Source organism: Thiobacillus sp., assembly GCF_030696885.1.
GTDB lineage: Bacteria > Pseudomonadota > Gammaproteobacteria > Burkholderiales > Thiobacillaceae > Thiobacillus.
In genome coordinates, this window is the sequence record NZ_JAUYRI010000005.1 from 165843 (window position 1) to 280076 (window position 114234).

Here is a 114234-nt window from a genome sequence, read left to right on the forward strand (position 1 = left end):
TGCCTCGACCAATTCAGCGGCGAGCTTCTCGGGCGTGAGGCCAAACTTGGCGTCGATCTGCTTGCGCTCGGCCACGGTTAACAGCGCGGTTTTTTTGGTTTTTGCTTTGGGCTTGGCTTGGGTCTTGGGCATGTCGAACGGTCCTTTGGGTGGAGGGTGGATAAACGGGAATTTATTTTTCGTCCTGCCGCACGAAGAAGGCGCCCATCACGCCGGTCGCCAGTCCCTGCACGGCGGCCAGCCACAGGCGCGAAATGTCGAGCAGTTCGGGCAGGGTTTTGCCGGTGAGCGGGAAGAACAGCAAGGGCAGCAACAACAGAAAGATGTAAAGCAGCGACAGCCCGAGCGTGAGCCGGTAGAGAAAACAGTCCACCTGGATGTCGGCCTGCTCCTGATGGCGCTGGGTATAGACCAGCACACCGATGATCAGCGATAGATTGGGGACCATGGCGGGCAGGAACCAGTCCCACAAGCCGACCAGGTCGACCTTGCGGGCAAAGAAGCTGATGAACAGCAGCACGGCGAAGCAAATGCCCGCGCCGACGAACCACAGCAGTGCGAGTCGCTTGCGTGCGACCTGCATGCTGAGCGTCATGGCTGCCGCTCCAGTACGCTGAGGATGCCGGCGCCACGCAGGTGCTGCTGGCCGTCGAACAGCCCTGGGCGCTGCAGTGCTGCGCCCAGGCTGGAAATCGAAAACTCGTAGACCAGTGCGGTGCACACGGTATCTCCGCCATAGGGCCGGCCGGCGAGTTCGGCGGGGAGGGCGGTCGCGCCTTTCTCCACCCAAGTCATGGCTTCACCCGGCCGGACGGGTGTGCCGCTGGTGGTGAACGGCGTCGGGGTGAAGGTGAACACGATGACGCGGAAGGTGTCGCCATTCTTGCCCAGCAGGGCCCGCAGGTAGGCGTCGATGCTGAACGGGATCAGCGACACCGGATCGATTTGCGTCGACCAGCGTTGCTCGGCGGCCGGTGCGGCATTCGGGTCGATGCGCTCGATCTGGGTGACCATGGCAAAGCCATCCGGCACGGCGTAGTAGCTGACTTCGTTGTAGCCGTTGGCGGCCAGCGCACGCTCCATCCGCGCCGCCACGCTGCCATTGCTGGGCATGGGCTGCCCGGCCACCAGCAGGGCGCGATCGAGCCTGAGCCGGGTCGAGTAGGGCGGCGGCGGCCAGGGAAACTCAGGCAGCTTGAAGCTGGCTTTCTTGGCAGCCATTTTTTTCGTGGCCATTTTCTTTTTGATCTGGACCGGGGCCTGCGCGGCGGGAGCGGGTAAGCGGCCAGTCTCGGGCACAAAGGCGGGCTCGGCCGCGGCGGTAGCCGGCGCATCGGCAGGGGGGGCGCCATTCGCGGCTGCCGGCGCCATCAGCCGGCGTGTGTGGGCAAGGCGGTTGTCGCGTGCCGTTTGTTCGCGCACGTCAGGCGTCACGCAAACGTGGTCACTCGGGCGGGCTTCGCGCCAGACAAAACCCGGCTTGCAGGTGTCCGCTCCATACGCGCCACCGTGCGTTTCGCGGCGCGCGCCGGCGAGCTGGTTGTCGCGTGCGGTTTGCTCGCGCACGTCGGGCGTCACGCAGACACGGTCGTCCGGAAAGGCCTCGCGCCAGACGTAGCCTTCGATGCAGACATCGGGATGCGGTGCTGATTCGACCGTAGATGCGGCCAGCGCGAGCAGTGCAGTCAACAGCACGGCACGGAGGGCACGTGAGAGGGCAGGATGCAGGTGGGTCATGGCAGGCTCCCGGTCAGAACGTTTTCAGGTATTCCAGCAGCGCGGCCTTGTCGGCGGCCGGCAAGCCGGTGCCGAAGTCGTGGCCCTGGTTGCCGTTGCCGCGCAGCCGGGTGTCGAGCGGGGTGCCGGCGCGCTCGGCCGCCGGGCCCTGGACGACGAAGCCGACTCGCACCGGGTCGTAGACGTCGTAGCCGCGCCAGAACAGCTGCGGCCGCTGCGCCGGCGGCGTCAGCAGGTCGGTCAGCGTCGGCACCGAACCGTTGTGCAGGTAGGGCGCGCGCAGCCAGATGCCGTCGAGGAACTGCGCGACATAGCCGGTCAGCGGCGCTTCGACCAGGCCGCGGCGTTCGATGCCCATGTCGCTGACGACCTTGTTGGCCTCGATCGCGGCCTGCTTGCCCCAGGTGTCGATGCGGCCGCGGTCGGTGCCGATTTCGCTCAGGGGAATGATCGTGCCGGTGAGCGCGCTGGCGTGGCAAACCGCACAGTTCGTGTCGAACACGGCCTTGCCGCGCGCGGCGCGAGTGGCATCGATGGGGAAGGGGTATTTCGGTGCCGGGGTGTTCTTCAGGTAGTCGACCAGCCAGTCGATGTGGCCGAGGAAGTCGTCGGTGTCCTTGGGCGCCGCGCCCATCAGGCCCAATGCCGAATCGATGACGACCGAATAGACGTCGTGCGAATCGCCGGCGAAGTTCATGCGGTGGCCTTTTTCATGTTGGTATTTCTTCAGGTTCCACACCGAAGGCATGTCGGTGGGGCCGAACGTGTCGTCCATCGGCCAGCGGATCATGAAGTATTTGGTCAGGTTCATCGCGTCGTCGCGCCCGCGCCCCCACTCGGGAAAGTCACTGCGGTAGATCCATTCGAACTGCGCTTCGCGTTCGGTCAGGCGTTTTTTGGTGATGGGGATGATCAGGTAGCGGTAGGCCAGGCGGTCGATGAAATCGAGGTCGGCGGCGAGGTTGATCTCGGCCATCAGCGTGTCGGCATTGAAGCGCGGGTCCTTGGCGCAGTCGACCAAAAACCGGAAGAAGGCTTCGAGGTCGAGCGTGTGGTTGGGGCCGGTGACGACTAGGGTCGGCGTCTCGTCGGGCTGGGTGCGGTAGCTCGCCACGTGGCAGGCAGCGCAGGTATTGGCGACGCGGTCGAAGCCGATGCGCCGCTTGGAAAAGCCCACCGGCAGCTCCTGGCCCTGTTCCCACACCACGCCGAAGCTGGCGTAGCCGACGCCGGGCTTGGGCAGCTTGTCGGGGAAGACGCGCGGCAGCACGTAGAAAATCCAGTAGGGAATGCCGGCGTCGTTTTCCGCGCCCATGGAGCCGTACTTGAAGCGGTCGTCGGGGTTGTCGAACTGCGTGGCGCCGTGGTCGCGCAGGAAGCGGTCCCAGCCGACATAGCCCAACACCACGCCGAGAATCAGCACGACGAGGGCGGTTATTTTCAACCAGCGCGGACAGCGGCAGAGCGTCTTCATGGCGAGCTCCTAAAAGGTTTTCAGGTATTCGAGCAGCGCCCACTTGTCGGCGTCCGGCAGTGTGGTGCCGTAGGCCGCGCCTTCGTGGCCGGCGTTGCCGTTGCCGGGGATGCGGGTGTCGAAGGCGAACAGCGGCGTGCCCTGGCTTTGGGGCTGGTTGGCGACGAAGCCGAGGTGCTTGGGGTCGTAGAGATCGTTGCCGCGATAGAAGGTCTTGGGGCGCTGGCTGGCGGGCTGCAGCAGATCCCACAGCGTGGGCACCGAGCCGTTGTGCAGGTAGGGCGCGCGCAACCAGAGGCCGTCGAGCGGGGCGTTGGCGTAGCCGTAGGTTTTGCGGAAATGGCGGAAGCGACGTTCCGGATCGGCCGAGTACAGCATGCCCTGGTTCTGCGCGAGTTCGAGCGTGTAAGAATCGAGACGTCCGCGGTCGGTGCCGATGGCAGCAATCGGCGTGAGCTTGCCGACCTCGGCGCCGGAAAAATCGCTGCCGCTTGTACCGTGGCAGGCGGCGCAGCGTTGCATGTAGATGCGCGCACCGCGGTCGGCCAGCGCGCGGTCGACGGGGAAGTGGCGGTCGAACGCGGGCGGCTCGGCAGTGGCGATCCAGGCTTCGATGCGAGCGATGGCGGCGTGGTCGATCAACTTCGGTGTGGCGCCGGTGCCGAAGGCGGCCGACAGGTTGCGCTCCTCGACGCGGCTGTTGTTGCCGTCCCAGTGCAGCTGCATGTCCTGCTTCTTCGCCTGGTTCCAGATCGCCGGAAAATCCGCGACGCCGATGAGTTCTTCCGGCGACAGCTTTTCGAACGGCACGCCGAAGATGGCCTTGGCCGAATTGAAGGTGTCGACCCGACCCGGTCCCCAGTCGGCCTGCAGGTGGATGAAGCGCAGCCGCCCGGTCAGCCCGGCGACGCCATCGCGCATTAGGTGGATGCCGACCGGGTAGATGACATGGGTGTCGAGCAGGCCAAGGCCGCCGGCCTTTTCCGCGATGCGCGGTACGACCTGGGAAGGCGTGAAGCGGCGGTCATTGACGCAGGCCTGGACGAATTTCTGGAAGGCCATCAGGTTGAGCTGGTTGGCCGGCATGCCGGAGACCAGCATCGGCTTGGCGTCGGGCGCGGTGCGCACGGTGGCGGTGTGGCACACCGCGCAGTTGAGGAAGACGCGGTCGATGCCCAGATGCCGCCGCTTCGACATGCCGACCGGCAGATCGCGGTCGGGCTCGAAAATGAAGCCGAGCGAGGCGTAGCCCTTGCCCGGAAGCAGGTCGGGGCAGACCTCGGGCAGCACCTGAAAGACCCAGTAGGGAAAGCCCATGTTGCGCTCGCCGCCGGTGGAGCCGTACTTGAAATGCTCGACCGGATCGTCGTAGGTCACCGGGCGGTCGGGCAGAAAGCGGATTGCTGCGCCGAAGGCGAAGAGCGCGAGCAGCGCAAGCAGCGACCACAACAGCGTGCGGCACAGGACGCAGGGGGAAGCAGAGGGGCTCATGGTGTGCGCTCCACGTAGCGGGATGAGGGCAGGCAGGGCGGAAGTTGCGCGTAAGGCCGCTTCATCAGGTCGCTGCGCGGTGTGTCGCCGAGGCGGGTCTCGATGCTGCGTTTCAACACGGCGAGCTCGGGCGAGCGCGCCCATTGATGGGGGGTGATGCCGCGGCTGGCGAGTGCCGAGGGCGGCGGCATCGGCGTGGTGCCGCGTGCGGCGGACGGTGTCTCGGCCATGCTCAGGCGAACAAAAATGCGCGCCGCGCAATGCGTCAATTGGGCTTCGACCGAGGCCGGACTGCCGTGCAGGAAATTGGGTGGGTGCGGCAGCGTGGTGTCGTGGCAGCTGGCGCAGTGGATGCGAAACGGGGTGAGCGCGGCGTTTTCCTGCGGCTGCGGTTCCAGACGTGCCGGTGGCAGCGCGATGCGCGCAGTCCGGCGCGGTGTGCCGAGTTCGGCGAGCAGCTGATCGACCAGGCTGTAGCTGAACGGACGCGCTGCCAGCACGCCGCGGGCCAGAAGGCGCTCGAGCGGCGCGGCAAGATCGGCGTGCGCCCACTGCTTCACCGTGGCGGCATCGAGCATGCCCGCCAGGCCGACGACGAAGGCCGTCTTGTCCGGTGCGTGCCAGGTTTCGAGCGGCGGGCGCAGCAGCAGCGGGTCGTGCGCGGTATCGGGCAACGCGGCCAGCGGATCGCGGTTGGGCAGGTCGGGGTTGGGAATGGCCAGCCCGTTGGGCCAGTGCTGCATCCAGTTGAGCGACAGCGTCGGCAGGCTGGACGGCGCCGGCAGCGTCCTGTTACGTGCATAGTTGAGTGCGGCCGCAAAGGCATCGAGGCGGCAGCGGTCGCCCGCGTCGCCGTTGCCGCATCCTGTCAGCCACAGCTGTTGCCAGACCGAAAACAGGTTGGCGCGGTCGGTGGCGTTGTCGATGAAATAGGCGATGTCGGTGCCGGTCAGCCTGACCTGATAAAAGTCGCGCCGGGTTTCGCGCAGGCGCTGGGCGATGGCCGGATTGGCCGGCGTTTCGTCCCACAGTGGACGGGCGAAAATGGGCGCGGCATTCTGGTGGCACGACAGGCACAGGCTACGCCGCGCGTAGAACAGCTGCGGCGTCTTGCCTGCCTGGTAGTCGCGCACCACCTGGAATTCGAAGCGACCCGCGGTATCGTTGTAGCTGATGACCTCGATCACGCCGCCTTTTTCGTGATACCCGATGAACAGGCGGTCCTTGAGCGGCGCGATGCCGGGCAGCGCATCGCCGTCGGTGGCGGCGACCACGCGCGGAAAATGAAAGAAATCAGGCGCGCCGGCATCGCGCTGCAGCGAGCGGCCGAGCGGGATCAGCGTGACCTTGAGCGGCGGCAGGCCGCCGGCGTCGGTGCGCATCTGGCGGTTGATGCTGCGCAGCAGGCGGAAGAACGGATACGGCACCGGCTTGTCGCCGACCAGCTGGTCGAAGCGCGAGTGGCCGGCCGGCGGCAGGTCGCCGCTGGTGTGCGCCGGAAGTGATGCGATCGAAGCGGCGGCGAACATGATCGTGAGCCAGGCCGGCTTCATGGCGCTAGCGCGTCGCCAGCACCCGTTTTTGCGTACCTGGCCAGCAATCATCGCGGATCTGGCCGGTCTCGAATTCGGCGCGGCCCGCCTTGTCGACATCTTTGCTGTAGAGCACGAAGTTGAGGATGAAGGCGTGGTCCATGTAGGCGCGGCCGAGATAGAGGCCGGGCCGCACCATGCGGATTTCGTCGCGCACCTTGAGGCCACGTCGTCCGGCGAGGAAATCCGGGTTTTCGCGGTAGCCGGCGATTTCGTCGGTGAAGGCGTAGTCGATGATGATCGATTCGCGGCGCGAATCGATCAGGCTTTGCCCGCAATAGAGCTTGGCCGGGAAAAGCAGCCAGGCGTCGCGGCCGTCGACGTCGATCTTGGGGATGTCGCCTGGACCGATCACCGGGCGCAGCACAGCCAGGTCCTGAATGCGGTTGCGCAGCACTTTCTGCTCGCGGTAGAACACCTTGCCCTTCCACAGCGTCTCGCCCGCGGTCTCGAGCATTTTTCCCTTGAAGTTCACCCCGAGGCCCTTGAGGCCGCCGACGATTTCGGCCGCGCGCAGCTTGCCCGAGCTGCCGCGCGGAAACACGATCTGGCCGTCGAACGGGCCGTCCGGAATCGGCCCCGAGCCGAGTCGCGCATACAGCTGGTCGAGCTCTTCCTGGTTCAGGCCGGTGAGGTATTTGGGCGTGATCCGGGCCAGTTCCGCGAGCGGGATCGGGTGGGCGTATTCGACCTGGGCGAAGTCGGGCTTGCTGGCGTAGTCGTCGCCAGCGGGAGCGAAGGCAATGTTGGGCTTGTTGCCGAACCAGTCGTTGAATTTGTCGCAGCCCGACAGTGGCAGCATCAGTGCGGTGGCGAGCAGTAGCAGGCGTGTGTTCATGATGGGCTCCTTTACAGCGTCGCCAGGAAGGCGATCAGGGCGTTCTTGTCGGCGTCGGACAGGTCTTCGCCGAAGCGGTGGCCGTCGTTTTCGATTTCCGCGGTGCACGAGGAATAGACCTGCCACAGCGCCGGGGTGCGGGCGCGCGCCGCCTTTACCACGTCGATCAGACGGTCGGGGTCGGAGACGATGGCCTTGCCGATGGACTGCATTTCGGCGGCGAGTTTGCCGGCCTCGTCCGCAGGCAGCACGGTGGCGAGCCGCGCCTCGAGTTCCTTGGGCTTGAGCCGGGCGCGTATCAGATCGACGATGAAATCCTTGTGACGGAAGTTGCCGACGTTGCCCGCGGTGGCGCCGGCCGGCACCCGCACGGTGAAGCCGATCAGGCGTTTTTCTTCCTTGCCGTCGAAGATGCGCGGGCCGATGTCGAGCACGATGTCCTCGTCGACCTTGGTCGCCTTGGGGATGCGCTTGGCGGGATTCAGCAGATCCTGCATCGAGGCGACATAGAGCTGGAAGCGGCCGTCGACCGAGGGGTCGTAGGTCCAGCACGCCGGCTGTTTGTCCTTCGCCAGCGGCGGATTGCCGGGCAGGCTGGTGTCGACGTAGCTGGACCGGTAGAGCTCGTTGGGATTCGACGGGTCGCCGCCCCAGCCGCACAGTTCGGGGCCGACCGCGTTGTTGTGCATGAAGGGCGCGTGCGCCCACAGGTTCAACAGCGAGACGTTGCGGTAGTAGCCGCGCCCGCCATCGTGCGGCTCGAGCAGGCCGGATACAGTCGGCCGTGCGTGGTAGTCCTCGTTGGCGAATTCCTCCCAGACGTGACCGCGCCGATGGTTGGAATGCAGCGAACGGCAACGGTAGGTACCGACTTCGGTGACCGGGATGGGCACGTCGTTGCCGAGCCAGTCGGCGCGCAGGCCACTCTTGCTGTCGAGGGCGCGGAAGTCGACGGTCTCGAACGGCGCCTTGCCGCTGGCATGGCAGCGCGCGCAGTTGGCGACGAATACCTGCTGGCCGCGCGACACCGCATCCCTGCCGAATTCGCGTTCGAGGTCGCGCACCAGCTCGGTTTCGCCGTATTCAGTCTCCAACTGGTTGGCGCGCGCCTCGACGAGGTCGCGTGACTGGCCTTCGGGCGCGGTGAGGAAGAAATCGAGCAGGTTCTGCAGGCGGTCTTCCACTGCGCGGAAATTGGGACAATCGCGTCGGCACTGGCCGATGTCGAACGGCGTCTGGCCGAAGTTGCGCGCCTTCGGGTCGAGCTGGCGCAGGTCAGTCAGGTGGTTGAGCCAGCACTGCTCGGCGCACGAGCCGATATTGAAATACACGCGCTGGATCGCGCCGAGCGCACCAATCGAATCGCCGCCGCCCTTGAGGATGTGGTGGACGGTTTCGGTCTTGACGCTTTTTTCCCAGCATTTGCCGGGCTTGCCGGGTTCGCACCAGCAGCTCGATTCCTTCGCGCCCGGCGGGCAGGCCGCGGCCTTGCGCCAGCGGTTGACCTTTTCGCCCGGGAACACCGGCCGCTGCGCGGTGTTGATCAGCGCGTTGATGGTGCCGGCGTTGTTGACCTGGTCGTTGGGAATCGCCGAGGTGTCGGAGGTGCCGGGGCGCGCATGCGAAAAAATCTGCCACAGCAGGTCGTTGCGCGGCATGCCGGAAATCAGCACCTCGGAGACGCGGATGTACTGGTTGCCGACCAGGCCCGAGAGGTTTTCCCATTTCGGATGCGCGGGGTCGAGCGGCGGCTTGGCCGGGTTGAAAGCGACGTGGCACGACGCGCACGAAGTGCCGATCAGGAAGGGGGGTTCGATCGAGGCATCGGCCAGCTTGCGCACCTTGTGGTCGGCGCGTGCAGGGTCGTTGGAGAGCTTGCGGTTGTAGCCTTCCCAGCTGCCGAGGCCGCCGTTGACCTGTTTCCATGCCGCCGCATCGAAACGCGGGTTGGGAAACTTGCGGAAGCCGAGCGCGCCGGTGGAGGTGCCGAACGCCAGATGGCAGCTGTCCTCGCGCCCCTGCTGGTGGCCGTCGGGGTCGCCCGGATCGGTGGCAGCGTCCTTGAAGTCGCAGGCGGGGTCGCGGTAGCCGGGTTTGCCGACGAACTTCAGCAGGGTGTCGTCGCCGGGGCACCAGTCGAAGCCATAGGTTTCCTCGTAGCTTTTGGCCGGACAACCGTCCGAGCCTGGGGTGCAACAGCCGGGGTCGTTGATCAGCCCCCAGGTCCGGAAGCGGGTGTCGCGAGCGTCGCCGCGCAGCACGCCAAACCAGTCGATCAGCGCGGTCACGCGCTGCTGGAAACTGTAGGTGTGGAAGCGCGCATTGCCGGCGGTGGCCTTGAACCAGATTTCACGCCCGGCGCGCGCCGACGGCGTGAGGCCGGCATCGGCCTCGTGAAAGCCGGCGTCGGTATAGGGCGAGGCCGCATCAGGCAGCGCAGCGGCAAGCGGAGCGGGCTCGGCAGGTGCCAGCGCGTTTTGCGCCCTGTCCGCGGCGGGCGACGGGGTGGCGCGCGCAGCATCGGGTTGCTGCGCAAGCCAGGCGAACAGGACAAGGGTCGAGATGCTCAAGATGCCAACAAGCCAGGTCGATGCTTTCATGGGGCGCTCCTGTCAGCAGGACGGACGGTCCTGGAACGTAGTCGAGGGGGGTGTGTTTTCAAGCCAGTTCATCGCGTCGCTCGCGCAGGATTTCGCACATCCACGGCAACAGCGGCCCGCTGTCGCCGGCCAGTTCCTGGCGCTGCGTGGCCTCGATTAGCACCGCCTCGAATACCGCCTTGCCGGTGTGGTGTCCGAGCTTGCGGTAGCTCTCGAACTGCGATTCGTCGAACCACTGGTCCTGGGTCGATTCGTGTGGAAAGCCGGGGTGGGTGCACTTGTAGTTCAGCAGGTCGGCGGGTTCAGTGCCGGTGAGGTTGGGCTTGATGTAGATCAGGCAGGCTTCGGTCGGCGCGTCCGAACTGCCCGCGGGCGGTGGATAAATCACGCGGCCGACGGCCGAGTAGCCGTTCTCCAGGTCTTCGGCATGGACGTCGATGGTCACGCCGAAGTCGGCGTAGCACTTGCGGATGGCGTTGCCGAGGTCTTCGAAATGGCTCTTGCCGTCCTCGCCGGCGTCGATGACGACGATGCAGGTGCAGCGCCGGCGCACCAGTTCGTAGAGGCCGAGGTTCTCGAAGTGGCCGCCGTCGGACAGGTAGACGAACGGCGAATCATGATCGGTGTGGCCGAACAGTTCCTTCAGCAGATAGATGCCGCCAAACGGCGGGTCGTGTTTTTCCCAGTGGCGTTCGTTGGCCGGGTTGGGACTCCAGTGGCCGAGGCGGACATTGAACACGGTCATCAGGAACGTCAGCGCGGGCGAGCTGTGATAGCCCATGTTGGGACAGGCGGCGGCACCGGAAATCGCCATCGCCGACCCCATCCAGACGCCTTCCATGTAGGCGGACGTGGGTCGGTAGTGGCTGAGCAGCTGGCCCTTTTCATCGGGCAGCGTGAAGCTGTAGCCGGCCACCATGGGCGTGAAGGCGAACGCGGCGGCACGGCGTTCCTGCCACGCGAGCTGCTTGCCGGCGACCAGATTCATCGCGGTGTTGTGAATGGGATAGGGGCGCTGGCATTGCGGCTTGCCCAAGGGCGCGCTGCAGAGATCGGCCAGCTTGAGGTCGTCGCGCGGGTCGAATCCGGTGAAGGGATGCGGCGAGCGCACCTTGCAGCGCGAGGCGCCGAGATAGCAGCGCACCAGGCGCTGGCGGTAGAAGTGATAGATCGAGAACAGGTTGACGTCGACGCGCCAGGCCAGCGCGGCCGCGGCCACCAGGCTGCCGGCACACAGGATCGCCACCCAGACGATATCGGCGTGCTGGAAATTGGCCGACTCCTGGTAAAGCACGGTCATGAACTGCGTGGAGGTTCGGACATGTTCCTCACATCCGCTGCAGAACATCGGCAGCATCAGCAGCTGGTGCAGACCGAACGACAGCAGGCCGAGCAGACCGATGATGAAGACATACGGCATCGCCTGCGCGGCGAGGTCGCGCCAGTTTCTCTGGATGTCGTTGGCGGACTTCGGGCTCCGTCCCAGCAGCACGCCGGTTGCGGTCGACAGTATCCAGGCCACGCCGCCTGCGGCAACGAAAGCCTCCGGTGCCCAACGGAAGAAGGCGGGCGCGATGAAGACAATGCTGAACAGCGTCGCCCACACCAGCGAGACCAGCAGTACCCAGCCGCCGAGGCGCGACCACCATTCGCGCGAGTCGTGCGAGAAATAACGCCCCATCAGGCCGATGTGGCCGACCACGGTGAGCGAATAGAACTTCAGCAGCAGCGCGGTGGCCAGCGCCGACGCGATCCACGAGCCGCTGTAGCCCTGCCCGATGCGCCGGATGAACTCGGTCACTTCGGCAAACGCGGCCAGCAGCAGGCCGCCCAGCGCGCCTGCCAGCAGGGCGTAAGCGCCCATGGCGAGGACGCGGCCCGGGGTAAACCGTGGCTGGTCGTCCGTGCGGCGAACAAAAAACCGTCCCAGCGCCCACCCCAGCAGCCACGGCGGCACATAGACCAGCATGCCCCACACCACCCAGCCGCCGAGTGAAATCCGGTCCAGCTGTTCAGCGCCGGCGTAGAAACCATAGGCGACGAGCCAGGCTGACAGCATTGCGGGCAACACCACCAGCAGCAGCACGCCGGGCTGGCGCGTATGGAACGGCCGGCTTTTGAAGGCGCCGCGGCCGCCGAGGTTGAGTCCGATGAACACCATGGCGATGAAAATGCACACGATGCCGCCGCCAAACAGCGGCATCAGGCTGGCGTTCGCCGCGGGGTCGGGGCCTTCCCAGCCGGTGAGCCAGCGGGCAAACCACACCAGCAGGCGTGGCAGCAGCAGCACGCCGCTGAGGACCAGCAACAGCAGGACGAGGTTGAGATACAGGTTGCGCAGATAGGTGGCCACCGCGGTCAGCGTGTCGGCGGAAAAGAAACTGGCCCGCGGCGTGATGTAGTTGCTGTAGCTTCGCAGGAAGCGGATGGCGGAATGTTCGTTGCCGCCGGCGTGCAACAGGGGCTCGGCGTCCTCGACGCGGCCGTTGCATTTGAGATGAATGAAGGCCGACAGCCAGCCACCGATATAGCCGCCGCCCGAGACGCACGACAGGTAGTCGAACTGCCGCAGCAGCCTGAGCTCGGCCAGCGCCTGGATGATGCCCAGATTGAAGGTGGCGCTGCGGATGCCGCCGCCGGAAAACGCCAGTCCCGTCAGCGGCCGTTCGGGGCCGTCGTGGTGGCCGTCGGGTTCGCGGATGCGTGCGCGCTCCAGCGCATGGATCGTGTCCCAGTCGAGCGAAGTTGGCGTGTCAGCCATGATTGGTTTGGGCGCGCGAAGCGCCCGTCTGGCCCCTCCCCCTTGGTGGGGGAGGGTTCGGGATTAGCAGCGATTTGCCCGCTTGCGGGCTTAGTCGAATGGTTAGAGGTTCCATCAGAGGGCGGCTTCCAGGTATTTGCTGTGGCACCAGCCGACGATGTCCATCACGCCGTTGACCTCGCCGACGACATCGACCTCCCACCAGAGCCCCCGCTTGGCCAACACCTCGACCTCGGTTGCGGGTGGCAGCGGCGTGCCCGGCAGGGCCGAGAAGTCCGGGCCGGCGCCGCTCCGCACATAGAGCCGGGCGGTGGTGCGGTAGCGTTCTGCATGGTCGTCGCCGCGTCCCAAGAGGCGCGCGCGTACCGAATCGAGCGGGAAATCCGGACCCGGGTCGCGCTTGCGGCCGGGCGCGATGTCGTCGTGCCCCAGCACGTCGGCGAGGCCGTATTGGTTGACCAGGGCCATGCCGCATTCCAGCGTGGCTTCGATCTGCGCCGGGGTGTAGGCGTGCCAGCCGCAGGGCAGGGTGCCGGGCGGATCGTTGCGGTGGCAGCAGACGGTGACTTCACTGTCGGGGTAACTGCGGCGGGTGAGTGGGGAGACCCATTTGCCGCCGCTACGGATCAGGCAGCCGGCATTGTCGAGCTCGATGCCGATGCTGTGGCGGTTGAGCCCGGACAGGCTGCCCCAGCGCGACTGGCCGGCATGCCAGGCCTCACGGTTGAACGGCACCAGTTGGGTGATTGCGCCGTCGCGCGCGATGACCAGGTGGGCGGATACGCGGGATGCCGGGCTGCAGAACCAGGCGACGGTGCCGGCGACGCTGCTGCCGGCGGTGTAATGAAGGATCAGGAAGCGGGGGGAAATGCTGCTGCCGACATGCGGACTGGCGCGATAGGCCAGCGCCGATCCATCGTTCCGCGCCAGGCGGTGATTGCGTATTTTCATTGTGGTGTCCCCCGAACGGGTCACCACAACGCGGGGCGGGCAGACGAATCCGGTGTCCGGGGCGGCACGGTGACTGCCCCCACCTTAGGCCATGCTTTTACAGATTGATATACAACTTTAGTTGTAGATGGCGGGTTTAGGCGGGGCGGGCGGCAAAACACTGCGCGCCGTCGCGGGCCAGCAGGGCCGCGCCATACGCGGCTTCGGTGTGGGCGGCGCGCGCCACCGGCACCCCCAGCAAGCGCTGGCGAATCCGGGTCCAGACCGGATTGCGGGCGCCGCCGCCGGCGGTGTCGACCCGGCGCGCCGGCGTGGCGCCGAGTTCGGCCAGCAGGCGATAGCCGCGCGCCTCGATGCGGGCGAGGCTTTCCAGCAGGCCGTGCAGGAATTCGGCGTCATCGGGCGGGCGTGGCGTCAGGCGCGGCGCCAGCGTGGGATCGTTGACCGGGAAGCGCTCGCCGCTGCGCGGCAGCGGCAGATAGTCGAGCGGGCTGGCGACCGCGGGATCGATCTGTTCACTGAGTGCGGCCAACTGGCGGTCGTCGAAAAACTGCCGCAGCACCGCGCCGCCGGCATTGCTGGCGCCGCCGGCCAGCCAGCGCTCGCCGAACCAGTGGCTGTAGACGCCGTGTTCGGTCGATTCCACCCGGGTATCGGACAACAGCTTCAGCACCAGGGTGCTGCCGAGCGAGGTGACGGCGTCGCCGCTCCGGCTCACACCGGCCGCCAGGAAGGCGGCGATCGAATCGGTGGTGCCGGCGTGCACCATGCAGCCGGGATTCACGCCGAGATAGCGCGCGCGGGGCCGGGATACGGTGGCGAGCCGCGAGCCGGGCGGCACCGGCACCGGCAGGTAGTCGACGTCGGCCAGGTAGTCGACCCAGGCCGGCCACTTCAGCGCGTCGAGGTCGAGGCCCATCTTGAGGGCGTTGTGGTAGTCGCTCATGCCAACCCGGCCGGTCAAGAGTCCCGACAACCAGTCGGCCTGGTTGAGGTAGAGCCGCGCGCCGGTCAGGCCGAGTCGCTTTTTCAGCCACAGTACCTTGGCGAGGCCCGAGCTTGCTGCCGCGGCCGGGTGGCCCGGCGTGGCAGTTTTCGCGATCAGCGCAGCCTCTTCGACTGCGCGGTCGTCGTTGTAGAGCAGCGGCGGGTGGCGCGGCGCCAGTGTCTCGTCGCAGGCGAGCACGGTACCGGAGGTGCCGTCGAGCGCAATGTCCGAGAGTTGCGTGCGGATCGCCGGCGGCAACGCGGCGACCAGGTCCCACAGCGCCTCGCGCCAGATGCCGGCGCGTTCATATTCGGCCAGCGTACCGAAGTCGCGCGCGTCATCGGCAACGACCGCACCTTCGGCATCGATGACGCAACTGCGCGCGCCGCTGGTACCGAAGTCGATGCCGAGAAAAAACAAGGTTAGGACCTGTTAATGCTGCACGCCTGCGACGGGGCCGCTTCGGGATGTAGTCCGCGAAGCGAGAGGCCACGCAGGTGCGAAATCAGCATGATCAGCCACTTAGCCGCGAGTATTCGACTGGTGTTCGAATTGCGTGAGGTCGACGCGCGGGGCCGGCTTCCAGCCTTTCTTGTGGTGTTCGGCCACGACATTGGTAAAGATGCCGCCGCGCACATAGAACTTGGCGGTCAATCTCATAAACCGGGGCTTGGTCGCCTTGACCAGGTCGTCGAGGATGCGGTTGGTGACGTCTTCATGAAAATGCCCTTCCTCGCGGAAGCTCCACATGTAGAGCTTCAGGCTCTTCAGTTCGACGCAGCTTTTGTCGGGGATGTAGTCGAGGATCAGCGTGGCGAAATCCGGCTGTCCGGTCTTGGGGCAAAGACACGTGAATTCAGGGACTTCCATATGGATGTGAAAGTCACGTCCAACTTTGGGGTTGGGGAAGGTTTCCAGGATCTTGGCGGGCGTGGAGGGCATACGGGGCTCGGTGTAGAATGTGGCGAAAATCAGAACGCCGCTTGCCACCTGCATGCATTAAAAAAGCGGCGGCGCGTTCATCAGACGACACTTATTATAAAAGCTTAGGTCCGCTGTCTTGCGTTTAACCCACATCAAACTTGCCGGTTTCAAGAGTTTCGTCGATCCCACTGTCATCCCCGTCCCCGCGCAGCTGACCGGCGTCGTGGGGCCGAACGGCTGCGGCAAGTCGAACGTCATCGACGCGGTGCGGTGGGTACTCGGCGAATCGTCGGCCAAGCACCTGCGCGGCGAAACCATGCAGGATGTCATCTTCAACGGATCGGGCACGCGCAAGCCGGCGTCACGCGCGTCGGTCGAACTGGCGTTCAACAACGAGCTCGGCCGCGCCGCCGGCCAGTGGTCGCAATACGCCGAGATCTCGGTCAAGCGCGTGCTCGACCGCAGCGGCGACTCCACCTACTACATCAACAACATGCGGGTGCGGCGGCGCGACGTTGCCGACCTCTTTTTGGGCACCGGCGTCGGTGCGCGCGCCTACGCGATCATCGAGCAGGGCATGATTTCGCGCCTGATCGAGGCCAAGCCGGAAGAACTGCGCGGCTATCTGGAAGAGGCCGCAGGCGTGTCGAAGTACAAGGAGCGCCGCAAGGAAACCGAAGCCCGGCTGAAGGACGCGCGCGACAACATGAACCGCGTCGAGGACATCCAGCGCGAACTCAGGACTCAGGTCGAGAAGCTCACCGCGCAGGCCGAAGTCGCCCAGCACTACAAGCAGCTGCAGGCCGATCTGACGTTTTCCCAGCATCGCCTGTGGTTCGCCAGGAAGCACGACGCCGCCCAGCAGCGCGCGCGCATCGACAAGGATCTGGTCGAGGCACAGAACAAGCTGGAAGCCGAAACCGCGCGTCTGCGCCACATCGAATCCGAGCTCGAAACCGCGCGCCAGACCCAGTTCGCCGGGCAGGACACGCTCAATACCGCGCAGGCCACGTATTACCAGGCGCAGTCCGAAGTCGCGCGCATCGAGCAGACCATGGCGCACCAGAATGCCACCCGCGACCGGCTCTATCGTCAGGTGCAGGACCTGGGCACGCGGATGGAATCGCAACAGGCGCGCCGAGCCTCGACTGCGGACGCACTGAGCGAAGTCACCGCGCAGCAACCCGGGCTTGAGGCCGCGCTGACCGACGCCGAAGCCGCCGCGCGCCAGGCCACCGACAGCACGCTGCCGCAGAAGGAAGCCGCGCTGCGCGAGGCACAGCAAGGCGTGGGCGAGGCGCAGCGCGTGGTGTCGCAGCTCGATCAGTCGCGCCAGGTCGACGAAAACAGCCTCGGCCACACCAAGCGCCAGCTCGAACAACTGGACGCACGCCAGCGCCGGCTCGCGCAGGAACAGGCGCAGCTGCCGCGCCCGGATGCGGCCGGCCTGGCGCAGAAACAGGTCGAGCTCGAGTCGCTGGCGCAAACACTGGCCACCGCGCAGACCGGGCTGAAGGACGCCGAGACCGCGCTGCCCGAACTCGACGCCGCCCGTGCGCAGCACACGCGCGAGCTCGAAGCCGCACGCAAGACGCTGCACCAGACCGAAGCCGAACTCGCCGCGCTGAAGAAACTGCAGGAAAGCCTGAAGGCCGATGAGAAGCTCGGCGGCTGGTTGCGTCAGCGTGGTCTCGATAGCGCGCCGCGCCTGTGGGAAAAACTCTCCGTCGCCCCCGGCTGGGAAGCGGCGGTCGAAGCGGTGCTGCGTGAACGCCTGCAGGCGGTGGCCGCCGACGCTGCGCCCGACTGGTTCGCCGATGCGCCGCCGGCCCGGCTCACCGTATGGACCGGGCAGGGCACGGCAGCCGCGGCTGCGCCGGAATCGCTGTCAAGCAAGATCGACAGCGACGATGCCGCCGCCCACGCCGCGCTCGCCGACTGGCTTACCGGCGTCTACTGGGCCGACGACGCCGCTGCCGCACGCACCCGCGCGGCGAACCTCGCGCCCGGCGAATACGCGGTCACCCCCGAGGGCCACCTGTTCACCCGCCACAGCGTCACTTTCCACGGCCCGCACACGGCGGTCGAAGGCATCCTCGCGCGCGGGCGCGAACTCGAACGACTGGCCAGCGATGCGGTGCGTCTGCGCGACGAGGTGACCACGCTCGAAGCCGCCTACGCCGAGACGCAGCAGCGCTACATGGAGCGCCAGCGCGAGGTCCAGGCGCTGCGCGCGCAGACCGGCCAGACGCAGAGCCGCCACCACACCGCGCAGATGGAACTGCTGCGCCTGCAGCAGGCGGTGGAACGGGTGCAGAGCCGGGCCGCACAGATTGCCCAGGAACTCGACGAAGTCACGCGTCTGCAGACGGCCGAGCGCGCCACGCTCGACACGCTGGAAAATCGCCTCAAGGACTACCGAGCGCAAGGCGAAGTTGCCCGCGACGCGCTCTACGCGGCGCGCCAGACGCGCGACCAGGCCGACCGCGCGGTGTTCGAGGCGCGCGAACTGCAGCGCGCGGCCGAGCGGCGGCATCAGGAAGCCGGCTTCGCGCTGACCACCTGCACCAGCAAGATCAAGGAACTGGCCGACACCCTGGCGCGCATCGACCAGGAAATCGCCGACGATGAAACCCGTCTGGCGCAGGCGCGCGAAGAGCTGACGCGTCTGCCTGCCGATGCGCTGGACGCCGAACTGCAGCTCGCGCTGACCGCGCGGACCGAAGCCGAAACGGCGCTGGCCGCCGCGCGCGACGCGCTGGAAGGCCTGACCGCGCAGCTGCGCGGCCACGACGAAGCGCGCATGGCGTGCGAGCAGGGGCTCGATCCGCTGCGGCGCAGCATCGAGCAGCTGAAGCTGAAAGACCAGGAAGCGATGCTGATGCAGTCGCAGTTCGAACTGCAGCTGCGCGAGGCGGCGGCCGACGAGGCCAGCCTCGAATCGGGTCTGGCCGACAGTCCCAGGCCGTCGCAGTTGCAGAGCGAGATCAGCCGCCTGCAAAACGAGATCGCCGCGCTCGGCGCGGTCAACCTCGCCGCACTCGACGAACTGACCCAGGCGCAGGAACGCGCCGAATACCTCGCCGCACAATGCGCCGATCTATTGGAAGCAGTTACCACGCTGGAAGACGCGATTCGCCGCATCGACCAGGAGTCGCGCACGCGGCTGAAGGAGACCTTCGACACCGTCAACCAGCACATGGGCGAACTGTTCCCCAAGCTGTTCGGCGGCGGCCAGGCCCGGCTCATCCTCACCGGTGACGAGCTGCTGGACGCAGGCGTCCAGGTGTTTGCGCAGCCGCCCGGCAAGAAGAATGCCTCCATCCATCTGCTGTCCGGCGGCGAGAAGACGCTGACCGCGCTGTCGCTGGTGTTCGCCATGTTCAAGCTCAACCCGGCGCCGTTCTGCCTGCTCGACGAGGTCGACGCGCCGCTCGACGACGCCAACACCGAGCGCTACTGCAACCTGGTCAAGGCGATGTCCGACCACACCCAGTTCCTTTTCATCACCCACAACCGCGTCACCATGGAAATGGCCCAGCACCTCGCCGGCGTCACCATGCAGGAGCCGGGCGTGTCGCGCATTGTGGCGGTGGACGTGGAAGAGGCGGTGGGGATGGTCGAGGCGGCTTGAGCGTGCGCAAGCGCCCTGCCAAACTGCCAGGCAGTGGTTACATGAACACGATGAAGATTTCCCTGCCCGACGCTCTCAAGACCTTTGTCGACGAACAGGTCTCGCAACGCGGCTGCGGTACCCGCAGCGAATACGTGCGCGAACTGATCCGCAGGGATCAGGAATGCCGTCATTTACGCGGCCTGCTGCTTGAAGGGGCGGCCTCCGCGACGGCTGTCCCCGCAGATGCTGCATATTTCGAGGGGTTGCGTCGCCGCGTGAATGGACGCGCCGCGTGAATGTCTGGTCCTTCAACCCGCATGTAATTCAAGCGCAGGTCTGAACCCCCATGAGCGCCGATCTGCCCGGCCAGCTCGGCACAGTGGCGCGGGCGCATAAACACGCGGACGGAACCTGGAGCACGGCTTGATGCGTATTCACGCTGGACGTTAATCACGCAACGCGTTACGATTAAAACATGATCCAGTCGTTTCGCTGCCGCGACACCCAGGCACTGTTCGAGCGCAAGCGGGTGCCTCGCTTCGTCAACATCGAACGTGTCGCCCGGCGCAAGCTGGAACAACTGGAATGGACGGAGCGCATTGAGGATTTGCGCATTCCCCCGCAAAACCGTCTGGAAGCCTTGAAGGGCGGCCGCAAAGGACAATGGAGCATCCGCATCAACGACCAGTGGCGTGTGTGCTTCCGCTTTGAACCCGGACAGGCGCTGGATGTGGAAATTGTCGATTATCACTGAGGAGCTTGTGCGATGAAGAAACTCTCCCCGATTCATCCCGGCGAAATCCTGCTGGAGGAATTTCTGAAGCCGATGGGCCTCAGCCAGTATCGACTGGCCAAGGAAATCGGCGTGCCGCCGCAGCGCATCGGTGAAATCGTGGCTGGTCGCCGGTCGGTCACGGCTGATACCGATTTGCGGCTGTGCCGGTTCTTCGGTTTGTCCGAGGGCTACTGGCTGCGCGGCCAGGCGCGTTACGACATGGGAATGACGAAGGATGCGTTGGCTGACGAGCTGGATAAAATCCATCCTTGGTCACCTGATCGCGCTGCGGCCTGAGTGCCGTGGACGAAATCTTTCGTGGACAATCCCTTTTTGCTTTAATTGATTTGAATTCCCATGCTTGATATCCAGTTGCTGCGAAAAGACGCAGCCCTCGTAGCCGAGCGCCTGGCGGCGCGTGGTTTTGTGTTTAATACGGCGTACTTCGAAGAGCTCGAGGGCGCACGCAAGGTGTTCCAGACCCGCACGCAGGATGCGCAGAGCCGACGCAACACGCTGTCGAAACAGATCGGCATGTTGAAGGGCAAGGGCGAGGACACCACGGCAGTGATGGCCGAAGTGGCGGGACTGGGCGACGAACTGAAAGACCTCGAAACCCGCCTGGCCGAACTGCAAACTGAGCTCAACAAATTCCTGATGGATATTCCCAACCTGCCGCACGAATCGGTGGCGGACGGCAAGGACGAGACCGCCAACGTCGAAGTGAGCCGCTGGAGTACGCCGAGGGCTTTCGATTTCCCGGTACGTGACCACGTCGACCTCGGCGAAGGCCTGGGCCAGCTCGACTTCGCGGCGGCGGTCAAGATCACCGGCAGCCGCTTTTCCGTGATGAAGGGCCCGCTGGCACGGCTGCATCGCGCGCTCGCGCAGTTCATGCTCGACGTGCATACGGCGGAACACGGCTACACCGAAGTTTATGTGCCTTATCTGGTGAACGCCGATTCGATGCGCGGTACCGGCCAGTTGCCGAAGTTCGAGGAAGACCTGTTCCACGTCCCGCGCCATGCCGGTGAAGAGTGCACGGACGCCGACACGCTCTATCTGATTCCCACCGCCGAAGTGCCGGTGACCAACCTGCTGCGCGACGAGATCGTGGCCGCCGACGCGCTGCCGCTGAAGTTCGTCGCGCATACGCCGTGCTTCCGTTCCGAGGCTGGCTCCTACGGCCGCGACACCCGCGGCATGATTCGCCAGCATCAGTTCGACAAGGTGGAACTGGTGCAGATGGTGCGTCCGGAAGATTCCTACGCCGCGCTGGAAAGCTTGACTGCACATGCCGAAACCATTCTGCAGAAGCTCGGCCTGCCGTACCGCAAGATGGCTTTGTGCAGCGGCGACATGGGCTTTTCGTCGGCCAAGACCTACGACCTCGAAGTGTGGCTGCCGGCGCAGAACACTTACCGAGAAATTTCCTCGTGCTCCAACTTCGAGGCCTTCCAGGCGCGCCGCATGCAGGCGCGTTTCAAGGCTGGGCAGAGCAAGCCGGAACTGCTGCATACGCTGAATGGGTCGGGGCTGGCGGTGGGGCGCACGCTGGTGGCAATCCTGGAGAACTACCAGAACGCCGACGGCAGCGTGACCGTGCCCGAGGAGCTGCGTCCGTGGATGGGCGGCGCCGAAAAACTCACCAAACTCACGCCCGTCTGAACATGCTCAGCCCGGCGTGCCCAGCGCGTCCTCTTTGCTGCCCAGATTGATCAGCGGGTCGTAGGCCGGTTCGAGCCGCAACAGGATGTCGTAGTAGTTGCGGATGTTCTCGGCAAAGTGGAGCGCTTCGCCGCCGCGCGCGTAGCCGTATCGCGTGACGTTTGAATAGGTGCCGCGGCTCAGATAGGGCAGCGCTTCCTTGACGTCGGCCCAGCTGTCCGGATTGCCGCCGCGCGCCTGCGCAATTCGGCGCGCATCTTCCATGTGTCCCTGACCCTGGTTGTAGGCGGCCAGCGCCAGCCAGGTGCGGTCGGGTTCGGCGATGCGAGCCGGCAGCGCGTCTTTCATCAGGGCCAGATAGCGTGCGCCGCCGAGGATGCTCTGGCGGGGATCGAGACGGTTCGAAACACCCATTCGGTCAGCGGTTTGCCCGGTCAGCATCATCAGTCCGCGCACGCCGGTCGGCGAAGTCGCCAGCGGATTCCACTGCGACTCCTGATAACCGATCGCGGCCAGCAGACGCCAGTCGATGCCGGTCAGCGTCTGCGCTTCCTGGAAATGTCGGCGAAACTCGGGCAGGCGCAGCGGACGGCGCTGCAGGATGCCGAGGATGTCGCTGCTGTCGAGCCGCCTGACATGACCAAAATAACGTTCATGGATGCGTCGGATGGTGCCGTCCTTGCGCGCCTGTTCGACATAACGCGCGAGCGCATTGCGCATCGCCTGCGAACTGCGGGGCGGCAGCGCCCACACGATTTTTTGCGTGTCGCCGATATCGAATGCCACGCCGAGGTCGGGGTAGAGGCTGCGCATCGGATCGAAATCCATGCCGCTGATCACCACCGCGTCGTACTGGCCTGCCTGCAGTTGCGCCAGCAGTTCTTCCGGCCAGACGTTTTCCAGCGCTGCCCAGGAAATTCCCGGGTACTTGCGCTTTTGCCGCATCAGGACGGGGGTGTGACCGGAGCCGATGATCAGCGCCAGCCTCTTGTCTTCCAGTTCGGCCATGCTGCGCGGCCGCCGTTCGCGAGTGCGGTACACGATATGGATCGGCGTCTCGAACAGCACTGGGCCGGAGATCAGGTGGCGGTCCTTCACCACGGTTTGCGGCAGGATGGCGGCGACCAGGTGGATGTGGTTGCTGTCGAGCAGTTCGAACAGGGATTCGGGACGGTTCTTGATGGTCCAGTTCAGCGACCAGTTCTGCGAACGCGCGAAGGACTGGATCAGGTCATGCTCGAATCCGGCCGGCTCGCCATTGGCACCGATATAGTAGGAAGCCGGGCTGTTGCGGGTTCCTACCCACAATTCCCCCGTGACTTCGGGCGGCGGTACCGGGCGGCTGCAAGCGGCCAGTGCCAAATACAGCACCAGCACCAAGCCTCTTCCGATGTGCGCCGTTTTTCTTATGACCGGCATGAGCGCAGTCTGACCGAGAGTGAAATTTTCGTCCAGTGAGGCGCACGTCTCGGGTACAATACGCGCCGCCGGAGAGGTGGCAGAGTGGTCGAATGTACCTGACTCGAAATCAGGCGTAGGTGCAAGCCTACCGTGGGTTCGAATCCCACCCTCTCCGCCAATATTTATTAACCTACTGAAAATAAGTAACAAAATTCAGTAGGCCATCATGTGGGTGGTACAAAGAAGTGGTCCAAAGCTTATGGAGCGTTGGACCTGTGTACCCCGTCATATCTGTTCTCCCGCGGTGGAATCTTCTGTTTCCGCATCGCCATCCCTGCACGACTGCGTCCGGCCCTTTCTGGTCTAACGGAGTTTCGCTGCTCACTCTTTACCCAAGACTAAAAACAGTCCTGACGAAATCCTGGATTCTGTCGATACAAAGTCAGAGCATATTTGAACCTCCCCTCGGCCATCCCAATTCTTCTCGGCAGTCGATGTCCCGATCCTCCCCGGATTTCGGCCTGCCGGTTGCGGCAGGTGCGAAAAAGCCATCCCCGCATCGTGCTAGACTCCCGCAAAACCTGAGACAAGCATGGCCGAGGAGTCAGACCTTTCGCGTACCGAACCGGCAAGCCCGCGGCGCCTGCAAGAGGCGCGCAATGCGGGCGATGTGCCGCGTTCAGCCGAATTTGCCGCGTGGGCGGTCCTGCTGTCGGCGCTGGGCGCGCTGAGCTGGCTGGCGCCGCGCCTGTTGCAGTCCCTGCAATCCCTGCTCGAAGCGGCGTTCGCCCCGGGCGCCCATCCGCTTTCCCCGACTTTTCTCGAATCGCTCCAGACCGTGCTGTGGGTGCTGGTGCCCTTGCTGGCGGTCATTTTTGTCGCCGCGCTGGTAGCGCCAATGCTGCTCTCCGGCTGGGTCTATGCGCCGCAGCGCGCGCAGGCCGATTTGAGCCGGGTCCATCCTTTCAAACCGCTGGTCCGGCTGTTTTCTGCCGATGCCTGGTTCGATGGCGGGCTGGTGCTGCTGAAGCTCGCGCTGGTCGGGGCCGCGGTCGGCTGGGTGCTGACGGGCGAATGGCTCGCGCTGCATGGCCAGTCTGCCGACGCTATGCTGGCACCGGCCGCCGCATGGGTCGGGCGTGGCGTGCTGGCGCTGGCCGCGGCGCTGACGGTGATTGCCGCGCTGGATGCCGGTTGGCGCTGGTGGCGCTACCTGCGCCGCCATGCAATGACCTGGCAGGAGGTGCTGGCCGAGGCACGCGAAGCCGAGGGCAGCCCGGAAATGCGGGCGCAGATGCGTGAGCGCCAGCAGCAGTCGGGGCAGGGGGCGAACGCCGGGGCCATGGCGCGCCCTCACCCTAACCCTGATGAGACGACTGGCCAATCGACTAAGCCCGCGAGCGGGCAAGTCGCTGGTTATCTCCCTGGGGGAGAGGGGACAAACGCCAGGCCCACATCGATTAACGAGGTGATCGGGTGAACGGGCAGGGCGTGATGGTGATGGGCATGCCGTTGAACCGGCTGGCGGTGCCGCTGCTGGTGCTGCTGATCCTGGCGATGATGATCCTGCCGCTGCCGACCTTCATGCTCGATGTGCTGTTCACGCTCAACATCGCGCTGGCGATGATCGTGATGCTGGTGAGCCTGAACGCACGGCGGCCGCTGGATTTCTCGGTGTTTCCCACGGTGCTGCTGCTGACCACACTGCTGCGCCTGTCGCTCAACGTCGCGTCCACCCGCATCATCCTGATGGAGGGACACACCGGGCCAGACGCGGCGGGCAAGGTGATCGAATCCTTCGGCAACTTCCTGGTCGGCGGCAACTACGTCGTCGGCTTCGTGGTGTTCCTGATCCTGGTCATCATCAACTTCGTCGTCATCACCAAGGGCGCCGGGCGCATCGCCGAGGTGGCGGCACGCTTCACGCTGGACTCGATGCCGGGCAAGCAGCTGGCGGTGGACGCCGACCTCAACGCCGGCTTCATCAACGAGTCCGAAGCGCGCACCCGGCGTGCCGACATCGGGCGCGAAGCAGATTTCTATGGCGCGATGGACGGCGCCTCCAAGTTCGTGCGCGGCGACGCGATCGCCGGCATCATCATTCTGCTGGTGAATCTGGTCGGCGGCGTGCTGGTCGGGCTGTTCCAGCATGACCTGGGGCTGACCGAGGCGCTCGGGCGCTATGCGTTGCTGACCGTGGGCGACGGTCTGGTGACGCAGATTCCGGCGCTGATCATTTCGACCGCGGCGGGCATCGTGGTCAGCCGTGCGTCGAGCGAACAGGATCTGTCGCGCGAGTTTTCCACCCAGATTTTCGGCCGTCCGCAGACGCTGTTCATCGCCGCCGTCGTGCTGGGGGTACTGGGCCTGATTCCAGGCACGCCGCATCTGGCCTTTTTGACCATTGCCGTGGTGCTGGGCGGACTGGGGGGATGGCTGCTGCGACGCCAGCGTGCAGTGCTTGCGGACACGCCGCTGCTGGAACCGATCGAGGAGTTGCCCGCACCACTCGATGTCACCTGGGACGACATTCCGCCGGTCGACGTGCTGGCGCTCGAAGTCGGCTACCGGCTGATTCCGCTGGTCGACCGCAACCAGGGCGGCGCGGCGCTGGCGCGAATCACCGAGTCGCGCCGCCATTTTGCCGCCGACATGGGCCTGGTGGTGCCGCTCATTCGCGTGCGCGACAACCTCGAACTCAAGCCCAATAGTTATCGCATCACGCTCAAGGGCGTGGTCGTGGCACACGGCGAAATGCCGACCGGCCAGGTGCTGGCGGTGGATATGGGCGACGTGCTGGGCAAACTCGACGGCACGCCGGGCGCCGATCCGCTGACCGGGCTGCCGGGCATCTGGATCGAAGCCGGACGCGAGGAGGAAGCCGAATTGCGTGGCTTTGTGGTGCTGGAGCCGGCCGAGCTGATCGCGCGCCAGGTCGAGGCGGTGTTCCGCCAGCACGCGCCGGAGCTCCTCGGGCGCACCGAAGTGCAGCAGTTGCTCGACACGCTGGCGCGCACGCACCCGGGACTGGTCGAGGACGTGACGCCGCGTCATTTGCCGCTGACCACGGTGCAGACAGTGCTGCAGCAATTGATCGCGGAAAACGTCTCGATCCGCGACACCCGCACCCTGTTCGAAACGCTGGCGGCGCGCGCGCCCCGTAGCCAGGCCATCGACGAACTGCTGGAAACCGTGCGCGCCGCGCTCGGCCGCAGCATCGTCGACCGCCTGTTCGAGGGCAGCGATACGCTGCAGGTGATCGGGCTGGCGGCGGCGACCGAAGCCCGCCTGTTCAACGAAATGGGCGACGAAGGCGAAGCGCTGCTGAGTCCGCCCACGCTGGAGGCGCTGAACCAGGCCGCCGAGCGCGCGCTGGCCGAACAGGAAGGCGCCGGTTATCCACCGGTGCTGCTGACCTCGGCCGGTTTGCGCGCCGTGCTGTCGCGGCTGCTGCGGCGCAATCAGCCGCGGCTGGCGGTGATTGCCTACGCCGAGGTGCCTGCCGATAAAATGGTGCGGGTGAATACGGAACTGAGCATGGGAGAAGCGGCATGAGCGTACAGGTATTCGTCGCCGCGAATGCGCGTGAAGGGCTGGCGCGCGTTCGCCGCGAACTCGGCGACGACGCCGTGGTGCTGTCCACGCGACCGCATCCGCAGGGCGTCGAACTGGTGGCCAGCGCCTACGGTGATCTGACCGTGGCGGCGGCGGGTGAGGTGGCAGACAGCGCAAGCGGCTCGCGCATCCTGCACGAGCTGTCGCGGCTGCGCGGCATGTTGCAAAACCAGCTGGCCGGTTTTGCCTGGGGCGCGGGCCGGCGACGCGACCCGGTCCGGGTGGCGCTGCTGCAAACGCTGTTCGCCGCCGGCTTCGGCAGTGCGCTCGCCCGCACGCTGGCGGCGCGCCTGCCGCGCGGACTGGACACTGATGCCGCCCAACGCTGGCTGCGCCAGGTGCTGATCCGCAATCTGCCGCTGCTGGGACGCGATGCCGATCTGCTGGCGCGAGGCGGGCGTTACGCGCTGGTCGGCCCCACCGGCTCAGGCAAGACCACCACGCTCGCCAAGCTCGCCGCGCGCGCGGTCGATGTCCACGGCGCCGGCGCCGTGGCGCTGGTGGGCGCCGATACCTATCGCATCGGCGCGGCGGCGCAGCTTGGCGTGTATGCCGACCTGCTCGACGTGTCGCTGCATGTCGCGGACGATCCGGCCCGGCTGGCGCAGCTGCTGCCCGAGCTCGCGGCCAAAAAGCTGGTGCTGATCGATACCGCTGGCTTCGCGCCGAACGATCCGCGCACGCGTGACGTGCATGCGCTCGACGCGCTGGGGGTGCGCCGTATCGTCGTGATGTCCGCCGCCCAGCAGGGCGCGGCGATCGAGCAGGCGATGGCACACTTCGGCCAGGGCGCAGCCGCCTGCATCCTGACCAAGCTCGACGAAACCCCGCAGCCGGGGGCCGCGCTCGACAGCCTGATACGCCACCGCCTGCCGCTGGCGTATCTCAGCAGCGGCCAGCGGGTGCCGGAAGACCTGCACGCCCCCAATGCCGCCTATCTGATCGACCGCGCGCTGAAGGGCGGCCAGCTGGCCACCCCGTATGCACTCGACGCCGAGGACTGGCCGCTGTTTGCCGGCGTCGAGGCCGAGCGTACGGAACGTCGTGCAGGCTGACCAGGCGGCCGGACTGCGGCGGCGCAAGGCGCGCCAGCCGCTGCGCTGCATCCACGGTTTCTTCGAATCCCCTGACGCCAGCACCCGGCTGGCACACGCGCTGCACCGGCTGGGCCGGACCATCCTGCTGATCGATCTGAATGGCCGCCTGTTCGAGGCCGCCGCGCCGCGCAGCCTGTTCGACTGGAAGCGCCAGCTCGAACGCGGGCAGCTCCACGGGCTGCCGCAGGCCTATGGCGGCGGCTGGGTCGCGCCCGGCATGCCGGCCGATGAAGCGGGCTTGCGCGACAGGCTAACCGGTTACGACCCGGTGCTGTTCGATGCCGGCCGCCCGGACACCGCGCCTGCTCTGCTGGCCGGCGCAGTCCATGACGCCGTCGTCGAAATCGGCCGTAGCGATGAATCGATGCGCTACGCCTACGCGCTGATCAAGACACTGATGCAGCGGGGCGGCATCGCCCGTATCGGCCTGCTGGGCGATGCAGCGGCCTGCGAACAGGTGCAGGCCGCGTGTTGCCACTTTATCGGGCAGGCCATGACGAGCGTGCTTTTCGATGCGGCACGCGAAGATGCGCCATTTGCCGCGCTTGCCGTTAGAATGGCGGGCGACGAGACGCGCCCAGCGGCGCGCTCCCCAACAGAACGCTCAGGAAACATGGCCTTGAATCATGGCGGTTAAACCCTCGTCGCAAGACGAACAAGTCACCAAGTACGCACCGCTGGTCAAGCGCATCGCGTACCACATGATGGCGCGCCTGCCCGCCAGCGTCGAAGTCGACGACCTCATTCAGGTCGGGCTGATCGGCCTGCTGGACGCGGTCGGCCGCTTCGACGGCACCCAGGGTGCCCAGTTCGAATCCTATGCCACGCAGCGCATTCGCGGCGCCATGCTTGACGAGTTGCGCGAGGCCGACTGGCTGCCGCGCCACGTGCGCCAGAAATCACGCCAGATCGAATCGGCCATCCACCGGCTGGAGCAGCGCAACGGGAAGTCGCCCACCGAACAGGAAATTTCCGCCGAGCTGGGCATGCCGATCGACCAGTACCAGTCGATGCTGGGCGACGTGAAATGTTCGCAGCTGCTGTATTACGAGGACTTCTCGGATGAAGACAGCGCCAGTTTCCTCGAGCGCTATCTGGTCGACGGCAGCAACGACCCGCTCTCGGTGCTGGAGGATGCCGGCTTCCGCGAGGGCCTGATCGCCGCGATCCATCATCTGCCCGAGCGCGAGCGCAGCATGATGGGCATGTACTACGAGCAGGACATGAACCTGAAGGAAATCGGTGCCGTGCTCGGCGTGTCCGAATCGCGCGTGTGCCAGTTGCACTCGCAGGCCGTGGCGCGTCTGCGGGCCCAGCTGAAAATATGGAAAGACTGATGGCAGCAGCGCCCCGCAGGGCGGAACGCGAATAAATCCGCGATAATGACGGCTTGTTCATCCTGCTCGCATCGCCATCCATGAGCCAAGCCGACCTCAAGAAAAAAGCCCTCGCATACCACCGCCTGCCGAAACCCGGCAAGCTTTCGGTCGAATCGTCCAAGCCCTGTTCCACCCAGGAAGATCTGTCGCTCGCCTATACCCCCGGGGTGGCGCAGCCGGTGCTGGAAATCGCCCGCAATCCGAAGACGGCCTATGACTACACCAACAAGGGCAACCTGGTCGCGGTGATCACCGACGGCACCGCCATCCTCGGCCTTGGCAACCTCGGGCCGCTCGCCGCCAAGCCGGTGATGGAAGGCAAGGGCGTGCTGTTCAAGCAGTTCGCCGGCATCGACGTCTATGACATCGAAGTCAACGCGAAGACGCCGCAGGAATTCATCAAGGTGGTGGAAGCGATCGCCCCCACCTTCGGCGGTATCAACCTCGAGGACATCGCCGCGCCGCACTGCTTCGAGATCGAAGCCGCGCTGAAGAAGTCGCTCGACATCCCGGTGTTCCACGACGACCAGCACGGCACCGCAGTCATCATCTGCGCCGGCCTGATCAACGCGCTCCAGGTGCAGGGCAAGACGCTGGAAGCCGCGAAAATCGTCTGTCTGGGCGCCGGTGCGGCAGGCATCGCCTCGCTCAACCTGCTGGTCGCAATGGGCGCGAAAAAATCCAATATCCTGCTGGTCGATTCGAAGGGCGTGGTGCACAAGGGCCGCAGCGATCTCAACAGTTTTAAAAAGGCCTACGCGCGCCAGACCCAACTGCGCACGCTGGCCGATGCGATGACCGGGGCCGATGCCTTCATCGGCGTGTCGGGCGCCAACCTGGTCAGCCCGGCGATGGTGAAGTCCATGGCCGCCAAGCCGGTGGTGTTCGCGCTCGCCAACCCCAATCCGGAAATCCTGCCTGAGAAGGCCAAGGCCGCGCGCAGCGACCTGATCATGGCGACCGGACGCTCGGATTACCCCAACCAGGTCAACAACGTGCTGGGTTTCCCCTTCATCTTCCGCGGCGCGCTCGACGCGCGCGCGAAGCAGATCACCGAAGCCATGCTGATCGCCGCGGTGCATGCACTGGCCGGACTGGCGCGCGAGCGGGTGCCGGCTACGGTGCTGAAGGCCTACAAGCTCACCCAGCTGAAATTCGGCCCCGACTACATCCTGCCCAAACCCTTCGATCCGCGTCTGGCGCAGCGAGTGCCGCAGGCGGTGGCGAAGGCGGCCACGGTCAAGCCGAAGAACGCCACGGGCAAGACAACCAGGGCGAAAAAAGCTGCCGTGAAAAAAGTCGCGATGAAGAAAACTGTGACGAAGAAAACTACAGCAAAGAAAACCACAGCTAAAAAAGCCGTGGCGAAAAAAACCCCGGTGCCCACCCGGCGCCGTTAAGCCTACGCTCCCCCGACACGGAACTGAGCCTTGAAGCCCGCCGCGCGCCCCGTTTATCTCGATCTGCGCCGCATTCATTTGCCGCTTCCCGGCTGGGTGTCGATCCTGCATCGGGTGTCGGGTGCGCTGCTGTTCCTTGCCTTGCCGCTGGGCGTGTGGGCATTGTCGGTGTCGCTGGCGGATGAGGCGGGGTTTCAGCGCCTTGCCGATGGCCTGGCGCATCCGGTGGCCCGGTTGGCGCTGCTGGGCTTGATCTGGGCATGTGCGCATCATCTGTTGGCGGGCGTGCGGCATCTGGCGATGGATACGGACTGGGGGGTCGACTTGAAATCCGCGCGGCGGAGCAGCCTCATCGTGCTGCTCGCCAGCGGGCTGCTCACACTGCTGGCTGCCTGGAGGCTGTTCGCATGAAATCGACCGCCGGCGCGCATACCGGCACCGGCACCTGGCTGGTGCAGCGCGCCTCGGCGGTGGTGCTGGCGCTGGCCTTGCCCGGGCTGGCGCTGTACGTGCTGGCCGCGTTCCCGCTCGACTTCAACGGCTGGCAGGCGCTGTTCGCGCCGCTGTGGCTGCGCGTGCTGATGCTGCTGACGGCAGCGGCACTGGCGCTGCACGCCTGGGTGGGGATGCGCGACATCTTCATGGACTACGTGCGTTCGACCGGCCTGCGCCTCGCGCTGCTGCTGGCAGTGATCGTCGTCCTCGCGGGCAGCGTCGTCTGGCTCGCCGCCACGTTATGGAGCCCGGCATGATCACGCGCCGCTTCGATGCGCTGATCATCGGCGGCGGCGGCGCGGGTCTGCGTGCGGCGCTGCAGCTGGCGCGGTCCGACTACACCGTCGCGGTGGTGTCGAAAGTCTTCCCCACGCGCTCGCACACGGTGTCGGCGCAGGGCGGCATCACCGCCGCGCTCGCCAACGTCGACGACGATCGCTGGGAATGGCACATGTACGACACGGTCAAGGGCGGCGACTGGCTGGGCGACCAGGACGCGATCGAGTTCATGTGCCGCGAGGCCGCCACGGCCGTCTACGAACTCGAACACATGGGGCTGCCGTTTTCGCGGCTGGACAACGGCAAGATCTACCAGCGTCCCTTCGGCGGCCAGTCGAAGAACTTCGGCGGCGAGCAGGCCACCCGCACCTGCGCTGCCGCCGACCGCACTGGCCACGCGCTGCTGCACACGCTCTATCAGCAGAACATCGCCCACCGCACCCAGTTCTTCGACGAGTACTTCGCACTCGACCTGGTGCGCGACGCCGACGGCTACTGCCTTGGCGTGACGGCCATGTCCATCGAAACTGGCGAGCCGCTGCTGATCGAGGCGCGCACCACGCTCTTGGCCACCGGCGGGGCAGGGCGGGTGTTCTGGAACAGCAGCAACGCCATGATCAACACCGGCGACGGCCTCGGCATGGTGCTGCGCGCAGGACTGCCGTTGCAGGACATGGAGTTCTGGCAGTTCCACCCGACCGGGATTGCCGGGGTCGGCTGTCTGATCACCGAAGGCGTGCGCGGCGAGGGCGGCTATCTATTGAATAAAAATGGCGAGCGCTTCATGGAACGCTACGCTCCGCACGCCAAGGACCTCGCCGGACGCGATGTGGTCGCGCGTGCCATCGCCATCGAAATCGCCGAAGGCCGCGGTTGTGGTCCGCAAGCCGACTTTATCGACCTCAAGCTCGACCATCTGGGCGAGGCGCTCATCGCCGAGAAGCTGCCCGGCATTCGCGACCTCTCGATCCGCTTCGCCGGCGTCGACCCGGCCAAGGGGCCGATTCCGGTCGCACCCACCGCGCATTACATGATGGGTGGCATCCCCACCAACCTGCACGGCCAGGTCGTCGCGCCCGCGCGCTTCGGGCCCGAGGAACCGGTGCCGGGTCTGTATGCCGTCGGCGAATGCGCCTGTGTTTCGGTACACGGCGCCAACCGCCTCGGCGGCAACTCGCTGCTCGACCTGATCGTGTTCGGCCGCGCTGCGGGCAAACACATGCAGGACTATCTGCGCGACAACCCCTATCCGCGCCCGCTGCCCGAAGCGGCAGCCGACGCCAGCCTGGCGCGGCTCGCCCGCTGGGACCGCCCCGGCAGCGAGCGCGTGGCGGCGATCTCCGATGACTTGCGGCGCATGATGCAGGCGCATGCCGGCGTGTTCCGCACCGACGCGGTCTTGCGCGAAGGGCTGGAAAAATTGAATGCGCTGGAAGCACGGTTGACGCACGCCGGCTTGCAGGACACCAGTCGCGTCTTCAACACGGCACGGATCGAAGCGCTGGAACTGGAAAACCTGATCGGCGTGGCGCGCGCCACACTAGTGTCGGCGATCCACCGCACCGAGAGCCGCGGTGCGCATACGCGCGAGGATTTTCCTGCGCGCGACGACGAAAACTGGCTCAAGCACACGCTGTATTCGCGTGAGGGTGATCAGGTGGATGCCAAGCCGGTGCGGCTGAAGCCGCTGACGGTGGAATCGATCAAGCCGAAGGAGAGGGTGTATTGATGGTCTCTTCGCATTTAACTGTTCCGATGCTGGGGCTTCGCTTTTCGCCTGCGGGCGAGTCACTTTCTTTTGCGTGGCCAAAAGAAAGTAACCAAAGAAAAGGCCACCCCTGGTGTGTCGGCCTTCGGCTCCCCTGCGATGCTCGCCACCCGAGGCGGGGCTGGAACTCGCCCTGGCAGGGCACACACAACGTGCCCTGCTGCGGAGCTCAGACACCCAGCCCCTTTTCCCCTCGGGCGGCTGCGCTTCTCGGCGACACACAAGGGGCACCTGATCAGACGCCAGTGCTAGGACATGTGGGCTCAGTAAGCGCGAACGGTCGGTTTTTGTCCCCTTCAGCGCTGCCGATTTGGCGCGTGCGGGCGGGGAAAAAGCGGAACCGTGTCCGAGCTCCGCAGCAAGGCACGTTTTGTGTGCCTTGCCAGGGCGAGTTGGTGGAGCGCCCGCACGCGCGCGCCAAATCGGGAACCCGCAGGGCAGCGATGTGGGGTCGCCTTTTCTTTGGTTACTTTCTTTTGGCGAAGCAAAAGAAAGTAACTCGCCCAAAGGCGAAAAGCGAAGCCGTCGCGCATGCATGGTATTCGCAGAGGGCAGCACTATGAAATTCCGCCTCTACCGCTACTCCCCAGAATCCGGCGAAAAGCCCACCATGCAGGACGTCGAACTCGACATCGAACCCGCCGGCAAGATGCTGCTCGACGCGCTGTTGGCGATCAAGGCGCAGGATGAAACTCTGAGCCTGCGCCGCTCCTGCCGCGAGGGCGTGTGCGGCTCGGATGCGGTGAACGTCAACGGCAAGAACCGGCTGGCGTGCATCACGCCGCTGACCGAACTGCAGGAGCCGATCGAAGTGCGGCCGCTGCCCGGGCTGCCGGTGATCCGCGACCTGATCGTGGACATGGAGCCGTTCTACAAGCAGTACCGTTCGATCAAGCCGTGGCTGATCAACGACGCGCCCGAGCCGGAGGTCGAGCGGCTGCAAAGTCCTGACGACCGCGCGCTACTCGACGGCGCCTACGAGTGCATCCTGTGTGCCTGCTGCACCACCTCGTGTCCGTCGTTCTGGTGGAATCCGGACACCTTCGTCGGCCCCGCGGGGCTGTTGCAGGCCTATCGTTTCATTGCCGATTCGCGCGACGAGGCGACCGCCGCGCGGCTCGACAACCTGGAAGACCCCTACAGGCTCTATCGCTGCCGCGGCATCATGAATTGCGTCGACGCCTGCCCCAAGGGGCTGAATCCGACCGCGGCGATCGGGCGCATCAAGTCGCTGCTGGTGAAACGTCGTGTCTGATCGACTGGCCTGGCGCTGCCGCCGCGGCTTGCTCGAGCTGGATCTCTGGCTGGGTGGCTTTCTGGACGCGCACCGCGCTACACTTCAGCCTGGCGAGGTCGCCGCGCTGGAGCGGCTGCTGGGCCTGTCGGACATGGACCTGCTCGACAGGCTGCAAGGCCGGTCGCCTGCGGGCGATGCCGCTCTTGCCGCGCTGATTGAACGCCTGCAAGAATACCGGGCAGCAACATTACTGGAATCACAATGAAAAAAACCGTTACCCTCACCTTCAGCGACGGCAGTCCGTCGATCGAGCTGCCGATTCAGCAGGGCACCTATGGCAAGCCGGTCATCGACATTCGCGCGCTCGGCACGCACGGCTATTTCACCCATGACCCCGGCTTTACCGCGACGTCGAGCTGCAACTCGGCGATCACCTATATCGACGGCGACGAGGGCCTGCTGTATTACCGCGGCTATCCGATCGAGGAACTGGCCTACCAATCGGACTACATGGAAGTCTGCTACCTGCTGATCCACGGCGAACTGCCGACGGTCGAGCAGAAGGAAACGTTCGAGACATCGATCCGCCATCACACCCTGCTGCACGACCAGATGGAAAACGTGTTCCGCGGTTTTCGCCGCAGCGCGCATCCGATGGCGGTGATGATCGGCGTCACCGGTGCGATGTCGGCCTTCTATCACAAGGGCCTGGACAACTTCGATCCGAAGCATCGCGAGATTGTCGCGCACCGGTTGATCGCCAAGGTGCCGACGGTGGCGGCGTGGGCCTACAAGTTCAACGAGGGACAGCCCTTCGTCTACCCGCAGAACCGGCTTTCGTATGCCGAGAACTTCATGCACATGATGTTCTCGACGCCGTGCGCGCCCTACGAGCCGAACCCGGTGCTGGCGCGCGCGCTCGACCGTATTTTCATCCTGCACGCCGATCACGAGCAGAACGCGTCGACCTCGACCGTGCGCCTGGCCGGTTCCAGTGGCGCCAATCCTTATGCCTGCATCGCCAGCGGCATGGCCTCGCTGTGGGGTCCGCTGCACGGCGGCGCCAACGAGGCCGTGCTGCAGATGTTGGAGGAGATGGACGACGTCTCCAAGATCCCCGGCTTCATCAAGCGCGCCAAGGACAAGTCCGATCCGTTCCGCCTGATGGGCTTCGGTCACCGCATCTACAAGAACATGGACCCGCGTGCCGCGATCATCCGCCAGACCTGCTACGAGGTGCTGGACGAGCTCGGCCTGCGCGACGATCCGCAGTTCAAGATCGCGCTGGAGCTCGAGCGCATCGCGCTGGAAGACGACTACTTCATCGAGAAGAAGCTCTATCCCAACGTCGATTTCTATTCCGGCATCATCTTCCGTGCACTCGGCATTCCCCCGAGCATGTTCACCGCGCTGTTCGCGATGGCGCGCACCGCCGGCTGGGTCGCGCAGTGGCACGAAATGCTGTCCGATCCGGCGCACAAGATCGGCCGGCCGCGTCAGCTCTATACCGGTTCGGCGCGGCGCGATTTTGTGCCGATCGACCAGCGCGGGACCTGAGCCCAAACCCATCCATGAGCGCGCCTGACTGGTCCCGGACGTCCCCGCTGTATGCCGGCAATGCCGCCTACCTGGAACAGTTCGGCGACGCGGCGCTGGCGCCCTGGCTGGCGCAGCCGATGCCGGGTCCGGCCGGCGCAACCGATGCCGCGCAGGTGTCGGTGCTGCGCCTCATCAATGCCTACCGCTACCTGGGAGTACGGCAGGCGGAACTCGATCCGCTGCGGCGTTTCGAGCCGCCGCCCACGCCCGAACTCGACCCCGCGCACTACGGCCTGACCGAGGCCGACCTCGCGCGCGAATTCGAAACCGGTTCGCTGTGCGGCGTCGACCGCACCACGCTGGCCGACATCCTGCAGCGCGTGCGCGGCGCCTACTGCGGTCATGTTGGCATCGAATACATGCACATCACCGACGTGGCGCGCAAACGCTGGCTGCAGGAGCGCATCGAATCGGCGCAAGGCCACTTCGGCGTCTCGGCCGACCTCAAGAAACAGCTGCTCAAGCGCCTGACCGACGCCGAGACGCTGGAGAAATTCCTGCACACCCAGCACGTGGGGCAGAAGCGTTTTTCGCTCGAAGGCGGCGAGAGCCTGATTCCGCTGCTCGACCAGGTGATCGAACGCTGCGCCCGCCACGGCGCCAAGGAAGTCGTGCTGGGCATGGCGCATCGCGGACGCATCAACGTGCTGGTCAACATCATGCGGCGCACTGTGAGCAGCCTCTACGAGGAGCCGGCGAACGGCTGTCCCGGCTCGCCACTGTCGGGCGACGTCAAATACCACCAGGGCTTTTCCACCGACATCAGCACCGAATACGGTCCGGTCCATCTGGCGCTGGCGTTCAATCCCTCGCACCTCGAGATCGTGCATCCGGTGGTGCGCGGCTCGGTGCGTGCGCGTCAGGACCGGCGCGGCGACGTGCTCGGCTACGAAGTGGTGCCGGTGATCCTGCATGGCGACGCCGCGCTGTCGGGGCAGGGCGTGGTGATGGAAAGCCTCAACATGTCGCAGACGCGCGGCTTCAGGAATGGCGGCGCGATCCATGTGGTGATCAACAACCAGATTGGCTTCACCACCTCGGACCCGCGCGACGTACGCTCGACACTGTACTGCACCGATGTGGCCAAGATGGTCGAGGCGCCGGTGCTGCACGTCAACGGCGACGACCCCGAAGCGGTGGCTTATGCAGTCCAGACCGCGGTGGATTTCCGCTACACCTTCCACAAGAACTGTTTCATCGACCTGGTGTGCTACCGCCGCCACGGCCACAACGAGCAGGACGAACCGCTCGCCACCCAGCCGATGATGTATCGCCGCATCCAGGCGCATCCCAGCACGCGCGTGCTGTATGCGCAGCGCCTGGTCGACGAGGGCGTGCTGACGCAGGCGCAGGCGGACGACCTGGTGGACATTTGCCGCGAGCGGCTGGAGCACGGTCAGCCGCTCGGCACCCCCGCCCTGTCCAGTTTCAAGGCGACCTTCGGCGTCGACTGGGGACGCTTCAAGGACAACGCGGCCGCCGAGGTGCCGACCGCGATCTCGGCCACGCGGCTGGATTTTCTGGGTGAGCGCATCACCACGCTGCAGCAGGATGTCGAATTGCATTCGCGGGTGCAGAAGGTGCTCGACGACCGCATCCGCATGCGCGCGGGCGAGCTGCCGCTCGACTGGGGCTACGCCGAGAACCTCGCCTACGCCAGCCTGCTCGATGCAGGCCACAACGTGCGTCTGTCCGGGCAGGACTCGGCGCGCGGCACCTTCTTCCATCGCCACGCGGTGTGGCACGACCAGAAGCGTGAGCGCCGCCAAAGCGGCGTCTATATCCCGCTCGAACACATCCACGATCGGCAGGGCAATTTCACCGTTATCGATTCGCTGCTGTCGGAGGAAGCGGTGCTGGCCTTCGAATACGGCTACGCGACCGCCGATCCCGACACCCTGGTGATCTGGGAAGCACAGTTTGGCGACTTCGCCAACGGCGCGCAGGTGGTGATCGACCAGTTCATTGCCGGCGGCGAGGCCAAGTGGGGTCGCCTGTGCGGACTGGTGATGCTGCTGCCGCATGGCTTTGAAGGGCAGGGGCCGGAGCATTCCTCGGCCCGGCTCGAACGCTACCTGCAGCTGTGCGCACAGGAGAACATCCAGGTCTGCGTACCGACCCTGCCGGCGCAGATGTTCCACCTGCTGCGCCGGCAGATCGTGCGGCCGTCGCGCAAGCCGCTGGTGGTGCTGACGCCGAAGAGTCTGCTGCGCCATCCGAGCTCGACCTCGTCGCTGGCGGATTTGAGCGAAGGCGCATTCCTGCCGGTCATCGACGATCCGCGCGCGCCGCGCACGGCGAAGCGTGTGGTGGCCTGCAGCGGGCGGGTCTGGTTCGATCTCGACTCGACGCGCATCGCGCGCGGCCTTGACGACGTTGCGCTGGTGCGCGTGGAGCAGCTTTACCCCTTTCCCGAGCAGGCGTTTCGCGCCGTGCTGGCCGCCTATCCAGAGGCCGACACCTTCGTCTGGGCGCAGGAAGAACCGATGAACCAGGGCGCGTGGTTCCAGACGCTGCACCATCTGAATCACTGCGCACCCGGCGGCTGCCGCTTCCACTACGCCGGACGCCCGCCAGCCGCGGCGCCGGCGTCGGGCTACACCTCGCGCCACCGGGCGGAACTGGAAGCCCTGCTGAACGATGCGCTGGAGACCGTTTATGAAAATTGAAGTGCGCGTGCCGACCCTGTCCGACTCGGTGGCCAGCGGTACTCTGCTGCCGTGGCGCAAGATCGTCGGCGAGACGGTCGCGCGCGACGAGACCCTGGTCGACCTGGAAACCGACAAGGTGATCCTGGAAATCCCCGCGCCGGCGTCCGGCACCGTAATCGAAGTCATGCAGCCGGAAGGCGCGGTGGTGAAGGCCGGCGAAGTGGTCGCGGTGATCGAGACCGGTGAGAGCGCTGCCGTTGCGGCGCCGGCCGTCGAGAAGAACGCGCCAGCGGCAACGCGCAAGACGCGGACTGCCGCGCCGCCGCCCGTCGCGGCGCCGGCAGCGCCTGTGGTGCCGCTGCCCACGGCCGCGCCTGTCGTGTCGGCCGCGGCGCCGGGTGAACATCTTCACCCGGCGAACGTCATGCCCCAATCGACCAAACGCGAGCCGATGTCGCGGTTGCGCCAGCGGGTGGCCGAGCGCCTGGTCGCGGCACAGCATACCGCCGCCATGCTCACCACCTTCAACGAGGTGAACATGCAGCCGGTGAACGAACTGCGCCAGCGCTACAAGGCCGAGTTCGAGGTCAGGCACGGCGTCAAGCTGGGCTACATGTCCTTCTTTGTGCGCGCGGTGTGCCAGGCGATGCAGCAGTTTCCGATCGTCAACGCCGCCATCGACGGCAACGACATCGTGTGGCAGGACGATGTCGACATCGGCATCGCCATTTCCAGTCCGCGCGGGCTGGTGGTGCCGATTTTGCGCCGCGCGCAGACGCTGTCGTCGGCCGAGATCGAGCTGGCCATCGCCGACTTCGCCCAGCGTGCGCGCGCGAGCCGGCTCACGCTCGAGGACCTGTCCGGCGGCAGCTTCTCGATCACCAATGGCGGTGTGTTCGGCTCGCTGCTGTCCACGCCCATTCTCAATCCGCCGCAGTCGGCCATCCTCGGCATGCACACCATTCAGGAACGCCCGGTGGCTGAGAACGGCCAGGTGGTGATCCGTCCGATGATGTACCTGGCGCTGACCTACGATCACCGGCTGATCGATGGGCGCGACGCGGTACAATTTCTGGTGGCGGTGAAGGCCGCGCTGGAAGCGCCGGATGCGCTGCTGCCGGCCCCCTGATCCGGCCCTCACGATGAACGCATCCGCCCCGCAGCAAAACGTCCCGCCATCCTCGCCCGATAACCTGGTCGAGATCAGCGACCTGCATTTCGCGTTCGAGCAGAATCAGGTGCTCAAGGGGGTCAATCTCGCTATCCCGCGCGGCAAGCTGGTCGCCATCCTCGGCGTCAGCGGCTGCGGCAAGACCACGCTGCTGCGGCACATCGGCGGCCAGCTGAAGCCGGCGCGCGGCGAGGTGACGTTCGACGGCCAGGTGGTGCACACGCTCGGCAACAATGCGCTCTACGCGATGCGGCGCAAGATGGGCATGATGTTCCAGGTCAGCGGGCTGTTCAGCGACCTCTCGGTGTTCGACAACATCGCGTATCCGATCCGCGAGCATACCGACCTGCCGGAAGACGTCGTCCGCGACCTGGTGCTGATGAAGCTCGATGCCGTGGGCCTGCGCGGCGCACGTGACCTGATGACCGGCGAGCTGTCGGGCGGCATGGAGCGCCGCGTGGCGCTGGCCCGCGCGATCGCGCTCGACCCGATGCTGATCATGTACGACGAGCCCTTCGCCGGGCTCGACCCGATTTCGCTCAACACCGTTGCCAGCCTGATCCGTACGCTCAACGATGCGCTCGGCCTGACCTCGATCGTGGTGACCTACGATGTCTCGGAGTCGCTCAAGGTCGCCGACTACGTTTATTTCATTCATGACGGCGTCGTGGTGGCGGAAGGCGAAGCCGCGGCCATGGCCGATTCGCGCGACCCCTTCGTGCACCAGTTCGTCCATGCCAAGCCGGATGGCCCGGTGGCTTTCCAGTATCCCAGCCGCCCCTACTCAGAAGCGCTGGACCTCCCTCCGACCCCACCCTGACCCCCTGATCAAGCCTGCCAGACGGCGCACTGCGCGCCGCGGCAGGTTTCAGTTAAGCCCGTAACAGCCGTTATTTCCCTGAATGACACGCTTTCTGGGGTAAAACTGCGGTGATCAGCGGCAATTTCGGATGTTCTGGGGTGCGGCCATGAGTCTGGATTGGGTCGGTTCGGACGATGCGTCGATTGATTACAGTGCGCTGCGCGCGCTGGTGGTGGAGGATTACCCCGGCATGCGCAACGCGCTGCGTCTGACCTTGTCCAACTTCGGCATCACCAAGGTTCAACTCGTCTCCAACGCGTCGGAGGCCATTTATCACGTCAAGCAGAAGTCCTACGACTTCATCCTGTGCGATTTCAATCTGGGTGACGGCCGTGACGGGCAGCAGTTGCTGGAGGAGTTGCGTCACGGCAACCTGATTTCCATCGAGACGGTCTTCATCATGGTGACGGCCGAGTCCTATTACGAGAAAGTGGTTGCGACGGCCGAGCTGGCGCCGGATGACTACATGATCAAGCCGTTCAGTCCGGAACTCCTGCGCAGCCGGCTCGAAAGCATCCTGCTGAAAAAATGGGCCTTTCGCGACGCCTACCGGCATTTCATGACCGGCGAACTGGAAGACGCCATCGTGGCCTGCGACCAGCTGATCCGGGGCAAGCCAAAGCATCTGGTGGACGCCTTGCGTTTCAAGGGAGAACTGCTGGTCGCGCTCGGCCGCTTCGAAGAAGCGGAGACCTTGTACCAGCAGGTGATTTCGATGCGTGCGGTGCCGTGGGCACGCCTGGGACTGGCCCGCTCCCTGCATCAGCAGAACAAGGACGAGGCCGCCGAGGAGGTTCTTCGCGACGTCATGGAGCAGGCGCCCGAGATGGTCGCCGCCTACGATCTGCTTTCCGATGTGTGCCTGGCCAAGAAGGATGCGCCGGCAGCCCAGCAGGCGCTCGAGAGAGGCGTTGCCATTTCTGCCCGCACGGTGCGCCGGCAACAGCGCCTGGGCGAAATCGCCCAGAACAATGGCGACCTCGATACGGCGCGCGCAGCGTTTTCCAATGTGCTGGAAAAAGGCCTGCATTCCGTCTTCGTCACGCCCAGCGATTTCGGCAACCTGTGCCGGGTGCAGCTCGAGCAGGGCGATCTGCAGGGCGTCGCAAAAACCCTGAAGGACAACAAGAACATTCTGCAGGGCAGCCCGGAAGGGCAACTGGTGGCGGCGGTTGCCCAGGGCATGGCGCACGTCAAGGCCGGCAATCTGGAGGCGGCGGCGAAATCGGTGGAGGCGGCCGCCGCGCTGCGTGCCAGCGGTACGCACGGCGATCCTGCCCTGATGCTGGATCTGGCGGGTACCTGTATGGTCAGCGGCCGCCTCGAGGAGGCCGACAGCATCGTGGCCGAGGTGGCGCGCAATGCACACGACAGCGAGTCGCTGCTGGCCAAGGCCCGCAAGCTCTACGATGAATCCGGACGCACCGAGGCCGGCGCTTCCGTGCTTTCGAAGGCGACCTCCGACGTGCGCAAGCTCAACAACGAAGGCGTGGTGCTGGCCCAGCGGGGCGACTTCAAGTCGGCGGTCGAGAAGCTGCTGACGGCGTGTAGCGAAGCACCCCATAACCCGCGCATCATGATGAACGCCGTCTGGGTCATCCTCAAATTCATCGACCAGGCCGGCATGGACGAAAAGCTGATCGCGTCAGCCAGGCACCATCTGAATGAAGCAGAACGCCAGGCGCCGGGCCACACGCGGATTGCGGGCCTGCGGCTGCACCTGAAAGAGGTGGAAAACCGTTTTGGCATCCAGCGAAAGGGCGCCGCGTGACATTCAATCACACCGATCTGTATGCCGCGCTGATCCACGAACTGAAGAACGATCTCGGCCTGCTTTCGATCACGCTCGACAGCATTGCGCCGCAGGGCGAGGCGACGCACGATGCTGCAGTCGATTCGGCGCGGCTGCTGTGTCAGGGGGTGGTCGACCGCCTGCAGCAGGCGCTGCGGGTCTACAAAGCGATCGACCAGCCGATCCGCCCGTCGATCGATGCCTGGTCGCCACACGATGCGGTGCATGAAATCCGCGACCGGGCGGCGTCGCTCTCGCGCGGCCGCATCCGGGTCGAGGCCATGCTGTCACCGGAGGTGCCGGAAATCTGGTTCTTCGACCGCGACCTGGTTGAAATGGCCCTGATCAACGCCATTCACAATTCCCTGGCCTATGCGCGATCGAGTCTGCGCATCGAGGCAAGCATGCTGGAAGGCGCTCTTGCGCTGACCGTGCGCGATGACTCGCCGGGCTATCCGGCACATATCCTGGCCGGCGCAGCTACGGATTCAAGCGGCCACACCCGGCAGACCGGCCTCGGCCTGCAGTTTTCCAGACTGATCGCAGAGAGTCACGACAATCGGGGGCGTCGGGGCGAACTGCGTCTTCACAACGATCAGGGCGCAGTGTTCTGCCTGCTGCTGCCCTGACGCGGCGCTTCATGCTGCCTGGACCCCTGCGCTAATACGGCCACACCCAGGCGTCCGCCTCCGGCTGATCGACCCCGTGCTCGTGCGCGTAGTCGCGGCAATCGATCTGCATGTCGCGCAGCTTCTGCTTGACGTGGGCACCGGCCACGCACAGCTCGGGCACGCGGTTGATCACGTCGATGGCGAGGCTGAAGCGGTCGATTTCGTTCTCGATCGCCAGTTCCAGCGGCGTGTTGATGCTGCCCTTTTCCTTGTAGCCGCGCACGTGCATGTTGTCGTGGTTGGTGCGGCGGTAGGCCAGCCGGTGGATCAGCCAGGGATAGCCGTGGAAGTTGAAGATCACCGGCTTGTCGAGCGTGAACAGGCTGTCGAAATCGCGATCCGACAGGCCGTGCGGGTGTTCGCCGGCCGGCACCAGCGTGTAGAGATCGACCACGTTGATGAAGCGCACTTTCAGATCGGGGAAGTGCTCGCGCAAGAGCACCGTCGCGGCCAGCGCTTCCTTAGTGGGGATGTCGCCGGCGCTGGCCATCACCACGTCGGGCTCCGATCCGGCGTCGTTGCTCGCCCATTCCCAGATGCCGATGCCCTTGGTGCAGTGCTTGATGGCCGCCTCCATGTCCAGGTACTGCAGGTGCTTCTGTTTGTCGCAGACGATCACGTTGATCAGATTGGTGCTTTCCAGGCACCTGGCGGAGATCGCCAGCAGTGTGTTGACGTCGGGTGGCAGGTAGATGCGCGTCACCGCAGGACTCTTGTTCACCACCAGATCGAGAAAGCCCGGATCCTGGTGAGTGAAGCCATTGTGGTCCTGGCGCCAGACGGTCGAGGTGATCAACAGGTTGAGCGAAGCCACCGGCGCCCGCCACGGCACCTCCTTGCACATCGCCAGCCATTTGGCGTGCTGGTTGAACATCGAGTCGATGACATGGACGAAGGCTTCGTAGGTAGAGAAAAAGCCGTGCCGGCCGGTCAGCAGATAGCCTTCCAGCCAGCCCTCCAGTGTGTGTTCGGACAGCATTTCCATCACCCGTCCATCGGGTGACAGTTCGCTGCCGCCGGCGTCTTCGGGATAGATATCGGCGAGCCAGGTTTTCTTGGTGACCTCGTAGAGGTTATCGAGCTTGTTCGACGCATTCTCGTCCGGGCCGAACACGCGAAAGTTGTCCATGTTCTGTGCCATCACGTCGCGCAGCAGTTTGCCGAGCGGGCGCGTGTTTTCTGCCGTCTCCTTGCCGGGGCCGGGCACGTCGGCAGCGTAGGCGCGAAAATCCGGCATTCGCAGCGGGCGCCGCAACAGGCCGCCATTGGCATGGGGATTCGCGCTCATGCGGCGGTTGCCGGTGGGCGCCAGCGCACGCAGTTCCGGGCGCAGGCGGCCGGCCTCGTCGAACAGCGCGTGTGGGTCATAGCTGCGCAGCCAGGTTTCCAGCTGTTGCAGGTGGGCCGGGTCGCTGCGTACGCCGGCCAGCGGCACCTGGTGCGCACGCCAGAAGCCTTCGACTTTCTTGCCGTCGACCTCGGCCGGGCCGGTCCAGCCCTTGGGCGAACGCAGCACGATCATCGGCCAGCGCGGCCGCCCGGGTACGCCGGTTCGCCGTGCTTCGCCCTGGATGCGGTGAATCTCCAGCACACATTGCTCCATCGTCACCGCCATCTCGGCATGCATGGTCATCGGGTCCGAGCCTTCGACGAAATAGGGCGTCCAGCCGTAGCCCTTGAACAGGTTTTCCAGTTCCTCGTGCGAAATGCGCGCCAAGATCGTCGGGTTGTGGATCTTGTAGCCGTTGAGATGCAAGATGGGCAGCACGGCGCCATCGCGGATCGGATTGAGGAATTTGTTGGAATGCCATGCGGTGGCGAGCGGCCCGGTTTCGGCCTCGCCGTCGCCCACCATCACGGCCACCAGCAGGTTCGGGTTGTCGAACGCGGCGCCGAAAGCATGCGAGACGCTGTAGCCGAGCTCGCCGCCTTCGTGGATCGAACCGGGGGTTTCCGGCGTGCAGTGGCTGCCGATGCCGCCGGGGAAGGAGAATTCTTTGAAGAAGCGGCGCATGCCGGCGTCGTCTTCGCTCTTGATGGGATAGACCTCGCTGTAGGTCCCTTCAAGGTACGCCGGCGCCAGCACGCCGGGCGCGCCGTGGCCGGGGCCGGCGAGGAACATGGCGTCGAGCTCATACTGCAGGATCAGCCGGTTGAGGTGGACCCAGGTGAAGCTCAGGCCCGGGCTGGCGCCCCAGTGGCCGAGCAGGCGGCGCTTGATGTGCTCGACCTGCAGCGGCTCCCGCAGCAGGGGGTTGTCGCGCAGATAAATCATGCCGGCCGCAAGGTAGTTGCAGGCGCGCCAGTAGGCGTCGATCTTTTCCAGCGTTTCGGCAGAGGGTGGGGGGGGAATCGGGGTCGGTGCGTTCATGGCTGGAGACTCTCAAGAGGGGTGCTGCCATGATGCGCAGACACCGTTACAAACAGTCGATCGCCGGCGTCGAGGGGTCCGTTCGCGGGCGGCGCGAGCGGATCGGCGCCGAGCGTGCCGATGAATTCACGCCAGGACTCGGGATCGGCCAAGGCGTCGAGTCTGGCTCGGGCATAGGCGAAACGGGCGTCGAGGTCGAGGCGGCGCGCTTCATCCACGTTACGACGGTTTTCCCGGAAATGCGAGAGTTCGTTGAGCTTACGTGTCCACAGCGCGAGGTCACGTTCGCGCTTGACCTGCAGGCGCTGCCAATACCAGCTCGATTCAAGCAGGGTTTTACGCGTGAACAGGGCACGTATCTCTAGTGAGTGCACGTCCAGGCCGTGATAGTTCCCGAACGCCATGATGGCGAGCAGCGCCTGCAGCGGCGGACAGGCCTCGGCGATGCTGCCGTCCTCGAAGTAGCGTCGCGCCACCCGCTCCTGCGCCTCGACGATGTTGTGAACGCCGTCCGCGAAGTCGGCCAGGTTCTGGGTCTCCGGTTTGAGGATGGCCTCGGTGAAGACCGCGCGTGGGTTGTCGAAAATCTTGCCCATGAAGTGGGCGACGAAGCGTTCGGTGATGCGGTAGCCAAGCCGGCTCGCCGGCACGCGCTGGCCCTCGAAATCAAAATCGTCGAGCGCTTCCAGGTAGCCATGCTCGATCAGCCAGGCGGCTCGGCGCTGCTCCGGATGCAGCCGCGCCCAGATTTCCGGCACCAAGAGGCTGATGTCGTGGTCCACGCGCACCTGGGGGCCGACGTGGCCCGCCGAGGTGGAAAAGCCGTCATGCCCGGTGAGAATCATCGACACCAGCGCGTTGTTGAGGTCGGCCGTGGGCCGCAGCGCGTTGAACGGCCCCTTGGTGAGCGCGCCTTCCGAGCCCGCACCGGTGGTGGAAGGTGATTTGCCGGTCAGGGAACAGATGTAGTCCATGAACAGTTCCGGCAAATCCTGGTAGTGGAGCGGGTTGTACACCGCCAGAGAGCGGATCCCCGCCTCGGGCGGGTTGTTGCGGCGTCCGGACAACACCGCGTCGACGCTGACGCACACCGGCGCATCGGCGGGCAGCTTGCGGTGGAAGCGCATGCCCATCTCCGCCGCGTATTTGCGCATCGGATTGACGAGGTCGGGCCGCAATTGCAGATAGCGCGGATTCTTCGACGGCTTGCCGTCGACCATCCGCGGCCGCGCCGAGGACACCGCGATCTGTCCGGCACGCGCGGCGTGCTGCAGCAACTCGCGCATCGGCGGCGTGTAGGCATGCAGCCGCATGACGTTGTCGACCTCTGTCGCGAGCGCTGCTCCGCCAAGCGGCTCGAAATTGGCGATGAAATTGCCAGGCAGCGCCATGTCGATTTCGGTCTGCTTGTCGTAGCCCGGCGTGACGGCATCGTCCGGGCGCTGGAACAATCGACGCTCGCAGTTGTAGGTGAGCTTCACGCTGCAAGCCGGGTCCAGTCCCGGCTTGCAGCCGCTGAGCATCGCTACAGGCGCGACCACCGAGGCGGTGATGTCGTCCTCCATCTGAACTTTCTCGGCAGGAATGAAATCCTGGCGCAGCTTGAAGGTACGCCACTGTCCCTCGGCATCGAAGCCTACCCGCAGATAGCTGGCGATGATGCGCCGTCCGAACATCTTAAGCTCGTGGCCCGGCGCGCCGTCCACCACGTCGACCGCGAGCTGTTCGTCCCAGCGCTCGCCCCACTCCGGACGATGGAAGCGCTTGATCAGGAACACCAGTGCCAGGATGCGCGGCGGAATGCTGTCGAGCCAGGCGTTGTAGGTGTCGGTGTGGCTGGGCGAAGGCGTCAGCAGCTTGATCACGGAGCCGAGGCTGCGCTCCATGCTCAGGGGATTGCGCGACGGGTCGCGGTCCTCGTGCTCGAAGCCGGGGCGGAAACGCGTGCTGTAGTCGTGCTCGAAAATCTGCCGCACCCAGGCCAGGTCCCGTTCCAGATCGTCGATGAACAGCGGGCCGTAGATCACCGCATCCTCGAGCGACTTGGAAATTTCCGACTTGCCGCCGCCGGAAACGGTGCAGGGCTTGTGGCAGAAGGTGCCCTCGGGCTCGATGCCGATCAGCCGCCACGAAGGCGCCCCCGGGTGCGGGCGCATCTCGACCTTGTAGCCGTTGGGCTGCATGTAGAGCTTGTCCGGCATCAGGCGGATCTGGTGGGTCCGGCCATCGTGCTCCCAGGTGATGCTCTGCGCGTTGAGGTCGAAGCGCACCGCCTGCGGCACATAGACGATGTCCGGATAGTTCACGTCGAGCGCATGGCCTCCGGGCATCAGGCGCATGAACGGGCCGTAGCGCGCCACCATGTCCTGGAACGAATAGCCCGGCTCGCGCGTGCTGCTGTCGACGCCGTATTCCTCGCCATGGTTGCGGCACTGGAACAGCAGCGCGCCGCCGGCGTGCTCCTCCTCGGACAGTCCATAGAGGTTGGCGGCGAAGCTGATCTGGGTTTTGACTTCCTTCTTGCAGTAGCCGAAATAATTGTCGGCCAGGATCGTGACCATCACGCCGCTGGCATCGCGCGCGGTGAGCTTGAACGCCTGCCCCTCGTTGTAACGCTCGTCGGGCGATTTCCAGCACATGCCTTCGCGCCGCTGGCGTTCGTTCGCCTCATCCCAGTGCGGCAGGCCGAGTTCGCGCTTGGTCAACGTGACCAGGTGCGGGGCCAGCACCACGCAACCGCTGTGGCCGCTCCAGTTTTCCATATCCAGGCTGGCGTCGTGTTCCGGCAGATAGGGGTTGCCGCCGTTGCCGAAGATGCTCTCGACGAAATCCAGGTTGCTGACCAGGTTGCCGGGGGCGAAGAAACGGATCTCCATGCTCTTCTGTGGTGCCACGCCGGGAATCTCCGGACAGATCACCGGGCGCATCAGCAGGGAAACGAACATGCGCGCGGGGTTGGGCTGATTCACCGTGTATGGCAGCGTGAGCAGCGTATCGGGCGGGTTGAACGCATGCGCGAGCATGCGTGCGAACACTTCGCGTGGCACCGCCTTCTTGTCGCCGGGAATCGGCAATCCGCCCTCGCTGACATGGAACAGGCCCTGGGTGGTGCGGCGGTCGCTGGCCGGGTTGTGCAACACGCCCTGGGCCACGCGGTAACTCGACACGATGTCCGAGTTGAAGACATCCGCATCGACCGGCAGCGACAGCTCGCGCGCCAGCCCCTCATGGTCGAGGATGAAGGTCTGCCCCGGCAGTTGCGGCACCGCCTCCACGCCTTCGAGGTAGCGTTCGAGAAAGTCCTGGATGCGGCGGTCGGGCGGACTCAGATACCCCGACAGCAGCCAGTTTTTGGCGCGGTAGGCCATGAGCAGGTCGTGCGCCACGTCCATGAATTCGTCGCTGTCCTGTCCGCGCACTGGAATCTCGCCGGAGGAGGCGAGCTTGAGGTTGATGTACAGACGCAGGTTGTCCTGCTCGCGCTGCGCATCCGGTGTCGGGTCAAGGCGAAATTCGTTGAGTCGGTTCATGGCAGCGTCCTATCGGTTGGTGCATCACTTGGCCGGTGAGCCCGGCATCGCTGCATGGCTGTCCCGTAAACGCCGGCAGCATTGAGTCATGGAAACCTGCGTGCTTACCCCTCACAGGGACTGGACTGTGACGGCCTGGCCTCCCGGCCGATGGGCACCGGCTTCACCCGCCAGATCTCGTCGCAATACTCCCGGATGCTGCGATCCGAGGAAAACTTGCCGCTGCGCGCGGTATTGAGGATGCTCATGCGCGTCCAGTGTTCGACATCGAGATAAGCGTCGTCCACTGAGGTCTGGCAATCGAGATAACTCTGAAAGTCTGCGCACAGCATGTAGGGGTCGTGATGCAGCAGGTTCTCGACCAGCGGCCGGAACAGCTCGCCGTCGCCGCGTGAGAAGAAGCCATGGCGGATCAGGTCGAGCGCGGCGCGCAGATCGGGGTTGGTGTGGTAATGCAGCATGGGGTCGTAACCTTCGCGCTTGCGATGCGCGACTTCTTCGGCTGTCAGGCCGAACAGGAAGAAGTTTTCCGGACCGGCCTCCTCGCGAATTTCGATGTTCGCGCCGTCCAGCGTGCCGATGGTCAGCGCGCCGTTCATCATGAATTTCATGTTGCCGGTTCCGGAGGCCTCCTTGCCGGCGGTCGAAATCTGCTCCGACAGCTCGGCGGCGGCATACAACAACTGGCCGGTGCGCACGTTGAAATTGGGCACGAACACGACCCGCATGCGTCCTTTCACCACCGGATCGCGGTTGATCACGTCCGCCACCGCGGTGACCAGTCGGATCATCAGCTTGGCCATGGTGTAGCCCGGCGCGGTCTTGCCGCCGAAGATGAAGGTACGCGGCGGCAGATCGAGATGCGGGTCCATGCGCAGACGGTGATAGCGCGCCACGATGTGCAGCACGTTGAGATGCTGGCGCTTGTATTCATGGATGCGCTTGACCTGCACGTCGAACAGCGTGTCCGGGTCGAGCGCGATGCCGGTGACGCGCCGCACGTAATCCGCGTAGCGTGCCTTGTTGATGCGCTTGATGTCGCGCCACTCGGCACGAAAGTCGGGGTCATCCACCAGCGACTCCAGCTCGCGCAGGCGCGTCAGGTCGGTCAGCCAGCCTTCGCCGAGACGCCAGTTCAGCAGGGACGCGAGGCGCGGGTTGGCCAATGCCATCCATCGTCGGGGGGTGACGCCGTTGGTCTTGTTGGTGAATTTCTGCGGCATGAAGGCATGAAAATCAGCCAGCACATCCTGCTTCAGCAGCTCGGTATGCAGCGCGGCCACGCCATTGATCGCATGGCTGCCCACGCACGCCAGATGCGCCATGCGCACCTGCCGCTCCTCACCTTCGCTGATGAGCGACATCCGCGCGACCGTGGCGGGATCACCGAGGCAGGCCCAGCGGATGCCGTCGAGGAAACCGGCGTTGATCGTGTAGATGATTTCGAGATGGCGCGGCAGCAGCCGTGCGAACAGGCTGACCGGCCAATGCTCCAGCGCCTCGGGCAGCAGGGTGTGGTTGGTGTAGGAAAAGGTGTGGCGGGTGACCTCCCAGGCCGTCGTCCACGCCATGTCGTGCTCGTCCACCAGCAGCCGCATCAACTCGGCCACGGCGATGGCCGGGTGGGTGTCGTTGAGCTGCACCGCGAACTTCTCGTGGAAGTGCCGCAGCGGGATGCCCTGCACCCGCATGATGCGCAGCATGTCCTGCAGCGAGCAGGATACGAAGAAGTACTGCTGCGCCAGGCGCAGTTCCTTGCCCTGGATCTGATCGTCGTTCGGGTACAACACCTTGGTGAGATTCTCCGACTCGATCTTGCGGTGTACCGCGCCCCAGTAGTCGCCGCGGTTGAAGGTCGAAAGATCGAACGAATCCACCGCCTCGGCACACCACAGGCGAAGCGTGTTCGCGGTCTGGTTGCGATAGCCGAGGATGGGGGTGTCGTAGGGCACGCCCAGCACGCTGCGACCAGGCACCCAGCGCACCTGCTCGTGCCCGTGCGCATCGGTGACGCGCTCGGTGTGGCCGCCGAGCTTGACCTCCACTGCCCATTCTGGACGCACGACTTCCCATGGATTGCCATGGCGCAGCCAGGTGTCGGTCTTCTCCATCTGCCAGCCGTCGACGATTTCCTGGGCGAAGATTCCGTGCTCGTAGCGGATGCCGTAGCCCAGGCTGGGAATCTCCAGCGTCGCCAGCGAGTCCAGGAAACACGCCGCAAGCCGCCCCAGCCCGCCGTTGCCGAGACCCGGTTCCACCTCCTGTTCGAGCAGCGCGTTGTAGTTAAGGCCCAGTTCGGTGACGGCCTCACGCACCGGTTTCTCGATGCCCAGGTTGAGGATGTTGTTGCCCAGATGCGGGCCCAGCAGATACTCGGCTGACAGGTAGACGACCGTGCGCGAACCTTCCTGCATGTAGGTTTCGGCCGTATCGACCCAGCGCGCCAACAGCCGGTCACGCACGGTGTAGGCCAGCGCCAGGTAATAGTCATGCTGGCTCGCCAGGCCAGGAAACTTGCCCAGCACGAAGAACAGGTTATTGAGGAAATCGCGTTGCAAGCAGGTCTTCGACAGGCCGGTGCGACTTGTCTCGGCACGCAGGTGTTTTTCCAGTTCGACCGGTGAGTTCATGGTGTCGCTATCCGTTAGGGAGTCCAACCTTATTCAGCAAACTGGATGCCAACTCCAAAAATCAGAATTTTCCCGTTCAAACCCTCTATCCACTGCGGCCTCGTCTTTACGGGCACGTCACTCACCCGACAGACCGCACCATGGCGAGGCAAAGCCGCACCAGTCTGTTGCACCGTTTTTATGCGATGTGCCGCAGCCCTTGCGGAAACGCGGGTGAGAACTGGCCTGGCTTTTGCATCTCGAGTGTCAAGGAACAACCCGGCAAGGAAAATCATGCTCAAACAGGTATTGCTGCGCCATGGCGAAAGTCAGTGGAACCGGGAAAACCGGTTTACCGGGTGGACCGATGTCGATCTGTCCGATACGGGACGCATGGAGGCTGCGAAAGCGGGTCGCCAGCTGCGGGATCATGGCATCGTGTTCGATGGCGCCTACGTCTCCGTCCTGCAGCGGGCGATTCGCACCCTGTGGCTGTTGAAGGAAGCCATGGACCAGGTCTGGATGCAGGAAGTGAAGGACTGGCGCCTCAACGAACGGCACTATGGTTCACTGCAGGGGCTGAACAAGACCGAAATTGCCGAACATTATGGTGAAGCGCAGGTCCATCTGTGGCGACGCAGCTTCGATGTCAGGCCGCCGGCGCTCCATGCCTCCGATCCGCGCCACCCCCGTTTTGACCTACGTTACCGCAGCCTGCCTGCCGGGCGTCTGCCGACCGGCGAGTCGCTCGACGACACGCTGCTGCGCGTGCTGGAACTCTGGTACGAGTCCATCCTGCCCGACATGCAGGCCGGCAAAACCCTGCTGATTGCCGCCCATGGCAACAGCCTGCGCGCGCTCGTCAAGCATCTAGATGCCCTGTCCGTCGCCGAAATCGAGGCGCTGACCATTCCCACCGGCGTGCCGCTGGTTTACGAATTCGACGATGAACTCCGCGTCCTGGCCCGCTACTATCTGTCCGAGGAAGCCGGTCAGCGCGAGGCAGCCTGATCGCATTGTTCCAGCGACTGCCCGAACCACGCTCCTGTTCGTCTACGTGGGGCGTTCATCCGCCGTCAGCGCCCAGGCGTGGCGAGCGATCACGTATTCCTCATTGGTGGGAATGACCCAGACCGAGATGCGGCTGTGCGGAGGGCTAATACAGGGTCCGTGGCGATGGTTCGCGGCGTCGTCCAGTTCCAGGCCAAGCCAGGCCAAGCGACGGCAAATCGCCGCACGGACCGAAGCGGCGTGCTCGCCGATGCCGGCGGTGAACACCAGCGCATCGAGACCGTCCAGCGCGACGGCATGGCTGGCGATGGCCTGGCTGGTCCGGTAGGCGAACAGGTCGAGCGCCTCGGCTGCATGGGGATCGTCGCTGGCCTGCAACACGCGCACATCGCCGCTGATGCCGGACAGGCCCAGCAGACCGCTGCGGTGGTGCAAAAGATCGTCAAGCTGATCCAGGCTCATGCCTTCCTCGCGCAGCAGGTAGAGCAGCACGCCGGGATCGAGCGCGCCGCAGCGGCTGGCCATCGGGATGCCGTCGAGCGGCGTGAAGCCCATCGAGGTTTCCACGCTGCGTCCGTGCTGCATCGCGCACAGGCTGGCACCGTTGCCCAGATGCGCGACCACCACCCGGCCGGCTGCAGCATCGCCCAGGTAATCCGGCATCACGGCGGCAATATGTTCGTACGACAGTCCATGGAAGCCGTAGCGGCGGATGCCGCGTTCATCGAGTTCGCGCGGCAGCGCAAAGCGTCGGGCCCGCGGCGGCAGGGTGTGATGGAACGCGGTATCGAAGCAGGCAACCTGCGGCAGGTCCGGCCGCAGCCGGGCCAGCGCGCGGATGCCTGCCAGGTTGTGCGGCTGGTGCAGCGGGCTGAGCGGAATCAATTTTTCCAGGTCGCTCAGTACGACCGCATCGACCCGCACCGGATGGATGTAGTCGGCGCCGCCATGCACCACGCGATGCCCGGCGGCGGACAGGGACAGATCGGGGTGGCGGGTGTGCAGCCAGTCCAGCAGGTGCCGTAGCGCCTGTTCGTGGTCGGCTGCCGGCACGGCACGGTCGACCCGGTCTTCGGCATCGGCCGCGTGCAGCAGCCGAAACCGCGCCTCCCGTCCGATTTCCTCGATGACCCCGCGATATCGGATTTGCAGCGCATTCGCCGGGCCGGCCAGATAGATGGCAAATTTGAGGCTGGACGAGCCAGCGTTGAGGATCAGCAGGGCGGCGTTCATGGGCGTTCGATGTGGCGGGCAGGCCGGCGCACGCGGGCTGTGCGCGCCGCGGCGGCGCAGGCAGTCCGTCTGACTACTCTTCCAGCAGTGCCACCGTGGTTTCGGCCGTGATCCTGTCGATGCATAACTGCACCATACAGTATTCGTTCAGTTCGTCGACCGGCGTCGGATCGTCCGCACAACTGCAGCCGGCGATCACGCCGGTGAAGAAAATCCCCGCCTTGATGCATATCTGGCCGGCATCTTCGTTCACGCTGATCAGCATAGCCTGGAAGGGCCGGTCGGTCACATAGCTGCTGGCGGCCAGCGCTTGCTGCAGCGGCAGGCTGCCGGCATCGATTTGCTCGATTTCCTGTTTCAGGACGGTTTCGAACCGGGGTGTGTTCCAGGCGTTCAGGGTGTTGGGCAGTCGGATCATGGGCAGGGGGATGGCAATGCGGGCTTGCATAGACTCCTCGGAGAATCAGGGTGGAGGCCACCGGCATGTTCGTGAGAACACCCACGGCTCATCGATCAGGGGCCCGGCGGCAACCTGTTCGCCGGTGTCTGCGCGCAGCAGCAGCGCCTGTCTGGGATGAAGCGCCTCTTTCAAAAGGTAACGCATCCCGGCCGCCAGTTCCACCTCGATCACATAGCAGCGAATGCGCTGCGGAATCGGCGGATAGCCAGCGGGCATGCTGATGACCCAAAGGGTATGTTTGCCGTCTGTCAGCACGTAGTCGTAATCCTTCCAGCCGGCGGCCGGGATGCGCAGCGTTTCCAGTGGCTGCCGATCCACCCCGCGCAGCAGCAAGGGATTATTCGTGCGTTCATTCAGTCGCGCGACGCGGGTGGGGTCATCGAGCGGCGCACCCAGAACCGGAATGAGGGTGGGCGGTGAATGGGCACAGCCGACCAGGCCTGCTGCGGCCAGCACGAGTCCTGATCGCAGCAGGGCGCGTGTGGCGGCACGGTGGCCGTTCAGGATCGGCTCAGACATGCGGGAAGCTGGGGTTGTGCGCGACTTCCCAGACAAAACCATCGGGATCGGTGAAATAACCGGAGTAGCCACCCCAGTCCGTCGGATGTCCGGGCCGGGTGACGGTGCCGCCACACGCGGCCACCCGGGTCAGCAATGCATCCACCTCGGCCGGCGAGCGCACGTTGTGCGCCAGTGCAAAGCCGCGGAAGCCCGAGCCTGCCGGCGCCAGGCCGGCATCCTCTGCCAGGCTTTCGCGCGACCACAGCGCTAGCCAGGTTGTCCCGAGTTCGAAAAAAGTGATCGACGGCGGGGTTTCCAGTTTAGGCAGACCCAGACAGTTCGCGTAGAAGCGGGTAGCGCGTTCGAGGTCGGCGACGCCGAGGGTGATGAGACTGATGCGGGGTTCCATGCGGTCTCCTCAGGACGTGTGCGTGTGTGCAGGCGCGAGCGTTGCAAGCGACCGGATCATGTCGTCGACGACCGGCGCCGAATTCATGATGAAAGTGTGAAGGGCCGGCACCCTGACCGTGGCCGCGGCGCAGTGGCCGGTGGCCTCGGCCACGCTAAGGATGCCGTCGTTGGCCTCCATGCCGAACGGGAACCACGCTGCGCGCGGACCGGCGGTGCCCGCATAGATCCGGACCCGGCCCGGCGGCAGCGGCAGCCCGCGCATGAAATCCTCCGATGCCAGCAGGCGGCCCATTTCGCCCATTACTCTTTTGTATAGCCAAAAGCGCGAAAAGAACCGCGCGGCCTTGCACGCACCCATCGGCGGCGCCAGGAAAAAACAGGCTGCGGGCATCTGTCCCGCCAGTCGGGCGAGGGTCGCGCGGATGATCACCGAGCCGAGCGAATGGCCGACCAGCGCGTAGGGCGCGCTGCCGACCCGGCGTTCGATCAGCCGCGCCAAGCGGCCGCTCGCGCCCTGCAGGGTTTCGAACGTGGGCGAATAGCCGAACAGGATGGCATGGTGGCCGGCGCGCCGCAGACGCCGACGCAACCGCAGCATCGAAAGCGGCGTGCGGCCCATGCCATGAATCAGGATGAGCTTCATCTGCGCTTCAGCTGTCGGCAAGCTGGCGCTGATAGCGCGCGAGGTCCCCTGCCGTATGGCAGCAGAAGATCACCTCGCGGATCAGCGGAAACGCCGGCACCTGCGCGCGCACGGTCGCCACCGCAATCCGGGCAGCGGCCTCTTTTGGATAACCGTACACACCGGTGCTGATGGCCGGGAAGGCGAGCGACGCGAGACCGTGTGCAGCCGCGATCTCGAGCGAACGCCGGTAGCACGATGCCAGCTGTTCCGCTTCCCCGCGGTCGCCGCCGTGCCAGACCGGACCGACGGTGTGGATGACGTACCGGGTAGGCTGCTGAAACCCCGGCGTGAGCCGGGCGTCGCCGGTCGCGCAGCCGCCCAGCGGCCGGCACGCATCCAGCAGCTGCGGGCCGGCGGCGCGATGGATCGCGCCGTCGACCCCGCCGCCGCCGAGCAGCGTAGGGTTGGCGGCATTGACGATGGCATCCACTGCGAGCGTGGTGAGGTCGGCCTGAACGGCGCGCAGGGTGGCAGGCATACGGCTAGGCGCGGGTGTCTTTCTTCGCGCGCACGCGGGCGTCAAATTTTTCCCGGTTGATCACGAAGCGTTCGTGGCGTCCCCGGGAAATCCGGTCCACGCCATCGTGCGCCTCGACGGCAAACACCAGCCGCCTGCCGTCGACTTCGATCAGTTCGACCGTCGCGGTCACTTCCTGACCGGGTGGGGTGGCAGCCTCGTGGCTGACGTCGATATGCGTGCCCACCGTCTGCTCGCGAGGTCCGTCCAGGTAGGGATTGATCGCGCGGATGCAGGCCCATTCGAGAAAACCGACCAGAAAGCCGGTGGCAAACACCTCCGGCATGGCGACGAACTCGGGCGCTTCCGGATACAACGCCGGCACGGTCTTGGATGCCGGGATCACGAAACGGTGGGTGTAGCGCAGGCCGGGTTTCAGCGATTCATTCATTAACGGCTCCGGAGGGTGACGGCACAGCCTGGGGGGTCTGCGCGACTGGCGCCACGAACACAAGACGCCACTCAGTGTAGCGGGTGGCTCGGCGAAGGACTCGTTTTCGATGGCAAAGCCGGCGAGCTTTGAGGGCCGCAAGTACGTTTTGGCGTCTCCGAGCATCATGTGGCGAGCACTTGGCGCAAACACGTAGCGTCACAGAAGCGAATTTCAGCAGAAACATAGCCCATATTGATATCGTTCAAATGCACCCGGTACCGATGTGCAATCAGGCCTGGCGACAGCCCGGACAGCCCGATGCCGTACACTCGGGGCAAGGCAGTCCTAAGCCCTACTCATCGCGGGCTTGATAATTCCGCACATCACCTCAAAATAAGGCTAAGAAGACAGGCTTATTCCGGCTATGGCAACCAAGCGAGAAAGCACTACCCTACTGGAACCGGCTGCGGCAAAAGTGAAGCCGCCGCCGCTCTACAAGGTGTTGTTGCTGAATGACGATTACACCCCGATGGAGTTCGTGGTGCACGTTCTGAAAAAGTTTTTCGGCATTGACCAAGAACGGGCCACGCAAATCATGCTCAAAGTGCATACTGAGGGCGTGGGTGTGTGCGGGGTATACCCGCGCGATATCGCAAACACCAAGGTGGAGCAGGTCGTGGATTTCGCCCGGCAGCATCAGCACCCGCTGCAATGTACGATGGAGGAAAGTTGAGATGATTGCCCAGGAACTCGAAGTCACGCTGCACATGGCGTTCATGGACGCACGGCAGAAACGCCACGAATTCATTTCGGTGGAGCACCTGCTGATGGCGATGCTGGACAATCCCTCGGCAATGGAGGTGCTGCGTGCCTGCGGCGCCAACCTCGAGTCGATGCGCGAGCAACTCGGCGCCTTCATCGAGGAGCACACCCCCAAGGTGGATGGCGCAGGCGAGGTCGATACCCAGCCCACGCTCGGCTTCCAGCGCGTGATCCAGCGCGCGATCCTGCATGTGCAGTCGTCCGGCAAGAAGGAAGTGACCGGCGCCAACGTGCTGGTGGCGGTATTCGGCGAAAAGGATTCGCATGCGGTGTATTTCCTCACCCAGCAGGGCGTGACCCGGCTCGACATTGTCAACTTCATCTCCCACGGCATCACCAAGACCCCGCAGAGCGAGCCGGTGCGGCCCGACGAAGTGGCCGAGTCCAGCTCCGAGGCCCCGGCCGCGTCGCCACTCGACAGCTTTGCGCAGAACCTGAATACGCAGGCACTGGCCGGCAAGATCGACCCGCTGATCGGGCGCGATCAGGAACTGGAACGCGTGATCCAGACCCTGTGCCGCCGGCGCAAGAACAACCCGCTGCTGGTAGGCGAGGCCGGCGTGGGCAAGACTGCGATTGCCGAAGGCCTGGCGCGCCGCATCATCGAAGGCGGGGTGCCCGATATCCTGGCGCAAAGCACCGTGTATGCGCTGGACATGGGGGCGCTCTTGGCCGGCACCAAATACCGCGGCGACTTTGAGCAGCGCCTGAAGGGCGTGCTGAAGCAGCTCGCCGACAATTCGAAGGCGATCCTGTTCATCGACGAGATCCATACCCTGATCGGCGCCGGAGCGGCGTCGGGCGGCACGCTCGACGCCTCCAACCTGCTGAAGCCGGCACTGTCGTCGGGCAACCTGCGCTGCATCGGCGCGACCACGTACACCGAATATCGCGGCATTTTCGAGAAAGATCACGCCTTGTCGCGGCGTTTCCAGAAAATCGACGTGCCCGAGCCCTCGGTCAGCGAGACGGTGGCGATCCTGCGCGGCCTGAAGTCGCGCTTCGAGGACCATCATGGCGTCAAATACACGGCGGCCGCGCTGACCACCGCGGCACAGCTGGCGGCGCGCTACATTAACGACCGTCACCTGCCGGACAAGGCGATCGACGTCATCGACGAAGCGGGCGCAGCGCAGCGCATCCTGCCGAAATCCAAGCAGAAGCGCACGATCACGCCGAAGGAGATCGAGGACATCATTGCCAAGATCGCGCGGATTCCGCCCAAGACCGTGTCGTCCGACGACAAGAACTCGCTGAAGACGCTGGACCGCGACCTCAAGGCCGTGGTGTTTGGCCAGGACACCGCGATCGACGCGCTCGCCACCGCGATCAAGATGTCGCGCAGCGGGCTCGGCAATCCGCAGAAGCCGATCGGCAATTTCCTGTTTTCCGGGCCCACCGGGGTCGGCAAGACCGAGGTCGCGCGCCAGCTGGCCTACGTGCTGGGGGTCGAGCTGATCCGCTTCGACATGTCGGAATACATGGAGCGCCATGCGGTGAGCCGCCTGATCGGCGCGCCGCCGGGCTATGTCGGCTTCGACCAGGGTGGCCTGTTGACAGAAGCGATCAACAAACACCCCTATGCCGTTGTTTTGATGGATGAAGTCGAAAAGGCACACCCGGATATTTTCAATGTACTGCTGCAGGTGATGGACCACGGCACGCTGACCGATACCCACGGGCGCAAAGCCGATTTCCGCAATGTGGTGCTGGTCATGACGACCAACGCTGGCGCGGAAATGCTCAACCGGGCCAGCATCGGCTTTTCCAACTCGCGCGAAAGTGGCGACGAGATGGCCGAGATCAAGCGCATGTTCACGCCGGAGTTCCGCAACCGGCTCGATGCGATCATTCCGTTCGCGGCGCTGACCGAGCCGATCATCCTGCAGGTGGTCGACAAGTTCCTGATGCAACTGGAAGAGCAGTTGCACGAGAAGAAGGTCGAGGCGGTGTTCACCGATGCCTTGAAGGCCTATCTGGCCAAGAACGGCTTCGACCCGCTCATGGGCGCACGGCCGATGGCGCGCCTGATCCAGGACACCATCCGCAAGGCCTTGGCCGACGAGCTGCTGTTTGGCAAGCTGGCGCACGGCGGGCGGGTGACCATCGACATCGACGCCAACGGTCAGGTCAGTCTGGTGTTCGAGGAGGCCGTGCCGGCCTGATTTCGGGGTCCTGCATAAAGTTTATCGCGTGGGTGGCCGTATTAACGTTAAGCGGCAGGTGCGCATTCCGGGTTGACGGTGTTTCCGTCACCCGGGGATGTATGCCTGCGATCTGACCGTTAATACGAAGGAGTCGTCATGAATCTCCCCCACGCATCCCGCATTGCCGTCGTTGTGCTGATCGGCCTGCTGCCCGCCGGCGCACCCGCGGCCGAACCGCCCGCCGATAGCGGTGACCTCGCCGCAGTCGGCGAGCGCATTCGCCAGACCGGTGTGCAGATTCGTGAAGACCTCAAGGAAGCCCGCGCCCGTCTCGAAGCCCAGAAGGCACGCGAAGAGGTTGAGCGCAAGCGGGAAGCCGAGCGTGCCCGCCAGCAGGCTGCCCGCGAAGCCGCCGAGCAACTCGCCCTGAAGCAAGTCCAACAGCGCCAGGCCCAGGAAGCGGCGCAGGCGCAGGCACGTCGCGATGCGGCCCTGAAGGCGGAACAGGCCGAACGCGCCCGTGAGGCCGCGCTGAACGCGAAGCGCATTCAGGATGAGCAGGCCGCGCGGGAAAAAGCCGCGCTCGCGCTGCAGCAAGCTCGCAAGTCGAGCGGCCCTGCAGCGATGAACGATCCCACTCGTGAAACCGCAAAAGATCGGGCGGCACGCGCCCTGCGCGAGGCGCGTCAGTCGAATGGCCCGAAGGCCATGGCGGACGAGGGGCAGTAAAACCCGAAGACGGGATTACGTCCGACAGCGGGCGCACTTCCACCGTATCCGTTACGGGCAGGTGCGCCGCGCATGAAGCCCGTGTCATTTGACCCTGCCCGCACGTCGTGCAGGGGCTCAAGCCTCCTAATTTGCCACATAGAACTTCGCGGCTCGTGCAGCAGGCTGGCTTGCCGAATACAGTTCAATCCCTCACCATACGGGCACGTTCGATAATAGGAGTGCCCATGAAATCCCGTCATGCATCGTTAATTACGCTCGCCGCGCTTGCCATGCTGCTGTCCGCATGCGAAAAACCTGCCACTGAAACCAAGAGCGCAACCGTGGCCACCGTTGCCGGCGACACGATCAGCGAAGCGGAACTGGACTTGGCCGTATCCCGCCTGGGCGACTTGAATGAAGCACAGACCGCAGATGCGAAAAGCAAGGTGCTGCAGGCCCTGATCGATCAGCGCCTGGTGGCGGAAGCGGCCAAAAAGACCGGCCTGGACAAGGATCCGGCGGTGCAGATCGCGGTGGCGCAGGCCGGCCGCCAGGTGCTGGCGGAGGCCTATGCCGAACGCAATTTCAAGGATGTCGCCAAACCCGCAGAAACCGAAATCGCCGAGTACTACAACCAGCATCCGGAACTCTTTTCCCAGCGCCGGATTTACCGCATCCAGGAGCTCGATCTCCAGGTTGAGCCCCCGCGGGTGGCCGAGGTCGAGGCCCAACTCACGAGCAGTCACTCAATGGGGGATTTCGTCAACTGGGTGAAGGAGCAGGGCATCGATGGCAAGACGGCGGTGGCGGTGAAACCGGCCGAGCAGATTCCGGCGCCCCTGCTGGGCCGGCTCAGCCAGATGAAAGATGGCCAGGTGACGGTGTTCTCGACGCGTCCGGGGCAGTTGCTGATTCAGCAGTTGCTGGAAAGCCAGATGCAACCGGTGTCGCTGGAACAGGCGCATGACGTCATCGAGCGCGCCCTGATGGTGCAGAAGCGCAAGGAACTGCTGGAAGCGGACATGAAGAAGCTGCGTGAGGCGGCCAAGATCGAATACAGCAGCGCCTATGCACCGGCCGTCGAGAAGCAAGCCGACGAAGAAAAGCCCGACAGCGAGAAGGCGGACGAAAAACCTGCCAATTGAGTGCTCCGATGATCCTGGTGACCGGAGGCGCCGGTTTCATCGGCGCCAATTTCGTTCTGGATTGGCTGGCGGCTTGCAATGAAAGCATCGTCAATCTCGACAAACTGACCTATGCGGGCAATCTGGAAAACCTGACGTCCCTGCGTGACAACGCGAGGCATGTGTTTGTGCAAGGCGACATCGGTGATCGCGCACTCGTCGACGACCTGCTGGCCCGTCACCGACCCTGCGCGGTCATCAACTTCGCCGCCGAAAGCCACGTCGACCGCTCCATCCACGGTCCGGCCGAATTCATCGAGACCAATGTGGTCGGCACCTTCAATCTGCTGGAAGCGGTACGCGCGCACTGGTCGGCGCTGCCGGCGGATGAACAGGAGACATTCCGATTTCTGCACGTGTCGACCGACGAGGTGTACGGCTCGCTCGGCCCGACCGATCCGGCGTTTTCCGAAACCACGGCGTATGCGCCGAACAGCCCGTATTCGGCGTCCAAGGCCGCATCCGACCATCTGGTGCGCGCCTACCACCACACCTACGGCCTGCCGGTGCTGACCACCAACTGCTCGAACAACTACGGCCCGCTGCAGTTTCCGGAAAAGCTGATCCCGCTGGTGATCCACAACGCCTTGGCGGGCAAGTCGCTGCCGATCTACGGCGACGGCAGTAATGTGCGCGACTGGCTCTACGTCGGTGACCATTGCAGCGCGATCCGTCGCGTGCTGGAAGCGGGCAGGGTGGGGGAGACCTACAACATCGGCGGCTGCAACGAGAAGACCAATCTCGACGTCGTCAACACGCTGTGCGCCATCCTCGATGAACTGCATTCCGGCTCGCCGGTGACGCCGCACGCCCGTCTGATCACTTTTGTAAAGGATCGCCCTGGGCATGACCAGCGCTACGCGATCGATGCGAGCAAGATCGAACGCGAACTCGGCTGGACGCCCAGCGAGACTTTCGAGACCGGCATTCGCAAGACGGTGGCCTGGTATCTGGCGCACCAGGACTGGGTCAATCACGTGACCAGCGGCGAATACCGCAGCTGGGTATCCAGAAACTACGCAGACACGCACGCATGAGCACACGCAAGGGCATCATCCTCGCCGGCGGCTCCGGCACCCGTCTGTATCCCATCACCCAGGCCATTTCCAAGCAGCTGCTGCCGGTGTATGACAAGCCCATGGTGTACTACCCGCTGACCACACTGATGCTGACGGGGATCCGCGACATCCTGCTGATTTCCACGCCGCAGGACACGCCGCGCTTCGAACAGCTGCTAGGCGACGGCGCGCAGTGGGGGATCAGCATCCGCTACGCGGTGCAGGCCGCGCCCGAAGGATTGCCGCAGGCCTTCCTGATCGGCAGCGATTTCATCGGTCCCGACGCCTGTGCCCTGGTGCTGGGCGACAACATTTTTTACGGCCACGAACTGAGCCAGGATTTGCAGATGGCCGGGCAGCGCGCGCACGGCGCCACCGTGTTCGCCTACCCGGTGACGGATCCTGAGCGTTATGGCGTGATCGAGTTCGACGCCGACGGCCATGCGGTCAGCCTGGAGGAAAAACCCGCCCACCCCAAATCGCGCTATGCCGTCACCGGGCTATATTTTTTCGACAACCGGGTGATCGACATCGCACGGGCGTTGAAGCCTTCAGCGCGCGGCGAGCTCGAAATCACCGACCTGATCCGCCAGTACTTCGAGTGGGGTGAGCTCGACGTGCAGGTGATGGGGCGCGGTCAGGCCTGGCTCGATACCGGCACCCACGATTCGCTGATCGATGCGGCGCTCTATATCCAGACCATCGAAAAACGCCAGGGCCTGAAGATCGCCTGTCCGGAAGAGATCGCCTATCGCAGGGGGTTTATCGATGCGGCACAGCTGCAGGCACTGGCGCAGCCGCTGATGATGAATGGCTACGGTCAGTATTTGATGGACGTGCTGAACGATCGGGTGTTCTGATGCAGGTGATCGCAACCCAGCATCCCGAGGTGCTGCTACTACGCCCTAAAGTATTTGCCGACGCGCGCGGCTTCCTGTTCGAGAGCTATAACCGCAAGGCTTTTGCCGAGATCGGCATCGACGTCGAGTTCGTGCAGGACAATCACTCGCGCTCGGGTCGCGACGTGCTGCGCGGCCTGCATTATCAGCTTCGGCAGCCGCAAGGCAGGCTGGTGCGCGTGGTGGCAGGCGAAGTGTTCGACGTGGCGGTCGACCTGCGCCGCGCCTCGCCCCATTTCGGTCGCGTCGCTGCTTGCCGGCTGTCGGCCGAGACGCACGAAATGGTCTGGATCCCGCCGGGCTTTGCGCACGGCTTTCTGGTGCTGTCCGACCATGCCGAGTTTCTCTACAAGGCTACCGATTACTACGTGCCGGGACACGAGCGCTGTTTGCAGTGGAATGACCCGGCACTGGATATTGCCTGGCCGTTGGATGGCGAACCGCTGCTGTCCGCCAAGGACCAGCTCGGTCTGCCGCTCGATCAGTGCGAGGTGTTTGGGTGAAAATCCTGCTCACCGGCGTCAACGGCCAGGTGGGCTGGGAATTGCAACGGTCGCTGGCGCCGCTGGGCGAGGTCATCGCAGCCGACCGCAATGTACTCGACCTCGCCGATACGGCGGCCATTCGTCGCGCAGTCGCTGCGATTGCGCCGAACCTGATCGTCAATCCGGCCGCCTACACAGCGGTGGACAAGGCCGAATCCGAGACCGGGTTGGCGCACGCAATCAACGCGGCCGCACCGCGCGAACTGGCCGCCTGTGGCATCCCGCTGGTGCATTTTTCCACTGACTATGTGTTCGACGGGCACAAGGCCGGCGCGTACACCGAAGACGACACGCCCAGTCCGCTGGGGGTCTATGGCGCGAGCAAGCTGGCGGGCGAGCAGGCGGTGCAGCGCGGGGGCATCCCGCACCTGATCCTGCGCACCAGTTGGGTGTACGGCCTGCGCGGACGCAACTTCCTTTTGACCATGCAACGGCTGGCGCGCGAGCGCGAGTCCCTGGCGGTGGTCGACGACCAGTTTGGCGCGCCGACCTGGTCGCGCCTGATTGCCGAGGCCACGGCGCTGACGATCGCGCGCTGGCTGGATCGCCCCGATCAAACTGCAACATCGGGGGTTTATCATCTGAGCTGTGACGGGCGCACCAGCTGGCATGGCTTCGCTGCGGCGATCCTGGCACAGCTTGCGCGCGAGGACACCAAATTGGCCCAACTGACAGCGATCCCGACTTCGGGCTATCCTACGCCGGCGCCGCGCCCGGCCAATTCGCAACTGGATTGCGGCAAGCTGGCGGCGACGTTCGGTGTGCGGCTGCCCGACTGGGAGGCGGCACTGGCCCTGTGTCTGGGGGATAATGTGCCACGTTCGACACAATGACAATTTAAAGAGCTGACGATATGACTACCATCCATCCCGTGATTCTTTCCGGGGGCTCCGGCACCCGTCTGTGGCCCCTGTCCCGCGCGGCGCTGCCGAAGCAGCTGCTGCCGCTCGCCAGCGACAAAAGCCTGCTGCAGGACACCGTCAGCCGCCTGGCCGACATGCCGGAAATGGCGGCCCCGCTGATGGTGTGCAATGTCGAGCACCGCTTCATGATCGCCGAGCAGATGCGCCAGATCGACACGCCGCCGCACGCCATCGTGCTGGAGCCGGTGGGACGCAACACTGCGCCGGCGATTGCGGTGGCTGCGCTGATGCTGTCGCGTGCCGATGCGGACGCCCTGATGCTGGTGCTGCCGGCCGATCACTTGATCGGCGACGTCGCGGCCTTTCATGCCGCCATCCGCACCGCGGCCGAGGCGGCACAACACGGGCATCTCGCCACCTTCGGCATCGTGGCCGCCACCCCGGAAACCGGCTACGGCTACATCCGGAAGGGTGCACCGCTGGCCGACAGCGCGGGCGCGCACCAGGTGGCGGCCTTCGTTGAGAAGCCCGACCTGGCCACGGCGCAGCAGTATGTGGCGTCCGGCGACTATTTCTGGAACAGCGGCATGTTCCTGTTCCGCGCGACCGATTTTCTCGACGAGTTGAAGGCCTTGCGCCCGGATATTCTCGATGCCAGCCGCGCAGCACTCGATGCCGCCTCGCTGGACCTCGATTTCGTGCGGCTGGACCCGGCGGCCTTCGAGGCCTGCCCGTCGGACTCGGTCGACTACGCGGTGATGGAACACACCCGCCGCGCCGCCGTGGTGCCGGCCGACATGGCCTGGAACGACATCGGCGCCTGGACTGCGTTGTGGGACGTGGCGGAGAAGGACGGGCAGGGCAACGCCACCCGCGGCGACGTCATGCTGGAAAACGCCCGCAACAACTTCGTTCGCGCCGAAACCCGGATGGTGGCGCTGCTCGGCGTGACCGACCTGGTGGTGGTGGAAACCGCCGACGTGGTGCTGGTGGCAAACAAGGACCAGGTGCAGGACGTGAAGAAGCTGGTGGATCGCCTGAAGGCCGAAAAGCGCTGCGAACACCTGATCCACAAGCAGGTGTACCGGCCCTGGGGTTGGTACGAGGGCATCGACGAGGGCGAGCGCTTCCAGGTCAAGCGCATCATGGTCAAGCCGGGCGAAAAGCTCAGCCTGCAGATGCACCACCACCGCGCCGAGCACTGGATCGTCGTGTCCGGCACCGCCAGCGTCACCTGCGGCGACGAAGTCATGCTGCTGACCGAGAACCAGTCGACCTATATCCCGCTGGGGACCAGCCACCGCCTGGAAAACCCCGGCAAGATCGACCTGCACATGATCGAGGTGCAGTCGGGCACCTACCTGGGCGAGGACGACATCGTGCGTTTCGAGGATATCTACAAGCGCAGCTAGGACAAGCAGACGGGGGTAGCCATGACCCGGCCACGCGAGTGGCCTTTTTTGCCCTCTGTAGGACAAACACCGACACCGAATGTGGTAGATATCGGACCGGCAATACAGCGCTTCTCTACGTTAACTTTCCCCTGTCCCGTCCGAAAACGAATTCAACACGCTGACTTAAGTGTGAATTCGAAAATAATTTCGACGGAAGGACAGGCAAAATGAAAATGGACGAAATGCTGGACGAGATGCGCGATGTCAATCTCAACTACCTGATGCTGGCGCAGAGCATGATCCAGCACGACAAGGCCACGGCCATATTTCGCCTCGGCATCACCCAGGACGTCGCCGAACTGGTCGAGGCCCTGACCCCCGCACAGATTCTCAAGCTGGCCAGCTCCGGCATGATGGTGTCGCGCTTGCGCTTCGACGGCGGCGCGGTGCTGAATATGCTGACCAATTACACCAAGGATCGCTCGCTTGCACAGTCGCACGCCGCCATCCTGATGGCCGCCCAGCAAGCCGAAGCCTTCGCCTGAATCCAGCACCACACAAGGGAGCGAGACATGGGCAAAAAAAGCCTGCTGACTGAAATGCGCGACACCCAACTGGCGATCGAACTGATCGAACTCGGCGCCCGCCCGCAAGTACTGGAATCTGAAACCACGTTGTCGCGCGAGCGGTTGCTCAAGCTGTACAAGGAAGTGAAGGGCGTATCACCACCCAAGGGCATGCTGCCGTTCTCGACCGACTGGTTCCTGACCTGGCTGCCCAACGTTCATTCCTCGCTGTTCATCAACATCCACCGCTATATCACCCGCAACAGCGACTGCAGCGGCATCGAAGCCGTATTGAAAAGCTACCGCCTGTACCAGGAATACCTGCACACCAACCAGATCGAGGCCGTGTTGAGCTTCACCCGCGCCTGGACACTGAACCGTTTCTTTGAAAGCCGCATGCTCGAAACCGCCGTCTGCAGTGACTGCGGCGGTCACTTCGTGGTGCATCCGGACGACCTGCACGACAAATATGTGTGCGGCCTGTGCAATATGCCCGCGCGCGCCGGCAAAACCCGCAAGGCCAAGGCCGCGGCCGAGCTTAGCGCCGCAGCCTGAGCGTACGGTCCCGGCCGCCGGCAATGACGCGCCTGCCAGTTGCGCTCCAATCTCTCCTCATACAGTGCGCCGCTCTCCTCCTGGCGTTACTGTTCAACGGCCTGATCCAGGCCGTTTTTTTATTCTCGCCCGTGCTGTGGCAACTGGCCCTGGCCCAAGGCGCACTCGCCGCCGGGCTCAGCCATTACTGGAAGCAGCCGATCTGGTGGCGCCCGCTGCATGCCGGGTTCCTGCTCGTTGTTCTTGCGGCCTTGCAGCTGGATTTACCGGCCTGGGCCTACCTGGCGGCCTTCCTGCTGTTGCTGCTGTTCTACTGGAGCAGTTTCCGCACCCGGGTTCCCCTCTATCTGTCTGACCGCAAGGCCTGGCAGGCGCTGGCAGCGCAGTTGCCGGAGCGCGGCCCGTTCCGTCTCATCGACCTCGGCAGCGGCTTCGGCGGCGTGCTATTCCATCTGGAGGCGCGTTTTCCGCAGGGGCAGTTCAGCGGCGTCGAAATCGCGCCGGCGCCGTGGCTGATCAGCCGGTTGCGCGCACGCCTCAGGCACAGCCGGGTCGATTTCCTGCGCCGCGACTATGCACATCTTGACCTGGGCGCGTTCGACGTCGTGTTCGCTTTTCTGTCGCCTGCGGCGATGCCGGACCTGTGGCAGCAGGCCGAGCGCCAGATGCGCCCCGGCAGCCTGTTCGTCAGCCTGTCCTTCGGCGTCGACGCCCGTCCACCCGATCGGGTGATCCCCTTGGCCGAGGGCGAGCGGCACACCCTTTACGTATGGTGCATGCAGGGGAGTGGTTGAATTTACTGAGGCCGCGCCATCAAGTTTCGTGTGATCTGGTCGAATTCATCCCTGAGTACTCTCGCTTCAAATGCCGGAAAGCGGACCGCACGATGGTGTCCGGATCCGGCCGACCCAAGTAAAGGAACAGACAGTTGTTAGTCATCGGTGGGTATATTACGGTTCTGCTGTGCGTGTTTGGCGGCTATGCGCTGGCGGGGGGCTATCTGGCGGCCTTGTGGCATCCGATCGAGCTCCTCATTATCGGCGGTGGCGCGATCGGCGCCTTTCTGGTGGCCAACAACAGCAAGGCCATCAAGGCCACGTTGAAGGCCTTGCCCACCTTGTTCAAGGGATCCAAATACAACCGCGCGCTCTACATGGACGTGCTCGCGCTGCTGTACGAGCTGCTGACCAAAATCCGCAAGGAAGGCCTGATGTCGATCGAGGCCGATGTTGATGCGCCGGAGAGCAGCCCGCTGTTCGCCAAGTACCCGGCCATCCTGGCCGACCACCACATCATCGAATTTCTCACCGACTATCTGCGCCTGATGGTCAGCGGCAGCATGAACGCCTTCGAGATCGAGAACCTGATGGACAACGAGATCGAAACCCACCACCAGGAAGGCGAGATTCCCGTGCACAGCGTGAGCAAGCTGGGCGACGGCCTGCCGGCGTTCGGCATCGTGGCGGCAGTGATGGGCGTGGTCAAAACCATGGGCTCGGTCGGCCTACCGCCCGCTGAGCTGGGCATCCTGATCGGTGCGGCCTTGACCGGCACCTTCATCGGCATCCTGCTGGCCTATGGTTTCGTCAGCCCGCTCGCCAACCTGCTGGAGCAGAAGCTGAACGAATCGACCAAGATGTTCCAGTGCGTCAAGGTCACGCTCCTGGCCAGCATCAACGGCTACGCGCCGGCCATCGCGGTCGAATTCGGCCGCAAGGTGCTGTTCTCGACTGAGCGGCCCTCCTTCAGCGAACTGGAAACGCATGTGAAGGGCGCGAAATCGCGCTGACCGCGGCGCTGACGTCCGCGTACCCGCATAAGCCTTCATGAGCGAGCAAAAACCCCCGATCATCGTCAAGCGCATCAAGAAAGTGACGGGCGGCCACCACGGTGGCGCCTGGAAGATCGCCTATGCCGACTTCGTCACCGCGATGATGGCCTTCTTCCTGCTGATGTGGCTGCTCGGCTCGACCGCCAAGGGCGACCTCGAAGGCATTTCCGAGTATTTCAAGACCCCGCTCAAGGTGGCCATGCAAGGCGGCTCGGGCAGCGGCGACAGCTCCAGCGTGATCAAGGGCGGCGGCACCGACATCACGCGCCAGTCCGGTCAGGTCAAGAAAGGCGAAACCGAACCCGAGAAAAGAACCTTCAACCTGAGAGCGGCCAAAGCCGAGCTCGAACGGGTCGAGAAGGAGAACCTCAAGCAACTGAAAAAAAGCCTGGAGAAGGCGATCGATGCCAACCCCACACTGCGTCAGTTCAAGCGCCAGTTGCTGATCGACATCACCAGCGAGGGCCTGCGCATTCAGATCGTCGACGAGCAGAACCGGCCGATGTTCAACCTCGCCAGCGCCGAATTGCAGCCCTACACCAAGATCATTCTGCGTGAGATCGGCCCGCTGCTGAACGACGTGCAAAACCGCGTCAGCCTGTCAGGGCACACCGACGCAATGCCCTATGCCAACCGCGAACGCGGCTACAGTAACTGGGAACTGTCGGCCGACCGCGCCAACGCCTCGCGCCGTGAACTGGTCGCGGGCGGCATGGACGACGCAAAAATGCTGCGCGTGGTCGGACTCGCCTCATCGGTGCCCTTCGGCAGTGCCCAGCCGCTGGACCCGGTCAATCGCCGCATCAGCATCATCGTGATGAACAAGCGTACCGAGGAGGCCATCACTAAAGAGGCCTCCGGTGTCAGCGACCCCGCCGAGATCGAAGCCGAGACCGGCGAAACGCCGGACGCTGACACAGCAGCGCGTTGATCCACGCGCCGCTGGCGCGAAATAGCAGGCCAAATCCACCCTTATTCCCCTGATCGCCAGCGTTTCGCCTGGCCAATAATTCAGCTTAAGAAAACCCGTCTCGCGCACCTGCGCGGGGCAGGGTTCCCTCCAACAGGTGAGAACCGGGATGGCTGAAGAGCAAAACGATCAGGAAAAGACAGAATCAGCGTCGCCACAAAAGCTGGAAAAGGCGCGCGAGGAAGGTCAGGTCATCCAGTCGCGCGAACTGAGCACGTTTGTCGTGCTGATGGCGAGCGGGTCCGCCCTGTGGATCATGGCCAACGGACTGGGGCAGACCCTGTCGCACATCATGCGCGACGGCCTGAGTTTCGAGCCCGGCTTTGCGCGCGACACGTCGCATGTCATGGCGCAGCTATCGAGTCTTTTCTTTGAAGCGGCGTTTGCACTGGCCCCGTTTTTCCTGCTGGTGGTATTTGCCACCGTGATTACGCCGCTGCTGCTGACGGGCTGGTTGTTCAGCACCAAGGCGCTGATGCCGAAATTCAATCGTCTCAACCCGGCATCGGGCATCAAGCGCATGTTCTCGAGCCAGGGCCTGGTCGAACTGGTCAAGGCGCTGGCCAAGGTGGGGCTGCTCGGCGGCGTCGCCGTGTGGCTCATCTGGATCAACGTCGAATCCGTTTTCTCGCTCAGCATGGAGTCGCCCGTACAGGCCATCCAGCACATGGGCGATATGATTGGCAAGATCTTTCTGCTGGTCTCGGCCACGATGGTGTTCATCGTCATGATCGACCTGCCGTTCCAGATCTGGAACCACTTCAAGAAGCTCAGGATGAGCATGGAAGAACTGCGGCGCGAGGCCAAGGAATCCGAGGGCGACCCGCATCTGAAGGCGCGTATCCGTGCCCAGCAGCGCGAGATGGCACGCCGCCGCATGATGTCCGAGATCCCCACCGCCGACGTGGTAGTGACCAACCCGACCCATTACGCGGTTGCGCTCAAGTACACCGAAGGCAAGATGGGCGCGCCGCGCGTGGTGGCCAAGGGTGCCGACGTCGTCGCCGCGCGCATCCGCGAGCTCGCAGCCGAGCACAAAATCCCGATGCTGGAGGCGCCACCGCTGGCGCGCGCGCTGTTCCGCCACACCGAAATCGGCAATGAAATCCCGGCCACCCTCTACGCAGCGGTGGCCGAAGTGCTGGCCTATGTGTTCCAGCTGCGCCATTACCAGCAGACGGGCGGCGCTTATCCCGCAGCGCCGACCGTGCTGCCGGTGCCGCCCGAACTTGATCCGCTGCAGACCACCACCGCATGAACGGTACCCTGAGCCTCTCCAGTCTGTTCAATGGCGCCAACGTTCGTGCGCTGGCGGCGCCGATTTTCATCGTCCTGATTCTGGCGATGCTGGTGCTGCCGCTGCCGCCGATCGCGCTGGATTTGCTGTTCACGTTCAACATCGCGCTGTCCATCATGGTGTTGCTGGTCAGCCTGTCGACCAAGAAGGCGCTCGATTTCGCCGCCTTCCCGACGGTGTTGCTGCTGTCCACCCTGATGCGGCTGTCGCTCAACGTGGCATCGACTCGGGTGGTGCTGCTGGAAGGCCATACCGGCCCGGACGCCGCCGGCAAGGTGATCGAGGCCTTCGGCCATTTTCTGGTCGGCGGCGATTACACGGTCGGCATTATCGTGTTCGTCATTCTGGTGGTGATCAACTTCATCGTCATCACCAAGGGCGCCGGCCGCATCGCCGAAGTCAGCGCGCGTTTTACCCTCGATGCGATGCCGGGCAAGCAGATGGCGATCGACGCCGACCTGAATGCCGGCCTCATCGACGAAAACGAGGCGCGTCGCCGCCGCACAGAAATTTCGCAGGAAGCTGATTTTTACGGTTCGATGGACGGTGCCTCGAAATTCGTCCGCGGCGATGCGATCGCCGGCATCCTGATTCTGATCATCAACATCGTCGGCGGCCTGCTCATCGGCCTGATGCAGCACGACATGTCTCTGGCCGACGCCGCCCGCAACTACACGCTGCTGGCGATTGGCGACGGCCTGGTGGCACAAATCCCGGCCCTGGTCATCTCGATTGCTGCCGGCATCATCGTCAGCCGCGTCAGTACTGAAGAGGATATCGCCGGTCAGATGATGTCCAACGTCTTCAATAAGACCCAGGCGCTCTATCTCACTGCTGCGATCCTCGGCCTGATGGGCATGATTCCCGGCATGCCGAACTTCGTCTTCCTGCTGCTGGCGGGCGGCATCGTCTGGCTCGCCTGGCGAGGCAGCCACCAAAAACCCGAGGTGGAACCGGAGGTGCAGGAGGCCCCGCTTGCCTCCGTCGAAAGCCAAGAAGCCAGCTGGGAAGATGTGGCACCGGTCGACACCCTGGGGCTGGAAGTCGGCTATCGCCTGATCCCGCTGGTGGACAACGCGGCCGACGGCGAACTGGTGCGCCGCATCAAGGGCATCCGCAAGAAATTCGCGCGCGAGATTGGCTTCCTGCCGCCCGCCGTGCACATTCGCGACAATCTCGAGATCAATCCGAACAGCTATCGCATCACCCTGAAAGGCGTGGAAATCGGCAGCGGCGAAGTGCGCACCGGCCTGTTCCTCGCCATCGACCCGGGCAACATCAGCGCCACCTTGCCGGGTGTCGCCACAACCGATCCCGCGTTCGGCCTGCCGGCGGTGTGGGTCGAGTCTGGCCTGCGCGAACAGGCACAGTCGATGGGTTACACCGTGGTCGACCCCGGTACCGTGATCGCCACCCATCTGAACCATCTGGTCACCCTGCATGCCGCCGAACTGCTCGGCCGCCAGGAAGCGCAGGCACTGCTCGACCACCTGGGCAAGAGTGCGCCCAAGCTGGTGGAAGACCTGGTGCCGAAAATGCTGACGCTCTCCGCAGTGCAGAAAGTGCTGCAGAACTTGCTGATCGAAGGCGTGGCAATCCGCGACATGCGGACCATCATCGACACCTTGCTCGAGCATGCCACGCGGGTGCAGGACCCGCACGAACTCACCGCGCTGGTGCGGGTGGCGCTGGGCCGTTCCATCGTGCAGCAGATCTACGGCTCGACCAATGAACTGCCGGTGATCGCACTCGACCAGGGCCTGGAGCGCCTGCTGATGCAGACCCTGCAAACCGGCCACGATGCCGCCGGCATGGAGCCGGGGCTGGCCGACACCTTGCTGGAACGGACCCAGACGTCCACCCAGCGTCAGGAGGCCCTGGGTCATCCCGCGGTGCTGCTGACGCCGGCCGTGCTGCGTCCGCTGCTTGCACGTTTCCTGCGGCGCACCGTGCCGCAACTCAAAGTGCTTTCGCACGCTGAAGTACCCGAAGGCAAACAGATCAAAGTGACTTCCCTTGTAGGAGGAGCAGCATGAACGTGAAACGAATCGTCGCCAAAACATCCCGGGAGGCCATGCGTCAGTTGCGTGAGCTACTCGGACCCGATGCGGTCATCCTCTCCAATCGCGCTGTGGATGGCGGAGTCGAGGTGTTGGCGCTGGCCGCCGACGACATCGCCAGCATGGCGCCGCCCGCGGTGGAAAAACCGGTATCGGCGCCCGCTGCAGTGCCCGTTTTTCGCCATGCGGGTCTGGGCCGGACGCCCGAACCGACGCCCGAGGTCACGATCAAGCGTCGCCTGATCGAGCGCGTCGCGGTGCCGAGCCAGGAGAGCGCGCAACTGGCGAAAAGCGTCATCAGCGAAATCAAGACGCTGCAGACGCGGCTGGAAAGCCAGCTCGCCGACCTGGCCTGGCGCGACCTGCCGGGACGCGACCCGTCCGGCGCCACGCTGATGCGCGAAATGCTGACGGCCGGATTCAGTGCCACGCTGGCGCGCGAGATGCTGGAAGCCCTGCCCAAAGGCGACGCCGACCAGGCACAGGTCTGGATGCGCAACACACTGATGAAGCGCCTGCAGGTGATGCAGAACGAAACCGACATGCTCGACGCCGGCGGTGTGTTCGCCCTGATGGGCCCGACCGGCGCCGGCAAGACCACCACCACCGCCAAGCTGGCTGCACGCTTCGTGGTGCGTCACGGCGCCGAAAAGCTGGCGCTGCTGACCACCGACAGCTACCGGATCGGCGGCCACGAACAGCTGCGCATCTACGGCAAGATTCTCGGCGTGACCGTGCATGCGGTGCGCGACGCCGCCGACCTGCGCTTGGCGTTGGCCGAATTGCGCAATAAGCACACCGTGCTGATCGACACCATCGGCATGAGCCAGCGCGACCAGGCCGTTGCCGAACAGGTGGAAATGCTGTGCCAGGCCGGCCAGCCGATCAAGCGCCTGCTGATGCTCAATGCCACCAGCCACGGCGACACCCTCAACGAGGTGGTGCAGGCCTACCAGACACGCGGTCTGGACGGCTGCATCCTGACCAAGGTCGACGAGGCCGCGAGCCTGGGCCCGGCACTCGACTGCGCGATCCGCCACGAACTCAACGTGCACTACCTGGCCACCGGCCAGCGGGTGCCCGAGGACCTGCACCTGGCCAACCGCCAGTACCTGGTTCACCGCGCCTTCAAGACCCGCACGCTGTCCTCGCCCTGGAAACTGGACGACAGCGAACTGGCGTTCGCGCTTTCCGGCATGCACACCCCGCATCGTGAAAGCGCGGTGGCCCTTGGATAAGTTCGTCAGTGATCAGGCCGCCGGACTGCGCCGCTTGCTGGGGCAGACCGGGTTTCAGGTCATTACCGTGATGTCGGGGCAGCAGGGCGCGGGCAAGACGTCCGCCACCGCCAACCTGGCCGTCGCGCTGGCGCGCTCCGGGCGCGACGTGCTCATCATCGACCAGGACCAGCATGGCCGCGGTGCCTGCGCGGCGCTGGGCCTGACGCCGCGCTACGACGTGGCGGACGTGCTCGCCGGTCAGTGCACGCTGGACGCCTTGCTGCTGACCGGCCCCGACAACGTTCAGGTGCTGCCGCTGGGAGGCGGCTTCACCCGGCTTGGCCGCCTGTCGATGCGCGACCAGGAATGGCTGGCGCAATGCTTCAACCGCCTGCAATGCGGTGTCGACGTAGTGCTGGTCGACATGGAAGAGGCCACCGACCCCGACGCGCTGCCACTCGGCCTTGCCGCGACCGAGATCATGGTCGTGCTGCCGCCCGGTAGCACCGCGATCACCCAGGGCTACACGCTGGTCAAGCGGCTGTCGCAGAACTTCGGCAAGCGCCGCTTCCGTCTGCTGCTCAATCGCATGGAATCGCAGGAACAGGCGCAGGCCGTTGCGCAGAATTTCTCCCAGACTGCCGAGCGCTATCTGGGGGTCGCGGTCGATTACCTGGGGTATATTCCGCTCGACGAGCGCATGACCCGCGCCAGCCATTTGCACACCTCGGTGGTGGACGCCTTCCCGGTTGCACAATCCACCTCGCAGTTCCGTAAACTGGCGGAGGGTTTGCTCTGCTGGCCGCAGCCCCCCAGCCTGGGAAGCGTCGGGGCGTTCATGCAGCGCGTGATCCAGGGCGGCTGCCTGGTGGAAGCCTATAGGAGAGGGTAAGGGTGTATACCGCAAGCGGAAAAAGCGAAAAAAGCGACCTGCTGACGCAGTACATGCCCATGGTCAAACGACTGGCCCATCACATGATGGGCCGTTTGCCGCCGAGCGTCGAAGAAGACGACCTGGTGCAGGCGGGCATGATCGGCCTGTTGGACGCGATCAGCCGTTATGACGAAGCGCAGAGCGCACAGTTCGAGGCCTACGCGATCCAGCGCATCCGCGGCTCGATGATCGACGAGCTGCGCCAGATCGACTGGATGCCGCGCAGCGCGCGGCAGTCGATGCGCAAGATCGAGCAGGCCATCAGCGCGCTGCAGCACAAGCTCGGGCGCCAGCCCAGCGAAACCGAAATCGCCGAAGCCATGAAGATTCCGCTCGCCGACTACCAGTCGATGCTGGGTGACGCGCGCGGGCACCAGCTGCTGTACTTCGAGGATTTCGGCGACACGGACGAGGACGATTCCTTCCTCGACAAGCAGTCCGCCGCCGAATCCAGCATGCCGTTGCCGCAGTTGCTCGACGCCAACCTGCGTGCCTGCATCATCGCCGGCATCGAGAACCTGCCCGAACGCGAACAGCTGCTGATGTCGCTGTACTACGAACAGGAACTCAACCTGCGCGAGATCAGCGAAGTGTTCGGCGTCACCGAATCACGCATCTGCCAGTTGCATGGCCAGGCGATCGCGCGGCTTCGCGCCAAGCTCAAGGAAGACTCATGGATCGCGGAAGCCTGATCGGTCTCACGCTGGCGGCGGTCGCCATCCTCGGCGGCCAGGCGATGGAGGGCGGCCATGTCAGCACCTTCCTGCAGCCGGCCGCCTTTGTCATTGTCGTGATCGGCACGCTCGGCGCGGTGATGCTGCACTATCCGCTGCCGGTCTTCATCAAGGGCGTGCGCATGGCCAAATGGGCGTTCCGTCCGCCCGAAGATGAAAGCATCGTGCTGATCCGCCGCGTGGTGCAGTGGGCGCAGTTGGTGCGTGTCGAGGGCCTGCTGGCGCTGGAAAAGCACCTCGACCTGACGCGCGACCCATTCCAGAAGGGCGGTCTGCAACTGCTGATCGACGGCGCCGACGCGGCCAAGCTGCGCGACACGCTCGACGTTCAGATCGTCGGCTTCGAGACCGAGCAGCGGCAGGCCGCGCGGGTGTGGGAAGTCGCCGGCGGTTATGCGCCGACACTCGGCATTCTGGGCGCGGTGATCGGCCTGATCCACGTGATGGAAAACCTGGCCGACCCCAGCAAGCTGGGCGCCGGCATCGCAGTCGCCTTCGTAGCCACCATCTACGGCGTGGGGCTGGCCAACCTGGTGTTCCTGCCCATCGCCAACAAGATCAAGTTCACCATCGCGCGCCAGGTGAGCGACCGCGAGATCCTCAGCGACGGCCTTGTCGGCATCGCCCAGGGCGACAATCCGCGCATCATCGAAGCCCGGCTCAGAGGCTATCTATGATCCTAGAAACCGTGGTTGACCGCTTATAAGCTCATGGCGTACCGCTTGAATACGTCTTTCTGCGCCTTGGGTCGCGCTCGCGTAAAGGGTGACTCCGCTACGTACCCGCTGGCACGCCTGGTCACGCGCCTGCCTTTGTCACTCGTCGTTGCAGGCAATGGCCTGCTGCCTCCTCATTTCGCGGCAGCCACCTGCCCAGACGCACCATCGGGTGCGTCCAACCAGGGTTCCTAGGATCATGCGTCGCCGCCGCCGCATTGCATCCGACCATGACAACCACGACCGCTGGCTGATTTCCTACGCCGATTTCATCACGCTGCTGTTTGCGTTTTTCGTCGTGATGTACGCCATCTCGGCGGTCAGCGAATCCAAATACCGCGTGCTGGCCGGCGCGCTCGGTGGCGCGTTCGGCAAGACGGTAGCGACCGACATGCCGGTGCCGCAGTTGACGCCGACGCCGCTGCCACCCGAAGTCAGCCAGCGCAGCCTCAAGCAGCAGCAGGCCATCGAGGAAGAAGAGCACATGGCCGAGGTGGCCAACAACCTGCTCGATGTGATGGGCCCGCTGGTGAAGGAGGGCAAGGTGCGGATGACGCAGAGCCGGCGTGGCGTCAGCATCGAAATCAACGCCAATGTGCTGTTCGAGCCCGGCCGCGCGGAGTTGGAGCCACAATCGCTGGAAGTGCTGAGCGCAGTGGCGAACACCCTCAAAAACGAACCCTTCAAGCTCGAAATCACCGGCCATACCGACCCCGTGCCGATCACCAGCCCGCTGTTCGCATCGAACTGGGAGCTGTCGGCGGTGCGTGCCACCAGCGTGGTTCGTCTGCTCGCCGACAACGGCATTTCGCCCGATCGGCTCTACGCCATCGGGCGCGAGGCCAGCCAGCCGATTGCGTCAAACGACACGCCCGAAGGCCGGGCACGCAACCGCCGGGTCGAGCTGATGATTCTGTCCGGCCTGCCGGATGTGGTCGAGGAAATTCCGGTACGCCCGGCTGCCGATCCCGCCGCACCTTGAAAACGGGCAGATCGGCCCGATCTTCTGTCACTGTTGTTTCGGACTAAGATGATCAGACCATGCCCAATGATCCCGCACTCGAAGGCGAAATCGTCCCTGACGACCGCCAGTTGCCCAGCTCGCCGGTGCTGCCGACCGAGCTCCACCTGCTGCCGCTGACCGAAAAGCCGTTCTTCCCGGCGCAAACCCTGCCGCTGCTGATGAACGAGGCGCCGTGGCTGTCGACCGTGGAAGCCATCGGCGACACCGCGCACCACATGGTGGGCCTGGTCGTGGTCAAACCCGACAACACCGACGACATCAAGCGCGCCGATTTCCGCAGCATCGGCACCGTGGTGCGCATCCATCATCCGGTCCGCACCGACGGCAAGATGCAGTTCATCGCCGAGGGCACGCGCCGCTTCCGCATTGTCGAGTGGCTGTCGGAAACCGCGCCCTACAAGGTCCGCGTCGAGTACCCCAACGAGACCGGCAAGGCGGATTCCGAGGAAATCCGCGCCTATTCGATTGCCATCATCAACACCATCAAGGAGTTGCTGCCGCTCAATCCGCTGTATTCGGAGGAGCTCAAGTTCTTTCTCAACCGCTTCGGGCCGAACGAGCCCTCGCGGCTGACCGACTTTGCCGCCAGCCTCACCACTGCCTCCAAGCTGGAATTGCAGGAGGTGCTGGAAGCATTCGGCCTGAAGAAGCGGATGGAGAAGGTGCTGGTGCTGCTGAAGAAGGAACTCGACGTCGCCCGCCTGCAATCGGACATCCGTGGCAAGGTCGACGAGAAAATGACCGAGCAGCAGCGCGAATTCTTCCTGCGCCAGCAGTTGAAGGCGATCCAGAAGGAGCTCGGCCTTGCCAAGGACGACAAGACTGCCGAGCTCGACACGTTCCGGGAACGCATTGCCAAGCTGACGCTGCCGGCGCCGGCCCAAAAGCGCATCGACGAGGAAATGCACAAGCTCTCCCTGCTGGAGACCGGTTCGTCGGAGTACACCGTCACCCGCAACTACCTCGACTGGCTGACCGTGCTGCCGTGGGGCGTGCATACCCAGGACAAGATCGACCTCGAGCGCGCGCGCAAGATCCTCGACCGCGACCACGATGGACTGGAGGACGTGAAGGACCGCATCATCGAATTCCTCGCCGTCGGTGCGATGCGCGGCGAAATGGCCGGCTCGATCCTGCTGCTGATCGGCCCGCCCGGCGTCGGCAAGACCTCGATCGGCAAGTCGATTGCGGAAGCGCTGGGGCGCAAGTTCTACCGCTTCTCGGTCGGCGGCATGCGCGACGAGGCCGAAATCAAGGGCCACCGCCGCACCTACATCGGCGCCATGCCGGGCAAGTTCGTGCAGGCGTTGAAAGAGGTGGAATCGGCCAACCCGGTCATCATGCTCGACGAGATCGACAAGATCGGCGCCAGCTTCCAGGGCGACCCGGCCTCGGCCTTGCTGGAAGTGCTCGACCCCGAGCAGAACGCCGACTTTCTCGACCATTACCTCGATGTGCGTTTCGATCTGTCCAAGGCGCTGTTCATTTGTACCGCGAACGATTTCTCCATCCCCTCGGCGCTGCTCGACCGCATGGAAGTCATCCGCCTCTCCGGCTATATCACCGAGGAAAAGATCGCGATTGCCAAACATCACCTGTGGCCGCGCGTGCTGGAGCGGGCCGGCCTGAAAAAGAACCAGCTCGCGATCAGCGAAGGCGCATTGCGCCACGTGATCGAGGGCTATGCGCGCGAAGCCGGCGTGCGCAACCTGGAAAAACAGCTGGGCCGGGTGGCGCGCAAGGCTGTGGTCAAGATCCTCGGCGGCAGCGCCACGCCAATCCGGATCGGCGTCAAGGAAATCGAGGCCTATCTCGACAAGCCGGTGTTCAGCCGCGAAAAACCGATGAGCGGGGTAGGGATCGTCACCGGTCTCGCGTGGACCGCGATGGGCGGCGCCACGCTGCCGGTCGAGGCGTCGCGGGTCCATACGCTTAACCGCGGTTTCAAGCTCACCGGCAAGCTGGGCGAGGTGATGAAGGAATCGGCCGAAATCGCCTACAGCTATGTCGCCTCGCACCTGAAAACCTACGGCGCGGACATCACCTTCTTCGACAAGGGCTTCGTTCACCTGCACGTGCCGGAAGGGGCGACGCCCAAGGATGGACCCAGCGCCGGCGTGACCATGGCGACCGCGCTGCTGTCACTGGCCAAAAACCAAAAAATCCCGCGCCCGCTGGCGATGACCGGCGAACTGACCCTGACCGGCAAGGTGTTGCCGGTCGGCGGCATCCGCGAAAAAGTCATCGCTGCGCGGCGAGTCGGCATCCATGAACTGATCCTTCCGGACGCCAACCGGCGCGACTTCGACAAGCTGCCCGAGCATATCCGCGCCGGATTCACCGTGCATTACGCCAAGCGCTATCAGGATGTCGCGGCGGTGGTGTTCGGCGCGGATTGATTCCGGGACAGGACAACGACAATCCCAGCCGGTTGTCCTGTCTCGTTCGGTGCGACTTCAAATGAACAGGCAAACATCGGACTTCTGCGCGGTTGGCAGAAAGCTGGCGGCGCCGATCCAGCCCTCGATTTCGGGGATGAATTCATCCTGCGAGTAGCCGAACAGGTCCACCGTCATCTGGCAGGCAAACAGCTTGGCGTCCGCCTCGATGCACGCGCTGCGCAATTCGTCGATGGTGGCCACGCCTTTGTTTTTCACTGTTTGCGCCATCAGCCCGGTTGCCATTTTTTCGAATCCGGGTACACCAGCCATGACGACGTTCGGCACCTTCCAGTTAATGTCTTTCAGCCACTGCGGTCCAAACGGCATCTTCATCGGCATGCTGGGGTTGCCGAGCGGACTGATCTCGAGGTGGAGATCCTTCTTGAGCAGTTCCAGCCCATAGAAGGTGAAGAAAACGGACACATCCCAGCCCAGCGCGCCGGCGGTCGACGCCAGGATGAACGGCGGGTACGCCCAATCCAGGGTGCCTTTGGTGGCGATAATGGACAGGGATGGGACATGCGCGGCTTCGCGTTCGGCCATCCTGGCCTCGAAGCGCTGGTCGAACCACTGATCGAATTGGGACTGATCCAGTGTTGGCGGGGTGATCTTGTCTGCTACGCCCATGGTCTTCTCCTTATGCCTTGCGGATGAGAAATTCGAACTCGCCCTGATTCGAACTGGACGAGATCAGGTCATGCCCGGTTTGCTTGCAGAAGGCTTGCATATCCTTCAGGGAACCGGGGTCGGTAGAGATGACGGCGAGTGTGTCCCCGGTACCCAGTTCAGACAGGGCTTTTTTGGTGCGCAAAATAGGCAACGGGCAGTTCAAGCCGCGTGCATCCAGGCTATGTGTGGCAGGTGCATTCATCGTAATCACTCCTCATGGTAGATGACCGTTCGGTCAAGAGAATCGGCAAAAAAATTGCCGGGCGAAAACGGCTTAATGTTCTCCAAGGGGGAAAAAACGTGACCTGATCGCATCAGATCAGTCACCGCTTAATTCGATGCGCAGCGTCTTGATCGCAGGGCCCAGTCGATAGAGCAGTTCGGGATCATTTTGCGCCTTGGCCAGCAAGATCACCCCCTCGAGATAGGCCAGCATGGCTTCAGCGGTCAGGCCCGCATCCAGGGGCGGGATGGTGCCAGCGGCCACGGCCTGTTCCAGCGTTTCCTTGAAGCGGGACTTTGCGCGCGTAAAAATCGCGAGCAGCTTGGCGCGCAGAATATCGTCCTGGGTGCTGACTTCCAGCGTCAGGTTGCCAAAGATGCAACCCAGCATGCGCCCATGCACTTGCTTGATCGACTTCTGCCAGAAGTAGGCTGCATCGATCAAATAATCGATCCGCTCCATCGGCGGCAAGGCCGGATCGAAGGCTTCGGCAACAAAGCCGTTGGCCCATTCGTCCGCAAACGCGTCGATTACCGCCATCACGAGATCGCGCTTGGACGGGAAGAAGTGATAGAAACTTCCTTTTTGCACCCCGGCGCTCTCGCAGATTTCCTGGATGCCTACATTCGCGTAGCTGCGCGAGTGAAAACGCGGCTTGGCGGCTGCGATGATGCGGGAACGGGTGTCGGTTGCGATATTCATGCGCTGCATCGTAGTAGACCGACCAGTCAAATGCAAGTGGGTTTTGTTAGACGCCCAGATAGGGATCAGCGACGCCGAATCCTTTGGGGCGGGGCCTGTCGAGTCGGGTAAAATGCCGGGATGACCGAAGCTGCGCTCCTCGACCTGCCGCCCGACGCCACCCCCGCCGCACCTGTGATCAGGGTGCGCGGCGAGCTGCTGACCGAATTGCCGCAGGACCTCTACATCCCGCCCGACGCGCTCGAGGTCTTTCTCGAGGCCTTCGAGGGCCCACTCGACCTGCTCTTGTATCTGATCCGGCGCCAGAACCTCGATGTGCTCGACATCCCGATGGCGGCGCTGACCAAGCAATACATGGCCTACGTCGAAGCGGCGCGCGCCACCCGACTGGAGCTGGCAGCGGAATATCTGCTGATGGCGGCAATGCTGATCGACATCAAGTCACGCATGCTGTTGCCTCGCCGTGAGCAGGCCGAGGACGCCAGCGAAGGCGACGACCCGCGCGCCGAGCTGGTGCGCCGCCTGCTCGAGTACGAGCAGATGAAGCTCGCCGGCCAGCACCTCGACGCCATGCCGCAGGCTGGGCGCGATTTCGACACCGTCAGCGTGTTTCTGCCGGCTGCCGCCCGGCGCCTGCCGAGCCTGCATCCGGAGGAGCTGGCCGCGGCCTGGCTTGCGATCCTGTCGCGCGCGAAGAACCGCACCCACCACCGCATCGGCCGCCAGGACCTGTCGATCCGCGAAATCATGAGCCGTATCCTGAAGCAGATGACGCCAGGCGAGTTCATGGAATTCAAGGACTTGTTCCCGGAAGCGGCGACAGTGCATGAACTCGTGGTCACCTTCCTCGCGGTGCTGGAACTGACCAAGGAAACCCTGCTCGACGTGACGCAGGCCGAGCCGTTTGACCCCATCTACGTAAAGCTCCATGAATCTGCAGCCGAATGACCATCCCGACGATTTGAAGCTGGTGCTGGAGGCGGCGCTGCTGGCCGCGGTCGAGCCGCTCACGCTGGCCGACCTCAAGCGCATGTTCGAGCAGGAGTCGCAGCCCGGCCTGTCCGGCGAAGTGCTGCGCCGCGCGCTCGACGAACTGCGCGGCGCGTGGCACGGCCGCGGCGTTGAGCTGGTACAGGTGGCCGACGGCTGGCGCTTTCAGACACGCGCCGAAATGCAGCCCTGGCTGTCGCGGCTGAAGAACGAAAAACCGCCGCGCTATTCGCGCGCGGTGCTGGAAACGCTGGCCATCATCGCCTACCGCCAGCCGGTCACGCGCGGCGACATCGAGGATATCCGCGGCGTGTCGGTCAATCCCAACATCATCAAGACGCTGGAAGAACGCGGCTGGATCGAGGCCATCGGCCATCGCGACGTGCCGGGCCGCCCCGCGCTGTTCGGCACAACCGGCCACTTTCTAAGCGACCTTGGCCTCGTCACGCTGTCCGAATTGCCGCCGCTGGAAGAGCTTGGCAATCTGGTCACGCCCGATGAAACGGCATTAATTCCTGAATTGCGCGGGGAATTGCTGGACAATGACGTCCCCCAGACGTTTGGCGCGGTGATCGAGATCGTCCGCGTCGCGCCCGCACCCGAGATCACCTGACATGGCACGCCCTGCATCCCCCATCCGCCGCCCGCCCTCCGCCCCCATGGGGCGTGCGGCGAGCCGCCTGCAACAGGCGCTCGCTCCCGAAGCCGCGAGTGAACGTCTGCAGAAGGCGCTGGCCTCGGCCGGCCTCGGCTCGCGCCGCGAAATGGAGGAATGGATTGCCGAGGGCCGCGTGCAGGTCAACGGCGAAACCGCCCTCATTGGCAGCAAGGTCGGCCCGCGCGACATCGTCAAGGTCAGCGGCCGCCGCGTCTATCTGCGCTTTGACGAAAAGCGCACCCGCATCCTGATCTATCACAAGTCGGAAGGCGAGATCGTCACCCGCGACGACCCCAAGGGCCGCGCCACCGTGTTCGATGCGCTGCCGAAGATCCGCGGCGCCAAGTGGATTTCGATCGGCCGGCTCGACTACAACACCGACGGCCTGATGGTCTTCACCACCGACGGCGAGCTGGCCAATCAGCTGATGCACCCGCGCTTTGAAGTCGAGCGCGAGTACGCAGTGCGGGTGCTGGGCGAACTGACCGAGGACATGATTGCGCAGCTGCTGGCCGGGGTGGAGCTCGACGACGGCCCGGCGCAGTTGCAAAGCTGCTTCGCCGCCGGCGGCGAGGGCGCCAACAAATGGTACCGCGTGGTGATCAAGGAAGGCCGCAAGCGTGAGGTGCGGCGGCTGTTCGAGCACTTCAATCTGACGGTATCGCGGCTGACGCGGATTCGTTTCGGCCCGATCGTGCTGCCGCCGCAACTGCGCCGCGGGCAGAAAATGGAACTCGACGACGACCTGGTCGCGCGCGTGATGGAGTGGGCCGGCATGGCGCCGACGCCGCGCCGCCAGACCCGCGGCGTACCGGACAAGCACACCCGCAAGCCGCGCATGCGGTAACGCTGCAAGCTCTGACACGCTCGGGCGCTGAGGAGGTTCATGAAGCTCGTTCTGGCTGACGACCACACGCTGTTTCGAAACGGCCTCGCCTTGCTGCTCAACGCGCATTGCGCGGGCAGTGAAATATGGGAGGGCGACAGCCTCGACGCTGCGCTGGTCGAAGCCGCGGCCCATCCCGATGCCGAAATTGCGGTGCTTGATCTCAATATGCCGGGGATGAACGGGGTGGAGGGCATCCGCCGCTTCATCGGGTTGCATCCCTGGCTGCCGCTTGTCATCCTGACCGGCGACGAAGAACCAGAAAAAATACAGCATGTGCTTGCAGCCGGCGCCTCTGGCTTCATTCCCAAAAGCTCGACGCCTGCCGTGATGCTGTGCGCAATCCAGTTGGTCCTCGCGGGTGGCACCTATCTTCCCCCGCAAATGCTGTCCAGCGCTGCAGGCGTTGCGCCGCGCTCGGCCATGCCAACTGTCAGGGAACGGGCCCATACGCAGTTGACCGAGCGCCAGCTGCAGGTCTTGCGCCTAATGGCTGCTGGCAAGCCCAACAAGGCCATCTGCTGTGAGCTCGATATCGAGGAAGGCACGGTGAAGGCGCATATCGCCACAGTTTTCCGGGTGCTGGACGTAGCCAACCGCACCGAAGCCGCGTCAGTCGCACGGGCGATCGGGCTGCTGGACTAGTTGTCTGGGTAGCCGGGTGGCCTGCTTAGAAGCATCCGGGCGATTCCGTCTCGGCATGATTGAATGAAAATTCGCACGCGTGCCTTCATGCTGGGATTGCTGCCTACCCTGCTGGTGGCTGCAGTGCTGACGGCTTTTCACGTCTATTCCCGGCTGAATGACCTGGAAACCACGACGCAGCAGCAGGGCATGGCCATGGCGCGCCATCTGGCCTCCGTATCCGAATACGGCGTGTTCAGCGGGAATACGGCAGCGTTGGAAAAGATGCTTGACCAGGCACTGGAGGAGCCCGGCGTGAAAAGTGCGATGGTGGTGTGGCCGGACCAGACCAGGCTGGCACGCGGCGAGCCTGTCGACCACCCGCCTCCTATGCGCAAGACCGGTCAATGGCAGGATGGCAAGCTTGTCTGGTTCACTTACCCGGTGCGGTTAAGCCAGCTGGATGAAAGCGACCCCTTTATAGAAGACAGTGCTGCGCCCCTAGCCCCGCTTGCCTGGGTTGCGGTCAGTATCGATTTGCAGCAGAAGCAGGCGCTGACGCAGCAGTTGTTGCTGGCCAGTCTGGGCATCACGCTACTCGGACTCATCCCGGCCATCCTGTTGATCAACAAGCTAGCACAGTCCGGTGTAAAACCCCTGCTGGACATCGTCGCCATGATGAAGCGCATCAGCTCGGGTGCTTTCGGATCCCATATGGACGTCACCGCACGCTCCCATGAATTGCGCGAGCTTCAGGCCATGGTCAATCAGATGAGCGAATCCCTGCGTTCCTATCAGCAGGACATGGAAGCCAGGGTGGGCTCGGTCACCGCCGAACTCGAGCACAAGAAAAAGGAAGCCGAGCAGGCCAGCCTGGCCAAATCCCGTTTTCTGGCCGCCGCCAGCCATGACCTGCGCCAACCGATGCACGCCATCAGCCTCTATGTGGAAAGCCTCAAGACCCAGATGCATGGACGCGCCGCGCAGGACGTCCTGAACAAGATCGAACGCTCCATTCTGAGCACGGTCGAATTGTTCAACGCCATTCTGGACGTGACCAAGCTCGACGCCGGCGTGGTCCAGCCACAGATCGCGCCGGTTCACATCCGCCAGCTTTTCCTGCACCTGGCGGACGAGTTTGCCCCCGAAGCCGAGCGCAAGCGCTTGTCCCTGCGCGTGCATGCACCGGGCGTCTGGATCGAAAGCGATGGCATCCTGCTGGAGCGCATCTGCCGCAACCTCTTGTCCAATGCGCTTTTTCACACCACGCACGGCGGTGTTCTGCTGTCGGCGCGACCTTATGGTGAGCGGTTGCGCTTGCAGATCTGGGACACTGGGTGCGGCATCGCGCCTGAACACCAGGCGCGGGTTTTTGACGAGTTCTACCAGGCGGGGCCCAAGGATGAGCAGACCCGGCATGGACTGGGCCTCGGCCTCGCCATCGTCCGTCGCCTGGCACGCCTGCTCGATCATCCGCTGCAAATGCATTCCAGGCCAGGACAGGGCACGGTGTTTTCGCTGGACGTGCCGCGGCTGACGAATGAAGCCCCTGCGGGCGAAGAAGCCGAGACCGCACATGTCGACCTGAACGGGGAGGTTGTGATCGTGGACGACGACCCCGATGTGCGCGATGCACTGGGCAAGCTGCTGACGCAATGGGGCCTGAAGGTCCAGCTGTTCAGCGATCTCCAGCAGGTCAGACACCACCAGTACGTCGCCCCCGACGTCGTCCTCGCCGATTACCAGCTGCTCAATGGCGAGACCGGCCTCGACGCCATCGCAATGATCCGCGCACGCTGGGGCACCCACATTCCAGCCATCCTCATCACGGGCGATACCCGGTCCGACACCGTGCAGCTGCTGACCTCGCTGGGTCACGCCGTTCTCTACAAGCCGATCCGACCCGCGCAGTTGCGGGCGCTGCTGCGCAAGTTCCTCTCCGGCAAATCCACTGGCGAACGGTCTAGTCCGTCCTGAATAAGCCGTCCGGCCGATGCGCGGCGCGGAGCGTTCTTCCATAATCGGCTTAAGCTATTCAGCAGCCGATTTCCGGCGAAGTCGAAGGCAAAGCCGAAACACCTGAGGAGTCGACGATGCTTACAGCCATGCCAAGCCCCATCCATCACCCTGCACCGGCAAGCACGCAGGATCCGCATCCGCTAACGATCCTGCTCATGAGCGGCATGGAGGACGGCGGCAAACGGGCCACTCTGGCCTTCGTGGCTGCGCTCAGCGCTGCCGCGATGGAGCGCCCGGTCCGGATTTTCCTGGCGGGTGACGGTTCAACATGGGGTGATCCTGATCAGGCTCAACGCGTGGAGATGCCCGGTTTTCCGCCCCTGACCGAACTGATTCAGGAATATTTCGATCTGGGCGGCGAACTGCTGGTCTGCTCGACCTGTGAGCGCTTCTGCAGCACTCGCGCGCCGGGAACGGCCGGTAGCCGCTGGCCCTCGCTGCAGGTGCGCGGCATGGCTGCCTTGCTGGAGTTGCAGCGGGGCGGCTCCAGCCTGAGCTTTTAGGGGTCAGCCCAGGCCGTCGATTGGTGTCTTACTTCTCGGTCATTTTCTTGATCACGCCGGCGGCCCACTCGCGTCCGCCCAGGCCGAAGGCCAGCGCGAAGGCCAGGCCCACCGCGCCAAAGCCGATCTGGAACGCGGCGGTCAGCAGGTTGGTGCCGATTGCCAGCTGTTCCAGCGCCACAAACACCACGAAGATGATGGTCGCGTATTCCGCCAGCGTGCTGATGGTCAGCGCGCCCTGCACGCCGATGTTGTTGAGGTAGGCAAAGACCATGCGGTTGATGAAGCGCGCCACCAGCACGCCGAACACCAGCACCAGGATGGCGACGATGATGTTGGGAATGTAGAACACCACCTTGTTGAACAGCTCGGCGACCATGTGCAGGCCCAGGCTGTTGGCCACGGTGACGACGACGATGAAGATGATGACCCAGTAGGCCAGCTTGGCGAGCAGCCTGGACAGCGAAACGTCCAGATGACCCTGCTTGAGGAAGGCCTCGATGCCGGTCTTTTCCGCCAGGCTGTCGAAGCGCAGCACGTCGAGCAGCTTCATCACCCCGGTGCGCACCACGTTGGCCAGCAACCAGCCGATGAACAGCAGCAGCAGCGCTGCCAGCAATTGCGGCACAAACCCCGCAAGCTGGGTCCAGAACGTCGTCAGGGAATGAATAAAGACATCGAGTTGCTGCTGCATGGCATGCTCCTTCATCTCTGCAGAAAGCGCCATTATAGCGAACCGGCCTGCAGGGATTCCTACATCTGGATGACGCACCATGCGGGGATCCGAGGGGCCTGTTCGCTGGGGAGCTTTGTGCCTACACTGTCAGGCATGCCTCCCCATTCCGTCCCGTCCGGATTCCTGCCTCACGACCAGTTGCCCATGCTGGTGGGCCAGCTTATGCAGCAGGGCTATCAATGCTTCGGCCCGGGTGTGGAGAATGGCGCCATCGTGCTGCACGAGCTCGCCACGCCCGATGCCATCCCGCGCGGCCTGCAGGCTGTGCAGTCGCCGGGGCGATACCAGTTGACGCAGGATCCCGAACAACGCTACTTCGCCTGGGCCAATGGGCCGCAGGCGATCAAGCCGCTGGCGTTCGCACCCACCGAGTCGCTGTGGCGCGTGGCGCGCGACGCTTCAGGCACGCTGCAATTTTCGGCGGTATTGCCGGCGGCGCCAAAGCGGGCCCTGATCGGCGTGCGCGCCTGTGACCTTGCAGCGCTGGCGCTGCAGGATGCCCATTTCCTGCGCGCGGGCGCGCGTGATGCGCATTACGCCCAGCGGCGCGACGCACTGTTACTGGTTGCAGTGCAGTGCGCCGCGCCGGCAGCAACCTGCTTTTGCGCATCGACTGGCGACGGTCCGACGCCGACCGCCGGCTACGACATTGCGCTGGCCGAACTGGCGGACGGCTTTGTGGTCGAGGCGGGCAGTGCGCGCGGCCAGCATGTCGTCGACGCATTGCGCCTGTCGCCCGCCCTTGCGCAGCACATCGACGACGCCCGTAAGCAGGGCGAGTCCGCGGCTGCCGCGCAGACAAGGCGGCTGCCCGGGCGCAACCTGCGCGACGCGCTGATGAGCCAGCTGGAACATCCGCGCTGGGACGCGGTAGCGGCGCGCTGCCTCGCCTGCGGCAACTGCACGGCCGTGTGCCCGACCTGCTTCTGCCACGCCGAGGTCGATCAACCTGCGCTGAGCGGCGAGTCGAGTGCGCATGTGCGCGAGTGGGATTCCTGCTTCGGCGAGTCGCACGGCCACCTGCACGGCTTCAATGTGCGGCCCGACATCCGAAGCCGCTACCGCCAGTGGCTGACCCACAAGCTGGCCGGCTGGCACGACCAGTTCGGCCGCAGCGGCTGCACCGGGTGCGGCCGTTGCATCGCCTGGTGTCCGGTGGGCATCGACCTGACCGAAGAAGTGGCCGCGTTGACGGCACGCGAGGCCACGCCATGAACGATGCACCGCACGCGCTCGATGCCGGACCGCCGCACGCCGCCACCGTGGTGGCGCGCACGCAGGAGTCGCCCACCATCTTCACGCTCAGGCTGCGGCTCGACGACCCGGCAGCGCAGGCCGCCTACCGCTTCGCGCCGGGCCAGTTCAACATGCTATATCTCTATGGCGTCGGTGAGGTGCCGATTTCCATCATGTCCGACCCGGAAGAGCGCGATGGCATCGGCCACACCATCCGCGCGATTGGCCGCGTCACCCAGGGTCTGGCTGCCCTGCAGCCGGGCGACCAAATCGGCCTGCGCGGACCGTTCGGCAACGGCTGGCCGCTGCAGGAAATGGGCGGCTGCGATGTCGTGCTGGTGACCGGCGGCCTCGGCTGCGCCCCGGTAGTGTCGGTCATCCATTACGTGCTGCGGCGGCGCGAACGCTTCGGCAAGCTGGTCATCATCCAGGGCGTGAAGCACGCCGAGGATTTGATCTGGCGCGAGCAGTACGACCGCTGGGCCAAACTGCCCAATACCCAGGTGCTGGTGGCGGCGAGCGAGGGCGGCGCCCTGTGGCCATGGCATGTCGGACGCGTGACCGACCTGTTCAGCCTTGCCCGCTTCAACCCCGAGCGCGCAGTGGCGATGATGTGCGGGCCGGAAGGCATGATGCGCGCCGCTGCAGACAGCCTGCTGGCACACCGTCTGCCCGAGTCAAACCTGTATCTGAGCATGGAGCGCAACATGCAGTGCGCCGTCGGCCGCTGCGGCCATTGCCAGTTCGGCAGCGCCTTCATCTGCCGCAACGGTCCAGTGTTCAACTGGGGCAAGGTCAAGACCCTGCTCGGTCACCGGGGCTTCTGATGACGGGCGCTCAAAAACCGCGCGTCGCGGTGCACAAGTTCAGTTCCTGCGACGGCTGCCAGCTGGCCTTTCTGAATCTGGGCGAGAATCTGCTGACGTTGGCCGGGCGCGTCGAGCTGGTGCATTTTGCCGAAGCCGGGCCACTCGACCCCGAGTCCGAAGTCGACATCGCGTTTGTCGAAGGCAGCGTGTCGACATCGGAAGATCTCGAACGCATCCAGCATATCCGCGCCCACAGCCGCCTGCTGATCGCCATCGGCGCCTGTGCAACTTCCGGCGGCATTCAGGCCTTGCGCAACGGCGTGTTTGACGCGGGTTGGGTCACGCAGATCTACAGCCACCCCGAGGCGATCGCCAGCCTGGAACGCTCGACGCCGATTGCCAGCCATGTGAAAGTGGATTTCGAACTGTGGGGCTGTCCGGTCAGCGGGCCGCAGATTGTGGCGGTGGTCAATGCACTGCTGCTGGGCGTGGCGCCGCGCGACAACGTCGACAAGGTCTGCACCGAATGCAAGCGCCAGGGCCACCCCTGCGTGATGGTCACGCGCGGCATCGCCTGCATGGGCCCGGTGACGCGTGCCGGCTGCGGCGCCCTGTGTCCCGGTCTCGGCCGCGACTGCTACGGCTGCTACGGCCCGGCGGAAAACGCCAACACCGACGCGCTGGCGGCGCAGTTCAAAAGCCTGGGGCTGACGCCGCGGGCGGTGGTACACCGCTTCCAGTCGATCAACAGCCAGGCGCCGGCGTTCCTCGCCGCCGCCGACACGATCCGGAGGCGCGGCGATGACTGAGCAGAAGCGTAGCGTGGCGATCCACGTGCCGGTGCTGGCACGGGTGGAAGGCGAGGGCGCGCTCGACCTGCGCATCGACGACGGCGACATCACCCAGCTGCGACTGCGCATATTCGAGCCGCCGCGCTACTTCGAGAAATTCCTCGAGGGCCGTCACTACAGCGACATCCCCGACTTCGTGGCGCGCATCTGCGGCATCTGCCCGGTGGCCTACCAGGTCACCGCGGCGCAGGCGCTGGAAAAACTGTACGGCGTCGAGCTCAGCCCGTGGGCGCGCGCAATGCGCCGGGTGTTCTACTGTGGCGAATGGATCCAGAGCCACAGTCTGCACATTCATCTACTGGCGGCGCCGGACTTCTTCGGCTGCAACAGCGCCATCGAGCTGGCGAAAATCGCGCCGCAGGAAGTGCGCCGCGGCCTGCGCATCCAGGCGCTGGGCAACGAACTGATGGATCTGTTCGGCGCGCGCTCGGTGCATCCGGTGGGCGTGCGCATCGGTGGCTTCCACGGCGCGCCAGCGCCGGCCCGGGTTCAGGCGATCCGCGAACAACTCGCCGCCGCGCTGCCCGAAGCCGAGGCGCTGGTCCGCTGGGCGGCTGGCATCGCGGTGCCGCAGGACGACCAGGCTTTCACCTCGGTCGCGCTGCGCCACCCCGACGAATACGCCATCGAGCACGGCGCCATCGGCGCCAGCGACGGCCTGCTGATCGACGCCGAGGCTTTCGACGCACATTTTGCCGAACACCATGAAGCGCATTCCACCGCACTGTTCAGCCATTACCACGGCCAGCCGTATCTGGTCGGCCCGCTGGCGCGGCTGAACCTCAACCACGGCAGCCTGCCCGAAAAGGTCCAGACCCTGCTGGCCGAAAGCGGTATTGCGCTGCCCAGCCGCAACCTGTTCCACAGCCTGGTCGCGCGCGCGATCGAAATCCTGCTCGCGCTGCACGAGGCGCTGCGCCTGCTCGACGATTACCGCGTGCCCGCTTCGCCGTGGGTGCCGGTTACCCCGCGCGCCGGCGTCGCCATCGGCTGCACCGAGGCGCCGCGCGGCCTGCTGTGGCACCGCTATGAGATGGACGCCGAGGGCCGCGTGCTCAACGCGCGCATCGTGCCGCCGACCAGCCAGAACCAGGCGCGCATCGAGGAAGACCTGCGGCTGTCACTGCGCAGCTTCGGGCTCGACCAGTCGGACGACGCGCTGCGGCTGCATTGCGAACAGGTTATCCGCAACTACGACCCCTGCATTTCCTGCGCCACCCATTTTCTGCGCATGCACGTCAAACGCGGATGAGCCGGGTGCGCATCCTCGGCATCGGCTCGCCAGCGGGAGACGACCAGGCGGGCTGGCTAACGGTTGACGCCTTGCACGCCGCCGGTCTGGAGGCGGTTGAGATCGACAAGCTGGACCGTCCCGGCGCCAGCCTGATTCCGTTACTTGCGGGCGTGTCCCGGCTCATCCTGATCGATGCGATGCGGGGTGGCGGTCAGGCGGGCGATATCCGCCGCTTCGACCAACAAGACTGGCCGGCCTATGACCAGGGCCTGTCGAGTCATGGCATCGGCGTGCTCGATGCGTTGTTGCTGGCGCGCGAACTCGACGCGCTGCCGCCCCGGATCGACCTGTATGGCATTGAAATCGGCACGGCCTGCTTGAGTGAAACCGCGACAGCGCCGGTCAGGCAAGCGGCCGGGCAGCTTGCCGGGGAGATCGCCGCCAGCCTGGCGCTGACCTTGCCATCACACTAGGCAGGGGCCATCGTACGCCTGCGCGCGTATGGCCACGCCTCTGAAAGGGTTGCTGCACGGCGTCTGGCGGAAGTTTGCCTATACTGCCGTCAGCTTCAGACGCTACACGCGGATGCCGTAATACCCGATAGGACTTTCTTCTTCAAGGACACAAAACCGCATGGCGTTCCGGATTCTGCTACAGGCATGTTTGATCGGGCTGCTGTCGGCCGCGCCGGCCCATGCCGCGCCGGAACGTGTGCCGGTGCGCGTGGGCGTGTTCGAGAATGCGCCGATCGTCACCATCGCGCCCGACACCCCGCCGACAGGCATTGCGATCGACATGATCCGCTGGGTGGCCGAGCGCGAAAACTGGCAGGTCAGCTACGTGCCGGACAGTTTCGACCGCCTGGTCGAACGGCTGGATCGCGGCGAGATCGACCTGATGGTCGGCATTGCCTACAGTGACGAACGCGCGGCGCGTTTCCAGTTCACCCGCCAGAGCCTGATCGGCAACTGGGGCATGGTGTACCGCCATGCCGACAGCGATATCAACGCGCTGCCCGACCTCAAGGGCAAGCGTGTGGCGCTCATGCGCAGCGGTACGCACAGTCAGGCGCTGCTCGAACTTGCAACACGATTCGACGTCACCTTCACCCCGGTCTACGTCGACAGTTATCCCGAGGTGCTGCAGGCCATCGCCGACCAGCGCGCCGATGCCGGCGCGGTCAACCGGGTGTTTGCCGCACTGCATGCGAACGAACTGAATCTGGTCGTCACCGGCATCGTCTTCAATCCGGTGTTTGTCCACTACGCGGCGCCGAAACAGGCGGACCCGGCCCTGCTACATACGCTCGACCGGCATCTGGCGTCGCTCAAGGCCGACCCGCAATCGGCCTATTACCGGTCGCTGCAGCACTGGCTCGAAGCCGTTCCTGCGCAAAATCCCCACTGGCTGCCGTGGGTGGCCGCCGGCACCGCCGGCCTGTTGCTGCTGGTGCTGGCGGTCGCGGGCATCCTGCGTCACCAGGTGCGTCGACAAACCGGCGAACTGCGACAGCACGCCGATCAGTTGCAGTCTGAAATCGAGCAGCGCCAGCGGGCCGAAGCGCACCTGAACCAGCTGGCCTATTTCGACGTACTGACCCGGCTGCCGAACCGCGAGGGCTTCCGCATTGCGCTGGAAGAAGCGATGACAGGCATGCAGGGCACCGACAAGCGCATGGCCCTGATGTTCATCGACGTCGACCGCCTGAAAAACATCAACGACGGACTGGGCCATGGTGCCGGCGACCTGCTGCTGCAGCAGATTGCCGCCCGCCTGCAGTCGGTGCTGCGGGTGAACGATCACCTGAGCCGTTTCGGCGGCGACGAATTCGTGGTCATCGTGTCCGACATCGGCGCGCTGGCCGATGCGGAAGCGGTCGCCACGCGCCTGCTCGAAAGCCTGATCACCCCGATCGACATTGGCGCCACCCAGATCTACACCAGCTGCAGCATCGGCATCGCGCTGTATCCGGACGATGCCGGTTCGGTCGAGATTCTGCTCAAGCATGCCGACACCGCCATGTATCAGGCCAAGGAGCAGGGCGGCAACCGCTTCCTGTTCTATCACGCCAAGCAGACCGAACGCGTGGTCGAGCGGCTGACGCTCGACACGCGCCTGCGCCAGGCCCTGGAACGCGACGAGCTGCTGCTGCATTACCAACCAGTCATCGAACTGACCAGCCAGCGCATCGTCGGCGTCGAGGCGCTGCTGCGCTGGGATGACCCGGAGCGCGGGCTGATCATGCCGGGCGCGTTCATTTCTGCCGCCGAGGACACCGGACTGATCGTGCCGCTCGGGGAATGGGTGCTGGAGGCGGGCTGTGCCGAGTTACGCGCCTGGCAGCAGCGGGGCCTGGCAGAAAACCTGACCCTCGCGGTCAACGTCTCGACCCGCCAATTCCAGGACAAGCGGCTGGTGAAGTCAGTCGAGCAGGCCTTGCTGCGCACCGGTCTTGCGCCCGAATGCCTTGAGCTCGAAATCACCGAGAACGTGATGCTGATCATGAACGACGACGTGCGCGCCACGCTCGACACCCTGCGCGCGATGGGAGTGCGGCTGTCGCTCGACGATTTCGGCACCGGCTATTCCAGCCTCAGCTACCTCAAGCAGCTGCCGTTTCACACGCTGAAGATCGACCAGTCATTTGTCAGCAAGATTCCGGGGCAGCCGGACGATACCCAGATCATCACGGCCATCCTCGGGCTGGCGAAGGGGCTCGGCCTGCAGGTCGTTGCCGAGGGGATCGAGACGCGCGCGCAATTCCAGTTTCTGCGCGAGCACGGCTGCGAATTCGGTCAGGGCTATCTGATGAGCCGGCCGGTGCCGGCCGATGAGATGATTGCGATGCTGGTGGAGCCGGCCCGCGTCAGCCACGGCTGACAGGCCGTACCCTGCTGCAGGGCAAGGCAGATCAGGGCAGACAAGTCAGGGCAGATCTTCGCGCCGCAGCATGAAGACGAACTGCTCGCCGCCTTCGGTATCGAGCCAGGTAAAGGGCAGGGCGGGGTAGGCGGCTTCGAGCACATCGCGGTTGTGGCCAATTTCCACCACCAGCAGGCCGCCGGGATTGAGGTGGCTTTTAGCGGCGGCAAGAATCTGCCGTGTCGCATCCAGGCCGTCTTTGCCCGAACCCAGCGCCAGCGCCGGTTCCGCCTGGTATTCCGGCGGCAGCGCGGCCACCGACTCGGCATTCACATAGGGCGGGTTGCTGAGAATCACATCGTAGCTGCGGCCCTTCAGCGCGGTGAACAGATCCGATTCAATCAATTCGATGCGGTCTGTCAGGCCGTACTCGGCGACGTTCTTCGCGGCGACTTCCAGCGCGTCTTTCGACAGGTCCACCGCATCGACGTCGGCATTCGGGAAGGCCAGCGCGGCCAGGATCGCGAGGCAGCCCGATCCGGTGCAAAGATCGAGTGCGCGCGTGACCGCGTCCGGTTCCTCCACCCACGGTGCCAGCTGTTCAGGCAACAGCTCGGCAATGAAGGAGCGCGGCACGATCACCCGCTCGTCGACATAGAAGCGGTGCGCGCCCAGCCAGGCTTCGTGGGTCAGATAGGCGGCGGGAATGCGCTCGCGCACCCGCCGCTCGATCATCGCCTGCACTTCCTCCGATTCGCCATGCGTCAGGCTGGCGTCGAGAAAGGGCTCCAGCCGGTCGAGCGGCAGGTGCAGGGTGTGCAGGATCAGGTAGGCCGCCTCGTCGAACGCGTTGTCCGAGCCGTGGCCGAAAAACAGCTTCGCTTCGTTGAAGCGCGACACCGCGAAACGCAGCCAGTCGCGCACGGTGATCAGGGATTCGGTGTCGTCGAAATGTTTCATTGCCTGAAGTCCATTTTCCGCGAAAGTCACAACGCAATATAAACGCTTCGCGCTGTCGGGTCGTTTGGCCGGTTCAGGCCAGCAACTTTTCCAGCGTATTCTGGTACACCGCCGCCAGCTGTTCGATATCTTCCAGCACCACATGCTCGTTCAGCTTGTGGATGCTGCTGTTCAGCGGGCCGAACTCGACCACCTCGCGGCAGATGTCGGCAATGAAGCGGCCGTCCGAGGTGCCGCCGGAGGTGGACAGCTCGGGCGTCAGGCCGGTCACTTCGTGGATCGCCGCGGAGAGCATGTCGCACAGCGGGCCGCGCGGCGTCAAAAACGGGCGGCCCGACAGATTCCAGTCGATCTCGTAGTCGAGGCCGTGGCTGTCGAGAATTTCGTTCATCGCGTCCATCAGGCCTTCGGCGGTGCTAGCGGTGGAGTAGCGGAAATTGAACTGGATCTCGAGCACGCCAGGGATGACGTTGCTGGCGCCGGTGCCGCCGTGGATATTGGAAATCTGCCAGGTCGTCGGCGGGAACCAGGCGTTGCCTTCGTCCCACATGGTGTCGGCGAGCTCAGCGATTGCCGGCGCGGCCTGGTGGATTGGGTTCTTGGCCAGGTGCGGGTAGGCGATATGGCCCTGCACACCCTTGACGCGCAGCGTGCCCGAGAGCGAGCCGCGCCGGCCGTTCTTGATGGTGTCGCCGAATTCGGCCGCGCTGGTGGGTTCGCCGACGATGCAGTAGTCGAGCAGCTCATTGCGCGCGCGCAAGGCCTCGACCACTTTCACCGTGCCGTCGGTGGCCGGGCCTTCCTCGTCCGAGGTCAGCAGGAAGGCGATCGAGCCGGTGTGGTCGGGATGCGCGGCAACAAAGCGTTCGGTCGCGGTGACGAAGGCCGCGTCCGAGGTCTTCATGTCGGCGGCGCCGCGCGCGTAGAGCTTGCCCTCGCGCAGCGTCGGCACGAAGGGATCGGACAGCCACTGGTCGAGCGGGCCGGTCGGCACCACGTCGGTGTGTCCGGCAAAACAGACGACGGGTGATGCGGTGCCCCTGCGCGCCCACAGGTTGTCGACGCCGTTGTGGCAGTGCCGCTCGATGTGGAAACCGAGTTTTTCCAGGCGCGCGGCGATGAGGTCGTGGCAGCCGGCATGATCGGGCGTCAGGGATTTGCGCTTGAGCAGTTCGACTGCAAGCGCCACGGTTTCATGAGCGCGGGCGAGGTCCTCGAGGGTGTCATTGGCCATGCAGGATCAGGCTCCGAACAGGGTTTGGTAGTCGGTTTCGGAAAAACCGAGATGATAGGCGCCGTCGCGTTCCAGCACCGGGCGCTTGATCACGCTGGGCTGGGCGATCATCAGGGTGATCGCGCCGGCTTCGTTGCCGGCCGCATCCTTTTCAGCGTCGGAGAGCTTGCGCCAGGTGGTACCGCGCGTATTGAGCAGCGCCTGCCAGCCAGTCTGCTTCACGACCTGCTTCAACCAGGCCGCGTCGACACCCTGTTTCTTGAAGTCGTGGAAGGGCACGTCATGGCCGTGCTCGGCGAGCCAGGCGCGCGCTTTCTTGACGGTGGTGCAGTTGGGGATGCCGTAGAGCGTCATAAAATAAGCCGTCCACCTCGGCATCGGCCGTGCGCGGACGTAAAATCGGGAAAAGCAAAGACGAGATTCTACCCGACCTGATGGCCGCCCCAAGCTAATGCATCCTGACGTCCATTCCCATACCGCACCGCCGCCACCCGGCGAGCACAGCCTGCGTTCGCTCGGCCGCCTGTTTCCCTATCTGTGGGAATTCCGCGCCCGCGTACTGTTGGCGCTGGCGCTTCTGGTCGGCGCCAAGCTGGCTTCGGTGGCGGTGCCGCTGATATTGAAGGAAATCATCGACGCGCTCGACCAGCCGCGTGCCGAGCTGGTGGTGCCGCTCGCGCTGATTATCGGCTACGGCGTGCTGCGTTTTGCCAGCACCACCTTTTCCGACCTGCGCGACGTAATCTTCGCCAAGGTCACGCAGCGCGCGATGCGACGCATCAGCATGGCGGTGTTCAAGCACCTGCATGCGCTGTCGCTGCGCTTCCATCTCGAACGCCAGACCGGCGGCATCACCCGCGACATCGAGCGCGGTTCCAAGGCGCTCTCCAGCCTGGTCGGCTATCTCTTGTTCCGCATCACGCCGACGGTGCTGGAAATCCTGATGGTCGCCGGCATCCTGTTCGTCAAGCTCGACTGGGTGTTCGGCGTGCTGACGCTGATCACGCTCGCCGCCTACATCGGCTTCACGATCACGATCACCGAATGGCGCACCCAGTTCGTGCGCCGTGCCAACACGCTTGATTCCGAAGCCTATGGCCGCGCGATCGACAGCCTGCTGAACTACGAGACGGTGAAGTATTTCGGCAACGAGAAATACGAGGCCGAGCGCTACGACAAGAGCCTGATCGAATGGGAGGCCATGTCCCTGAAGTCGCAGCGCTCGCTCGGTTATCTCAACGCCGCGCAGGCCGGGGTGATCGCGATCGGCGTCACGCTGATGGTGCTGCGCGCCGCCGCCGGCGTGGTCGAGGGCACGCTGACGCTGGGCGACCTGGTGATGGTCAACGCCTTCCTGCTGCAGATGTTCCAGCCGCTGAGTTTTCTCGGCGTCATGTACCGCCAGATCAAGGAATCGATCACCGACGTCGAGCGCATGTTCGCGCTGATGCAGCGGCCGCGCGAGGTCGAGGATGCGCAGGACGCACGCGAGCTGGACGTCGTCGCCGGCGAAGTGAAGTTCGATCGCGTCAGCTTTGCCTACAACGCCGACCGCCCCATCCTGCACGACGTCAGCTTCAGCGTGCCGGCCGGCAAGACGGTGGCGGCGGTCGGCGCCAGCGGCGCCGGCAAGTCGACGCTCGCCCGCCTGCTGTTCCGCTTCTACGACGTCGGTGCCGGCAGCATCACCATTGACGGCCAGGACATTCGCCACGTCACGCAGGACAGCTTGCGCGCCGCGATCGGCGTGGTGCCGCAGGACACCGTGCTGTTCAACGACAGCATCTATTACAACATCGCCTACGGCCGCCCGGACGCAACCCGCGACCAAGTGATCGAGGCCGCACGCGCGGCGCACATCCTCGCCTTCATCGAAAGCCTGCCGCAGGGTTGGGACACCGTGGTCGGCGAACGCGGGCTCAAGCTCTCGGGCGGCGAGAAGCAGCGCGTGGCGATTGCGCGCACGCTGCTGAAGAACCCGGCCATTCTGATATTGGACGAGGCCACGTCCGCGCTCGACACCAAGACCGAAAAGGCCATCCAGGGCGAGCTGCTGGAAATCGCGCGCGGCCGTACCAGTCTGATCATTGCGCACCGCCTGTCCACCGTGGTCGAGGCCGACGAAATCCTGGTGCTCGACGGCGGCCGCATCGTCGAACGCGGCCGTCACCCCGGCCTCTTGGCACAGAACGGCGTGTACGCCCACATGTGGGCGCTGCAGCAGCAGGCCGAAGCCGAGGACGGCGCCGCCTGATGGCAAACCTGCTGCAGCCCGGGGTCGCCAAACGCGAAGTCTGGGCCTGGGCCATGTACGACTTCGCCAACTCGGGCTACACCACGGTCGTCATCACCGCGGTGTTCGGCGCGTATTTCGTCGCGGTGGTTGCCGACAATGCGGCCTGGGCGACCTTCGCGTGGACGCTCGCGCTGTCGGTGTCGTACGCACTGGTGATGCTGACCGCACCGCTCATCGGCGCCTGGGCCGACGCCCACGCCAGCAAGAAAAAATGGCTGTGGCTCACCACGCTGGGCTGCGTCAGCTTTACCGCGGCGCTGTACTTCGCCTCGCCGGGTGCGCTGGTGCTGGCAATCGCAGCCCTGATTCTGTCCAATTATTTTTTCGGCACCGGCGAAAATCTGATTGCCGCCTTCCTGCCCGAACTGGCCCGTCCGCGTGCGCTGGGACGCATCTCGGGCTGGGGCTGGGCGCTCGGCTACGTCGGTGGGCTGGTCTCGCTCGGCGCCAGCCTCGCGTACATCAGTGGGGCGCAGGCGGCAGGGCAGGGCGCGGCCGAGTTCGTGCCGGTGGCCATGCTGATCACCGCCGCGATCTTCCTCGTGGCGAGCCTGCCGACGCTGCTGATGCTGCGCGAGCGCGCCACCCCGACAGGCCCCCACACGCAGCGCAATGCCTGGGGGCAGGTGCGCTATACCCTCGGCCATCTGCGCCAGCTGCCCGATCTCAGGCGTTTCCTGCTCTGCACCGTGCTGTACCAGGCCGGCATCCAGGCGGTCATCACGCTGGCGGCGATCTACGCCACGCTGGTGTTCCGCTTCGACACCCAGCAAACCATCGTGCTGGTGCTGGTGGTCAACGTCACGGCCGCGCTGGGCGCGTTTGCGTTTGGTCACGTGCAGGACCGCATCGGTCACGTGCGGGCGATCGCGCTCACGCTGGTCGGCTGGATTGCGATGGTGCTGCTGGCCTGGGCGGCGCCGGACGAGCGCATGTTCTGGGTCGCCGCCAATCTGGCCGGGCTCTGCATGGGCGCGTCGCAGTCGGCGGGGCGTGCCATGGTTGGGTTGCTGGCACCGCCGGCGCATCAGGCCGAGTTTTTCGGCCTGTGGGGGCTGGCGGTCAAGCTGGCATCGATCATCGGCCCGCTGACCTATGGCGCGACCAGCTGGCTGACTGCGGGCGATCACCGGCAGGCGCTGCTGATCACCGGCCTCTATTTCGTCGCCGGTCTCGTGGTGCTGCGCGACATCCGCGCCGGACGCGGGCGCCGCGCCGCGCATCGTTTCACCCTGCTATCAGGCCATGCCTGAATTCACGATCCACCTCACCGACTGGGCGCACGAGCAGGCCCGGCTGTCGCAACTCCGGCGCACCGTGTTCATCGACGAGCAGGGCGTGCCCGAAGCGCTGGAATGGGATGCCGACGACGCCGGGGCGACGCATCTGCTTGCGCTCACCGAGGCAGGGCAGGCCATCGGCTGTGCCCGCCTGCTGCCCGACGGCCATATTGGCCGCATGGCGGTACTACCAACCTGGCGCGGACGCGGCGTCGGCCGGGCCCTGCTGGCCGCAGCCGTGGAGGCGGCGCGGCTACACGGACACACGATGCTGCGTCTCAGTGCGCAGACGCACGCAGCCGATTTTTACGCAGGTGCGGGCTTCGTCGCCATCGGTGCGGAATACGAAGAAGCCGGCATCCCCCATGTGGCGATGCGGATGCCCCTGCGGTGAGCGAACGCCATCAGGCGGAGCAGGGTCTTTGCGGCGGCATTTAAGAATTTGCTGATAGAGTTCGGTCTGAAATCCGGCGGATGCGCCCCGAAGAATGGCGCGCCGCCACAGGCACAAGAGAGGGTAGACCGGTATGAAAAAATTCAAGGCAGGCATTGTCGGGGCGGGCATCGCCGGCGCCCACTGCGCTGGCACGCTCGCCGCGGCCGGCTGGGAGGTGGACGTGTTCGACAAAGCGCGTGGCGCCGGCGGACGGATGTCGACCCGACGTATCGACGGGGGCTGGGGCGCGCTCGGTTCGCCTTTCCTCTCGGCCAAGCGCGATCCCTTCCGCAGCCAGCTGCGCGAATGGGTGCGTCAGGGCTGGGTGGCACCGGTGCGCGGGGATGTCTGGCGCGGCCGTGCCACGATTTCATGGGAACAGGCGCAGCTGCAGAACCACTACGTGCCGACGATCGAACCTTCAAAACTGGTGCGCCATGTAATGGGCACGGCACGCCTGCACACCCGCTCCCGGGTGGTCACGCTGCAGCCGCGTACCCTGATACTGGAAAATGGCGAGGTGCGCGACGATTTCGACTGCGTGATCTGCAGCGTGCCCACGCCGCAGGCCATTCCGATGCTCGATGCGCTGCCGCGGCTGCTAGAGCGCCTGCACGCGGTGAACTATCGTCCGGTCTGGTCGTTCCTGATGCGCTGGGAAGGCGGTCCGGCGGCCGATGTCATCAAGTTCGACGACCACCTGCTGGATCTGGCGGTGCGCCAGACCGGCGGCGGCCCCGGCCTGTGGGCGGTGCACAGCACCCATGAATTCGCCGAAACCTACCTCGAAGCTGCCGAGATCGAAGCCAGCAACCGCGCCGCCTCCGCGCTGATGGGCCTGCTGGGGCTGCCGTGGCCGGTCGAGATCGAGGCCTCGCACCTGTGGCGTTATGCGCTACCGGACAATCCGGTGGGCGGCTTCTGGCTGGGTGACCGCGAGAATCGCGTCGCCCTGATCGGCGACGGCATCGCCGGCGCCGGCATTGAACGCGCCTGGGAAAGCGGTCAGCGTCTGGCGCAGTCGATCCTGCAATCGAAGGAAGAACTGGCGCTCTGAAGCGGACTCTTCAGGGCGCGTCGGCGATGACGTAGCGGTTGCGCCCGTCTTGCTTGCCTTGGTATAGGGCCAGGTCGGCACGTCGGATCGCGCTCGACAAATCCTCCATCTCGCCGACCTGCGCCAGTCCCAGCGTGATGGTCAGGCGCAGGGTTTCGCCGTCGTCGATCGGTACCGGGGTGGTGCCAACCGCAGCCAGGATACGGCGTGCGGATTTGCGGGCCTCTTCGGGCGACTTGCATTTCAGCAGCCAGAGAAATTCCTCTCCGCCAAAACGATACAGCGGCTCGCCGCCGCGCACGCCCTGCTTCAGGGTATGGGCGACATGGCGCAACACCTGGTCGCCCGCCTGGTGCCCATAGGTGTCGTTGATCGGCTTGAAGTGGTCGACGTCGATCATCACCACATACAGCAGGCTGCGGTTGCGCCGGGCTTCCTTCTGGCAGAGGACGAAATCATTCTCGACGTTGTAGCGCAGCGGCAGGCCGGTCAGCGGATCGTCGCGCACCGCGCTCGACAGGATCCGGGTCTTGTAGTCGGCCAGGAGCTTGAGCAGTTCGGCCTGCGACGTCTCGAATGCATCGAGATCGCCATCCCGCCCCGGCTGGCCGCTGATCACTTGAGTGCACAGCGCGCGAATCGCGTCGTGCATGGCCTGGTGCACCGCTTCCAGACGCTGTGCCGACGCGGCATCCAGCGCCTCGAAGGTTCCACGGTTCGCGCAGAACCAGGCGCCAAAGCGGCACAGGGTGTGCGCCATCGGATCGAGCACATCCTCGCCCGGCGTCGAGTGCAGCACGGCGCAGCGCAGGATTCGCCGGCTCCAGTCCATGTGCGCCTCGACCGCGGCATCCAGCTCCGCGACAAAGGCATCGGTTTCGACCAAGACCCTGGACACCGCGCCTACAGTTCGCGCAGCACGCGAAAGCCCAGATTGGTATCCAGTTCGTTTTCCAGCCTGCGGCGGCGCGCCGCTGCACGGCAGTCCTCGGGACCATCGAACCACGAACCGCCCTTGGTCACCGCTGCCTGCGATCTGCCTGGCAGCGGCCGCTCGGGCAGGCTGGCATGATCGCGGGTCCAGGAACTGGCGGTGAATTCCCACACATTGCCCGTCATGTCATGCAGGCCCCAGCGGTTGGCGGGCAGGCTGCCGACCGTCTTCGCGCCGCAGCGGATGAAACAGCGCGACAACAGCCGCGGGCGTTTCGGCCGCACCGCGTCGTAGCTGTGGCGGGCGTTGTAGCGCGCGTCGGCCGGCGAAATGCGGTCACCCTGCGGGTAGGCCGTCGCCGCCCCGGCGCGGCAGGCGTATTCCCATTCCTGTTCGGTCGGCAGGCGGTAACGCTGGCCGGTTTCGCGCGACAGCCAGGCGCAGTAGTCGCGCGCATCGGTCTGCCGCACATTGATCGCCGGCATGCGGCCCGCCAGCCAGGCCAGTTCCACGCGCGGCTGCCAGCCGGTGGCGCGCGCGTAGCGCTCGAATTCCTCCGTGGTCACTGCATACACGCCGAGCGCGAAGCTGCGCTCGATCAGCGCAACCCGGCGCGGACGATCCTGCGCCGGCGCGGTTTCCTGCGGTGCGGCGCCGTACTCGAAACTGCCGGCGGGAATCACGACCAGCGCGGGCGCGGCGCTGCCGTCGGCCAGGCGATCGTGGAAATGAACGTCAGGCAAACCCGCGGCCGCAGCAGCGTGAACCTGCAGCGCACGCAGCTCGCCTTCGTGCAGCACGAAGGTATCGGGCGGAATGGAATGGATGCGATCGGGTGTCATCATGGCCGGCCAGGGAATATGAGACCGATTATGCCACCGGCCGGCCAGGCTTGAAGGTGCGGACAGTGCAGCGCAAGCCTCGCTTGTCCTGCCCCGCGTGCAGACCGGGCGGCTCAGGAGACGGGCTTAGCCGCCGCCTGCCGCGCCAGCGCGCGCATCAGCCACTTCAGCACCGGCAAACGACCGTAGAGTTCCTCGGCGGCGTCCCAGTAATCGCGGTGATGCGTCACCTTGCCGGCGGCGTCGAACACCAGATGGGTGGCGCCGACGATGGTGGTGGACGCGCGCGTCACCGGCATGACGAAATCCATTTCCCACAGGATGACCGCATGCCGGTCGGCGCCAGGAAAACGCCGGGTCACGCGGAAGCGCGCGCCGGGCAGCGTGTCGAACGTGTGGCGCAGGATGGCGCGGATGGCCTCCACTCCCGTCACCTGATGGAAGGGGTCCTTGAAGCCGGCGTCTGCCGCGTAATAAGTATCGAGCGCGTCCAGGCTGGACGCGGACAGCGTATCAAAGTAGTCGCACAGGGCGTCGAGCGCGTTCATAGGCCGGTGATGCGATGGACGAGGGGAAAGTAGACGCGATACGGCAGCAGGCTCAACAGCTTCAGCAGACGGGTGAAGCGTCGGGGGAAGTGTATTTCGAAACGGCCGGCTTCGATGCCCGCGACAATTTCGCGCGCAGCTTCGTCCGGCCCGATCAGCGCCGGCATCGTGAAATCATTGAGGTCGGTGAGCGGGGTTTTGACGAAGCCGGGATTGATCAGGTGCACCGCCACGCCTTTAGGCGCCAGGTCGAGGTAGAGCGTCTCGGCAAAGTTGATCAGCGCCGCCTTGGTGGCGCCGTACACCAGCCCGGTCGGCAGGCCACCATAGCCTGCCACGCTGGCGGTGAGCGCAATGCGGCCGCTGCCGCTGTGTGCGAAATACGGCGCCAGCAGCGCGGTGGCATTGATGGCGCCGAGCAGATTGACCTGCACCAGCTTCTCCGCGGCCACCGCGTCGAGTTCCCACGCGCGCACCGGCTGATGCGTGCCTGCGTTGACGATCGCCACATCGATGCCGCCGAAGGCTGTGCAGATGTCGTCGAACGCCGCCTGCAGGCTGGCGCGATCGGTGACGTCGGCCACCGCGACGTGCGCGTGGGCGTTGGCCAGGGCCACGAGCACGTCGCGGTGGCGGCCGCTGAGCGCCACCCGGGCGCCGCGCTGCATCAACAGGCGGGCGGTTGCTTCGCCGATGCCGGAACTGGCGCCAATCAGCCATACGCGCTGACCGTTCCAGTCGGCCAGTTTCGGGTTCAGGCTCACGAACCCTTCCTGAACGCGATCACGACTTCGCCCAGCTTGAAACCGAACTTGCGCATCTCCGACTTGTTCAGCATTACGCCGTCTTCCATCAGGTACATCCAGTCGTCGAACTGCACCTCGTAGGTCTTGCCGTCGACCGGAAGCAGCAGGGTGTATTTCCATTGCAGCGCGTTGCCGTAGGCGACGCCGTCCGCCGTGCCCTTGACGTCGTCGGCGCGCCCGACGTAGCGGTGCGCATCGATCCGGGTGATGCGCCAGATGCGCTGCGATTTCGTGCCGTCCGACCAGGCGAAATCCTCGGTCAGCGTGCCTTCGTTGCCCTGCCATTCGCCGGTCATTCTCACGGTGAAGCGACGCTTCACCTCGCCCGACCGGTCGGCGAAATAGCCCCAGGCGGTGAGCGGGCCGTTGAAGTAGGTCGCGAGATCAAGCCGCGGCGTCTGGTCGCGATAGACTTCGGGCGAAACCGCGGCGCAGCCGGACAGGCCGAGTACGGTACAGAGGATGGCAAGCGGTTTTTTCAGCATGGGACGGCTCCGGTGTGCAGACGGGGATGCCAGGCCCAGAACCAGCCGAAGGCGGCAAGCTTGAGCAGGCAGGGAAGCAGGGCATAGGTGGCCGACAGCGCAAACACATTGCCGCCGCCGGGCGCGTAGCCCCAGGCGGCGAGCAGCGGCAGCGCCAGGCCGGCCGCCAGCGCCAGCGTGAGCTTGGCGAAAAACCCCAGCAGGCCGTAATACGCGCCGGGCACCGGATCGTCGTCGGCGTCGATGTAGTCTGCCACCAGCGCCGGCGGCAAGGCCAGGTCGGCGCCGAGCGCCAGCCCCGACGCGACACAGACCAGCGCAAAGCCAACCAGGTCGCCGCTACCCAGCCAGAACGCGCCCGCAAAGGTCACCACCGACAGCAGCATCGAGGCAAGCCAGGCGTCGAGCTTGCCGATGTGTTTTGCCAACGCCACCCACAGCGGCAGGCCGAGTGCGCCGCTGACGAAATAGAGGCCGAGAAAGAGCCCGCCCCAGGCCTTCAGCTGCAGCACGTCGTCGATAAAGAAAATCACCAGTGTGGCCGGCAGCGAAGCCGCCACGCCGTTGAGCAGATAGCCCGGCACGAAACGTGCGAACGCGCGATTGGCGAAAGGGCGGAGAAAGCGCCGCAGCGGCACACCGCGCGTGACCGTGTGCATCGCCGGCGCGGCCAGCAGCGTCCACCCCGCGCAGGCCACCAGCAACGCGATAAAAATCCAGCTCATCGCGGCAAGCCCGCTCGCCAGATCCGCGCTCAACAGCAGCGGCAGGGTGGCAGCCAGCACGACGCCGACGAGGCCGAAGCTTTCGCGCACGGCAAACAGGCGGGTGCGCTCATGCGGCGCGGGGTGGATGCGCGCGCCCCAGGTGTTGTGCACCACGCTGGCAAGGCTGTAGCCCACCGTGGTGAGCGTGAGCATGACGATCAGCCAGGGCAGCACGCCCTCAGCCGGCGGATTAAAAAGCCCGACCCAACCCAGCCCCAGTATGGGAAGGGAGACCAGAATGAGACTGTGCGGGTGGGGAAAACGGTCGAACAGCGCGCCGAGCAGCGGGTCGATCAGCGCGTCGAAAAAGCGCAGCCCGAGCAGGACCAGCCCCAGCAGCGTGAGGCTGAGGTGAGTGCTGTAGAACGGCGCCAGGTGCACGTAGAGCGGCAGCGCGGCAAAGGCCAGCGGCAGGCCGAGGCTGCCGTAGGCAAACAGATGGGCGCGCGGCAACGGCGTCATGACGCGCCCAGCAGGCGGTTGCGCAGCTCAGGTGCGCTGCTGGCCGGGTCGAGCCAGATGCCAAAGAAGGCCTCAGCAAACGCCTCATCATCGATCTGGCCGAGCTTCTGGGTGCCGCTGTAGAACGCCGCACCGGCGCCGGGAATACGTACGCCGGTGAGCCGGTCGCCGGCCTCGACATCGGGAAACAGTGCGCGCATCTGCGTTTCCCAGCGCGCCAGCGTGGCGGCGGGATGCGCGCGCTGCGCACGCATTTCCTCGATCGAGCGACGCGCGATCGCGGCGCCTTCGAAGCGGCGCGCATAGCGCAGTTCCAGCGCGTAGGGCTTGCCGGCGGACCAGGCGCCGCCGGGCGACCACAGCGTGGCGTCGTAGATGCGCAGGCCGAAATAACGCAGCGTGCCGCTGCCGACCGTGGCGAAACCGGACAGCTGCGGCAACGGGCCGGCGTGCGCCGGCAGCGCCACCGCGAGGCAGACGGCGACGATGCCCGCACGCCAGTGGCGCAGCAACGGGCGCAGACTACGCGGCGTGTTCAAGGCGGAACTGCGCCACATCGATCGACCCGGCATGGAAACCGGCCTCGCAATACGCCAGATAGAAATGCCAGATGCGCATGAAGCGTTCGTCGAAACCAAGCCGGCGCACCGCGTCAGCCTCGGCGTGGAAGGCGAGACGCCAGCGCTTCAGGGTCTCGGCGTAGTCGCGGCCGAAGTGTTCGGCGGCGGTGACCGCGAGGCCGGCGCGTGCCGCCGCTTCGGTGAAGCGGCGCGCGGACGGCAGCATGCCGCCGGGAAAGACATACTGCTGGATGAAATCGGATCCTGTGCGGTAGCGGTCGAACAGTGCATCGTCGATCAGGATGGTTTGCACCACCGCACGACCGCCGGCCTTGAGACTGCGCTTCACGGTGTCGAAATACGCCGGCCAGTAGGCCTCGCCCACCGCCTCAAACATTTCGATCGACACGATGCCGTCATACTGTCGCGCTTCCTCGCGGTAGTCCTGCAGGTCGAAACGGCAGTGATCCTGCAGCCCCGCCTGGCGGATGCGCGCACGTGCATAGTCGAGCTGCTCGCGCGACAACGTGATGCCGCGCACCTGGTGCTGTTCGGTACGCGCGGCATGCTCGGCAAAACCACCCCAGCCGCAGCCGATTTCCAGCAACGACTGGCGACCAGGCAGCTCGAGCAGATCGAGCATGCGCTGGTACTTGCGGGTTTGCGCCGCTTCCAGGCTCAGCGTCAGATCGCCGTCGAAGCGCGCGCTCGAATAGGTCATCGAGGGGTCGAGCCAGCGCGCGTAGAAATCGTTGCCGAGGTCGTAGTGACTGGCGATGTTGCGGCGCGCGCCTTGCGGCGTGTTGGCGTTCATCAGGTGACGCAGGCGGCTGTACAGGCGCCCCCACCAGCGGCCGTAGATGGCCTGGTCGAGCGCGGCGCGGTTGTTGGCCAGCAGCGTCAGCACGCCGGTCAGGTCGGCGGTGTGCCAGGCGCCGGAGATGTAGCCCTCGGCAAAGCCGATGTCGCCCTTGCCCAGCACGTCGCGAAACGCGCGCCACTGGTTGAATTTCAACCAGGCGTCGGGGGTGCCGTGGCCGACCGTGAGTTCCATGCCGTTGGGCAGTTCCAGATGCAGGCAGCCGTGTTCGATTTCCTGCAGCAGGTGGATCACCTGGCGGGCATACCAGGGTGTGTTGTTGCGTGCGAGCGCGGTGCTCAGGCTGGCGGCGTTCATTCGGTGACCTCGTTGAGTGGCGTCGGGGGTTTGCGGAAGAAGGGCACGCGCTTGATGAACAGGCGCAACGCCTGGAGATGGATGCGCGCGATCACGCCCCAGGTCATCAGGGGATAGGCAAAGAACGCGCGCAGGCAGGCGCGCGCGGTCAGCGGTTCGAGCCGGCCCCACCACGCGGTGCGCAGTGCGTCGCCACTGCCGTCGTCGTAATCGATGCGGGCGCGGAAAAAATCGGGGCGGGACGCAAAGCCGAAGGTGTAGCGCCCGCGCACCGGGAAAAACGGTGAGACATGGAATGCCTTGTCCGCGTGCAGGGTGGCATCCGGGTCGTCGGTGCGCAGCAGGTAGACGTGATGCTCGCCAAAGGTATTGTTGACTTCGGCCAGCACCGCCACCAGCCTGCCGTCGGCGCGATGGCAATGCCAGAAACTGACCGGCTTGAAGGCATAGCCGAGCACGCGCGGAAACGTGGTGAGCCAGATCTCGCCGTTGGCGACGAGGCCGTATTCATTCAGCAGGTCGTGCACCCAGTTGAGGCAGTTGCCGCCGTCGCCGTGATCGGCTTCGTGGAAACTCAGCAGATTGAAGCGGTTGAGCGACAGCCAGCGCGTTTCGGCGGACGCCAGATCGTGGATCGGCAGGCGCAGGAAATACACCGGGTAGTCGAATCGGTGCAGCGCCGGATGCAGCCGCGCATGCATCACGCGGCCGAAGCCGATCTGCGCGGCGGCGGATTCAGGCAGCATCGGCCATGTCCTTCCAGGGCGCGCACACGTTCAGCCTGCGCGCCACCCGCAGCGCGGACGCGAGGCCGTCTTCGTGGAAGCCGTAGCCGAGCCAGGCGCCTGCCAGCCACACGCCGTTGCGGCCATTGGTCGCTTCGAGGTGGCGCTGGACGAACGTGGCATGGCGGGTGAACACCGGATGGCTGTAATGGAATTCGCCATGCACTTTCGACGGATCCGGCGCCTGCAGCGGATTGAGCGAGACGATCACCGGCGTGTCGGTCGGCAAGGGCTGCAGGCGGTTGATCAGGTAATGCACCGCCACCGGGCGGTCGCTGAGTTCACCCTGGCCCGACTGGTAATTCCACGCCGACCACAGGCTGCGGCGACGCGGCAGCACGCTGGCGTCGCTGTGCAGCACCGCATGGTTCGGCTGGTAGGGCATCCGTTGCAGCAGCCGCGCCTGCGACGGGAAATGCGCGGCGAGCAGGTCGCGCGACTGGTCGCTGTGGCAGGCCAGGACCACCTGGTCGTAGAGGCCCGACAGGCTGCCGCTGGCGAGTTCGATCCGGCTGCCGCGTGGGCGCAGCGATTCGACACGCTGGCCGGTATGGATCTCGCCGATGCCGGCGGCCAGCTTCTTCACGTATTCGCGGCCGCCACCCTTGACCGTGCGCCACTGCGGCCGGTTCATCACCTGCAGCAGGCCGTGGTTGCGGCAGAAGGTGACGAAGGACGCCAGCGGGAACTCCAGCATCTGCGACGCCGGGCACGACCAGATCGCGGCCGCCATCGGCAGCAGGTACCACTCGATGAAGGGTTTGCCGTAGCCCTTCGCCTTCAGGTAGTCGCCCAGCGCCATGCTGCCAGTGAGCATGGATTCGCGCACCACCTCGCGGTTGAAGCGCAGCAGGTCGGCGAGCATCGACCAGAAGGCCGGCCGCGCCAGATTCCGGCGCTGGCCGAACACGGTGTTGAGGTCGCTACCGGCCCATTCCAGCTCGGGCTGATCGAGCCGCACGCTGAACGTCATTTCGCTGGCGACGGTTTCCACGCCCAGCGTGTCGAACAGCCGGGTGAGTTCGGGATAGGTGCGGTGGTTGAACACCAGAAAACCGGTGTCGACCGGAAAGGTCTGGCCATCGAGCGCCACGTCCACCGTGTGCGTGTGACCGCCCAGCCGCGTATCGGCCTCGAACAGCGTCACGTCGTGCCATCGGCTCAGCAGCCAGGCGGACGACAGCCCTGCAATTCCCGATCCGACGACCGCGATGCGCATGCTATCGGCCCCCCTGCGAAATCGGCGACGGCGCTTTCAGCATCGATTCGATGGCCGCGACCACGTCTTTCGATTGCGGCTCGACCCGGCTGGCGAAGGACAGCACGCGCGTGCCGCTGCGGTCGATCAGGTACTTGTGGAAATTCCAGGCCGGCCGCTCGCCGGTCGCCTTTGCCAGCCCTGCGTGCAACGGATTGGCGTTGGCGGTGGTGACGCCGACCTTGGAGAACAGCGGAAAGTCGACCGCGTAATTGCTCTCGCAGAAATCCTTGATCGTGGTGTTGCTACCCGGCTCCTGGCCGCCAAAATCATTGGCCGGCAACCCCAGCACCACAAAGCCGCGCGCGCGATAGGTTTCATACAGCGCCTGCAGGCCCTTGTATTGCCCGGTGTAGCCGCACTGGCTGGCGGTGTTGACCACCATCACCACCTTACCGGCGTAGGCACACAGATTCTGGGGCGTGCCGTCGATGTCCCTGAGCGTGTGATCAAGCAGGGGCGGGCACGCCGGCGCGGCATGGGCGCTAGCGGTCAGCAGCAGCGCCGCTGCAAGGATGGCGGGCTTCATGTGCGGATCACCTTGCCGGCCGCGCAGGCGGTGCGCACGTGCGGCGCGGCCGACACCGGCGGCGCCAATGTCGGCGTGGGCGCCACCAGCGCGTGGTACAGCCAGTATTCGGCCGGCACCGCGGCGGCGGCCACGGGTGGGCACATGGCCCTGGGCTGCGCGTGGACAACGGCGTCGGATGAATGGCCCGCGCCGGGCAGGCCAGTGGCCAGTACGGCAAGCAGCAACAGGGGGCTGGACAGGATATTCATATGTCTTGGACAAAAGTGGCTGGTGTGCTTAAATTAGGCCAACAATTTGTTTATGTCAACTATTTGTCCAGGACAATATGACTACAGAAGCAACACACAACGCCCCGGGCTTGCCGATCGCCTCGGTCGAACGCGAAACCGGCCTGAGCAAGGACACGCTGCGCGTATGGGAACGCCGCTACGGGTTTCCGACACCCGACCGCGACGCCAACGGCGAACGCCTGTATACCCAGCTACAGGTGCGCCAACTCGCGCAAATCAAGCGCCTGATGGACCGCGGCCACCGCCCGGGCAGGCTGCTGGCGCTCGACGCCTCGGCGCTGGCGGCGCTCGACACCCCCGACGAAGCGAACCCGGGCGCACCCGATCCGCAACTCGATGACTGGCTGGAACGGGTCAAGTCACACGACAGCGACGCGCTGGAACGGCAATTCCACCGCGAACTGGCACGACGCGGATTGGCGCGCTTTGTCGTAGACATCTGTGCGCCGTTGATTACACGCGTCGGCGAGGCCTGGTCGCGCAACGAACTCGGCATCTTCGAGGAGCACCTGTTTTCGCAGCACCTGGAAAAACTCTTCCGCACCACGCTCGCCAACATGGCGCCGCAAAGCGGCAGCCCGCGCGTACTGCTCACCACGCTGTCGGGTGAGGAACACACACTGGGACTGCTGATGGTGGAATCGCTGCTGGTGGTGGAGGGGGCCTACCCGGTGCTGCTCGGTCCGCAGACGCCGATCAACGAAATCGTGCGCGCAGCGCAGGTCAAGGCGGTCGATGCGGTGTGTCTGTCGTTCAGCACCGCCTACGCGCCGACCCAGGCAGCGCAGGGCCTGCGCGACCTGCGGCAGATGCTGCCCGCGCGCACCGAATTGTGGGCCGGGGGGTACGGCGTCAAGGGCATCCGCAAGCCGATCGAGGGCGTATGCCTGGTACCCGAATTCCAGGACCTGTTCGATTGCCTGGTGCGCTGGCGCATCGAAACAGGCGGAAAATCGGCGAATTGACACTAGAATGTCATTCGTTTTGACAACAATGGCACCGGGGAACGAACCTCGCCCCCCACGCCCTAATTGACATGCTTTATATCGACCTCTTCAAATCCCTCGAACGCGCCCGCTGGAGCATGGAAACTGACATTCCATGGGACCAGTTCGACGCCAGCAAGCTCACCGACGAGGCGGCGCTCACCATCAAGATGAACGCCATCACCGAGTGGGCCGCGTTGCCGGCGACCGAAATGTTCCTGCGCGACTTCGTGCATGACAGCGATTTTTCCGCCTTCATGTCGATCTGGTTCTACGAAGAGCAGAAACACGCGCTGGTGCTGATGGAGTATCTGCGCCGCTTCAAGCCCGAATTGGCGCCCACCGAGGAAGAACTGCACGCGATCCGCTTTCCGTTCGATCCGGCACCGCCGATGGAAACCCTGATGCTGCATTTCTGCGGCGAAGTGCGCCTCACCCAGTGGTACAAGCGCGCCTCCGAATGGCACACCGAACCGGTGATCAAAAAGATTTACGAAACCATTTCCAGAGATGAGGGCCGTCACGGCGGCGCTTATCTGCAGTACATGAAGCGCGCGCTGAAGCAGGGTGGTCCGAGCGTTGCAGCGGCATTCGCCAAGATCGGTTTCCTGATGGCGTCGAGCCAGCGCTCCGACAAGGCGTTGCATCCGACCAACCTGCACGTCAACGAGTCGCTCTATCCACAGGACACCATCCAGTCGCGCCTGCCCAACCCCGAATGGCTGGAGCACTGGCTCGACGAACAGATCCAGTTCGACAGCGTCTGGGAAAACAAGGTCGTCGGCGGCATCCTGCGCAACCTGTCGAACCTGTTGGGTCAGACTTTCGAGAACGTGCGCGACCTCAATAAGTACCGCAAGCAGATGCTCGCAGCGGCTTGACGGCGGCGCGCGCAATGCAAAAAAGCCGGCGAATGCCGGCTTTTTTAATGGTCGCAGGCCAGGCTTGTTTTTTACGCCTTGTGTTTTACGCTTTTTTTTTACAAACCGGCCAGCGTCTTGATGTGCGCAGCGACGCTGCGCCCCAGCGCGCT

At 64.8% G+C, this 114234-nt stretch carries 107 protein-coding genes and 1 tRNA gene (2 of these 108 running past the window's edge); 65 read left to right on the plus strand and 43 right to left on the minus strand.

All coding sequences use genetic code 11. From position 1 onward, the window contains the following. From Q8R61_RS01885 to queF, 12 genes are all read right to left on the minus strand, one after another. A protein-coding gene (locus tag Q8R61_RS01885; RefSeq protein WP_305533625.1) for a DUF1353 domain-containing protein crosses the window boundary here: on the minus strand, positions 1-132 show its start. 507 nt of this gene lie to the left of the window's left edge; the window shows 132 of its 639 coding nt (coding positions 1-132); the start codon lies at positions 130-132; the stop codon falls past the left edge of the window. Between the two features lie 40 nt (positions 133-172). Beyond that, complete coding sequence (locus tag Q8R61_RS01890) at positions 173-595, minus strand: hypothetical protein (protein WP_305533627.1); 423 nt, start codon at positions 593-595, stop codon at positions 173-175. Next, positions 592-1737, minus strand: a complete 1146-nt coding sequence (locus Q8R61_RS01895) for a hypothetical protein (RefSeq protein WP_305533628.1) — start codon at positions 1735-1737, stop codon at positions 592-594. Before Q8R61_RS01895 ends, Q8R61_RS01890 begins: the two co-directional genes overlap by 4 nt. Before the next feature lie 13 nt (positions 1738-1750). Beyond that, positions 1751-3211, minus strand: a complete 1461-nt coding sequence (locus tag Q8R61_RS01900; RefSeq protein ID WP_305533630.1) for a c-type cytochrome — start codon at positions 3209-3211, stop codon at positions 1751-1753. A 9-nt stretch (positions 3212-3220) separates the two neighbouring features. Next, positions 3221-4702 carry a cytochrome c gene (locus Q8R61_RS01905; protein WP_305533632.1) on the minus strand — a complete coding sequence of 494 codons (1482 nt, stop codon included), beginning with the start codon at positions 4700-4702 and terminating at the stop codon, positions 3221-3223. Next, complete coding sequence (locus Q8R61_RS01910; RefSeq protein WP_305533634.1) at positions 4699-6255, minus strand: hypothetical protein; 1557 nt, start codon at positions 6253-6255, stop codon at positions 4699-4701. The genes Q8R61_RS01905 and Q8R61_RS01910 overlap by 4 nt, the downstream gene beginning before the upstream one ends. A gap of 4 nt (positions 6256-6259) precedes the next feature. After that, positions 6260-7132, minus strand: coding sequence for a hypothetical protein (locus Q8R61_RS01915; RefSeq protein ID WP_305533636.1), 873 nt, complete (start codon positions 7130-7132; stop codon positions 6260-6262). A gap of 11 nt (positions 7133-7143) precedes the next feature. Beyond that, positions 7144-9732, minus strand: coding sequence for a cytochrome c (locus Q8R61_RS01920; RefSeq protein WP_305533638.1), 2589 nt, complete (start codon positions 9730-9732; stop codon positions 7144-7146). A 58-nt stretch (positions 9733-9790) separates the two neighbouring features. Further along, positions 9791-12493: a hypothetical protein gene (locus Q8R61_RS01925; RefSeq protein WP_305533640.1), complete on the minus strand. Its 2703-nt coding sequence runs from the start codon at positions 12491-12493 to the stop codon at positions 9791-9793. Positions 12494-12607: 114 nt separating this feature from the next. Then, complete coding sequence (locus Q8R61_RS01930) at positions 12608-13444, minus strand: N-acetylmuramoyl-L-alanine amidase (protein ID WP_305533642.1); 837 nt, start codon at positions 13442-13444, stop codon at positions 12608-12610. 136 nt (positions 13445-13580) lie between these two features. After that, positions 13581-14852, minus strand: coding sequence for an FGGY-family carbohydrate kinase (locus Q8R61_RS01935; RefSeq protein ID WP_305533644.1), 1272 nt, complete (start codon positions 14850-14852; stop codon positions 13581-13583). A gap of 102 nt (positions 14853-14954) precedes the next feature. Beyond that, positions 14955-15374, minus strand: coding sequence for a preQ(1) synthase (queF, locus tag Q8R61_RS01940; protein ID WP_305533646.1), 420 nt, complete (start codon positions 15372-15374; stop codon positions 14955-14957). Between the two features lie 118 nt (positions 15375-15492). On the opposite strand from queF, the gene smc reads away from it, so the two are divergent. The 5 genes from smc (at position 15493) to serS (ending at position 21415) form a co-directional block, all read left to right on the plus strand. After that, positions 15493-18990, plus strand: a complete 3498-nt coding sequence (gene smc / locus Q8R61_RS01945; RefSeq protein ID WP_305533648.1) for a chromosome segregation protein SMC — start codon at positions 15493-15495, stop codon at positions 18988-18990. Between the two features lie 41 nt (positions 18991-19031). Then, on the plus strand, positions 19032-19268 hold the full coding sequence (locus Q8R61_RS01950; RefSeq protein ID WP_305533650.1) for a type II toxin-antitoxin system ParD family antitoxin: 237 nt from the start codon (positions 19032-19034) through the stop codon (positions 19266-19268). 179 nt (positions 19269-19447) lie between these two features. Further along, entirely contained in the window at positions 19448-19726 is a 279-nt protein-coding gene (locus Q8R61_RS01955) for a type II toxin-antitoxin system RelE/ParE family toxin (RefSeq protein ID WP_305533652.1), read from the plus strand. Between the two features lie 12 nt (positions 19727-19738). Then, the gene (locus Q8R61_RS01960) at positions 19739-20044 is read left to right on the plus strand and encodes a HigA family addiction module antitoxin (RefSeq protein ID WP_305533654.1); all 306 of its coding nucleotides are present in this window, start codon (positions 19739-19741) and stop codon (positions 20042-20044) included. A 60-nt stretch (positions 20045-20104) separates the two neighbouring features. Further along, entirely contained in the window at positions 20105-21415 is a 1311-nt protein-coding gene (serS, locus tag Q8R61_RS01965) for a serine--tRNA ligase (RefSeq protein WP_305533656.1), read from the plus strand. Between the two features lie 6 nt (positions 21416-21421). Here serS and mltF read toward each other — a convergent pair whose 3' ends face one another. Beyond that, entirely contained in the window at positions 21422-22792 is a 1371-nt protein-coding gene (mltF, locus tag Q8R61_RS01970) for a membrane-bound lytic murein transglycosylase MltF (RefSeq protein WP_305533658.1), read from the minus strand. Positions 22793-22904: 112 nt separating this feature from the next. Between mltF and Q8R61_RS01975 the strand changes: the two genes are divergently transcribed. The 19 genes from Q8R61_RS01975 (at position 22905) to Q8R61_RS02060 (ending at position 42790) form a co-directional block, all read left to right on the plus strand. Beyond that, a tRNA-Ser gene (locus Q8R61_RS01975) sits at positions 22905-22994 on the plus strand. Between the two features lie 50 nt (positions 22995-23044). After that, the gene (locus Q8R61_RS14920) at positions 23045-23218 is read left to right on the plus strand and encodes a DUF6538 domain-containing protein (protein WP_371133536.1); all 174 of its coding nucleotides are present in this window, start codon (positions 23045-23047) and stop codon (positions 23216-23218) included. 190 nt (positions 23219-23408) lie between these two features. Continuing rightward, a complete protein-coding gene (locus Q8R61_RS01980; protein ID WP_305533660.1) occupies positions 23409-24296 on the plus strand; it encodes an EscU/YscU/HrcU family type III secretion system export apparatus switch protein in 888 nt (295 codons plus the stop codon). Between the two features lie 20 nt (positions 24297-24316). Then, positions 24317-26371 carry a flagellar biosynthesis protein FlhA gene (gene flhA, locus Q8R61_RS01985; RefSeq protein ID WP_305533898.1) on the plus strand — a complete coding sequence of 685 codons (2055 nt, stop codon included), beginning with the start codon at positions 24317-24319 and terminating at the stop codon, positions 26369-26371. Then, the gene (gene flhF, locus Q8R61_RS01990) at positions 26368-27486 is read left to right on the plus strand and encodes a flagellar biosynthesis protein FlhF (RefSeq protein WP_305533662.1); all 1119 of its coding nucleotides are present in this window, start codon (positions 26368-26370) and stop codon (positions 27484-27486) included. The genes flhA (Q8R61_RS01985) and flhF (Q8R61_RS01990) overlap by 4 nt, the downstream gene beginning before the upstream one ends. Next, on the plus strand, positions 27476-28165 hold the full coding sequence (locus tag Q8R61_RS01995) for a hypothetical protein (protein WP_305533664.1): 690 nt from the start codon (positions 27476-27478) through the stop codon (positions 28163-28165). Before flhF (Q8R61_RS01990) ends, Q8R61_RS01995 begins: the two co-directional genes overlap by 11 nt. Next, a complete protein-coding gene (locus Q8R61_RS02000; protein ID WP_305533666.1) occupies positions 28155-28865 on the plus strand; it encodes an RNA polymerase sigma factor FliA in 711 nt (236 codons plus the stop codon). Before Q8R61_RS01995 ends, Q8R61_RS02000 begins: the two co-directional genes overlap by 11 nt. Positions 28866-28945: 80 nt before the next feature. After that, the gene (locus Q8R61_RS02005) at positions 28946-30307 is read left to right on the plus strand and encodes a malic enzyme-like NAD(P)-binding protein (protein ID WP_305533668.1); all 1362 of its coding nucleotides are present in this window, start codon (positions 28946-28948) and stop codon (positions 30305-30307) included. A 30-nt stretch (positions 30308-30337) separates the two neighbouring features. Further along, entirely contained in the window at positions 30338-30718 is a 381-nt protein-coding gene (sdhC, locus tag Q8R61_RS02010; RefSeq protein WP_305533670.1) for a succinate dehydrogenase, cytochrome b556 subunit, read from the plus strand. Next, positions 30715-31059 carry a succinate dehydrogenase, hydrophobic membrane anchor protein gene (gene sdhD, locus Q8R61_RS02015; protein ID WP_305533672.1) on the plus strand — a complete coding sequence of 115 codons (345 nt, stop codon included), beginning with the start codon at positions 30715-30717 and terminating at the stop codon, positions 31057-31059. Before sdhC ends, sdhD begins: the two co-directional genes overlap by 4 nt. Beyond that, positions 31056-32810, plus strand: coding sequence for a succinate dehydrogenase flavoprotein subunit (gene sdhA, locus Q8R61_RS02020; RefSeq protein ID WP_305533674.1), 1755 nt, complete (start codon positions 31056-31058; stop codon positions 32808-32810). The genes sdhD and sdhA overlap by 4 nt, the downstream gene beginning before the upstream one ends. Positions 32811-33408: 598 nt before the next feature. After that, positions 33409-34104: a succinate dehydrogenase iron-sulfur subunit gene (locus Q8R61_RS02025; RefSeq protein WP_305533676.1), complete on the plus strand. Its 696-nt coding sequence runs from the start codon at positions 33409-33411 to the stop codon at positions 34102-34104. Then, positions 34097-34351: a succinate dehydrogenase assembly factor 2 gene (locus tag Q8R61_RS02030; RefSeq protein WP_305533678.1), complete on the plus strand. Its 255-nt coding sequence runs from the start codon at positions 34097-34099 to the stop codon at positions 34349-34351. The genes Q8R61_RS02025 and Q8R61_RS02030 overlap by 8 nt, the downstream gene beginning before the upstream one ends. Continuing rightward, the gene (gltA, locus tag Q8R61_RS02035; RefSeq protein WP_305533680.1) at positions 34348-35643 is read left to right on the plus strand and encodes a citrate synthase; all 1296 of its coding nucleotides are present in this window, start codon (positions 34348-34350) and stop codon (positions 35641-35643) included. Before Q8R61_RS02030 ends, gltA begins: the two co-directional genes overlap by 4 nt. A 14-nt stretch (positions 35644-35657) precedes the next feature. Continuing rightward, entirely contained in the window at positions 35658-38354 is a 2697-nt protein-coding gene (locus Q8R61_RS02040; protein WP_305533682.1) for a 2-oxoglutarate dehydrogenase E1 component, read from the plus strand. Next, positions 38344-39465: a dihydrolipoyllysine-residue succinyltransferase gene (sucB, locus tag Q8R61_RS02045; RefSeq protein WP_305533684.1), complete on the plus strand. Its 1122-nt coding sequence runs from the start codon at positions 38344-38346 to the stop codon at positions 39463-39465. The genes Q8R61_RS02040 and sucB overlap by 11 nt, the downstream gene beginning before the upstream one ends. Before the next feature lie 13 nt (positions 39466-39478). Next, positions 39479-40327, plus strand: a complete 849-nt coding sequence (locus tag Q8R61_RS02050; protein ID WP_305533686.1) for an ABC transporter ATP-binding protein — start codon at positions 39479-39481, stop codon at positions 40325-40327. A 148-nt stretch (positions 40328-40475) separates the two neighbouring features. Further along, a complete protein-coding gene (locus Q8R61_RS02055) occupies positions 40476-42140 on the plus strand; it encodes a tetratricopeptide repeat-containing response regulator (protein WP_305533688.1) in 1665 nt (554 codons plus the stop codon). Beyond that, positions 42137-42790, plus strand: a complete 654-nt coding sequence (locus tag Q8R61_RS02060) for a sensor histidine kinase KdpD (protein ID WP_305533690.1) — start codon at positions 42137-42139, stop codon at positions 42788-42790. The genes Q8R61_RS02055 and Q8R61_RS02060 overlap by 4 nt, the downstream gene beginning before the upstream one ends. A 31-nt stretch (positions 42791-42821) precedes the next feature. Here Q8R61_RS02060 and Q8R61_RS02065 read toward each other — a convergent pair whose 3' ends face one another. From Q8R61_RS02065 to Q8R61_RS02075, 3 genes are all read right to left on the minus strand, one after another. Then, complete coding sequence (locus tag Q8R61_RS02065; protein WP_305533692.1) at positions 42822-45203, minus strand: phosphoketolase; 2382 nt, start codon at positions 45201-45203, stop codon at positions 42822-42824. Then, the gene (locus tag Q8R61_RS02070) at positions 45200-48733 is read right to left on the minus strand and encodes a hypothetical protein (RefSeq protein ID WP_305533694.1); all 3534 of its coding nucleotides are present in this window, start codon (positions 48731-48733) and stop codon (positions 45200-45202) included. The genes Q8R61_RS02065 and Q8R61_RS02070 overlap by 4 nt, the downstream gene beginning before the upstream one ends. Before the next feature lie 104 nt (positions 48734-48837). Then, positions 48838-51363 (minus strand): glycogen/starch/alpha-glucan phosphorylase, encoded by a 2526-nt coding sequence (locus Q8R61_RS02075; RefSeq protein WP_305533696.1) that lies wholly within the window; start codon positions 51361-51363, stop codon positions 48838-48840. Positions 51364-51636: 273 nt separating this feature from the next. Here Q8R61_RS02075 and gpmA point away from each other — a divergent pair, with 273 nt between their 5' ends. Then, positions 51637-52353, plus strand: coding sequence for a 2,3-diphosphoglycerate-dependent phosphoglycerate mutase (gene gpmA / locus Q8R61_RS02080; RefSeq protein WP_305533698.1), 717 nt, complete (start codon positions 51637-51639; stop codon positions 52351-52353). 42 nt (positions 52354-52395) lie between these two features. Here the strand turns inward: gpmA and Q8R61_RS02085 are convergent, their stop codons facing one another. The 7 genes from Q8R61_RS02085 to Q8R61_RS02115 form a co-directional block, all read right to left on the minus strand. Then, positions 52396-53586, minus strand: coding sequence for an acetate/propionate family kinase (locus Q8R61_RS02085; RefSeq protein ID WP_305533700.1), 1191 nt, complete (start codon positions 53584-53586; stop codon positions 52396-52398). 73 nt (positions 53587-53659) lie between these two features. Next, positions 53660-54034: a hypothetical protein gene (locus Q8R61_RS02090; RefSeq protein WP_305533702.1), complete on the minus strand. Its 375-nt coding sequence runs from the start codon at positions 54032-54034 to the stop codon at positions 53660-53662. 15 nt (positions 54035-54049) lie between these two features. Next, positions 54050-54565, minus strand: coding sequence for a hypothetical protein (locus tag Q8R61_RS02095; RefSeq protein WP_305533704.1), 516 nt, complete (start codon positions 54563-54565; stop codon positions 54050-54052). Further along, positions 54558-54956, minus strand: coding sequence for a VOC family protein (locus Q8R61_RS02100; RefSeq protein WP_305533706.1), 399 nt, complete (start codon positions 54954-54956; stop codon positions 54558-54560). Before Q8R61_RS02100 ends, Q8R61_RS02095 begins: the two co-directional genes overlap by 8 nt. A 9-nt stretch (positions 54957-54965) precedes the next feature. Next, positions 54966-55601, minus strand: a complete 636-nt coding sequence (locus Q8R61_RS02105; RefSeq protein WP_305533708.1) for a triacylglycerol lipase — start codon at positions 55599-55601, stop codon at positions 54966-54968. A 7-nt stretch (positions 55602-55608) separates the two neighbouring features. Further along, complete coding sequence (locus tag Q8R61_RS02110; RefSeq protein WP_305533710.1) at positions 55609-56121, minus strand: O-acetyl-ADP-ribose deacetylase; 513 nt, start codon at positions 56119-56121, stop codon at positions 55609-55611. Between the two features lie 4 nt (positions 56122-56125). Continuing rightward, a complete protein-coding gene (locus Q8R61_RS02115; protein WP_305533712.1) occupies positions 56126-56551 on the minus strand; it encodes a thioesterase family protein in 426 nt (141 codons plus the stop codon). Between the two features lie 406 nt (positions 56552-56957). Here Q8R61_RS02115 and clpS point away from each other — a divergent pair, with 406 nt between their 5' ends. The 22 genes from clpS to lon all read left to right on the plus strand — a co-directional run bounded on the left by clpS (position 56958) and on the right by lon (position 80462). Beyond that, complete coding sequence (gene clpS, locus Q8R61_RS02120) at positions 56958-57266, plus strand: ATP-dependent Clp protease adapter ClpS (RefSeq protein WP_305533714.1); 309 nt, start codon at positions 56958-56960, stop codon at positions 57264-57266. 1 nt (position 57267) lies between these two features. Then, complete coding sequence (gene clpA, locus Q8R61_RS02125; protein WP_305533716.1) at positions 57268-59520, plus strand: ATP-dependent Clp protease ATP-binding subunit ClpA; 2253 nt, start codon at positions 57268-57270, stop codon at positions 59518-59520. A gap of 138 nt (positions 59521-59658) precedes the next feature. Then, the gene (locus Q8R61_RS02130) at positions 59659-60231 is read left to right on the plus strand and encodes a hypothetical protein (RefSeq protein ID WP_305533718.1); all 573 of its coding nucleotides are present in this window, start codon (positions 59659-59661) and stop codon (positions 60229-60231) included. Positions 60232-60458: 227 nt separating this feature from the next. Further along, entirely contained in the window at positions 60459-61358 is a 900-nt protein-coding gene (locus Q8R61_RS02135; RefSeq protein ID WP_305533720.1) for an EpsD family peptidyl-prolyl cis-trans isomerase, read from the plus strand. 8 nt (positions 61359-61366) lie between these two features. Next, positions 61367-62434, plus strand: coding sequence for a dTDP-glucose 4,6-dehydratase (rfbB, locus tag Q8R61_RS02140; RefSeq protein ID WP_305533722.1), 1068 nt, complete (start codon positions 61367-61369; stop codon positions 62432-62434). Continuing rightward, positions 62431-63315, plus strand: coding sequence for a glucose-1-phosphate thymidylyltransferase RfbA (gene rfbA, locus Q8R61_RS02145; protein WP_305533724.1), 885 nt, complete (start codon positions 62431-62433; stop codon positions 63313-63315). Before rfbB ends, rfbA begins: the two co-directional genes overlap by 4 nt. Next, entirely contained in the window at positions 63315-63857 is a 543-nt protein-coding gene (gene rfbC, locus Q8R61_RS02150; RefSeq protein ID WP_305533726.1) for a dTDP-4-dehydrorhamnose 3,5-epimerase, read from the plus strand. Before rfbA ends, rfbC begins: the two co-directional genes overlap by 1 nt. Then, positions 63854-64732: a dTDP-4-dehydrorhamnose reductase gene (gene rfbD, locus Q8R61_RS02155; RefSeq protein ID WP_305533728.1), complete on the plus strand. Its 879-nt coding sequence runs from the start codon at positions 63854-63856 to the stop codon at positions 64730-64732. The genes rfbC and rfbD overlap by 4 nt, the downstream gene beginning before the upstream one ends. Before the next feature lie 20 nt (positions 64733-64752). Next, on the plus strand, positions 64753-66174 hold the full coding sequence (locus Q8R61_RS02160; protein WP_305533730.1) for a mannose-1-phosphate guanylyltransferase/mannose-6-phosphate isomerase: 1422 nt from the start codon (positions 64753-64755) through the stop codon (positions 66172-66174). A gap of 209 nt (positions 66175-66383) precedes the next feature. Then, positions 66384-66701 (plus strand): flagellar transcriptional regulator FlhD, encoded by a 318-nt coding sequence (flhD, locus tag Q8R61_RS02165; protein ID WP_305533732.1) that lies wholly within the window; start codon positions 66384-66386, stop codon positions 66699-66701. Between the two features lie 27 nt (positions 66702-66728). Then, on the plus strand, positions 66729-67277 hold the full coding sequence (gene flhC, locus Q8R61_RS02170; RefSeq protein WP_305533734.1) for a flagellar transcriptional regulator FlhC: 549 nt from the start codon (positions 66729-66731) through the stop codon (positions 67275-67277). Positions 67278-67300: 23 nt separating this feature from the next. Further along, positions 67301-68071, plus strand: coding sequence for a trans-aconitate 2-methyltransferase (locus Q8R61_RS02175; RefSeq protein WP_305533736.1), 771 nt, complete (start codon positions 67301-67303; stop codon positions 68069-68071). Between the two features lie 134 nt (positions 68072-68205). Continuing rightward, positions 68206-69066: a flagellar motor stator protein MotA gene (gene motA, locus Q8R61_RS02180; RefSeq protein ID WP_305533738.1), complete on the plus strand. Its 861-nt coding sequence runs from the start codon at positions 68206-68208 to the stop codon at positions 69064-69066. Between the two features lie 37 nt (positions 69067-69103). Beyond that, a complete protein-coding gene (motB, locus tag Q8R61_RS02185; RefSeq protein WP_305533739.1) occupies positions 69104-70039 on the plus strand; it encodes a flagellar motor protein MotB in 936 nt (311 codons plus the stop codon). Between the two features lie 148 nt (positions 70040-70187). Further along, positions 70188-71336: a flagellar biosynthesis protein FlhB gene (gene flhB / locus Q8R61_RS02190; RefSeq protein WP_305533741.1), complete on the plus strand. Its 1149-nt coding sequence runs from the start codon at positions 70188-70190 to the stop codon at positions 71334-71336. Then, positions 71333-73411 (plus strand): flagellar biosynthesis protein FlhA, encoded by a 2079-nt coding sequence (gene flhA / locus Q8R61_RS02195; protein WP_305533743.1) that lies wholly within the window; start codon positions 71333-71335, stop codon positions 73409-73411. Before flhB ends, flhA (Q8R61_RS02195) begins: the two co-directional genes overlap by 4 nt. Continuing rightward, on the plus strand, positions 73408-74673 hold the full coding sequence (gene flhF / locus Q8R61_RS02200) for a flagellar biosynthesis protein FlhF (RefSeq protein WP_305533745.1): 1266 nt from the start codon (positions 73408-73410) through the stop codon (positions 74671-74673). The genes flhA (Q8R61_RS02195) and flhF (Q8R61_RS02200) overlap by 4 nt, the downstream gene beginning before the upstream one ends. Then, positions 74666-75547, plus strand: coding sequence for a P-loop NTPase (locus tag Q8R61_RS02205; protein ID WP_305533747.1), 882 nt, complete (start codon positions 74666-74668; stop codon positions 75545-75547). The genes flhF (Q8R61_RS02200) and Q8R61_RS02205 overlap by 8 nt, the downstream gene beginning before the upstream one ends. 2 nt (positions 75548-75549) lie before the next feature. Continuing rightward, a complete protein-coding gene (locus tag Q8R61_RS02210) occupies positions 75550-76281 on the plus strand; it encodes an RNA polymerase sigma factor FliA (RefSeq protein WP_305533749.1) in 732 nt (243 codons plus the stop codon). After that, positions 76263-77000 (plus strand): flagellar motor protein, encoded by a 738-nt coding sequence (locus tag Q8R61_RS02215; RefSeq protein WP_305533751.1) that lies wholly within the window; start codon positions 76263-76265, stop codon positions 76998-77000. The genes Q8R61_RS02210 and Q8R61_RS02215 overlap by 19 nt, the downstream gene beginning before the upstream one ends. A gap of 238 nt (positions 77001-77238) precedes the next feature. Further along, on the plus strand, positions 77239-78021 hold the full coding sequence (gene motD, locus Q8R61_RS02220) for a flagellar motor protein MotD (RefSeq protein WP_305533753.1): 783 nt from the start codon (positions 77239-77241) through the stop codon (positions 78019-78021). A 59-nt stretch (positions 78022-78080) separates the two neighbouring features. Further along, entirely contained in the window at positions 78081-80462 is a 2382-nt protein-coding gene (gene lon, locus Q8R61_RS02225; protein WP_305533755.1) for an endopeptidase La, read from the plus strand. A gap of 57 nt (positions 80463-80519) precedes the next feature. On the opposite strand, the gene Q8R61_RS02230 is transcribed toward lon, so the two are convergent. From Q8R61_RS02230 to Q8R61_RS02240, 3 genes are all read right to left on the minus strand, one after another. Next, positions 80520-81047, minus strand: a complete 528-nt coding sequence (locus Q8R61_RS02230) for a DsrE/DsrF/DrsH-like family protein (RefSeq protein WP_305533757.1) — start codon at positions 81045-81047, stop codon at positions 80520-80522. 94 nt (positions 81048-81141) lie between these two features. After that, on the minus strand, positions 81142-81375 hold the full coding sequence (locus tag Q8R61_RS02235) for a sulfurtransferase TusA family protein (RefSeq protein WP_305533759.1): 234 nt from the start codon (positions 81373-81375) through the stop codon (positions 81142-81144). Positions 81376-81492: 117 nt separating this feature from the next. Beyond that, positions 81493-82098: a TetR/AcrR family transcriptional regulator gene (locus tag Q8R61_RS02240; protein WP_305533761.1), complete on the minus strand. Its 606-nt coding sequence runs from the start codon at positions 82096-82098 to the stop codon at positions 81493-81495. 120 nt (positions 82099-82218) lie between these two features. Here Q8R61_RS02240 and Q8R61_RS02245 point away from each other — a divergent pair, with 120 nt between their 5' ends. From Q8R61_RS02245 to Q8R61_RS02270, 6 genes are all read left to right on the plus strand, one after another. Then, entirely contained in the window at positions 82219-83046 is an 828-nt protein-coding gene (locus Q8R61_RS02245; protein WP_305533763.1) for a ScpA family protein, read from the plus strand. Next, complete coding sequence (gene scpB, locus Q8R61_RS02250; RefSeq protein ID WP_305533765.1) at positions 83027-83701, plus strand: SMC-Scp complex subunit ScpB; 675 nt, start codon at positions 83027-83029, stop codon at positions 83699-83701. The genes Q8R61_RS02245 and scpB overlap by 20 nt, the downstream gene beginning before the upstream one ends. 1 nt (position 83702) lies before the next feature. After that, the gene (locus Q8R61_RS02255) at positions 83703-84593 is read left to right on the plus strand and encodes a pseudouridine synthase (RefSeq protein ID WP_305533767.1); all 891 of its coding nucleotides are present in this window, start codon (positions 83703-83705) and stop codon (positions 84591-84593) included. Between the two features lie 39 nt (positions 84594-84632). Next, on the plus strand, positions 84633-85277 hold the full coding sequence (locus Q8R61_RS02260; RefSeq protein ID WP_305533769.1) for a response regulator transcription factor: 645 nt from the start codon (positions 84633-84635) through the stop codon (positions 85275-85277). Between the two features lie 63 nt (positions 85278-85340). Further along, positions 85341-87233 carry an ATP-binding protein gene (locus Q8R61_RS02265; RefSeq protein ID WP_305533771.1) on the plus strand — a complete coding sequence of 631 codons (1893 nt, stop codon included), beginning with the start codon at positions 85341-85343 and terminating at the stop codon, positions 87231-87233. Positions 87234-87349: 116 nt separating this feature from the next. Beyond that, positions 87350-87778 (plus strand): DsrE family protein, encoded by a 429-nt coding sequence (locus tag Q8R61_RS02270; RefSeq protein ID WP_305533773.1) that lies wholly within the window; start codon positions 87350-87352, stop codon positions 87776-87778. 28 nt (positions 87779-87806) lie between these two features. On the opposite strand, the gene Q8R61_RS02275 is transcribed toward Q8R61_RS02270, so the two are convergent. After that, positions 87807-88472, minus strand: coding sequence for a hypothetical protein (locus tag Q8R61_RS02275; RefSeq protein WP_305533775.1), 666 nt, complete (start codon positions 88470-88472; stop codon positions 87807-87809). A gap of 117 nt (positions 88473-88589) precedes the next feature. Here Q8R61_RS02275 and Q8R61_RS02280 point away from each other — a divergent pair, with 117 nt between their 5' ends. The 6 genes from Q8R61_RS02280 (at position 88590) to Q8R61_RS02305 (ending at position 95524) form a co-directional block, all read left to right on the plus strand. Further along, positions 88590-89729, plus strand: a complete 1140-nt coding sequence (locus Q8R61_RS02280; protein ID WP_305533777.1) for a 4Fe-4S dicluster domain-containing protein — start codon at positions 88590-88592, stop codon at positions 89727-89729. Beyond that, positions 89726-90577, plus strand: coding sequence for an FAD/NAD(P)-binding protein (locus Q8R61_RS02285; protein ID WP_305533779.1), 852 nt, complete (start codon positions 89726-89728; stop codon positions 90575-90577). The genes Q8R61_RS02280 and Q8R61_RS02285 overlap by 4 nt, the downstream gene beginning before the upstream one ends. Then, complete coding sequence (locus Q8R61_RS02290) at positions 90577-91368, plus strand: sulfhydrogenase subunit delta (protein ID WP_305533781.1); 792 nt, start codon at positions 90577-90579, stop codon at positions 91366-91368. The genes Q8R61_RS02285 and Q8R61_RS02290 overlap by 1 nt, the downstream gene beginning before the upstream one ends. After that, positions 91361-92662: a Ni/Fe hydrogenase subunit alpha gene (locus Q8R61_RS02295; RefSeq protein WP_305533783.1), complete on the plus strand. Its 1302-nt coding sequence runs from the start codon at positions 91361-91363 to the stop codon at positions 92660-92662. Before Q8R61_RS02290 ends, Q8R61_RS02295 begins: the two co-directional genes overlap by 8 nt. Continuing rightward, entirely contained in the window at positions 92659-93117 is a 459-nt protein-coding gene (locus Q8R61_RS02300; protein ID WP_305533785.1) for a hydrogenase maturation protease, read from the plus strand. The genes Q8R61_RS02295 and Q8R61_RS02300 overlap by 4 nt, the downstream gene beginning before the upstream one ends. Before the next feature lie 160 nt (positions 93118-93277). After that, the gene (locus Q8R61_RS02305; protein WP_305533787.1) at positions 93278-95524 is read left to right on the plus strand and encodes a bifunctional diguanylate cyclase/phosphodiesterase; all 2247 of its coding nucleotides are present in this window, start codon (positions 93278-93280) and stop codon (positions 95522-95524) included. Positions 95525-95569: 45 nt separating this feature from the next. Here the strand turns inward: Q8R61_RS02305 and prmB are convergent, their stop codons facing one another. From prmB to Q8R61_RS02320, 3 genes are all read right to left on the minus strand, one after another. Continuing rightward, complete coding sequence (gene prmB / locus Q8R61_RS02310; RefSeq protein WP_305533789.1) at positions 95570-96466, minus strand: 50S ribosomal protein L3 N(5)-glutamine methyltransferase; 897 nt, start codon at positions 96464-96466, stop codon at positions 95570-95572. Between the two features lie 73 nt (positions 96467-96539). Beyond that, entirely contained in the window at positions 96540-97700 is a 1161-nt protein-coding gene (gene dapE, locus Q8R61_RS02315; RefSeq protein ID WP_305533791.1) for a succinyl-diaminopimelate desuccinylase, read from the minus strand. 6 nt (positions 97701-97706) lie between these two features. Then, positions 97707-98054: an ArsC family reductase gene (locus Q8R61_RS02320; protein ID WP_305533793.1), complete on the minus strand. Its 348-nt coding sequence runs from the start codon at positions 98052-98054 to the stop codon at positions 97707-97709. A gap of 97 nt (positions 98055-98151) precedes the next feature. Between Q8R61_RS02320 and Q8R61_RS02325 the strand changes: the two genes are divergently transcribed. The 4 genes from Q8R61_RS02325 to Q8R61_RS02340 all read left to right on the plus strand — a co-directional run bounded on the left by Q8R61_RS02325 (position 98152) and on the right by Q8R61_RS02340 (position 102769). Next, a complete protein-coding gene (locus Q8R61_RS02325; protein WP_305533795.1) occupies positions 98152-99954 on the plus strand; it encodes an ABC transporter ATP-binding protein/permease in 1803 nt (600 codons plus the stop codon). Then, positions 99954-101249, plus strand: coding sequence for an MFS transporter (locus tag Q8R61_RS02330; RefSeq protein WP_305533797.1), 1296 nt, complete (start codon positions 99954-99956; stop codon positions 101247-101249). The genes Q8R61_RS02325 and Q8R61_RS02330 overlap by 1 nt, the downstream gene beginning before the upstream one ends. Next, entirely contained in the window at positions 101242-101670 is a 429-nt protein-coding gene (locus Q8R61_RS02335; RefSeq protein WP_305533799.1) for a GNAT family N-acetyltransferase, read from the plus strand. The genes Q8R61_RS02330 and Q8R61_RS02335 overlap by 8 nt, the downstream gene beginning before the upstream one ends. Before the next feature lie 133 nt (positions 101671-101803). Continuing rightward, positions 101804-102769 (plus strand): NAD(P)/FAD-dependent oxidoreductase, encoded by a 966-nt coding sequence (locus Q8R61_RS02340; RefSeq protein ID WP_305533801.1) that lies wholly within the window; start codon positions 101804-101806, stop codon positions 102767-102769. A gap of 10 nt (positions 102770-102779) precedes the next feature. Here Q8R61_RS02340 and Q8R61_RS02345 read toward each other — a convergent pair whose 3' ends face one another. The 12 genes from Q8R61_RS02345 to Q8R61_RS02400 all read right to left on the minus strand — a co-directional run bounded on the left by Q8R61_RS02345 (position 102780) and on the right by Q8R61_RS02400 (position 112173). Then, on the minus strand, positions 102780-103667 hold the full coding sequence (locus Q8R61_RS02345) for a diguanylate cyclase (RefSeq protein WP_305533803.1): 888 nt from the start codon (positions 103665-103667) through the stop codon (positions 102780-102782). A gap of 5 nt (positions 103668-103672) precedes the next feature. Continuing rightward, complete coding sequence (locus Q8R61_RS02350; protein WP_305533805.1) at positions 103673-104548, minus strand: SUMF1/EgtB/PvdO family nonheme iron enzyme; 876 nt, start codon at positions 104546-104548, stop codon at positions 103673-103675. Between the two features lie 110 nt (positions 104549-104658). Further along, positions 104659-105093 (minus strand): nuclear transport factor 2 family protein, encoded by a 435-nt coding sequence (locus Q8R61_RS02355; protein WP_305533807.1) that lies wholly within the window; start codon positions 105091-105093, stop codon positions 104659-104661. Next, positions 105090-105857 (minus strand): SDR family oxidoreductase, encoded by a 768-nt coding sequence (locus tag Q8R61_RS02360; protein ID WP_305533809.1) that lies wholly within the window; start codon positions 105855-105857, stop codon positions 105090-105092. The genes Q8R61_RS02355 and Q8R61_RS02360 overlap by 4 nt, the downstream gene beginning before the upstream one ends. Continuing rightward, positions 105854-106384, minus strand: coding sequence for a DUF3833 domain-containing protein (locus Q8R61_RS02365; RefSeq protein WP_305533811.1), 531 nt, complete (start codon positions 106382-106384; stop codon positions 105854-105856). Before Q8R61_RS02365 ends, Q8R61_RS02360 begins: the two co-directional genes overlap by 4 nt. Then, a complete protein-coding gene (locus Q8R61_RS02370; protein ID WP_305533813.1) occupies positions 106378-107613 on the minus strand; it encodes an MFS transporter in 1236 nt (411 codons plus the stop codon). Before Q8R61_RS02370 ends, Q8R61_RS02365 begins: the two co-directional genes overlap by 7 nt. Then, positions 107610-108152: a chalcone isomerase family protein gene (locus Q8R61_RS02375; protein WP_305533815.1), complete on the minus strand. Its 543-nt coding sequence runs from the start codon at positions 108150-108152 to the stop codon at positions 107610-107612. The genes Q8R61_RS02370 and Q8R61_RS02375 overlap by 4 nt, the downstream gene beginning before the upstream one ends. Next, positions 108136-109350 (minus strand): cyclopropane-fatty-acyl-phospholipid synthase family protein, encoded by a 1215-nt coding sequence (locus Q8R61_RS02380; protein ID WP_305533817.1) that lies wholly within the window; start codon positions 109348-109350, stop codon positions 108136-108138. Before Q8R61_RS02380 ends, Q8R61_RS02375 begins: the two co-directional genes overlap by 17 nt. Continuing rightward, entirely contained in the window at positions 109347-110096 is a 750-nt protein-coding gene (locus Q8R61_RS02385; RefSeq protein WP_305533819.1) for a DUF1365 domain-containing protein, read from the minus strand. Before Q8R61_RS02385 ends, Q8R61_RS02380 begins: the two co-directional genes overlap by 4 nt. After that, positions 110086-111354 (minus strand): NAD(P)/FAD-dependent oxidoreductase, encoded by a 1269-nt coding sequence (locus tag Q8R61_RS02390; RefSeq protein WP_305533821.1) that lies wholly within the window; start codon positions 111352-111354, stop codon positions 110086-110088. The genes Q8R61_RS02385 and Q8R61_RS02390 overlap by 11 nt, the downstream gene beginning before the upstream one ends. A 1-nt stretch (position 111355) precedes the next feature. Beyond that, positions 111356-111922, minus strand: a complete 567-nt coding sequence (locus tag Q8R61_RS02395; RefSeq protein WP_305533823.1) for a glutathione peroxidase — start codon at positions 111920-111922, stop codon at positions 111356-111358. After that, on the minus strand, positions 111919-112173 hold the full coding sequence (locus tag Q8R61_RS02400) for a hypothetical protein (protein WP_305533825.1): 255 nt from the start codon (positions 112171-112173) through the stop codon (positions 111919-111921). The genes Q8R61_RS02395 and Q8R61_RS02400 overlap by 4 nt, the downstream gene beginning before the upstream one ends. 77 nt (positions 112174-112250) lie before the next feature. On the opposite strand from Q8R61_RS02400, the gene Q8R61_RS02405 reads away from it, so the two are divergent. Both Q8R61_RS02405 and Q8R61_RS02410 read left to right on the plus strand, forming a co-directional pair. Next, on the plus strand, positions 112251-113180 hold the full coding sequence (locus tag Q8R61_RS02405) for a MerR family transcriptional regulator (RefSeq protein ID WP_305533827.1): 930 nt from the start codon (positions 112251-112253) through the stop codon (positions 113178-113180). Positions 113181-113251: 71 nt separating this feature from the next. Beyond that, positions 113252-114082, plus strand: coding sequence for a ferritin-like domain-containing protein (locus Q8R61_RS02410; protein ID WP_305533829.1), 831 nt, complete (start codon positions 113252-113254; stop codon positions 114080-114082). A 98-nt stretch (positions 114083-114180) separates the two neighbouring features. Here the strand turns inward: Q8R61_RS02410 and Q8R61_RS02415 are convergent, their stop codons facing one another. Next, on the minus strand, positions 114181-114234 hold the 3' portion of the coding sequence (locus Q8R61_RS02415) for a histone deacetylase family protein (RefSeq protein ID WP_305533831.1). It continues 870 nt past the right edge of the window; 54 of the gene's 924 nt are visible here — the last part of the coding sequence; the start codon falls outside the window, past its right edge — the gene reads right to left on this strand; the stop codon is at positions 114181-114183.

Bases quoted from the DNA above. Each gene is read 5' to 3' on its own strand.
- flhF (WP_305533745.1), top strand. From the start codon at position 73,408: ATGAACGTGAAACGAATCGTCGCCAAAACATCCCGGGAGGCCATGCGT.
- Q8R61_RS02085 (WP_305533700.1), bottom strand. From the start codon at position 53,586: ATGAACGCCGCCCTGCTGATCCTCAACGCTGGCTCGTCCAGCCTCAAA.
- Q8R61_RS02395 (WP_305533823.1), bottom strand. From the start codon at position 111,922: ATGAAGCCCGCCATCCTTGCAGCGGCGCTGCTGCTGACCGCTAGCGCC.
- Q8R61_RS01930 (WP_305533642.1), bottom strand. From the start codon at position 13,444: ATGAAAATACGCAATCACCGCCTGGCGCGGAACGATGGATCGGCGCTG.
- Q8R61_RS02115 (WP_305533712.1), bottom strand. From the start codon at position 56,551: ATGAATGAATCGCTGAAACCCGGCCTGCGCTACACCCACCGTTTCGTG.
- Q8R61_RS02390 (WP_305533821.1), bottom strand. From the start codon at position 111,354: ATGCGCATCGCGGTCGTCGGATCGGGAATTGCAGGGCTGTCGTCCGCC.
- motB (WP_305533739.1), top strand. From the start codon at position 69,104: ATGAGCGAGCAAAAACCCCCGATCATCGTCAAGCGCATCAAGAAAGTG.
- Q8R61_RS02275 (WP_305533775.1), bottom strand. From the start codon at position 88,472: ATGCAGCAGCAACTCGATGTCTTTATTCATTCCCTGACGACGTTCTGG.
- Q8R61_RS01910 (WP_305533634.1), bottom strand. From the start codon at position 6,255: ATGAAGCCGGCCTGGCTCACGATCATGTTCGCCGCCGCTTCGATCGCA.
- Q8R61_RS02240 (WP_305533761.1), bottom strand. From the start codon at position 82,098: ATGAATATCGCAACCGACACCCGTTCCCGCATCATCGCAGCCGCCAAG.
- sucB (WP_305533684.1), top strand. From the start codon at position 38,344: ATGAAAATTGAAGTGCGCGTGCCGACCCTGTCCGACTCGGTGGCCAGC.
- Q8R61_RS01905 (WP_305533632.1), bottom strand. From the start codon at position 4,702: ATGAGCCCCTCTGCTTCCCCCTGCGTCCTGTGCCGCACGCTGTTGTGG.
- Q8R61_RS01895 (WP_305533628.1), bottom strand. From the start codon at position 1,737: ATGACCCACCTGCATCCTGCCCTCTCACGTGCCCTCCGTGCCGTGCTG.
- Q8R61_RS02070 (WP_305533694.1), bottom strand. From the start codon at position 48,733: ATGAACCGACTCAACGAATTTCGCCTTGACCCGACACCGGATGCGCAG.
- motD (WP_305533753.1), top strand. From the start codon at position 77,239: ATGCGTCGCCGCCGCCGCATTGCATCCGACCATGACAACCACGACCGC.
- Q8R61_RS01925 (WP_305533640.1), bottom strand. From the start codon at position 12,493: ATGGCTGACACGCCAACTTCGCTCGACTGGGACACGATCCATGCGCTG.
- Q8R61_RS02290 (WP_305533781.1), top strand. From the start codon at position 90,577: ATGACGGGCGCTCAAAAACCGCGCGTCGCGGTGCACAAGTTCAGTTCC.
- Q8R61_RS02350 (WP_305533805.1), bottom strand. From the start codon at position 104,548: ATGATGACACCCGATCGCATCCATTCCATTCCGCCCGATACCTTCGTG.
- Q8R61_RS02175 (WP_305533736.1), top strand. From the start codon at position 67,301: ATGACGCGCCTGCCAGTTGCGCTCCAATCTCTCCTCATACAGTGCGCC.
- Q8R61_RS02245 (WP_305533763.1), top strand. From the start codon at position 82,219: ATGACCGAAGCTGCGCTCCTCGACCTGCCGCCCGACGCCACCCCCGCC.
- Q8R61_RS02410 (WP_305533829.1), top strand. From the start codon at position 113,252: ATGCTTTATATCGACCTCTTCAAATCCCTCGAACGCGCCCGCTGGAGC.
- Q8R61_RS02405 (WP_305533827.1), top strand. From the start codon at position 112,251: ATGACTACAGAAGCAACACACAACGCCCCGGGCTTGCCGATCGCCTCG.
- Q8R61_RS01900 (WP_305533630.1), bottom strand. From the start codon at position 3,211: ATGAAGACGCTCTGCCGCTGTCCGCGCTGGTTGAAAATAACCGCCCTC.
- Q8R61_RS02095 (WP_305533704.1), bottom strand. From the start codon at position 54,565: ATGTCTGAGCCGATCCTGAACGGCCACCGTGCCGCCACACGCGCCCTG.
- flhA (WP_305533743.1), top strand. From the start codon at position 71,333: ATGAACGGTACCCTGAGCCTCTCCAGTCTGTTCAATGGCGCCAACGTT.
- Q8R61_RS02065 (WP_305533692.1), bottom strand. From the start codon at position 45,203: ATGAACGCACCGACCCCGATTCCCCCCCCACCCTCTGCCGAAACGCTG.
- Q8R61_RS02075 (WP_305533696.1), bottom strand. From the start codon at position 51,363: ATGAACTCACCGGTCGAACTGGAAAAACACCTGCGTGCCGAGACAAGT.
- flhC (WP_305533734.1), top strand. From the start codon at position 66,729: ATGGGCAAAAAAAGCCTGCTGACTGAAATGCGCGACACCCAACTGGCG.
- Q8R61_RS02400 (WP_305533825.1), bottom strand. From the start codon at position 112,173: ATGAATATCCTGTCCAGCCCCCTGTTGCTGCTTGCCGTACTGGCCACT.
- scpB (WP_305533765.1), top strand. From the start codon at position 83,027: ATGAATCTGCAGCCGAATGACCATCCCGACGATTTGAAGCTGGTGCTG.
- Q8R61_RS02255 (WP_305533767.1), top strand. From the start codon at position 83,703: ATGGCACGCCCTGCATCCCCCATCCGCCGCCCGCCCTCCGCCCCCATG.
- Q8R61_RS02230 (WP_305533757.1), bottom strand. From the start codon at position 81,047: ATGGCCGAACGCGAAGCCGCGCATGTCCCATCCCTGTCCATTATCGCC.
- rfbC (WP_305533726.1), top strand. From the start codon at position 63,315: ATGCAGGTGATCGCAACCCAGCATCCCGAGGTGCTGCTACTACGCCCT.
- serS (WP_305533656.1), top strand. From the start codon at position 20,105: ATGCTTGATATCCAGTTGCTGCGAAAAGACGCAGCCCTCGTAGCCGAG.
- Q8R61_RS01950 (WP_305533650.1), top strand. From the start codon at position 19,032: ATGAACACGATGAAGATTTCCCTGCCCGACGCTCTCAAGACCTTTGTC.
- sdhD (WP_305533672.1), top strand. From the start codon at position 30,715: ATGAAATCGACCGCCGGCGCGCATACCGGCACCGGCACCTGGCTGGTG.
- Q8R61_RS02235 (WP_305533759.1), bottom strand. From the start codon at position 81,375: ATGAATGCACCTGCCACACATAGCCTGGATGCACGCGGCTTGAACTGC.
- Q8R61_RS02260 (WP_305533769.1), top strand. From the start codon at position 84,633: ATGAAGCTCGTTCTGGCTGACGACCACACGCTGTTTCGAAACGGCCTC.
- Q8R61_RS02090 (WP_305533702.1), bottom strand. From the start codon at position 54,034: ATGCAAGCCCGCATTGCCATCCCCCTGCCCATGATCCGACTGCCCAAC.
- flhB (WP_305533741.1), top strand. From the start codon at position 70,188: ATGGCTGAAGAGCAAAACGATCAGGAAAAGACAGAATCAGCGTCGCCA.
- Q8R61_RS02130 (WP_305533718.1), top strand. From the start codon at position 59,659: ATGAATCTCCCCCACGCATCCCGCATTGCCGTCGTTGTGCTGATCGGC.
- queF (WP_305533646.1), bottom strand. From the start codon at position 15,374: ATGCCCTCCACGCCCGCCAAGATCCTGGAAACCTTCCCCAACCCCAAA.
- Q8R61_RS02100 (WP_305533706.1), bottom strand. From the start codon at position 54,956: ATGGAACCCCGCATCAGTCTCATCACCCTCGGCGTCGCCGACCTCGAA.
- Q8R61_RS02265 (WP_305533771.1), top strand. From the start codon at position 85,341: ATGAAAATTCGCACGCGTGCCTTCATGCTGGGATTGCTGCCTACCCTG.
- Q8R61_RS02285 (WP_305533779.1), top strand. From the start codon at position 89,726: ATGAACGATGCACCGCACGCGCTCGATGCCGGACCGCCGCACGCCGCC.
- Q8R61_RS01915 (WP_305533636.1), bottom strand. From the start codon at position 7,132: ATGAACACACGCCTGCTACTGCTCGCCACCGCACTGATGCTGCCACTG.
- clpA (WP_305533716.1), top strand. From the start codon at position 57,268: ATGATTGCCCAGGAACTCGAAGTCACGCTGCACATGGCGTTCATGGAC.
- Q8R61_RS02105 (WP_305533708.1), bottom strand. From the start codon at position 55,601: ATGAAGCTCATCCTGATTCATGGCATGGGCCGCACGCCGCTTTCGATG.
- Q8R61_RS01960 (WP_305533654.1), top strand. From the start codon at position 19,739: ATGAAGAAACTCTCCCCGATTCATCCCGGCGAAATCCTGCTGGAGGAA.
- Q8R61_RS02160 (WP_305533730.1), top strand. From the start codon at position 64,753: ATGACTACCATCCATCCCGTGATTCTTTCCGGGGGCTCCGGCACCCGT.
- Q8R61_RS02055 (WP_305533688.1), top strand. From the start codon at position 40,476: ATGAGTCTGGATTGGGTCGGTTCGGACGATGCGTCGATTGATTACAGT.
- gltA (WP_305533680.1), top strand. From the start codon at position 34,348: ATGAAAAAAACCGTTACCCTCACCTTCAGCGACGGCAGTCCGTCGATC.
- Q8R61_RS02040 (WP_305533682.1), top strand. From the start codon at position 35,658: ATGAGCGCGCCTGACTGGTCCCGGACGTCCCCGCTGTATGCCGGCAAT.
- Q8R61_RS02330 (WP_305533797.1), top strand. From the start codon at position 99,954: ATGGCAAACCTGCTGCAGCCCGGGGTCGCCAAACGCGAAGTCTGGGCC.
- lon (WP_305533755.1), top strand. From the start codon at position 78,081: ATGCCCAATGATCCCGCACTCGAAGGCGAAATCGTCCCTGACGACCGC.
- Q8R61_RS02025 (WP_305533676.1), top strand. From the start codon at position 33,409: ATGAAATTCCGCCTCTACCGCTACTCCCCAGAATCCGGCGAAAAGCCC.
- sdhA (WP_305533674.1), top strand. From the start codon at position 31,056: ATGATCACGCGCCGCTTCGATGCGCTGATCATCGGCGGCGGCGGCGCG.
- Q8R61_RS02335 (WP_305533799.1), top strand. From the start codon at position 101,242: ATGCCTGAATTCACGATCCACCTCACCGACTGGGCGCACGAGCAGGCC.
- Q8R61_RS01980 (WP_305533660.1), top strand. From the start codon at position 23,409: ATGGCCGAGGAGTCAGACCTTTCGCGTACCGAACCGGCAAGCCCGCGG.
- Q8R61_RS02005 (WP_305533668.1), top strand. From the start codon at position 28,946: ATGAGCCAAGCCGACCTCAAGAAAAAAGCCCTCGCATACCACCGCCTG.
- Q8R61_RS01920 (WP_305533638.1), bottom strand. From the start codon at position 9,732: ATGAAAGCATCGACCTGGCTTGTTGGCATCTTGAGCATCTCGACCCTT.
- flhD (WP_305533732.1), top strand. From the start codon at position 66,384: ATGAAAATGGACGAAATGCTGGACGAGATGCGCGATGTCAATCTCAAC.
- Q8R61_RS02295 (WP_305533783.1), top strand. From the start codon at position 91,361: ATGACTGAGCAGAAGCGTAGCGTGGCGATCCACGTGCCGGTGCTGGCA.
- Q8R61_RS02380 (WP_305533817.1), bottom strand. From the start codon at position 109,350: ATGAACGCCGCCAGCCTGAGCACCGCGCTCGCACGCAACAACACACCC.
- rfbA (WP_305533724.1), top strand. From the start codon at position 62,431: ATGAGCACACGCAAGGGCATCATCCTCGCCGGCGGCTCCGGCACCCGT.
- Q8R61_RS02370 (WP_305533813.1), bottom strand. From the start codon at position 107,613: ATGACGCCGTTGCCGCGCGCCCATCTGTTTGCCTACGGCAGCCTCGGC.
- Q8R61_RS02050 (WP_305533686.1), top strand. From the start codon at position 39,479: ATGAACGCATCCGCCCCGCAGCAAAACGTCCCGCCATCCTCGCCCGAT.
- Q8R61_RS02270 (WP_305533773.1), top strand. From the start codon at position 87,350: ATGCTTACAGCCATGCCAAGCCCCATCCATCACCCTGCACCGGCAAGC.
- Q8R61_RS02000 (WP_305533666.1), top strand. From the start codon at position 28,155: ATGGCGGTTAAACCCTCGTCGCAAGACGAACAAGTCACCAAGTACGCA.
- Q8R61_RS02135 (WP_305533720.1), top strand. From the start codon at position 60,459: ATGAAATCCCGTCATGCATCGTTAATTACGCTCGCCGCGCTTGCCATG.
- Q8R61_RS02385 (WP_305533819.1), bottom strand. From the start codon at position 110,096: ATGCTGCCTGAATCCGCCGCCGCGCAGATCGGCTTCGGCCGCGTGATG.
- flhA (WP_305533898.1), top strand. From the start codon at position 24,317: ATGGGCATGCCGTTGAACCGGCTGGCGGTGCCGCTGCTGGTGCTGCTG.
- Q8R61_RS02355 (WP_305533807.1), bottom strand. From the start codon at position 105,093: ATGAACGCGCTCGACGCCCTGTGCGACTACTTTGATACGCTGTCCGCG.
- rfbB (WP_305533722.1), top strand. From the start codon at position 61,367: ATGATCCTGGTGACCGGAGGCGCCGGTTTCATCGGCGCCAATTTCGTT.
- Q8R61_RS02325 (WP_305533795.1), top strand. From the start codon at position 98,152: ATGCATCCTGACGTCCATTCCCATACCGCACCGCCGCCACCCGGCGAG.
- Q8R61_RS01955 (WP_305533652.1), top strand. From the start codon at position 19,448: ATGATCCAGTCGTTTCGCTGCCGCGACACCCAGGCACTGTTCGAGCGC.
- prmB (WP_305533789.1), bottom strand. From the start codon at position 96,466: ATGAAACATTTCGACGACACCGAATCCCTGATCACCGTGCGCGACTGG.
- Q8R61_RS02320 (WP_305533793.1), bottom strand. From the start codon at position 98,054: ATGACGCTCTACGGCATCCCCAACTGCACCACCGTCAAGAAAGCGCGC.
- Q8R61_RS02365 (WP_305533811.1), bottom strand. From the start codon at position 106,384: ATGCTGAAAAAACCGCTTGCCATCCTCTGTACCGTACTCGGCCTGTCC.
- Q8R61_RS02110 (WP_305533710.1), bottom strand. From the start codon at position 56,121: ATGCCTGCCACCCTGCGCGCCGTTCAGGCCGACCTCACCACGCTCGCA.
- Q8R61_RS02305 (WP_305533787.1), top strand. From the start codon at position 93,278: ATGGCGTTCCGGATTCTGCTACAGGCATGTTTGATCGGGCTGCTGTCG.
- Q8R61_RS02340 (WP_305533801.1), top strand. From the start codon at position 101,804: ATGAAAAAATTCAAGGCAGGCATTGTCGGGGCGGGCATCGCCGGCGCC.
- flhF (WP_305533662.1), top strand. From the start codon at position 26,368: ATGAGCGTACAGGTATTCGTCGCCGCGAATGCGCGTGAAGGGCTGGCG.
- dapE (WP_305533791.1), bottom strand. From the start codon at position 97,700: ATGGCCAATGACACCCTCGAGGACCTCGCCCGCGCTCATGAAACCGTG.
- Q8R61_RS02300 (WP_305533785.1), top strand. From the start codon at position 92,659: ATGAGCCGGGTGCGCATCCTCGGCATCGGCTCGCCAGCGGGAGACGAC.
- Q8R61_RS02215 (WP_305533751.1), top strand. From the start codon at position 76,263: ATGGATCGCGGAAGCCTGATCGGTCTCACGCTGGCGGCGGTCGCCATC.
- gpmA (WP_305533698.1), top strand. From the start codon at position 51,637: ATGCTCAAACAGGTATTGCTGCGCCATGGCGAAAGTCAGTGGAACCGG.
- Q8R61_RS01890 (WP_305533627.1), bottom strand. From the start codon at position 595: ATGACGCTCAGCATGCAGGTCGCACGCAAGCGACTCGCACTGCTGTGG.
- clpS (WP_305533714.1), top strand. From the start codon at position 56,958: ATGGCAACCAAGCGAGAAAGCACTACCCTACTGGAACCGGCTGCGGCA.